Below are 114551 nucleotides of genomic sequence, written 5' to 3'. Positions count from 1 at the left end.
TTCATAATCTCACATATTACCCCTGCGGGATAAAGACCGGCCAGTCGGGCCAGGTCCACAGCAGCCTCGGTATGGCCCGCCCGCCGCAACACGCCACCTTCCCGATAGCGCAAGGGGAAAATATGACCGGGTCGCCGCAAATCCGCCGGTTTAGTGGCTGGATCCAGCAGGGCCTGAATAGTGCGAGCCCGTTCATGGGCGGAAATCCCGGTAGTAGTATCCTTAAAATCCACCGAAACGGTAAAGGCCGTGCCATGGGGGTCAGTGTTATGGGTAACCATAGGGGGCAAATCCAGTTCATCCAGCCGCTTGCCTTCCATCGGAACACAAATCAATCCCTTGCCATAAGTAGCCATGAAGTTAATGGCTTCCGGGGTGGCCTTTTCTGCCGCCATCAGCAGATCTCCTTCATTTTCCCGGTCTTCATCATCCACTACTATTATCATTTTTCCTGCCCGAATGTCAGCAATAGCTTCTTCAATACTGTGAAACTGTTTTTCCATTTTCCTCATCCCTTTCCCCTTCTATTCCAGGAAACCGTGCTGCGCCAAAAATTCCATACTTAACTGAGACTGCCGTTTTTCAGATGTCGGTGGAAATTTTAACAGGCGTTCAATATATTTACCAATGATGTCCCCTTCCAAATTGACCCGGTCGCCTACCTTTTTGAAGCCTAGAGTGGTGCGTTTAACTGTTTCCGGAATCAGGGATACTTGAAAACCATTATCTATCAAACTGACAACAGTCAGACTAATGCCATCTACTGCAATGGAGCCTTTTTCAATAGTATAGCGCAAAACCCCTGCAGGTGCGCTGATAGTGGTTAAGAGAGCGATATCCACCCGCTCCTGAGCGATAATGGTGCCTACACCATCCACATGGCCACTGACCAGATGGCCACCCAGGCGGGTATTTAAAGTCAGGGCCCGCTCCAGGTTAACCCGGCTGCCTGGTCCCAGTTCCCCCAGATTAGTGCGGTCCAGAGTTTCAGCCATCACATCAGCCATAAACCAGTCAGGTCCCAGTTCCGTTACAGTCAGGCAAGTCCCATTGACTGCAATGGAATCTCCCAGTCGGGTCCCTTCCAGAACCGTACGGGCTGCAATTTTTATCCTGGCCGAGCGGGCTCCTCTGTTAAGAGCCCTTACCTCTCCCAGCTCCTCTACAATCCCTGTAAACAATCTTATTTCACCTCCCGGGCGGGATAGCCAATGTAAAGGAAATCCGGCCCGATTTGTCGCCATTCTCCATGCTGCATGGTAATGGCTGCTGCCATGCGCTCAATCCCCGCACCTTGCAAAGGAGTTGGAGCCATTAACCCACCTGCCAGTTTAGGAGCAATAAAGGCATAGACCTTTTGAATCAGCCCTGCCGCCAGCATGGACCAGGCCAATTCACCGCCACTTTCCAGGAGCAAATTTACCAGCCCCCGCCGGGCCAGCTCCTGCAGCAAAGCGGTTAAATCAACCCGCCCGGCCTGTTCGGGCAGCACCAGGACCTCTACCCCGTCAGCCTGCATTTGCTGCCTCCAGGTAACAGCACTCTGTTCTGTGGTTGCAATCAGGGTAGGAGCAGCTGAGATTTGCGCCAGCCGGACGACCTGGGCCCCCGGAGGTGTGCGTCCGTGGCTGTCCACCACAATTCTAACTGCATCCCTGCCGCCCTCCGGTAAGCGGGTAGTAAGGGCAGGATCATCGGCCAGCACCGTCCCGCTGCCTACCAGAATACCATCTACCTCATTCCTGAGCTGATGTACCAGCAAACGGGACTGTTCACTGCTAATCCAGCGACTGTCCCCGGTGCGGGTAGCGGTTTTACCATCCAGAGTCATCGCATACTTCCAGATCACGAAAGGCATTTTCCGGCTAATATAGTATAACCAGCCCTCATTAAGCTTCCGGGCCTCTTTCTCCAGCAGACCTACTTCCACCTGAATACCCGCTTCCCTTAACCGGGCCAATCCCCGCCCGGCTACCAGGGGATTGGGGTCAGTCATGGCCGCAACTACTCTCCTCACTCCTGCAGCAATCAGGGCATCAGCACAGGGAGGAGTACGGCCATAATGGGAGCAGGGTTCCAGGGTTACATAGACATCGGCCCCAGCCGCCCGTTCCCCTGCTTCCCGCAGGGCATGCACTTCTGCATGGGGTGTGCCGGCCTTCTGATGATAACCCTCTCCGATGATTTCCCCATCCTTGACAATCACACAGCCCACCAGCGGGTTAGGACTGGTACGACCTCTGGCTCTCCCTGCCAGTTCTAAAGCCAATCGCATATATTCTTCATCGCGCATCCTCATCACCACTTCGGCCCACAAATAAAAAACCCCGGAGCGCTCCCGGGGCAAAAGGGCAAACTAAATAGTCAGCCAGTGCAGTAACTACTGGCTGTTTTGCTCGCCCTCCTTCTCCCATCCAGACTGTCACTGTCGGCTCCGGACTTGCCTTCTGGCGCACCGGATCTGCCGGCTGAGCCGGCTCGCGGGCTCGCAGCTCATGCTGCCTACCGCCGGTAAGGAATTTCACCTATCCCCGAAGGAGTTTACAATGATTATACCCTCTACAACAAAAGATTGTCAAGGGAATGGAGGAAAGCCCTGGCTTTTTAAAGTCGCCAGTATTTTTTCTGGATCTGCCAGGCATCATCGATGCGCAAACGCTGGGTAGGCCGCACGGGAGCATAAGGAGGAGCCGCCGGGTCGGTGACAGCCACCGGTAGCTCCCCCCAGACGGCCACTGTAGCAGCCACAGCGTGGCCAACTGTAGCCGGATCATAACCTCCCTCCAGCGCAGCCACCAGAGGCCAGGGCTTGATCATTTTCGCCAGCTGTCCAAATCCTTCACTGGTCAAGGCCAGACTGGAAAGGGGATCAGCAAAATGGGCATCATATCCTGCCGCCACCAGCAGAAGCTGGGGCTGGAATTGCTCTAACACCGGCAAAATAATTTTATGCATGGCATAGTAGTAGCCCGTATCCCCTGTATCTTTCGGCAGAGGAATATTGATGTTAAAGCCTTTCCCCCGTTCGTCGCCTGTTTCTGTTGCCCAGCCAGTATAGGGATATAAGCCATCCTGGTGCAAAGAAATGTATAGCACTTCCGAATCAGAGTAAAAAAACGACTGTAAACCATTGCCATGATGAGCATCCCAGTCTAAAATGGCAATACGGTTTAGCCCATACTCCTGCCGGGCATAGTTGGCCCCTATGGCCAGGTTGTTAAGGACACAAAAGCCCCCTCCCCGCAAAGCGGCAGCATGGTGTCCCGGCGGCCGCACCAGAGCCAGCGCACGGTGATAGACACCCTTCATGACTGCATCGATCCCGTCCAGCACCGCACCCACTGCCCGCAGAGCAACATCATAAGTATCCCGGTCAACAACAGTATCTTCTGCCCAGACGCCTCCGCCAGCGGCACAGAATGCCTGCAATGCTTCCAGGTATTCATGGGGATGAGCCAGCAACACCTCACTCCGACTGGCCTGACGGGGCCGCCTGCGGGGTACTTTTTCCCACAATCCGTACTCCTTCAGCTCCCCGACAATAGCCTGCAAGCGGCTACCATGTTCCAGGGAATCGGTCTCGTGTTTCAGAAAAATCTCATCATAAAGCAAGAGTAGGGGTTCTGTCATTTTACCCGCACCTTTCCCGCAAACTGCGGATTGCTGTCGAGATGTCGGCAGCACCGAAAATATAGGACCCGGCCACCAGGATATCAGCTCCGGCTTTGACCACCAAGGGCGCAGTTTCCTGGTTAATGCCCCCGTCAACCTGAATGGTAAAATTCAGCTTTCTTTCGCGCCGCCAGGTATTAAGCCGTTCAATCTTTTCCACCATTTCCGGAATAAAACGCTGTCCGCCAAATCCCGGATTCACAGTCATCAGCAAGACCATGTCCAGATAAGGTAAAACATATTCAATCACTGTCAGAGGTGTAGCCGGATTCAAAGCGACAGCTGCCTTGATACCATGATTACGAATGGTTTGCAGGGTCCGATGTAAATGGGTACAGGCTTCCGCATGTACGGAAATAATATCGGCACCGGCCTTCACAAATTCTCCAATAAACTGGTCCGGGTTGGTGATCATCAGGTGAACATCGAAAGTCATCCGGCTTTTATCCCGCAAGGCCTGTACCACCAGCGGACCAATGGTAATGTTAGGGACAAAATGTCCATCCATGACATCGATATGCAGCATTTCCGCACCAGCAGCTTCTACCTGTGCCACGTGGGCCCAGAGGTTGGCAAAATTCGCTGACAATATGGATGGGGCGATCTGAACCAAGACTAGTACCTCCTCTCCTGTTCCAGCACTTCTTCCAGCAATTCCAGGTAATTATGGTAGCGCGTCTGGTCGATCAGCCCCTGCTCTACTGCCAGTCGCACACCACAATCAGGTTCAGCCCGGTGCATGCAGCCGGGGAAACGGCATTGCATATAGGGCAAAAAATCGGGATAAAAATGGGCCAGTTCTTTACTATTAACATTATGAAGACTCAAAGAGCTAAAACCAGGCGTATCAGCCAGCCAGCCCTCCCCTACGGTCAGCAACTCCACATGCCTGGTAGTATGCCGCCCCCGTCCGATTTTATCACTAACTTCCCCGGTTTTCAGGGAAAGGCCGGGGGCCAGAGCATTGATCAGGCTGGATTTGCCCGCTCCAGATGGCCCGCAGATTACTGACACCCGGGTAGCCAGATGCTGTTTTAATTCCGGTAACCCCTGCCCGGTTACAGCACTGGTAATCAATGTCGTAAACCCGGCCGCCCGGTAGAGAGCAGTCAGCCGTTGTGCGCCCTCCGGATCCAAGTCCCCTTTATTAATTACCAGTAGGGGATGAATTCCTTCCGCACTGACCTGTACTAATAAGCGGTCGATCAATAAGCGGTTAGGGTCAGGGTTGGCGGCGGCAAAAACTAGCAAAGCCTGATCTACATTAGCGATAGGGGGCCTGATGAGAGCGTTACGGCGGGGCAAAATTTCCTCAATTACCCCCTGTTCCCGGTTTAAAGAGGTTATCTTTACCTCATCCCCTACCAGAGCCGTTTGTTGCAGTTTGCGGAATTTGCCCCGCAGACGGCATTCGTAGACAGTATCTCCAACGCGGACATAGTAATAGCCGCCTATCCCTTTCAGCACTATTCCTGTCTCCATAACCGTCCTCCTATGGGGTTAGTTCCTGTTCTTCTGATTTTTGTCCATCAATGAAAATCAAAGCTTTAGCTTTACCGTAGTATCTGATCGGCACCACCAGAGTGGAACCCCCGGTGCCACTGCCAATAAACTCCTGTCTGCCTTCCGGGCTCTTGTTATCCACTACTTTGATGGAGACCTGGTGGGGCTCACCTGCCCCGGGGATGTTTACCGAAATAGAAATTTGCTGAGGCTGAGGTCCAGGACCGGCGCTTACTTTCAGTTTGACACTGCTACCCTTTTCCGTTTCTGTCCCCGGCTGAGGCTCCTGACTGATAACTGTCCCAGGGAAAAAGTCCGTACTGGCTTCCTGAGTAATATTTTCCTCCGGTACTTTCAGGCCCATGGCTTCCAGGGCTGCCCTGGCAGCAGTAAGGCTTAACCCGGTAACATTGGGCATTTTCAGCAACACCGGTTTTTTACCCTTGCTGACCACCAGATTTACTGCAGTCTGGCGGGGGACTTGTTCACCAGCAGCCGGGTTCTGGGAAATAACTGTATCCTTTTCATATTCATCACTGTACTGGTAATCAATCGTCCCCAGAGCTAACCCTGCCTTTTCCAGGGCCAGACGAGCATCTTCCTTATCCTGGCCTGAAAGATCAGGCACATTCACCTTTTCCACTCCTACACTGACAATTACACCAATAGCCTGCCCTTCCCGCACTTCAGTCCCGGGCTTTTCCCGTTGACTGATTATCCGGTTCTCCGCAATGGTGTCACTATATTCCCGCCCCAGCACTTCCAGTTGCAAATGAGCTGGCTTTAAGCGCTGTTCTGCCTCTTCTACTGTCAAATTGGTCAAATCCGGCACTTCCACCGTTTTGGGTAAAAGCAGAAAATAGCCAGCTCCCCCGAGAATTAACAGGGTAACCAGAATAGCCAGCCAGGCCCAGAGTTTACGTTTATTTTTCTTTTCCCTGGCAGCCTGCTGCTTACCCAGAGCCTGTTTCAGTTCATCCCGGGGCAAAACCATGGTTGGATTTTCATCCAGCATCAGTTTTTTCGTCTGTTCACTAATTTGGCCTATGAGGACTGTCCTCAGGTCCTCCAGCATCTCCTCCGCACTGGCATAGCGGCGCGCCCGGTCTTTGGCCATTGCCCGCCGAACCACCATCTCCAGCTCCGGGCTAACGGCAGGATTCAGCTTGGATAGAGAGGGAGGCTGATCCCCCATATGTTTCATGGCTACTGCAATTGGCGATTCTCCCTCATATGGCAGCCGCCCGGCCAGCATTTCAAACAGCACGACCCCCACCGAGTAAAGGTCAGACTGAAAAGAGGCCGGTTCTCCTCGAGCCTGTTCAGGGGAAATATAATGGACTGAGCCTACAATCGTCCCGGTTTGGGTCACAGTAACATCGGTTGTGGAGCGGGCGATGCCGAAATCAGTGACTTTTACCCTTCCATCTTTGGCAATGAGGATATTACCTGACTTGATATCCCGATGCACAATCCCACTGGCATGGGCATGGACCAAAGCCGCACAGATCTGCCGGGCTATATCTACCGCTTCCACCGGTGCCAGCGGGCCCTTTTCCCGGATATATCTTTTCAAGGTGATGCCATCAATATATTCCATTACGATATAGTGGATAATTCCGTCCTGACCTACATCAAAGACATTGACAATATTGGGGTGAGACAAACGGGCCACCGCCTGGGCTTCCCGCCGAAAGCGTTCTACAAAATCAGCATCATCAGAATACTGCGGGCGCAGGATTTTAATGGTAACATCCCGCTGCAAATAGCGACAATGAGCCCGATATACTACTGCCATGCCGCCGCCACCTAACAGCTCCTCTACATGATAACGGCCTGCTATTACTCTGCCTATCAGTTCCATGGTCCTCACCTCGGTTTTACCAGCACCAGCGTGATGTTATCCTTGCCACCCCGCTCAAGTGCCTCCTCTATCAGCCTGTTTGCCAGGGTAGGTAAGTCACTGTTATCTTCCTGCCATGTTTGCAGCAATTCCAGCATTTCCTCATCTCTAACCTGACCGCTTAAACCATCGGTGCAAAAAAGATACAGGTCATCAGGTTCTATGGTTAGTTCCGTTAAATCCACCACTACGGCCGGATCCATCCCCAGAGCTCTAGTCAGGATATTACGCTGGGGATGTTTAAAGGCTTCCTCCAAACTGATTCCGCCATTCTGGTAAAGCTGATAGACCAGGGAATGGTCATGGGTTAATAACTTCAGTTCTCCTCGCCGCCAGCGGTATGCCCGGCTGTCACCCACATGAGCAATAACTAACAGGTTACTGTCCCCGGAGAAATAACCACAGGTCACGGTAGTACCCATGCCCAGGTTTTGATTTTCCAGCCGCCCGCGGTGATAAATTTCCTGGTTGGCTTTCTCCACTGCCTGGCGTAAAAGTCCCAGTATCCCAGGGCCTATTAATTGCTCCCGATTCCGGGCCAACTCCTGGATTATTATCTCCCCGGCCATCTGGCTGGCAATCTCCCCTGCAGCATGACCGCCCATCCCATCAGCTACCCCGAATAAATTGAGATCAGGAGCCAAAATAAAAGCATCCTGATTGTTTTTTCTGACCAGACCAACATGGGTACCTACCGCAAACTGCAATTTTCCCACCTCACACATACTCTCCCTAGAGATAAAACTCTGCTTCCCAGGGTCCTATCTTAATCCTGTCCCCCGGGGAAAGCAGTACTTCTGTTACCGGTCGCCCGTTAACCAGAGTACCATTGGCACTGTCCAGGTCCTGCAGAACCCAGCCTCTGTCAGTCGGCAGAATCCTGGCATGGAGTCTCGATACCGTTGGATGATTAATAGTAATGGTGCAGTCCTCTCTTCGGCCTATGTACACCGTTTGCCGGGGCAGGGCAAGGCGCATGCCAGTATCCTCCCCGGATAATATTACTAACGCCGCAGCTGCGGCTGAACTTATTTCCTGACACTGGGCCGGTAAAGCAAACACAATGGTGCCATCCTGACCACTCATCAACTCTGTTTTACGCCGCCATAGCCTTCTCCACCAGCTCATCCTTTCCCGCTCCTCTCAGCCATTACCCTGCGGCGCAATTGACCGCAGGCGGCATCAATTTCCTGGCCCAGTTCCCGCCGGACGGAAACCTCCAGCCCGTATGTTTCGACTATTCTACGAAAACGAGCAATTTCCTGCTGTTCAGGCCGCTCCCAGTCATATTCAGGAACTGGATTGATGGGTATTAAATTCACATGAGCCAGGCGACCCCGCAATAAACTGCCCAGTTGCCGCGCCAGTTTTTCACTGTCATTTACTCCTTTGATCAGGGCATACTCATAGGTAATCCGGCGCCCGGTCTGCTCAGTGTAAAAATCACAGGCTGCCAGCAGCTTTTGCAAGGGATATTTGCGGTTGATCGGCAAAAGGTAACTGCGCAGCTGATCATTGGGCGCATGAAGGGATATGGCCAGGGTAATGGCCAGTCCTTCCCGGGCCAGGTCATAGATGCGAGGTACCAGACCACTGGTAGAAACTGTCAGGTGACGCTGACCAATATTTAGACCCTGGCGATCACTGACCAGACGCAAAAACTTTACTACCTCATCATAGTTATCCAGAGGTTCGCCAGTCCCCATCACCACTACCCGTCCTACTCTGGATCCGCTCAGTTTTTGCATAGCCAGCACTTGATCATAAATCTCCCAGGCCTCCAGATTGCGCACCAGACCGCCAAGAGTGGAAGCGCAAAGGCGACAGCCCATACGACAACCCACCTGACTGGAAACGCAGACACTGGTGCCGTAATTATACACCATCAACACCGTTTCCACCGCCTGCCCATCGGGCAGGGCAAAGAGGGCCTTAATGGTCCCATCCCTGGCCTGCTGGCTGGTAACCAGCTGCAGACTCTCGATTTTTGCCTTTTCCCGCAGCTGTTGCCTCATTTCTTTACTCAAATTGGTCATAGCCTCAAAATCCGTAACCCCTTTTTGCCAGATCCACTGGTAAATTTGCTGGGCCCGGAAGGCGGGCTGCCCCAGTTCAGCGGTTAGCCAGCAGGTAAGCTCAGGCAAAGAAAGGGTTTTTAAATTGATCATCGTTCCTATTTATCCTCCTTCCGCCAGCGGGCCAGGAAAAAGCCATCACTATTTTCCCGGTGAGGCAAGAGCTGTATTTCTCCGGCAGGCGCTCCCTCCCAGGGCAAAAGTTGAAACTCGGGAAAATTTTCCCCAAACCAGCGAGCAACCTCCTGATTTTCCTGGCGGTTGATGGTACAGGTACTATAAACCAGGATTCCTCCTGGTGCTACACAGGCCGCAGCGGCCTGTAGAATCCGTTTTTGAAGCTCCGGGAGACTCTTTAAATCTGCCGCAGCTTTTTGCCAGCGTATTTCTGGCCTGCGCCTGATTACCCCCAGTCCGGAACAAGGGGCATCTACCAGCACCCGGTCAAACCGGTTATGCCAGGCAGATGGCAAAGCGGTAGCGTCCTGCAATACCGTGTGGATGGATTTTATCCCCAGACGCAAACAATTGTCCTCAATCAGCTTCAACTTATGGGGATGAATATCACAGGCTACGATTTCCCCCTGGTCAGACATCAGCTGGGCTAGATGGGTGGTTTTGCCTCCCGGTGCAGCACAGGTATCCAGTACCTTCATACCCGGAAGGGGTGCTACCACATGGGCCACCTGCATGGATGCCTGGTCCTGTACCAGCCACCAGCCCTCCGCAAAACCCGGTATACGGGTGAGCAAGTCAAAGTCCGTCAGTTCTACCCCTTCTGATGGCCAGGACAGTTCTTTTACTCCAGTGCCCGCCGCCTGCAGGCGTTCCACCAGTTCTGCCCGGGTCAGGCGCAGGGTATTGGTCCGTAAAGTCAAGGGGGGGATGTTATTTCCGGCAGCCAGCAGTTTTTCTGTGTCTTCTTCCCCCAGTTCCTTTAGCCACAATTGTACCAGCCAGCGAGGATAGCTGTAAAAAACACTGAGGTAGCCCACTAGATCCTGATTCCGATCTGGCCAGCTCCAGTTACCTTGGTTGCGCAACAGATTGCGCAATACCCCATTAACCAGGCCGGCAAGCCCGGTAAATTTGTTCTTTTTGGCAAGTTCCACACTGGTATGTACTGCTGCCGGGCCTGGAATCCTTTCACTTTTTACAATCTGGTAAGCACCTACCAGCAGGATAGCCTGCAATCTGTGGGGCATCTTTTCCAGGGGTTTACTTAAAAACTGATTTAACAGCCAGGCCAACGCTAAATAGTATTTTACAGTACCATAAACCAGTTCAGTTACCAGCTTGCGTTCCCTGCTATCCAGGGCACTGGCGGCTTTATTCAGAGTCAGGTTGGAATAGGCCTGTTGCCATAATACCTGTTCCACTATTTCTACTGCTATTTGACGTGGTTCTTTCAAAGTTATTCCACCAACTTTATTCCAGTTTAGTTCCAGCCTGCAGTTTGCGCCCCCTCAGGAAGTCTGCCCCGGTCATGGCCCTGCTTCCTGCTGGCTGCAACTGGGTTAGCACCAGGTGCCCATCTCCGGCTGCCACCACTGGTCCTTCTGTGCGCAATTCCACTACAGTTCCCGGATCAGCCAGCGGTGTGCCAGGTTCAAACCTGGCCTGCCAGATTTTCAGGGGATTCCCTTCCCAGAGGGTATAGGCCCCCGGCCAGGGGTTTAGGCCCCGGATCAGGTTGACAATCTGCTGGCCGCCAGCCCCCCAGTTAATCCGCTCTGTTTCCCGATTCAGCATTGGCGCATAGGTGGCCCGGCTATGGTCCTGGGGTTCCCGGGGCGCCTGGCCCTGCTCGATTTGGGTCAGGGTTTGCACCAGCAACTCTGCCCCCAGAGTGGCCAGCCGGTCATGCAAAGTTCCAAAGGTATCCGTATCCTTAATGGGCACTTTGGCTTTCAGAATCATATCCCCGGCATCCAGTTCCCTGCTCATGTACATGGTTGTAATACCGGTTTCCTGTTCACCATTAATGATTGCCCATTGGATAGGGGCAGCTCCCCGGTAGCGAGGCAGCAAAGAAGCATGGACATTGATACAACCCAGGGGCGGCAATTGCAGGATCTTTTCCGGCAATATCTGACCATAAGCTACTACCACAATGGCATCTGGCCGTAATTCTTCCAGCTCTGCCAGAAAGTTTTCATCTTTAACTTTCAAGGGCTGAAAAACCGGCCAGCCCCGGCTTAGAGCCGCTTCTTTAACAGGGGAGAAAGAAACTTTCTGTCCCCGCCCCCGCGGTCGGTCCGGCTGGGTTACTACACCTACCACCTGCCAGCCGGGCTGGTCCAATGCCAGCAAGCTGGGCACAGCAAAATCAGGGGTTCCCATAAAGACAATCCGCATGCTGTATCCCTCCTATTTGCTGGGGCGCAGATTTTCTGCTTTATCTACATATAAGATACCATCAAGATGGTCTATTTCATGCTGGAAGGCGCGGGCCAGCAAGCCTTCGGCCTCATATTCCACCAGTTCCCCCTGGCGGTTGAGACCGCGGACCTTGACTCTAGCCCATCTCTCTACATCCCCCTGTTTGCCGGGAACAGAAAGACAACCTTCCACCGCCACTTCCTTGCCTTCACAATGGATAATCTCTGGATTGATCAGTTCAATCAGTCCCTCACCCACATCAACTACTATCACCCGTTTGCTGATGCCAATCTGGGGAGCAGCCAGCCCTACCCCTTCCGCATCATACATAGTGTCAGCCATGTTTTCCAGGAGCTTGATGATATTGGGGGTAATCTCTTTTACCGGTTTGGCAACTTGACGCAGAACAGGATCGCCAATCTCCACTATTTTAAATACTGCCATTAATTATCTCCCTCACTTTATAGCAAACTGACTGGTTCAATATCCAGAACCAGACGCACTTCCCCACTGCGTTGCTTGCTCCATTTCTGTAACACTTCCCGGCCCAAGCTGCGTAATCCCTCCAGCTCCGGGCCCTTGATGGCCAGATGCCAGCGATACTGGCCCCGCAAGCGGGACAGAGGCGCCGGGGCGGGCCCCAGCAGGGACTGATCCGCTTGCAATCCCGGTTGCAGCCAGTCACAGATCAGCTGACTGCCCCTGATTACTTCCTCTTCCCTGGGCCCGCTAAGCAGTAGACGGACCAGGTAGCTGAAAGGGGGATTGCCCAGCATTTCCCTCAGCTCCAGCTCCTCCCGGTAAAAACCCGGATAATCATGTTCTACTGCCCGTAAAATGCTGTAATGTTCCGGCGAATAGGTCTGAATAATCACCCTCCCCGGCAGGACATCCCGGCCAGCCCGACCGCCCACCTGAGTCAGGAGCTGAAAAGTCCTTTCCCCTGAACGGAAATCGGGAACATTCAGGGAAGTATCGGCAGAAATCACACCGACCAGAGTTACTTTAGGAAAATCCAGGCCCTTAGCAATCATCTGGGTGCCGATTAGAACCTGAATTTTTTCTTCCAGCATATTCTGAATGATAGTTTCATGGGCTCCCCGACGACTGGTAGTATCCACATCCATCCGCTGCCAGCTCACACCTGGAAACTCCCGGGCAAATTCCTCTGCCACCCGCTGGGTACCTGCCCCAAAATAACGGATATACCTGGAATTACACCGGGGACAAAGGGCCGGGGAAGGTTCTCTGTGTTCACAATAGTGACAGCGTACCGTCTGGTCCGAACTATGATAGGTCAAAGTCACATCACAGGCAGGACAGCGCAGCACATACCCGCAACTGCGACAGGATACAAAAGTACTGTAGCCCCGGCGATTCAAAAACAGAATCGCCTGTTCCCCCCGCTGCAGAGTGTGTCGGAGAGCTTCCTGCAGTTCCCGGGAAAAAATGCTGCGATTGCCCTCTGCCAGTTCCTGTCGCATATCCACCACAGTCACCGGCGGCAGAGGCCGATCATCGATTCTTTCCGCCAGGGTCAAGAGGGTGAATTCCCCCTGCTGGGCGCGATAAAAGGTCTCAACTGCCGGAGTGGCACTGCCCAGCACCAGGGTAGCCCCTGTTCGTCTGGCCCGTTCCTGGGCCACCTCCCGGGCATGATAACGGGGGGTAACATCCTGTTTGTAACTGGTTTCATGCTCCTCGTCGATTATGATTAGCCCCAGTTTTTGCAGAGGAGCGAAGATAGCAGAGCGGGCCCCGACTACTACTTTAATTTTGCCTTCTTTAATTCTTTGCCACTCCAGATGCCGTTCCCGCAAAGACAGGCGGCTGTGAAAAACAGCTACATCTGCTCCAAATCGTTCCTTAAAACGGGCTGCAATTTGCGGGGTCAGGGAAATTTCCGGGACCAGACAAATCGCTGTCTGGCCTCTTTCAAGACAGCTAGCAATGGCACGCAGGTAGACCTCGGTTTTGCCACTGCCTGTCACTCCGAAAAGCAGGAATTTTTTCCTTCTGCCCTTTACTATGCTCTCTTCTATAGCCTGAAAAGCGGCCTGCTGGGCCGGAGTTAACCGGGGCCAGACTACCTTGCGTTCTGGTTGCTCTGCTTGCAGTGAAATAGCTTTTTGACAGAGGAGCCCCTTGTCCAGCAAGCCTCTAATTACGCTCTCGGTTACTTCCGCCCGGGCCGCCAGCTCCTTTACCGTCAGGCCCGGTACAGCACAGGCGACCGTTAAGGCCTGCCGGCTTTTGCTGGCCCGGGGTGAAAGACTGAGCAAATGTACTGCCAGCTCCTCCGGCGGAAAGGCTGGATAAATACCGAGCTTGCCGGTCCCTTTCTCTCCCACCATTTTAAATTGTTCCACCTGAACCAGGCCGGCTGCCTGCAACTTTTTTAGCACCTGTTGTCCCTGGCTCCGGAACATCGCCCGCAGGGAAGGAGCATCAGCCTCGCCGCCCCGGGCAGCCAGCCACTCCAGCATTTCCAGTCCAGCCTCTTCTTCCTCATCATCCTGCTGATTTAAATAGGCCCAGCCCCTGGGAGTAAGGGCCACCAGAGTACCACCAGAGTTCTTTTTACCCGGCGGAACCAGGGTATGAATTGCTGTTACCAGCGGACAAACATAATAGTCTGCCAGCCAGCGGGCCAAACCCAGCAGCTCCTCATCTATAATAGGCTCCCGGTCTATTAGTCCTATTATGTCCCGTACCTGTACCGGTGGGCGCTGGTCGGTGATGGCTGTTACAAAAGCCTGTACCCGCCCCTGTCTGCCCAGCGGAACCTGCACGCGCATGCCAGGACGCACCTGGCCCTGGAGCTGGTCCGGGATCCTGTAGGTCAGGGGGCGGTCCAGTTCTTTTACAGGTCTATCTATATATACCTCGGCATAAACAGGATTTTTCCCCATTTTTCGCCCTCTCTCCGGACTCTCGTTTCCAGTTGTATTATATCATATCCGACCGATAAAGAAAAAACCAGGAGATTTCCTGGCTTGCTCATGACCGCTCGGATAGTCGCGGCCTTTTGTCCTCCTGGACTCTTTCCAAGCATTCATCTAAACTATTTTTGACTTCCTGCAACTGTTGATCCATGGAGCGCAGTAACCAGATAACGATAATGACCAGGATAAGTCCTGCTGCCCCCGCCAAAATCCATAGCATGTCTATCACCTTCCCCGGATATGCCCCCAACAAGTTATCACAAGCACTTATCTATCTATCAAATTTCCTTTTCGACATAAAGTGACAAAATCCTGCATTAAAACAGGGAAAGCAGCAAATCTTTTTTATCTGTTTTTTCCCAGGGCAAGTCCAAATCCAGGCGTCCAAAGTGACCATAAGCAGCCAGCTGCTTATAAATAGGCCGACGCAAATTTAATTCCTGAATAATTTTTGTAGGCCGGAAATCAAAGACTTTTTTAACAGCAGCAACTAGCTCTGCTTCTGCAACTCGCCCGGTACCAAAAGTATTTATATCTATAGCCACAGGCTCGGCTCTGCCAATAGTATAGGCTACTTGTACCTCACAACGCCGGGCCAGTCCTGCTGCGACAATATTTTTGGCCACATAGCGGGCATAATAGGCAGCGGAGCGATCCACCTTGGTCGGATCCTTGCCGGAGAAAGCTCCACCTCCGTGCCGGGCCATTCCCCCATAGGTGTCAACAATAATTTTTCTTCCCGTCAGGCCACAATCCCCCTGGGGCCCACCTACCACAAAGCGGCCGGTAGGATTGACTAGTATCCTGGTATCAGCCAGCAGATGGGGGGGAATCGCCGGACGAATAACCTGCTGGATAATATCCTCCCGGATGGTTTCCTGGGATATGGAGGGCTTGTGTTGAGCTGAAACCACTATGGTATCAATTCTAACTACTTCATCATTATCATATTCCACTGTTACCTGGGTCTTGCCATCCGGTCTGAGATAGGGTACCAGCCGCTCCTTGCGTACCAGGGCCAAACGCCGTGCCAGCCGGTGGGCGAGGGCAATGGGGGCAGGCAGCAGTTCCGGAGTCTCATCACAGGCATAACCGAACATCATCCCCTGATCCCCGGCCCCACCGGGATCAACCCCCAGGGCAATGTCCGGCGATTGTTCATCAATAGCTGTGAGAACAGCACAGGTATCCCCATCAAAACCAAACTTGGCCCTGGTATAGCCAATATCTTTAATGGTTTCTCGAACGATCTTTGGGATATCAACATAGCACTCGGTAGTGATTTCACCCATCACCAGGACCAGCCCGGTGGTCACCATGGTCTCACAGGCCACCCTGGCGTCCGGGTCCCGGGCTAGAATGCTATCCAGAATGGCATCAGAAATCTGGTCAGCCATTTTATCAGGATGTCCTTCGGTCACTGACTCGGAAGTAAATAACCTTTTTGCCATTCTCTATTCCTCCTCTCCCAGGAGCTGAACTATCTGGTCAAAAATCCGGGCTGCTACTTCCTGTTTACTTAATAAAGGCCAGAAAATGGTTGCGCCATCGGGAAAAATAAAAGTTACCTCATTGGTATCACTGCCAAAGCCACTGCCCGGGCGACTGACATCATTTGCAACTATAAAATCCGCCCCTTTTCGCCGTGCTTTTTCCGCTCCATTGGCCAGCAAATCATGGGTTTCAGCAGCAAAACCCACCAGCACCTGTCCCGGCCGTTTCCGGGCTCCCAGTATGGCCAGAATATCGGGGTTTTTCTGCAAATGCAGTACCCAGTCCCCGTCCCCCTTTTTCACTTTCTGCTCTGCTACCTGGACCGGACGAAAATCGGCTACTGCAGCGGCCTTGATAATTACATCCATCTCCGGGGCTCGACTTAATACGGCCTCAGCCATCTCTTCTGCCCGCTCCACCCGGATGAATTCCGCCAGTCCAGGAGGAGGAGCCAGCTCCACCGGTCCCGAAACCAGAACTACCTGGCCCCCCCGCCTGACCGCCTCTGTAGCCAGAGCGTAACCCATTTTGCCGGAACTGCGATTGGCGATAAAGCGAACGGGATCCAGCGGTTCCCTGGTGCCACCGGCGGTAATCAGGACTTTGCGCCCGGTCAGGTCTCTTTTGCCCTCCAGGTCCCAGCAAATTAAGGCTGCCGCCTCGAGGATGGTATTTACCGCTGCCATCCGGCCTTTACCTTCATAGCCACAGGCCAGGCGACCACTTTCCGGTTCAACAATTCGTACCCCAACTGCCTGCAGCTTTTCCAGATTAGCCTGAACCAGCGGATTTTCCCACATGTGGACATTCATGGCCGGTGCCAGCAAAATGGGGGCCCTGGTTGCCATCAGCACCGCTGTCAGCAGGTTATCAGCCAGGCCATGGGCCAGCTTGCCAATGGTATTGGCCGTAGCTGGTGCCACAATCACCAGCTGGGCCCAGTCCGCCCAGGCGATATGCTGCACTTCCCAGGCTTTTGGCTCAGCAAACATATCCAACCCAACCGGCTGCCGGGACAGGGTCTGCAAGGTCAGGGGTGTAATAAATTTTTGAGCTGAAGGGGTCATAATAACCCTGACTTCAGCTCCTGCTTTCACTAACTGGCTGACCAGGTCCGCCGCCTTATAGGCTGCGATCCCGCCAGTGATGCCGACAATTATTCTTTTCCCCTGCCACATTACTTGATCCCACTCTTGGTTCGTTCATATTGTAACCTATCGGCTGCAATTTCCTCCAGTGCTCTGGAAACAGGCTTGGTGCCAGCAGAGCTCTCCGGGTTGGTCAGCATACGGGCCCGTTTGGCTGCAGCTACCACCAGGGTGTAGCGGCTATCCACCTTTTTCAGCAGAATATCCAGCGAAGGTTTATTCATGATTCTCCACCTCCAGTCGGTAAGGTCAAGCGTTGTACGCGGCATTTTTCCGCTATGATAATGGCTTCCAGTTTTTCTACAGCTTTTTCCACCAGATCATTGACAATACAGTAGTCGTATTTTTTGACATAACTTAGTTCCGTCGCAGCACAGGCCAGGCGTTTCGAAATACTTTCCGCCGACTCCGTGCCCCGGCCGGTAATGCGTTTTTTCAGTTCTTCCATTGACGGAGGAAGGATAAAAATAAAAATAGCTTCAGGAAACTTCTCCCTGATCTGTAATGCTCCCTGAACATCGATTTCCAAAATCACATCTCTACCGGCGGCCAGATTATCCAGCACGGCCTGGCGTGGAGTTCCATAGTAGTTGCCGCTTTCGTAAACCATGGCCCATTCCAGCAGTTCTCCGGCAGCGATCATTTCTTCGAAACGTTCCCTGGTGACAAAATAATAATGAACCCCGTCTATCTCTCCCGGCCGCGGTTTACGGGTAGTAGCCGAAACCGAATACGCTACTTCAGGATGTCGTGCCATCAGGGCCCGGCAAACGGTGCCCTTTCCGGCACCGGATGGACCGGATATCACCAGTAACAAGCCCTGTCCGGTCATCCTATTGTTCCTCCGTCTCATCATCTTCAAGATCAGCTATGGCTGCCGGGGCCTCCTTGGCCATCAGCCGATGAGCTACCGTTTCCGGCTGTACTGCTGATAAAACGACATGATCACTGTCAGTAATGATCACCGCCCGGGTACGCCGGCCATAAGTGGCATCAATCAGCATGCCCCGATCCCGGGCTTCCTGGATAATCCGCTTGATGGGTGCTGATTCCGGACTGACAATCGCTACAATCCGATTGGCAGAGACAATGTTACCAAAACCGATATTCACCAGTTTAATCTCCACGCCAACAGCCTCCTTACTCCAGGTTTTGCACCTGTTCTCTAATTTTTTCGATCTCGGTTTTCAATTCAACTACCAGTTTGCTTATAGTTAAATCCCCTGCTTTGGATCCAATGGTATTGGCTTCTCTGTTCATTTCCTGCACAAGAAAATCCAGTTTGCGCCCTACCGGCTCCCGGGCCTTTAAACACAACCGGGCCTCCTGGTAATGGCTGAATAAGCGCACCAGCTCTTCATCAATTGCTGCCCGTTCTGCCAGCAAAGCGATTTCCATAGCCAATCTGGCTTCATCAACTGGTACTTCGCCCAGCAGTTGCTGCACCCGCTGTTGCAGGCGTTGACGGTATTCCTCTACCACCAGGTGAGCCCGTTCCTTGATGCGATTGGTTATGTGTTCACAATCACTGACCTTTCCTTCCAGATCCTGTACCAGCTTGGCCCCTTCCTGTTCCCGCATCCTGACCAGATTGGTCAGAGCTATATTTACAGCCTGGGCCAGATAAGGCCAGAACTGTTCCAGATCCGCTTCCTCCTGGTCCAGAGTGATTACATCCGGCCAGCGGGCAATCTGGGTCCAATCGAATTCCAGAGGCTGCCCCAAAAGCCCAGCCAGCTCTCTCATTGCATTATAATACGCCAGGGCCAATCCTTTGTCAACTTTTACCCCTTTCGCCTCTTCCCCGGTATCTTCTATATTGATGAAGACATCGATCCGGCCCCGGGCCACTCCTGACTGGACCAGCGACCTGACTTTATCTTCGATCGCCGCCCAGCCCCTGGGATAGCGAACAACCACCTCACAGAATCTATGATTCACCGATTTCATTTCTACTGTAAATTTTTTGCCAGCTCCCAGTCCTTCCCCTCGGCCGTAGCCTGTCATGCTTTTGACCAAGCGCAGCACCGCCTTTTATACAATCTTAACCATAGTTTTGCCTACATAGTTCGACTTAAATCACTAAAATCCTTCACTGAATTAAGAAAAAAGTAGTGAGCACTCCCGCCGTTACTGCCAGCATCAGGTTTCCTCCCAGCCAGGCAGTGATGGCAGCGGCCAAAACCCCCAGAAATCCAGCAGCCGGTTGCTGGGGTATAGCCTGCCAGGCCCCCGGTGCCAGCAAGGCCCCAAGGGCAGCATATGGTAGATAGGATAAAAAACGTTGTAAAGATAGGGGCAACCTGATTCCAGTCAGGATGGTTAGCGGCAAGAGCCGGGGCAAATAAGTTACTGCTGCCATGCCTATAATCAACCAGAGGTAGTGGCCCGACATCTCTCTTCCTCCCTTCCTCTTTCCATTACCAGAGCAAAGGCTGCCGCTGCCACCATTGCGATAATCAAATTCCAGCCCCCCGGCAATCTGCCCAGATATGAAAGACCGGTATTGATTAGCCCCGCCAGGGCAGCTACCATCAGCAAGCGAGCAGATTTTTTCCCTTCCGGTACTAAAATGGCCGCAAACATGGCGTAAAGACCAATAGCCAGACTGTTTTGCCAGGCCGGGGGCAAACCATCTCCCAGCAGATAGCCCGTTACCGTACCCAGTACCCAGGCCAGATAAGCCGTCCCTTCCAATCCCAGCAAAAAGGAAAAATTTAGCTTTCCCTCTCTAGTCATAGCCAGGGCAAAGGTTTCATCGGTGATACCAAAAGCCACCAGGGCCAGCCGCCAGAAACGGCGATCTTCCAATCGGGTAGAAAGGGCCGCACTCATCAAGAAATGGCGGAAATTCAACAGCAAGGTGGCCAGAATAATTTCTCCGGAAAAAACCCCGGCCTTAATCAGGTTAAGGGCCATAAACTGGCTGGCCCCGGCAAAAACCAGGAGGGAAAAAAGAGTTGCTTCCAGGCCGCTGACATTAATGGCTTTGGCCATAAGGCCAAAGGCCATCGCCACCGGAAAATAGCCGACCGCAATGGCCAGCCCCGCCTTACAACCGGCGCGCCAGGTCAGTAAGTTTGCCTTCATTCCTATCTCCCACTCTTTCTCTTTCTTTTTCTCCCTTCACCGCCTGCGGTACCGCTACCAGCATGCCAGCAGCTGATAAAGTAGCTGCCAGAAACATCACTCCTCTGTAACCCCAGAACTGGGCCACCAGACCTCCGAGAAAGGGACCGAGAGTGCCGCAGAGGTTAAGGGTTGCCGTGAACAGGCCACTGGCTGTTCCCCTTTCCTGCCCGGAGCTGAGTACCAGCAACAATGCTCCTACATACAGGCCTGACCAGGCTATACCCAGCAGAATCTGGGCCAGAATCAATAACTCTAATCGCGTTACCAGCCCATAAGTTAAAAAAACGAAAATAGAAAGGATTTGACCAAAAGCAAAAATTTTGACAGGATCATAATGATTAAGATGCCGCATTACCAGAAATTGTACCGTAAAATTAATCCCCCACAAAATCCCGGTCCAGGTTGGTGACAAACCGAGGGAGTTGAAATAGAGAGGCAAGATGATCCAGACCGCCGCCGCCCCCAGCTGGCGTAAAAAAATAGCCAGATAGACCTTATATTCCCGCCGCAACACCTTGAGCCAGCCGGAAGAGTCCTTCTCTACCTTTTTCCCGATTTGCTGCTCACCCGGGGGCAGATACAGGCTGAGGAGCCAGGACAGGGCACAAAAAAAGGCTCCGCTAAGAAAAATCAGCTCAAATCTTTTTAATACCGCCGCTGTTGCAGCTCCGCCAATCCAGCCCAGGGAGCCATAAGAGCTGAACTTGCCCATATCGGCCCCTGCTTCAAAGGCATAGGCCACCAGCGCGGCTGTGGTAACTCCCAGAGCCAGCCCTACCCCGGCCCGAACCAGCAGCAAGACCAGATAGCGCTGGGCCAGTAGCTGGGCCAAAAACATCAAAGTGCTGAAAAACAGGCCCCAGCGCACAAAAATTAATTTGCCACGGCGGTCTGATTGTTGACCGGAGGCAAGGGAAGCAACAAGATAAGCGCCACCATACGCAGCCCCAATCAGGCCAACTTGAAAATCAGTAGCTCCCAGCTTTTGACCCAGCAAAGGGATAAAAATTACCGACCCCTGGATAGCCGTATTTAACAAGAAATTAAGGATACTAGTTAAGAATAGGATTTTTTTCTGCATTGTAATCGCCGCCCATTGCTTTTGATATCAGTCTAAATCTATCCGGGGTAATTGTCAACAAAAAAGACAGGAAATCCCTGTCTTTAATAATTGGCGTACTTCCCGGTAGTCCCGCAGGCGAAAATGAGCTGCTGTTGGCCGGGGCAGGTCCGCTACCAGAATACCCGTACCCCGCCGGGCCAGAACCTGGAAAGCTGATTCATCAGTGACATCATCTCCCAGGTAAACTGGCCAGAAATCGGGCCAGCGCTGAAGCAGGCGTAACAGGGCATTGCCTTTACTGGTACAGGCAGGTTTGAATTCCAGTACCTTTTTTCCTGATAATACTTCCCAGTCTGCCGGAAGCCACTGTCTGACCTGGCTGAGCAGCTGCCGTATTTTCTCTGTAGCCAGCTGAGGCGGTGCCAGCCGGTAATGAACAGCCAACCCGGTTTGTTTATACTCCAGTAAAAACCCGCATTCTCTGGACATAATTTTGTCTGCCATCTCCCCAATGCGAGCTGCCACCGCTAAGACGGCTGCAGAATCAAAGCAGTTTTCCACCTCTCCCCCGGGCCATAGGATTTGCCCACCATGGCCACCGACCAGACAAAGACCAGGAATGGGAAAAAACTGCTTAAGCTGTTGCAAATCCCGGCCGCTAATGATGGCGATAATTTGCTCCTGTTTTTCTGTCAGTTCTGTGAGCAGGTCCAGGAGCTGCTGGTCCGGTACTGCCAGCTCTGGCTTTTCCCGCAAGGGAACCAGAGTGCCATCATAATCAGTCATTAGCAGCAACTTCCGGCTGCTCCGCATTGTTGCTCATTCCTTTCACCTGCTGCCACCACCACTCTAAATCCTGTTCTCTAATAATCCGCATCATGCTACTTAGGCGCTGCTGCTGTTCCGGCAGAGGCATTTCCAGACCGCGTTTGATTTGTTCTGCCATCTCCCGGGGATGATAGGGATTGGCCAGCAGAGCACCTTTTAGCTGCAAGGCAGCACCGGCAAAAGGACTGAGTAACAGTCCCCCGGTGCCTCGGGCTTTAGATGCTACATATTCTTTAGCCACCAGATTGAGCCCATCCCTGAGAGGAGTGACTAAAGCCAGATCTGCTGCCAGGTAGTGGGCCACCAGTTCCTGCCTGGTCAGAGAACGATAGAGATAGCGGACCGGCACCTGATAATCGGTGGTAAATAACCCATTGATTTCTCCCACCAGTTTCTCGATTTCCTGCCGCAGGCTCTGATAGGCTGCTGTCTCTACCCGGCTGGGAACAACCACCTGTAACAGAGCAACTTTACCCCTTAGCCAGGGGTAATTTGTCAGCAAATGAGAAAAGGCCTGCAATCGCTGGGGTATACCTTTGGTATAATCCAGTCGGTCTACACCCAGCAGTACATAGTCGCTTTGCAGAGCGAGGCGAATTTGCTCTGCCTTGCCTTTGATCTCCTCCCTGGCTGCCAGAGTCAGATATTCCCGCCAGTCAATCCCGATAGGGGCAGCAATAACCCTGATTTTCCGCCCTCCCCAGTGGATAGTGGAGTTAAGATAATCCACCCTTGCCCGGAGGATTTCCTCCACCGCCTGCAGAAAGTTGCGAACATAACTTTCAGTATGAAAGCCTATCTGGTCACAGGCCAGCAGGCCGCGCAGGATTTCCCCCGCCCAGGGTAATGTTGCAAATAATTCCACTGGTGGAAAAGGCACATGCCAGAAAAAGGAGATAGAAAGAACCGGCCGTTGCCTGCGGATCAGTGCAGGCAATAGGGTAAGATGATAATCATGTATCCATACCCGATCGTTATGGCTGCTCATTTTGACCACAGTACGAGCAAATTTTTCATTGACCCGGCGGTAGAGCTGCCAGTAGTTTTCTTCAAACTGAACCTTTTCCAAAAAACCATGACAAAGAGGCCACATAATGCTATTGGAAAATCCATCATAGAAGCCTTTAATTTCTTCTGACGATAAAACTACTTCAGCAAAAAGATATTTACTTTCTCCTTCCGGCAGGGGTAACAGGTGGCCTGGTTCCTGGCCACAACGGCCACCCCAGGCTACCCAGATCCCCCCTTCCCGTCTTAATATCGGCTCCACTGCCGAAACCAGGCCACTAACCGCCGGGATTATCTCCAATCCGCCCGGGGTCTGACGCAGAGTACAGGCCCCCCGGTTGGAAACTACCAGCAACCGACCTCCCGTCTTACCACCAGAAAAAGACAGCTGAGCCATGGTTTCTCACCCCCTAGGCAAAAATCACTTGCACCTGGCCAGTTGTACCGGTGACTCCACAATAGGTTTTACCATTTCTGCGGGTGAACTCCAGGTCTACTCTGCCTTCTCCTACTCTGATATTCTCCAGCCGCAGGGTTTTCAGAAAATCTGGTAACAGGGGTTGCCGGACAAAAATCTGGTTACCACGGCATTCTACCCCCAGTAAGGCCCTGAGGAGCAAAAAGATACTGCCCACCGCCCAGGCCTGCGGATCACAGGCAATGGGATATTTGACCGGGCCAGCATTGCCCCGGCGGGTAAAGCCGCAGAACAGTTCCGGCAGACGGGACTGGGGAAAATACTCGGCCGCAGCAAAGAGAGTTTCCGTCAGATAACACAGTCTTTCCAGTTGCCCGGCTTGCCGCAAGCCATAACCGATAATGGCATTATCATGGGGCCAGACTGAACCATTATGGTAACTCATAGGATTATAGGCCTTCTCCCGGTCACTCATAGTTCTAATTCCCCAGCCAGAAAAGAGGTCAGGGGCAAACAGGCGCCTTGCCACCTTGTCGGCATACTCCGGTGGCAGGATACCGGTAAACAGGCAATGGCCAGGATTGGAAACAATGGTTTTGAGCTTCCGTTTCTGGCCATCTAAAGCAAAGGCCAGAAATTCCTCCTCCAGCAACCAGAAATCCTGCAGGAATTTAGCTTGCAAACTCCGGGCTCTGGCCAGGAGCTGCTCTCCTAATGAAGGCACTCCCAGCTGCTGGTACAAAAAAGCTGCTTCCCGCAGGGCCAGGTAATAATAGCCCTGCACCTCCACCAGAGCAATGGGACCGGTGGGAAGCTGGCCATCAGAATCAATAACCCCATCCCAGGAATCCTTCCAGCCCTGGTTAATGAGGCCCCTTTCTGACTGACATTGATATTCGATATAGCCATCCTGGTCCCTGTCCCCGTAAACTTCACACCAGTGGATTGCCCGTTCCAGATTGGGCCGCAGTTTTTCCAGCAGCTCCCGCTCACCAGTCCAGCGGTAGTAAGCCGCCAGTAAGATGATAAACCAGAGGGTAGAATCCACTGAACCATAATAAGGAGTATGGGGAATTTCTCCAGCCCGGGCCATTTCCCCCAGACGCAATTCATGCAAAATCTTGCCAGGCTCTTCATCCCGCCAGGGGTCAATTTTTTCTCCCTGATAGCGGGCCAGGAAAAGCAAAGTTTCCCGGGCCAGCCAGGGATTGACCAGCAGTGTTTGCCAGGCAGTAATCAGGGAATCACGGCCAAAAGGTGCAGCATACCAGGGTATCCCCGCTTCCAGTACCGCCCCTTTGCCGGGATAATGGGTCGTCAGGGCCCGTAAATCTGTAATCCCTACTCTCAGCATCTGGTTGAAGCGCTGATTGTCAGTAATGATATTGATGCAATCCTGAATCCAGTCCCGGTAGGATTGGATTAAAAAACCGGCTGCCTTCTTAAACCCAAGATCCCGGGGTAAAGTCTCCTCCTGCCGGCGGCTTTCTTCCAGCCAGGGTTGGATTTTCAGGTAAAGGTAGTATTTTTTCTGGGGCTGTAGCACCAGCTTATACTCAGCCCAGGCCAAAGTACCCTCTTCCCCTATCCTGGAGGGAGCAGGAGCAAAATATATGCGCGTTTTACGCACTACCCCATCCTGACCCTGATAACCAAGGCTGATTTCCTGGTGGGAAAACTCCGGTTTTAGTCTTTGCCCTCTAACCTGCCGCCTGGTTCCTCTGACCTCAAAGATATCGGCAAAATCCGCCCCCAGGCGAAAGCGCAAGGTTAGTTCCACAGGATACTGGTTGAAATTAATAAGACGTAACCGCTGGTAAAACCCATCTCTTACCAGCCGCAACAAGCGCAAATGGATAGTATGCAATGGTACCAGCTGGCCCTTGCTGACAAAGTCCTTGTTGGTCAATTCCACCTGGGCAATATGGCTGTCCCGTACAGAGCGGGAAAGAAAAATTGGTTCTGTTCCGTTCAGTCGCAGCTCCAGACAGCTGAGAAAACGGGTATCAGCATAATAAAATCCCAGCCCGCCTGTATCCTGACAGGGGATTTCTCCCCCGGGCAGGGAGTTCATGAACATCTGCCCTTCCTTCAGTATTTCCACACTGCTGCGAATATCCTCCGGGGCAATCCGAAAATCATCCTGCCTGGTAAGGTTGCAACTGTTCATAATCTACCCCTTTGCCTCTGCTAACTTTTTTATATACGGCCAGTGTAGCTTCTGTCATCACTTCCCTGGTCCAGAACTTTTCCACCATCCTGCGCCCGGTCTTACCCATCTGCCGGCAGGCAATAGGATCAGCCAGCAAGCGGCAACAGCGTTCTGCCAGGGCGCGGGCATCTCCCATGGGCACGATATAGCCATTGATACTGTCTCTGACAATTTCCGGCATGCCCCCTGCCCGGCTCACGATGATGGGCCGCTCAGAAGCCATACTTTCCAGCATGACCAGACCGAAAGGTTCCTCAAAACAGGAGGGATAAATACAAAACTCAGCTGCCTGGTAAACCACGGGCATTTCCGACCAGGCAAACAACTTCACAAAAACATGGTCCTGCAGCTGAAGCTCCTCAATTAAATCCATGATCTGACGCACATGTTTCTGCTGATGCGAGCCCCAGTCCACCGTTTTACTGGTGCCTGCCAGGACCAGTAAAACCCCGGGAAATTCCCTGCGGATTTCCGCCAGGGCCTGAACACTGATGTGGCAGCCTTTATCCAGACTCATGCGAGCAGGATGGAAAATAACCCGCCGCCCCTTAAACTGGGGATAAATCCGCTCAATTTCCGCCAGGTCCTTGCTACCAGGCGGAACAAAGCGGTTAAGGTCAATGCCATGATGAATGACTGTGATTTTTTTCTCTTCATAGCCAACACGAATCATTTCTCTTTTAATATAGTGACTGACAGCAATAATAGCATCCCAGGCCTGAGCCCGTTTGTTCATCTCCTGCCAGGTGGGATCGCTATCAGCCCAGACGTTGTGACTGGTCAAAATCAGGGGAATACCATATTCCTTTTTTAATTCAAAAAGAATATCAGCATGAACAGGGCTGAAGTAATGCATGTTATGGACATGCAGCAGATCCGGTTTGAACTGTTCGATAAAGTTTTTGAACTCTGTCCGAATCTCTTCCGCCCTGGCGGCGATGATTTCAGGATTGAGGCTGTTTAAATCCAGTAAAGGGGTTCTTTTAACTGTCATCCCTTCATATTCAGCCATTTCAGGCTCTCCTGGAACAGCTCCGGTCAACAGGCTCACCTGACAGCCTTTTTCCACCAGAGCCGGGCCCAGCATGGCCAGATGGCTTTCCACCCCGCCGATAATGGGCGGAAAGGCCCAGTGAATTTGGGCAATTCGCATGTTTTCTCCCTCCCTTGCTCAAAAAAATCAGGCGGGAGATGTCTCCCGCCCTGTTTGCTGCTAATGAAACTAATGTCAATAACTGCCGACCCAAGAACCTGGGAGACATTTATCAACCATTAGTTACATTATTTCCTTATTTCCTCTTTTATGACTATTATAGACAGGATATTTTTTGCCTGTCAACACCTTAAAACTCAAAGGGACCCAGGTTTTTCTTGATTCGATCAAAAGCTTCCAGCATTCGTTCTTTCTCCACAGTCAAAGCGATACGGAAGAAGCCTTCTCCATGTTCACCATAGCCATTGCCAGGGGTAATAACCACACCTGTTTTCTCAAAGACGTGTTCCGCAAAGGACATGGAAGTAAAGCCTTTCGGTACCGGAGCCCAGACATAGATGGTGGATTTGGGTTTTTCCAGCTTCCAGCCGATAGCATTCAGACCTTCCACAGCAATGTCCCGCCGCTCCTGATAGACTTTACTCATGGCTTCGACACAATCCTGGGGGCCTGTTAAAGCGGTAATAGCCGCATACTGGATAGCCTGAAATACCCCGGAGTCGATGTTGGATTTCAGCCGTCCCAGAGCGTTGATGACATCCGCCCGACCTACAGCCCAGCCAATTCGCCAGCCCGTCATATTATAAGTCTTGGAACAGGAGCCGAATTCAACCCCCACTTCCATAGCCCCCGGCACTTCCAGAAAGCTGGGTGGCCGGTAACCATCGAAGGAAATCTCCTGATAAGCGGCATCATGGCAGACGATTATATCATACTTTTTGGCAAAGTCCACTACTTCCTCGAAAAATTCCAGGGGAGCTATAGCCCCGGTGGGGTTATTGGGATAGTTCAGCCACATTAACTTGGCTTTACGGGCAACCTCCTCAGGAATAGCCTTGAGATCAGGCAAAAAGTTGTTTTCCGCCTTCAAAGGCATGATGTACGGAGTACCCCCTGCCAGCAGGGTTCCGATACCATAGACCGGATAACCCGGGTCGGGCACCAGAGCAATATCGCCGGGATCCAGATAGCACCAGGCCATATGGGCAATCCCCTCTTTAGAGCCCAGCAGGGATACTACCTGGGTTTTGGGATCCAGGCTGACCTGGAAACGGCGCTGATAATAGTCGGCTACAGCCTGACGGAAAGACAGCATGCCCACGGAAGAGGGATATTGATGGTTGGCTGGATTATGGGCTTCCTTCACCAGTTCCTGAATGATATGGTCAGGGGTAGGCCGGTCAGGGTCACCAATCCCCAGACTGATGACATCCACTCCTTCTTCTTTCGCTTTAGCGATCTGAGCTTCGATGCGAGCAAACAAATAAGGGGGTAACTGGCGAATACGCTGAGCTTCCATTACCATTTTTTCATCCTCCTATCGAACCTGGTATTTCCCTGTAAAAACAATTGTCGCCGGTCCTGTCATAAAAACATGGTTGGTGCTGGCATCCCATTCGATCTCCAGATCACCACCAGCCAGGTGAATAGTCGCCTTTCGTTCTGTTAGGTCATTGAGAACCGCCGCTACCAGAGTAGCGCAAGCCCCGGTGCCACAGGCCAGAGTGGGCCCTGCTCCCCGCTCCCACACCCGCATGATCATTTCCTGGCGATTGACCACCTGGACAAATTCAGCATTTACTTTGCGGGGAAAAGCGGGATGGCTTTCCAGCAACGGTCCTACAGTTTGCCAGGGGAAATGGGAGAGATCCTCCACAAAAGTTACAGCATGAGGGTTGCCCATGGATACTGCTGTTATATGTAAAGCATATTCCCCAACCTGCAAAGGTTCATTCACCACTGTGCCAGCCGGACCTTGCATGGGGATGAGATTCCGTTCCAGGATGGGTTCACCCATATCCACCCGGATTCCCCGTACTTGTCCGTTTTCCCCCAGAATCACTTCCGGTACCATCACCCCGGCCAGGGTTTCTACCCGGATCACCGTATCCTTTACCAGACCATCCTCCCAGGCCAGGCGGGCAAAACAGCGGATGGCATTGCCGCACATTTCCGGTTCAGAACCATCGGGGTTGAAAATCCGCATGCGCAGATGATTTTCCGGGTTTTCAGCTGGCAAAAGCAAGACCAGTCCATCTGCTCCAATTCCGAAATGCCGGTCGCAGACTGCCCGGGCCAGAGCTGCCAGGTCAGCCGGTAAGGCTTCCTGAAAGGCATTAACTACCACAAAATCATTACCCAGTCCATGCACTTTGGTAAAATTCATCACAGATTACCTCCTCTACGGAAAATATGTTATAATACCATCAATGCTTTTGCAACCTCTACCTTTTTTGTATACAATATATATGGAATATACAAGGAGGTTTGTCTACATACCATGGACGGTTTCGCAATTGCTGCCATAGTATCGGAGTTGAATCAGGTACTGGCTGGCAGCCGCATTCAAAAAATCCAGCAGCCTACCCCCTGGGAAATCCACCTTTTGGTACGCAATCAAGGTCAAAATTACCGCCTCCTGCTTTCCGCCCATCCCAAATGGGCGCGTCTACATGTAAGCCGCTGGCAAAAAATCAATCCTCTCTCCCCTCCCATGTTCTGCATGGTTATGCGCAAACATCTGGAAGGGGGCAAAATTCTGCAATTTAATCAGGAAGGCTTTGAACGGGTGGTAGAGATATTAATCGAAAATACCGATGAACTGGGTCAGCTGGCCCAGCGCCGTTTGCTGGTAGAAATCATGGGCAAGCATAGCAACATCATCCTGGTAGACCCTGTCAGCAACCTGATCTATGATGGCATCAAACGCTATACCCACGCCGTCAGCCGTCACCGGGAAGTACTTCCCGGCCGTCCTTACCTTCCCCCGCCACCCCAGGAAAAAGCAATTCCTGGCCATATCCTGGAAGAGGAATGGGGGCCCTTGCTTCTGGCTGCCGGGGAAAATCTGACTTTAAGCCAGGCGCTCCAGAAAACAGTCGCCGGTTTTAGCCCCAAACGGGCTGCCGATCTAGTAAAGAAAGCAGGTCTTGACCCTGATTTTCCTCTGGACCAGGTGGGCAACTATGAACTGACCAAAACCTGGTTAGCCCTGCAGGATTTGCTGGCTGAACTGGGCAAAGGCCCTCATCCCCTTTACTACAATTACCTGGCTGATGCGGAATATCAGCGATTAGAGGCGGAAGAAATTCTGCACTCTCAGCGTCAGAACTTGCTGCGCCTGGTCAAAGAGGAGATCAATCGCCTGCAAAAGCGGCGGGAATTTCAGGAAAAGGCCCTGGCCGAGGCGGCCTCAGGAGAAAAATATAAGCTCTTTGGAGACCTGCTGGCTGCCCATCTTTATCAGTGGCAGCCCGGCCTTACTGAACTGACGGTACCCAATTACTATGACCCGGAATTAAAACCGCTGACTATTCCTTTGCAGCCGGAACTGACAGCTTCTGAACAGGTAGAACACTTTTACAAAAAGTATGGCAAACTGCGTTCAGCTGAGCGCATGGCGACAGAGCAACTGGAAACTATAATCAGGGATTTGCAGTACTGGGAAAGTGTTGCCACTAATCTGGAAAATGCCGAGGATGCCAGAGTGCTGGCAGAAATCCGGGAGGAAATAGCGGCAGCCGGGCTTTTGAAACAAACCGGGAGACAGCGTAAGCCAGAAAAGGCGGAAGAAATCAGCCAGCCCACCCGTTTCAAAACCCGGGATGGCTACCTTTTCCTTGTCGGCCGTAATAACCGGCAAAATGATTACCTGACCTTGCGTCTGGCCCGGAGTGAAGATTACTGGTTTCATACCAGAGATATCCCTGGCTCCCATGTAATTTTAAAATGGAACAGTCCAGACCCCCCTCCGGCTGAATTGTTGCAAACCGGTGCCCTGCTGGCCGCCTGGTTCAGCAAGGCCCGCCATTCTTCCCAGGTCCCGGTTGATTATACCCAGCGCAAAAACGTGAAAAAACCCCGTGGTGCCAAACCGGGATTTGTTATCTATGAACAGCAAAAAACCCTGTACGTCAATCCGGGCCCGGAAATACTCACCCGCTTGACGACAACAAAGGAGGATGAAAATGAAGATTGATCCTATCGCTTTACAAATTGGCCCCCTCACCATCCGCTGGTATGGGGTGATCATGGCTATCGCTGTTATTATCGGGGTAACGCTGGCTTCCCGGGAAGCCCGGCGTCAGGGGATTGATCCGGAACGCATCCTGGATCTGGCCTTGATCGCCGCCCCCCTCAGCTGGTTAGGCGCTCGTCTCTATTATGTCATTTTCAACTGGGATTATTATAGTGCCAATCCCTCTGAAATCCCCAAAATCTGGCATGGTGGTCTGGCTATTCACGGCGGCATCTTAACTGCCATCCTGGTGGGACTCTGGTTTAGCCGCCATTACCGCCTGGATTTCTGGCAGCTGGCTGATGTCTGCGCCCCCAGTTTGATTATGGGCCAGGCCATCGGACGGTGGGGCAATTTCTTCAACCAGGAAGCCTATGGCTATGAAACCGATTTACCCTGGGCCATGTATATCGATGGCGCCTATCGCCATCCCACTTTTCTTTATGAATCCCTCTGGGATTTAGGGGTTTTCTTTTTCCTGCTCTGGATTCGGCGCAAACCAGTCATTCGGAAGGGAGAAGTTTTTCTCCTCTATTTGATGGCCTATTCTGTGGGCCGTTTCATCGTGGAAAGTTTCCGCACCGACAGTTTGATGCTCGGACCTCTTCGCGCCGCCCAGGTGATGAGTGTGGTACTCTTTACCAGTGCAGGTTTGATAATTCTCTGGCGCAGAAAAAAAAGCGCAGCCCGCTAAGGGGTGCGCCTTTTATTTTTGCAGCTGAAAAATTTTGATTTTATAAGTATAGCCCCCCTGCTCCACTGGCCAGATTTGCTGCTCGACCTGCCAGCCCTGCTGCTCCAAAAGCTGCAAAAATCGCAGGGCATCCACCCGGCCATATTCAGCAATAACCAGTTTCCCCCCTGGTAGCAAATTGTTATTAAAGATTTGCTCCAGATACGGATGATTTAGCGGCTGATAGATAAAATCGGAACCGGTAATTATATGGAACTTTTCCTGAATGTTAAATTGACGCCAGTCTGCTACTTGCTGAACCATATTAGCTGCCGCCCCGTTCTTGAGGGCATTCTGACGGGCCAGCTCCACGGCGGCAGGAATATAGTCAGTTTGGATAACCCATGCCCCTTTGAGAGCCGCCACAATTCCAGGCAACCCCAGGCCTGCCCCCAGCTCCAGTACCTTTTTACCGGTCAAATCCTCCCCCTGCCAGTACCAGCGGGCCAGGGCCAGGGCCGAAGGCCACAACTCCACCCAAACGGGAGATTCTCCATCCGGCAGGGTATGGGGTAAAATTTCTTCACTATTGGCCACTACAGTAAAATTAAGGACTTTGCCGCCCAGATCAATTTCCAGTTCCCGGGTTTTGATCACCGGCCCAATCTGAGTGCCAGGGTTGCTGTTCATATGGCACCTCCCATTCCTGTCGAACCGGTCCGGTCCAGACGTAGATATATACCTCCTGCTGATCCACTGTTCTGGTTTTTTGTCGGATATATAAGCCACTATGGGTATCTGGATCGTAATCTTCCAGTTCATCCAGTTCCCGCAGCAGCTCTTCATCAACCCAGTAGATCTCCCCTTTGATTTTGCCTGCTTCATCCGGTACTGCTCCCGGATAGGCTGGTGTTACCTGATAAAGGGCATAGCCCCATACCTCAGCCGCCACCGGACCAGCCAGTGCCCTGTGCAATAGCCTGTGATTGGACTGGCCTTTCAGCAATGTACCATAAACGAATACTTTAATTCCCTGGTTCAATTGTGACCCTCCTCATTCACTAAATAATCAGGATAAGGTATGCCAAAATATTTCAGTAGCCAGGGTACCAGATCAACCAGCCGGGGATGTTCCTTCTGCCATTCAGCGCCACAGACAATCAACGGTACCAGGGAATCGACGGCATGTAGAGAACCATGGCTGCCAAAGCCCAGATGCAAAGGTGACCCCAGGCCACCAAATTCATAACCCGGCGCAGCAGTAATGACCACATCCCCGGCATTGCGGGATCGCAGCAGGGCCGAAATACGGCGAAAAGCATCGGGATACTGGCCGAACTTCAGATACTGCCCTTCCACCCTGGCATCGATAGCGGACAGGTCTCCTTCCCAGTGCCAGCTATTACCGTAAAGATCTCGGCCAGTGCCTCCTTTAACAAACCAGAGAGCCCGATTACCATTTTTGATCCAGAATTTGGTCATCCCCTGCCATTCCTCTTTCCAGAGAATCAGATCAATGCGGCTATCCCCTTCCAGGAGCTCCAGCAGTTTTTGCATGACCCGGGCCCGTTTCAGGGGCTTACGACGCAGGATATAGATATGGGCCGCCCGTTCATTGGGAGCAATGGCAATATCCTTCCCAGGCAATGCCAGTTTGCGACCCAGGGGAACCTGTTTCAGAGGAGCCAGCAAAGCGGGCAAGTCAATAATAGCTTCCGGACTGTTTAATATCCTGCTTTGGCTGTGGTCTCCCGTTACGATAAATACCGTTTCAGCCAGAGCCTGTTCCCAGCTGGGATAGGCATCCAGAATTTTACAAATCTGCCGATCGGCCCGCATCAGGCTCTCATAGGCAGTCAGGGGATCATGGCGATGACAGTATCCATCATTATCGGGCAAATAGACCAGCATCAAGGGCGGCTGATGCCCATGGCTGATCAGATAGCTGGTCACTGTCCCGGAAAATTCATCATTAACACCGAATTTATTCAGCGGCCCGGCCGGAGCCCAGAATTCATCATCTTTAAACAACCTGGCCGGACGGCAGATTTCGCCCAGTACCAGCAGACTGGGCCCCATTAACCTGCCAGCCAGGCGAAATCTGGTCAGGAGGTTAATCAGCCAGGGAATTCTGGTTTCAAAAACCTGGCGGCCGCGAAAAATGTAGAAATTTATGGCCGCAGTCGTTAATCCCTGATCTTCCAGCAGCTCATACACAGTTTTTATTCTTCGGCTTAACTGCCGCCCATTGAGGTTAAAGATAAGGTCCTGCATCACTGTAGGCAGGCCCAATTTCCAGATAGCCGTAAAACTGGCGCCATAGTTAATCATCCGCTTCTCCCAGCGGCTGAACCAGACAAATCCGGGAACCTGGTGTAAATCCGGGTAGGTACCAGTAACAATGGAACTGGTACAGGTAGGGGTCATGGTGGGGAAAACACTGACACAATCGTAAAAAATCCGTCCCCGCCTGACCAGAAACTCCAGTCCTGGAACCATTCCCTGCTCCAGGCAATCCCTGACCACAGCCGGATTGAGGGAGTCAATAATAATCAATATCACCTTTTTCTGTTTACTGACAGAAACAGGTATGGATTGCATCTTCTTCTCCCCTATCCCTCCTGCATATATTTTAATTGTACACTGAAGCAGGAGGTAAGTGCATGGTTAAAAAAGAAAATTTTTCTGCCTGGCAAATTGCCGCCACCTATATTGGTACCATGGTAGGTGCAGGATTTGCCTCCGGTCAGGAAACCCTGCAGTTTTTTTCTTCCTACGGCACCCAGGGCCTCTGGGGCATTTTACTGGCCACTTTCGGCTTTGGCTTTTTTGGTATGCTGGTCATGCGCTTTGCCTGGCAAATTAATGCCAGCAGCCACGCTGCTCTCTTTCGTCTGCTGTTTGGCCCCCTGCTGGGTAGTTTTCTCGACTGGCTGCTCAATGCCTTTCTTTTTTCCACCCTGCTAATCATGCTTGCAGCTTCCGGAGCTGTCTTTGAAGAACATCTGGGCCTGTCCCGTTGGTGGGGAATTCTTCTGGCTGCCTTGCTCGCCTTGCTGGTTCTCTTTTTTGGTGTTCGCGGCATCCTGGCCGCCAATGCCTGGCTGGTGCCCCTCTTGATCCTTATGGTTCTGGGGATCAGCCTTTATTCCCTCTTTTATCACGGCCTGAGCTGGGAAGTAATGGCCCAACCTCCCGCCAGCCCAGGAGTAGCGCCCCACTGGCTGCTGGCTTCCCTTTTATACCTCTCCTATAATCTGATTTTATCTGCCACTATTTTAGCCCCTTTGGGTGGCCAAAGTCAAAAAAGCAGCCCCCTTTATCTGGGAGCCTGGCTGGGTGCGCTCGGGATAGGCTTGCTTACTGTTTTGATTGCCCTGGTGGTGCTGGTTCATTTTCCCCAGATCCTGGACTTCGAAATCCCTATCCTGTATATTGTCAAGCCACACCCATTTTTTATCCGCCTGATTGTTATCCTGGTGCTGTGGACCGAAATCTTCACTACCATGATTGCCAATCTCTTTGGTCTGGCTGTCCGTTTACAGGATAAATGGGGTAAACCTCCCCTCTTCTGGTCTTTCATCCTGCTGGCCGCAGCCATTCTCTTTTCCCACTATCCTTTCAGCTTACTGGTAGAAACCCTCTATCCCCTGCTAGGGTATGCAGGACTTGCTTTTCTGCTGGCCCTATCCTATCATTTTCTGAAAAATTAAATTTTTTGCCAACCTCTTGCCAAAAGAGCAAATAAGTGTTATCATTACTGTGTCGAGGTTAAGTGAACACCTTCACTATCACTTGCCTCCGCAACGCTATTTCTCCCTTCTTACCTCCCATAACTCATATATTTTCTTGTAATGTTTTTAAAGGCAGGGTGATCGGAAATTGGCCCTGCCCCTTTTTTATCTCTTGCTTAATAAATCCAGATACTCCTTCCTGGTTCTACGGGTTAACCCGCTGCTGGTGGCGAGAATATGCCCACCCGGCAATGTGCGACCAGCAGCACAGACCTTCGCCAGCCTTTGTTCAAATTCCTTCGGGCTGATATTCCCTTCCAGCCAGCCTGGATCCAGATTACCCATCACCAGCAGGTTCCCTAGCAACTTGACCAGTTCCGCATCGCCCAGATCCTGGCCACAGGCCCACTCCAGTCCCTGTATGCCCCGTAAGCGGGTACGGGTCAGGGCTGGCAAGATGGAACGCAAGTCCCCATCACAATGCAATAATACCGGTATACCATCCTTTTCTAACTCCCGGGCCAGGAAATCATAAACAGGAAACAGAGCTACCGCCAGAATATGGCCTGGTACTACCGGGCCCAGTTGATTGGCAAAATCATCGGCGATTATTATCCCCTGGGCCCCGGCCTGAATGGCCAGCCGGGCCAGTTCCAGCTGGTATTCCCCCAGGGCCTGCCAGAACTGCCCCATCTTCTCCGTATTGTTTTCACAGGCATTGAGGAAAGCGGTATACTCCACCAGCGTACTGGCCAGCTGATATGGGCCATCCAGCAGGGCGAAGACAAACAGGTCACTCTCCTGCCGCCAGCGCCTGAAATAACCGTAATCGTATGCAGTCGCTTCCGGCCAGTTAATGGTAGTTTCCCAGCGCAAAAAATCCACCGCCGGTTCCACATAAAGGGGGCAATCTTCCCACCAGAAGAAAAAACGTCCCCATTCATCCAGCCAGATTCTTCTGCCTTCGATTTCCAGCCCGGTATCCTGAGGCGCTGGCCGCTCCGGCCCTTCCACGACCAGGAAAGCGCCGTACTGTTGCCAGAACTGACTTTTCTCTTCCCAGGTGGAACCGGTTAGGTCAGCAGGAGCCAGCAGTTCTCCCCAGGGAGTTACTTCTGGTTTGAGTCCTTGTAACACCTGGAAAACTATTTCCCTCTTTTCCATCCTCTCACCCCGTCTAGATGGCCAACCAGGAAAAATATCCGGCAATCAGCCCCAGTTTATTGGTAAAAATCAGGATCCCCAGGATGATCATAATCACCCCGGCCACCAGGGAAACCACGGGCAAAAACCTGGCCATCCTGTTTAATGCCGACTGAAATTTGTCAACAGCCAGGGCAGTAACCAGAAAAGGTAAACCCAGTCCCAGAGAATAAAGGGAAAGTAAATAAATGCCTTTATTGACAGTAGCCTCCGTACTGGCATAAAGCAAGATAGACGAAAGGATAGGCCCCACACAGGGAGTCCAGCCGGCCGCAAAGGCCAGGCCCAGCAAAAAAGCCCCTAATCCACCAGCCCGGGGAGTGGCCTGCCAGCGCACTTCCCGGTAGAACATCTCCAGTGGCAGCAGCCCTGTCATAAACAGGCCAAAAATGATAATCAATGCCCCGCTTATTCGGCGTAATATGTCTTTATATTGCAACAGTAGTTTGCCCACTGCACTGGCAGATGCTCCCAGCAAAATGAAAAGCAATGAAAAACCTAGAATAAACAAAAGCGCCCTGGTTAAAAGTCTGAGCCGTTTCCCCTCGGCAAGAGTGGCATTTTGGGTACTGCCAGCCAGATAAGCTACATAGGCGGGAATCAAAGGTAATACACAGGGTGAAGCAAAGGAAACTACACCAGCGGCAAAAGCCAGCCAACCCGATACATTGGTCAAGATTAACACCCCTTCGCTCAAGTTTTCTATCTAATTATACCAGAAAAATTGCAAAAAGGCATTGACTTTTTGACCATTCCTGATGTATATAGAATGATTGGAAAGGAGGAGTGAAGATGGAACGAAACCAGAAGTACCAGCAGCAAAAATCCATTATCCTTAAGCACCTGCAGGCCAGCGAGGCTGAGTGGCAGGATTGGCGCTGGCATCTGGCTAACCGCATCTCCAGTCCTCTTGACCTGGCTCATTTTCTCCCTTTAACTGAAAAGGAAATTTCTCTGCTTAGAAATGCTTCAGCCCATAGACGCTGGGCCATCACCCCTCATTACCTGGCAGCCATTGACTGGGAACAGCCTGATGACCCACTCAAATTGCAAGTTCTGCCCTGGCGGGACAAAACCGTGGCTGGCTGTCCTGTCGGGCTGGATAAAAAGGAGACCAGGTATCTGCTGACAGTAACCAATCAGTGTGCCATCTATTGCAGCTATTGTACCCTGACCTGTCAGCAGGGCTTGATTGAACGGCATCTGGCTCTAGATTTGTTACAATCTACCCTTAATGCTCTGGCTCAGCAGAAGAAAATCCGGGAAATAGTCCTGGTTGGCGGTGATGCCCTCTTGCTTTCTGATCGCCGCCTGGAATGGTTGTTAAGGGAAATCAGGAAAATAAGCCATATCCGCTCTGTCGGCATCGTTACTAGAACCCCGGCAGTCTTACCCCAGCGCATTACTGCTGGACTCTGCCAGGTCCTGAACCAGTCAGGCCCAATCAATATCTTTACCCGGATTAACCATCCGCGCGAGTTGACTCTGGCAACCCAGCAAGCGCTAAAAGATCTAGTAGCTGCAGGTGCTATTATAATCAATCAACCTGTAGCCATGACTATCGCTCAGCGGACAGACTTGTCTGTCGCCAACTAATTACATTGACAATTCACTTTGTTTAAGATATATTAATATTAAAAAATTGAATAGGATAACGCTGAATCTTCCTGATGGAAGAGCGGGGGAACCACTTTTTCGGGGTGAATCGCCTTTTGGCGTAGGGCTAGCTATCGGCCCGAATCCGTCAGCTAACTTCGTAAGCGTTGATAGAGGTTTTCAGCCACCGTCAGTACTGACAGGTGGTTTAGATAGCTTTTGTCTGCGCCAAAAACCCCGTTAATTACGGGGTTTTTTATTTTACATTTTTAGAAGAGGAGGGATAATTATGTTACAGCTGGATACCAGGTTGTCCATTTCCCTGTCCAGAGCCAGTGAGCTAAAGGATACCATCCAGGATTATCTGAAAATAAAAGACCATATTCCAACCGGGTTCACTACTTTTGAACAATTCCTTCAGCAAAAGGAACGTATCCTGACAGCATTTCAAGCTTCAGAACATAACTGGCAGGACTGGAAATGGCAAATCAGTAACCGTATTACTACAGCGGAGCAACTGGCGCAATTTATTCCTTTATCCGAAAAAAAGATAGCTGATTTAAACACCATTGGAAAAAGGTTTCGCTGGGCCATTTCACCATATTACCTGGCTGTAATGGACTGGAACAACCCCGATGATCCGGTGCGTCTGCAAGCCATCCCTCAAATCCAGGAACTGCAGGATGAAAAAGGAGAACTTGATCCCATGGGTGAAGAATACTCTTCCCCTGCTCCCGGCATTACCAGGCGTTATCCTGATCGATTAATTATCAATGTTACCAACCAGTGTGCCATGTACTGCCGGCATTGCCAGCGAAGACGCAATATCGGTACAATCGATCGCCATCTGGCCCTGGATCAGCTGGAACAGGCCCTGGATTACATTCGGAAAAACCCGGAAATCCGGGATGTGCTGATTACCGGCGGTGATGCCCTGTTGCTTTCCGATTCCCGTCTGGACTGGTTATTAACCGAGCTGGATCGGATTCCCCATGTGGAAATCAAGCGCATCGGCACCAGGGCACCGGTAACCCTGCCCCAGCGCATTACTCCAGAGCTGGCCGCTATATTAGAAAAGCATCCGCCTATATATATAAATACCCAGTTCAACCATCCCCGAGAGGTCACCCCTGAAGCTAAACAGGCCATTGACCGCCTGATTAAGGCCGGAGTGGTGCTGGGCAACCAGGCCGTGTTATTAAGGGGTATTAATGATAATCCTCATGTCATGAAAAAGCTGAACCAGGAGTTACTCAAGGTTCGAATCCGTCCCTATTATATCTTCCATCCCAAAAAAGTACTGGGTACAGCTCACTTCAGTGTCCCCATTACCACAGGAATAAAAATTATTGACCAATTGCGAGGCCAAACTTCTGGCCTGGCAGTTCCCCAGTATATCGTAAACGCACCAGGTGGTCTTGGTAAAATCCCTGTTAGTCCTGACTACGCTAAAGTAATAGCCAAAGATCATGCCATTTTACGTACCTGGGAAAATAAATTAATAAAAATTGAGTTTTAACTCTTGACACTTCCTGTAATACCTGATAATTTATTTATCGTTGGCTTACGATAAACGCATAGGGATAAGACTCTTATCCAGAGAGGTGGAGGGACTGGCCCGATGAAACCCGGCAACAGCCGTCTATGAGACGGAAATGTGCCAATTCCTGCAGGCAAACTGCCTGAGAGATAAGAGAGGTAACCTGTATAAAAAGGCACCTCTCGGGTGCCTTTAATTTTTAGCACAGGAGAGGTAGCAATGATCAGAATTACTGAACTAAGTAAAGTTTTTCAAGGCCCCAATGGACCGGTACAAGCCCTGAAAAATATTAACCTGTCTGTATCCAAAGGGGAAATCGCCGGCATCATCGGTTACAGCGGTGCCGGAAAAAGTACACTCATCCGCTGTGTCAACCTGCTGGAAACTCCGACTTCAGGTACCATTGTCGTCGATGGACAGGAGATTACCAGCTTGCGGGGTGAACAGCTGCGCCAGGCCCGGCGCAAAATGGGCATGATTTTTCAGCATTTTAACTTACTTTCTTCTCGTACCGTGCGGGAAAATATCGCCTTCCCCCTGGAAATCGCCGGTGTACCCCGGGCGGAAATCAAAAAGCGCGTCGATGAATTGCTGGAGCTGGTTGGCTTGACCGATCGGGCCGACAACTATCCGGCCCAGCTCAGTGGAGGCCAAAAACAGCGGGTTGGCATCGCCAGGGCTCTGGCCAGCAATCCCAGTGTCCTGTTATGCGATGAGGCAACCTCAGCCTTAGACCCTGCCACCACCCGGTCTATCCTGCAATTATTGCTGGATATCAATCAGCGGCTGGGACTGACCATTTTACTTATCACCCATGAAATGGATGTGATCAAAGAAATCTGTGATACCGTCTATGTCATGGAAGCTGGAGAAATTATCGAATCCGGCCCGGTACTGGATGTGTTTGCCCACCCCACCCGGGAGACCACCAGAGCCTTTATCGAAAGCCTGTATCAGCTGGACCTGCCATCAGACTTCTACCGGCAGATTGTCCACCGGCCCGGTTTTCACCGCCTGGTTCGGCTTGTCTTTACCGGCGTCAATGCCGCTGAACCGATAGTGGCCACCCTGGGGCAAAAATTCGCTGTAACAGTAAATATCATGGCCGGCAATATCGACTATATCAAGGGACAACCCCTGGGCATCCTGACTCTGGACATCAGCGGTGACTCCCTAGAAGTGGAAAAGGCCCTTAGCTACTTACACACAACCGGGCTAAAGGTGGAGGTGCTGGAATATGAGTTCTAATGAATTGCAACTGCTCTGGGTAGGCCTGGGGGAAACCCTGTATATGACCGGCATCGCTCTGGTACTATCCTATATCTTTGGTTTGCCCTTGGGAGTAATCCTGGTAACAACTGAAAAAGGACACATCTGGGAAAGCCCTCTCCTCAACCGGACTCTGGGAGCTATCGTCAATGCCACCCGCTCCATCCCTTTTATTATCCTGCTGGTGGCAGTTATCCCTCTGACCCGGTTACTGGTGGGAACATCTATTGGCACTACTGCTGCCACAGTGCCCCTGGTCATTGGTGCTGTTCCTTTTGTCGGCCGGATGGTCGAAACATCTCTCAAAGAAGTGGACCGCGGCCTGGTGGAAGCAGCTTTAGCCATGGGAGCAACCCCGCTCCAGATAATTTTTAAAGTCCTGTTGCCAGAATCCATCCCTTCACTGATTCTGGGTGCCACCATTACAGCCATTACCCTCATCGGTTATTCAGCCATGGCTGGTTTTGTCGGCGGCGGCGGTCTGGGAGACCTGGCGGTCAAATACGGATATTATCGCTATAAGACCGAGATCATGCTGGCCACCATCGCGGTGCTGGTTATTCTGGTCCAAGTCATTCAAAGTTTTGGCAACTATCTTGCCAAGCTATACAATAAAAAACATAAATAAGGAGGTAACAAAAATGTTCAAACGCAAAGCTCTGACTCTCATCACCGGTCTGGCCCTGCTGGCAGGATTAATCAGCGGCTGTGGCAGCCAGCAGGAAAAGGCAGCTGAACAACCCGCTGCCAAAGAAACAGTAGTACTTAAAGTAGGTGCCACCCCCGTTCCCCACAAGGAAATTCTGGAAGCAGCCAAGCCGCTGCTGGAGAAAAAAGGCATCAAGCTGGAAATTGTGGAGTTTACTGACTACATCTTGCCTAACAAAGCCCTGGCTAATGGTGAATTGGATGCCAATTACTTCCAGCACGTCCCCTATCTGGAGGACTTCAGTAAGGAAAACAAGCTGGATCTGACTTATACCGTCAAAGTTCACTTCGAGCCGATGGGTATCTACCCCGGTAAAGTCAAAGACCTGGCTCAACTGCCGGAAAAGGCCAAAATCGCAGTGCCCAATGACCCCACCAATGAAGCCCGGGCTCTGCTCCTGCTGGAAAAGGCCGGTCTGATCAAAGTCAAGCCCGGAGTAGGCTTAAAGGCCACCAAACAGGACATTATCGAAAACCCCAAACAGCTGGAAATCCAGGAACTGGATGCCGCCCAGATTCCCCGTTCCCTGCCTGATGTGGATCTGGCAGTCATCAATGGTAACTATGCTGTCGAGGCCGGTTTGAACGCCGGTAAGGATGCCCTGGTTTCTGAAGACAAAAACAGTGAGGCTGCCCAAACCTTTGGCAATATTATCGCTGTTCGTAAAGGGGACGAGAACAAGGAAGCTATCAAGGCTCTGGGTGAAGTCCTGCTCAGCCCGGAAATCAAGAAATTCATTGAAGAGAAGTATCAGGGAGCAGTTCTGCCCCTGTAAAGGAAAAGAGGTCCCAAATCCGGGACCTCTCTCTCATTTTAAACCCCGCGAACCCGGTTTGACTGCCGGTTCCCCGGCCTGGCAAAGGGGACAGACTTCCGGTTCCCAGGCCACTGCTGCCACAGTTAGTGCCTTGTAGAGGGGTACGCCAAAATCAGCCCTGCCGTTACTGCGGTCCACCAGAACGGCTACCCCTACCACTTCTCCTCCTGCCGCTTTGACCACATCAATAACCTCTTGAACAGAACCGCCGGTGGTGATAACATCTTCTACCACCAGCACCCGTTCTCCCGGCCTGATGCTGAAATTGCGGCGCAACCGCATTTTCCCCTCTTCCCGTTCCGTGAACAGAGCCCGTTTGCCCAGCTGCCGTCCGATTTCATAAGCTACGATCACTCCACCCATAGCCGGTCCTACTACCACATCTATTTCCGGTTCTTCCCCCAGTTGTTCCACCAGACTGGCACAGATCATGCGGGTATATTCAGGGTATTGTAAAACCTGGGCGCATTGCAGGTAGCGGTCACTGTGTTTTCCTGAGGTCAGCAAAAAATGTCCCTGCAGTAAAGCACCACATTTCTCGAAAATGGCAATCACATCAGCCTGACTTAACATCTCATCTACCTCCCTCTGCTAGAGCCTCAGCCATTTCCTCTGCCACCCGGCGTGCTGCCTCGCGAGGATCAGCACTGCCGGTAATCGGCCGTCCTACCACCAGATAATGGGCCCCTGCCCGCAGAGCCTGGGCCGGGGTCATGATGCGCTGCTGGTCCCCTGCTGCCGCCCAAAGAGGACGGATGCCGGGGATAACAGTAACGAACTCAGGGCCACAGGCTTGCTGTATTAAAGGCAGTTCCCGGGAAGAAGCTACCACGCCATCCAGGCCGCATTGCCTGGCCAGGCGGGCCCAGGCCTGGACGCGCTGGCCGATTTCCTCTTTTTGCCCCAGAGTGGCTTCCCATTCGCTCTGGCTAAAACTGGTCAGGACGGTAACCGCCAGCAACAGTGGCCGCTTGCCTGCTACTGCACCGGCCTGAGCCCCGGCCAGAGCTGCTTTCAGCATGATTGGTCCCCCGGCGGCATGGACATTGAACATCTCCACCCCATAGCTGGTCAGAACCCGGCTGGCCTGTTCCACAGTATTGGGAATATCATGCAGTTTCAGGTCGAGAAAGACTCTGAGGTTATTCTGGCGAAACCAGCTGAGCAACTCAGGGCCACAGCTATAATAAAGCTGCATCCCCACTTTGTACATACCTACATAGTCGGCAGTGAGGCTGACCAGGCGCTGGGCTTCCGCCAGTGTATCTACATCCAGGGCCAGAATCAGTTTTTCCACGGCCATTATTCCTCCTTCCTGTGGGCGGCCCCGATGAGTTCACCCAAATCCCTGACCCCTTCCCGGCGGCAGAACTCCTCGATTTCCGCCAGGATCCGCCAGGGAGCCCGGGGGTCCACCAGGGTAGCAGTACCGATGCTGACCGCACTGGCACCGGCCAGGAAAAATTCGATGGCATCCTCCCCGCTCATAATACCTCCGCCACCGAGCAGAGGCATTTCCGGTAAAGCCTGATGAACCTGCCAGACGCAGCGCAAAGCCACCGGCTTGATGGCCGGTCCGGCCAGACCCCCAAAAATATTGGCCAGTACCGGCCGTCGGCGCCGGATATCAATGGCCATTCCCTGCAAGGTATTGATCAGGGAAAGGGCATCAGCCCCTGCTTCAGCAGCAGCCCGGGCTAGAGCCACGATGTCCGTTACATTGGGGGTAAGTTTGATTATCACCGGTTTGGTGGTATGGGCTTTAACCGTTCTGGTTACCTCGGCCAGGGCTTCAGCCTGGGTGCCGAACATAATGCCCCCTTGTTTGACATTGGGACAACTGACATTGACTTCAATAGCCGCAATCACCGCTTCTCCCTCCAGGCGGGCAGCCAGCTCCCCGTACTCCTCTACTGTATTGCCGGAAATATTGGCTAAAAAAGAGCATTGAAAAGCAGTGAGCCGAGGCAGGACATCCCGGCACAATCCTTCTACCCCCGGGTTTTCCAGTCCGATAGCGTTGAGAACCCCGGCCGGTGTTTCTGCCAGACGGGGAGTTGGATTGCCTGCTCTGGGAGTAAGGGTAGTGCCTTTCAGGATTACTCCCCCCAGCTGGTTCAAATCTCCGAAAGGAGTGAGTTCCAGCCCGAAGCCGCAGGTACCGGAAGCTGTCAGTACCGGATTGGCCAGCTGCAAAGCCCCCAGGCTGGTAGTGAGGTTGGGCTCAGTCATTCAGCACCACCTCCTCGATGGCAAAGACCGGCCCTTCCTTGCAGACCTTTTTGCCACCACAGTCACAGCCCAGGCAGATGCCAATGCCACAGGCCATAGTCTCTTCCAGGGAAACCTGTCCGGCCAGACCATATTGCCGGGCTAGTTTAACTACCGCTTTAAGCATGGGCAAAGGACCACAGGCATAGAGATAGTCCGGCCTTTCCCGTTCTAGATAAACTGCCAACTCCTCGGTAACCAGGCCCTGCCGACCGACGGAACCATCTTCAGTGCTAATATGTACCGGAATGCCCAGAGCAGCGATGGGTTCCACCCCTACCAGATGGGCCTCGCTTCTGGCGCCGGTGAAAAAGCGGCTTTCCAGCTCAAACTGGGCCAGCACCTGGGCAATGGGCAGCAATGGAGCATTGCCAATACCTCCTCCCACCAGCACTGCCTTGTTAACCTCAGGAGGCAGACGAAAGCCCCGGCCTAACGGGCCCAGCAGGCTTAGAGTTTCCCCGGGTCTACGCTGCCATAACCAGCTTGTCCCCTTGCCCCGCAGCTGGTAGAGCAGCTGGATCTGCCCATCATCGGCGAGGATATTATGCAAGCTCAAGGGCCGGCGCAGCAGGGGATCCAGACTCCCCTGCTCCCGGCAAGCTACCATGACAAATTGTCCCGGTTTGGCATACATGGCGATTTCCGGTACTTCTATGGTTAAAAGACTGTAATAATCATTGAGATGGCGGTGTTCCAGGATTTTCCCGTTATATACTCCGGTCCCGGCCACTGGACTGACCTCCTTTCCTTAATACCACTGTCTTTCTCCTCGGCCCAGGCGCGGGTAATCCTGCAGGGCGACCAGTTGCCATTTCTGGCCCCGGGTAAGGTCAGCCAGCACTTTTAGCATCTCCCGGGCCGTATCCAGAGAAGTGGCACAGGGGACGCCATATTCGGCTGCTGCCCGGCGAATCTGGAAGCCATCCCGCTGGGGCACCTTGCCTCTGGTCATGGTATTGATTACCAGCTGGATTTTATCCTCCCGCAGGTAGTCCAGAATATGGGGGCTGCCTTCCCGGATTTTGTTGACCTTTTCTACCGGCAATCCAGCTTGTTGTAAGTATCGCCAGGTACCACCCGTAGCCAGCAATTTATACCCCAGATCCAGGAATGAGCGGGCCAGCTCCAGGGCTTCTTCCTTGTCCTTATCGGCAATTGTGAGCAGGACCGTGCCTTCCCGGGGAAGCTGCCAGCCTGCTGCCCGCAGGGCTTTGTAAAAGGCCATGGTATATTCATGGTCAACCCCCAGCACTTCCCCGGTGGACTTCATTTCCGGTCCCAGGGATGTTTCCACCTGGGTCAGTTTACCAAAGGAGAAAACCGGGGCCTTGACGGCATGAAAATCCCTGGCCGGTACCAGTCCGGTCCGGTAGCCCAGGTCGGCCAGTTTTTCTCCCAGGGCTACCCGGGTAGCCAGTTCCACCATTGGTACATCCGTTACCTTGCTCAGATAGGGCACCGTCCGGCTGGAACGGGGGTTAACCTCAATTACATACACTGTCTCTCCATCCAGGACAAACTGAATGTTTAATAAACCTTTCACTTCCAGATGGCGGGCCAGGCGGATGGTATAATCCTCAATGCGCCGAATGACTTCCGGTCCCAGATGCAGGGCAGGATAAACGGCAATGGAGTCACCGCTGTGTACCCCTGCCCGCTCGATATGTTCCATAATGCCGGGGATTACCACCGTTTCCCCGTCACTGATGGCATCCACCTCTACTTCCTTGCCCACCACATATTTATCCACCAGCACCGGGTGTTCCGGGTTGACTTCCACTGCCCATTCCATATAGGTCAGCAGCTCTTCCTGGTTGTAGACTATTTCCATTGCCCTGCCCCCCAGGACATAACTGGGACGCACCAGTACCGGATAACCGATTTCCTCAGCGGCCCTGACGGCAGCATCAACGGAGAAGACTGTGCGGCCCGGGGGCCGGGGAATGTCCAGGTCTTCCAGAACCTGATCGAACTTCTTCCGGTCTTCGGCCCGGTCAATGTTTTCCACCGTCGTTCCCAGGATTTTCACCCCTGCCCGGGCCAGGGGAGCGGCCAGGTTAATGGCTGTCTGCCCGCCAAACTGCACCAGCACGCCCAGGGGCTTTTCCTTTTCCAGCACATTGAGGACATCCTCTACCGTCAGGGGTTCAAAGTAGAGGGCGTCTCCAGTATCAAAATCGGTTGAAACCGTTTCCGGGTTGTTATTGATAATCACCGCCTCATATCCCGCTTTTTGCAAAGCCCAGACGGCATGTACGGAACAATAGTCAAACTCAATCCCCTGGCCGATACGGATAGGGCCAGAGCCAAGCACCGCCACTTTCGGCCGCGGGCTGCTCTCTACTTCATCTTCCTGGTCATAAGTGGAGTAATAATAGGGAGTTTCCGCCTCAAATTCCGCCGCACAGGTGTCCACCATTTTATAAACAGGGGCTACTTCCAGCAGTTTGCGCAAATCCCGCATCTTCTCCGGCTTTAGTCCCAGTAAGCGGGCCAGCCGGAAATCGCTGAACCCCCAGGCTTTAGCCTGTTGCAAGAGCCGGGCCAGACTGTCATCCAGAGGCTTGCCCCGCCAGGCGCTGATAGCAAATTCGAAATTGACAATATTGCGGATTTTGCGCAGGAACCAGCGGTCTATCTGGCTGCGCTGATGGAGCTCATCCACTTCCACCCCGCGGCGGATGAGCTCGGCTATAGCAAATAGCCGCTCATCATCGGGATTTTCTACTTTATGCCAGAGAGTGGCATCTGCTGCTGCCGCCAGCCGGGGGTGATAGAGGCCATCCAGCCCGATTTCGAGAGAGCGCACCGCTTTTTGCAGGGCCCCTTCAAAAGTACGGTCTATGGCCATCACCTCGCCGGTAGCCTTCATCTGAGTGCCCAGATGACGGTCTGCTGTGGTGAATTTATCAAAAGGCCAGCGGGGAATCTTGATCACACAATAATCCAGGGCGGGTTCAAAGGCGGCTTTGGTTTTACCCGTTACCGCATTGGGAATTTCCGCCAGAGTCAATCCTACCGCAATTTTGGCTGCCACCTTGGCGATGGGATAGCCGGTAGCCTTGGAGGCCAGAGCGGAAGAACGGCTGACCCGGGGATTTACCTCAATCACCACATAACGGAAACTATGGGGGTCCAGAGCAAACTGGACATTACAGCCTCCCTCAATACCCAGGGCCCGGATGATTTTCAAGGACGCAGACCGCAGCATCTGGTATTCCTTGTCACTGAGGGTCTGAGAGGGAGCCACCACTATGCTGTCCCCGGTGTGAATACCCACAGGGTCGATATTCTCCATATTACAGATGGTGATACAGTTATCGGCACTATCCCGCATCACCTCATATTCTATTTCTTTCCAGCCTGCCACACTCTGTTCCACCAGCACCTGGCCGATAGGACTCAGCTTCAGGCCCCGGCGGACAATTTCCTCCAGCTGTTCCCAGTTATGCGCAATCCCGCCACCGGTGCCGCCCAAAGTGTAAGCAGGCCGGATGATGAGGGGAAAACCAATCTTTTCGGCAAAGGCCCGGGCCTCTTCCCATTGCTCCACAATTTCACTGGCCGGAACCGGTTCCCCCAGCTCAGCCATCAAACTGCGGAATAATTCCCGGTCTTCCGCTTTTTCAATGGCCGCCAGGGGCGTTCCCAGCAATTCCACGCCCAGTTCCTCCAGCACCCCGGACTGGGCCAGACTGCGGGCCAGATTCAGCCCCACCTGTCCTCCCAGGGTAGGAAGCAGTCCTTGGGGCCGTTCCTTGCGCAATACTGCCTCCACAAACTCTGGAGTCAATGGCTCCAGATAGACCCGGTCGGCCATATTGCTATCTGTCATAATGGTGGCCGGGTTGGAGTTAATCAGTACCACCTCATAGCCTTCTTCCTTCAAGGCCCGGCAGGCCTGGGTGCCGGCATAGTCAAACTCCGCCGCCTGGCCGATGATGATGGGGCCGGAGCCAATCACCATGATTTTCTTGATATCTTTCCGTTTCGGCATCTTATCCCCTCCCCACCAGAGTCAAGAACTGTTCAAAAAGATAGAGGTTATCCCGCGGTCCTGGCGAAGCCTCCGGGTGATATTGCACACTGAAGGCCGGATATCGCAGGTGCCTGATCCCTTCCACTGTATCATCATTGAGGTTTTTCATGGTCACCCGCAGAGGTAAGCCAGCCAGGGAATCCTCTGCTACGGCATAGCCATGATTCTGGGACGTGATGTAAACCCGACCTGTTTCCAGATCCTGTACCGGGTGGTTAGCACCCCGATGGCCAAATTTCAGCTTGTAGGTTCTGGCCCCGCAGGCCAGGGCCAGAATCTGATGGCCCAGACAGATGCCGAAGAGGGGGACTTTCCCCAGCAATTCCTGTACGGTTTTGATCACATAAGGTACCCGTTCCGGATCGCCGGGACCATTGGAAATCAGCACCCCGTCCGGCTGATAGGCCAGGATGGTTTCCGCACCGGTACGGGCCGGCACTACTGTAATGCGGCAATCCCCCACTTCCCGCAAGGAGCGGATGATATTGCCTTTGGCTCCACAGTCAATAACCACGATATGCGGTCCTGCGCCTCCTTCCACCTGATAAGGCGCGGCACAGGTAACTGTAGGTACCGGCTCCTCCATGGAAAGGGTAGGAGCCTGTCGCACTGTCTGCAACCATTCTTCCAGTGGCGCCTTGCTGGTGGTAATCAAGCCCCGCATGGTGCCTTTCTGCCTTAGCATCCGGGTCAGGGCCCGGGTATCGATACCTTGCAGGGCTACAATCCCCCGTTCGGCCAGGAAGCGGTGCAAACTGGACTGGCTGCGCCAGTTACTGGGTTCATCACAGAGGTCGTGGACCACAAAGCCCCGGACAAAGGACTGTTTATGCTCAAAATCCTCGGCATTGATGCCATAATTACCCTGCAGGGGATAGGTCATAACTACAATTTCACCACAATAGGAGGCATCAGTCAAAATCTCCTGGTAACCGGTCATAGAAGTGTTGAACACCACTTCCCCGGTTTTCTCCCCCGGTGCGCCAAAAGCTTTGCCCTGAAATACCGCGCCATTTTCCAGTATCAAAAAGCCGTCCATGCTCCAGCTCCTTCCCTTGCTGAATTAGACCAAAAGTTTGCGCTCCTGCATGACCAGTTTGCCTCCGACAATAGTGGTAACCGGCCAGCCAGTCAGAGTCCAGCCCAGAAAAGGGGTATTCTTGCCTTTGCTGACCAGGCTTTCGTCAGTTACCGTCTCTACCCGTCGCGGGTCAAAGAGCACCAGGTCAGCCGCAGCTCCTTCCACCAGCCGCCCTCCCTCAATGCCCAGCAGGCGGGCCGGATTGACCGCCATTTTTTCTACCAGCTGGGCCGGGGTCAGGATGCCCTTTCCAACCAGCTCCTGCCAGCAGAGGGCCAGCGCCGTTTCCAGCCCCACCAGGCCAAAGGGAGCCAGATCATATTCCTGTTCCTTTTCTTCCCTGGTGTGGGGGGCGTGGTCAGTAGCGATAATATCTATAATCCCCTCGGCCAAAGCTTGTTTTAAAGCAGTCAGATCCTCTTCCCCCCTGAGGGGCGGATTGACTTTGGTACTGGTATCATAACCAGCTACCGCCGCTGCTGTTAAAGTCAGATGATGGGGAGTTACTTCCGCTGTTACCGGTATACCCCGGGCTTTGGCCCAGCGCAACAGCTCCACACTGCCAGCAGTGGAGAGATGGCAGAGATGGACAGGACACCCGGTCTCCCGGGCCAGCATTATCTCTCTGGCCACCATGATTTCCTCCGCCGCTGCCGGAATCCCCTTGAGCCCCAGGCGGGTAGACCAGTAACCTTCATGCATCACCCCACCCCGGGCCAGGGTCGGTTCCTCACAGTGGGAAAGAACGGGCCTGCCTACCATTTTAGCATACTCCAAAGCCCGCCGCATCACCGCCGCAGAAGGCACCGGCCGTCCATCATCGGAAAAGGCTACTGCTCCAGCAGCCGCCAGGTCGGCCATTTCTGTGATCTCCTCTCCGGCCTGCTCTTTGGTGATACAGGCAACGGGATAAACCCGTACCACCCCTTCCCGTTCCGCTTTGGCCCGCAGCCCTTCCACCAGAATGGCCCGGTCCACCGGGGGGCTGGTATTGGGCATGGTGGCTACAGCGGTAAAGCCACCGCGCGCCGCTGCCCGGGTTCCGCTGGCTATGGTCTCTTTGGCCTCCTGTCCCGGTTCCCGGAGATGGACATGGACATCAATCAAGCCGGGAAAGGCCAGTAATCCCCCGGCAGCCAGTACCGGCACCCCTTCCAGGTGAAGTTCCGGGCCAATGGCAGCTATTTTCCCCTCCTTAATCAGGATATCCCCTTTGCCGCTATAACTACCCGCCGGGTTAACTATTTCCGCTCCTTTAATGAGCAGCATCTGAATGCACCCCCTTGAGCAAATACAGAACCGCCATGCGGACAGCCACCCCATTGGTTACCTGTTCCTCAATGGCCGCCCAGGGCCCTTCCGCCACCTCCGGACTGATTTCCACGCCCCGGTTCATCGGACCAGGATGCAAAACCAGCACATCCGGCCGGGCCAGGGCCAGTCGCTCCCGGTTGATACCATAGAGACAGGCATATTCCCTGAGGCTGGGGAACAAGCCGGCCTGTTGCCTTTCCCGCTGGATGCGCAGGACATTGATGACATCCGTCCCGGGCAGAGCATCTTCCAGGCTATGATAGACTTCTACCCCCAGTTTTTCGATCTCCCGGGGCAACAGAGTGGCCGGCCCTACCACCCGCACTCTGGCTCCCATTTTGGTCAAGCCCCAGATATTGCTGCGGGCCACCCGGCTGTGCAGGATATCCCCCACAATGGTCACTGTCAGTCCGGCGATAGTTCCTTTCCGCTGCTTGATTGTGAACATATCCAGCAGGGCCTGGGTGGGATGTTCATGGGTACCATCTCCCCCATTAATAACCGAACACTTCACCCAGCTAGCCAGCTGAGCCGCCGAGCCAGCGGCACTGTGCCGCAAAACCACAATATCCGTACCCAGAGCCTCGATGGTCCGCACCGTGTCCTTGAGGGATTCCCCCTTGGTCACACTGCTGGTACTGGTAGCAATATTGACAGTATCCGCACTCAAATACTTGGCCGCCAGTTCAAAGGAAGTACGGGTGCGGGTACTGGGTTCATAAAACAGAGTCAGTACCACCGTCCCCCGCAGGGTTGGCACCTTTTTGATCGGGCGTAGAACGATATCCTTCATGGCGTCAGCGGTATCAAGAATCAGGTCGATTTCTTCCCTGCTCAGGTCCTCCAGACCCAGCAGGTCCTTGCGTTGCCAGGCCATAGTCCATCCTCCTTTCCGATTATACAAAAAACGCCCTCCCCCGGCAGGCCGGAGAAGGGCAGCAGCAAGCGCGCCTGTTTTGCCCTCCTTGCCAGCCTCACGGGACTGCCTTAAAGGAGTATTTCCTAATGCAGGCGTTTTGTTTCCTCTACAGTATCAGGTTCTAAGGTCAGAACCGCATCATCTTCTACTTTATCCTGGGGCAGAATCAGGTTGAGGATAATCCCCGCCAGGGTAGCATAGCTGACCCCATGGTCCTTCAGCCCTACCCCGAGGATGAGGATGATGGAGACAATAATCAGGTTGCGGGTACTGGACAGGTCGGTTTTAGCTTCAATCATGGTGCGGATACCAGCAGCAGCGATCATCCCGAAAAGCAGGATGACAATTCCACCCATCACCGGCACCGGAATGGTGCTGATCAGCACCCGTACCGGGTTGAAAAAGCTCAACAGGATGGCAATACCGGCTGCACACCAGATAACAAAGGAGCTGAACACCCGGGTAATGGCCAGTACCCCGATATTTTCCCCGTAAGTAGTGCTGGGCGGGCCACCGAACAGTGAGGCAATGGAGGTAGCCAGACCGTTCCCCAGCAAGACCCGGTCAAAACCAGGGTCCTTGATCAGATCCCGTTCTGTCACATTGCCAATTACCAGCACATGGCCCAGGTCCTCGATAATGGTAACCAGGGCTATAGGTGCAATGGCCCAGATTGCCGCCATCTTGAAACCGGGCAGAACAAACTGGGGCAGATGAAAATAACCCAGCAATGTATCAGGATTGAGCGACTGGACAAAGGGAGCAAAGTCCACCAGTTTCATGTTCTCACCGATAGTGGTGGGTTCCACCATGTTCCAAACGATAGCGAAGATATAGCCAGAGATAATGCCGAGCAGAATAGGGATTACTTTCATAAAACCGCGGCCGAAGATGCTGAAAATGATAGCCATGACACAGGTAAAGATGGCTGTCGGCCAGTGCAAGGAGGCCATGTTGTTGACAGCTACACCTGCCAGGCTTAAACCGATAATCATTACTACCGGACCCACCACCACACTGGGTACCAGCCGGTGGATGAATTCCGTACCGAAGGCACGGATCAAAAAGAACATCAGAACATAAACCAGACCGGCCACAAAAGCCCCACCCATAGCGCCAGGTAAGTCTTTCGCCCCTGTTACCCAGGCTGCCAGAGGAGCAATAAAGGCAAAGGAACTGCCAAGATAGGCAGGAACTTTGCCGCCGGTAAAGAGGTGAAAGATGATAGTCCCTACCCCGGAAGTAAAGAGGGCTACTGCTGGATCCAGACCGGTCAGGAAAGGCACCAGCACCGTCGCCCCGAACATGGCGAAAACATGCTGCAGGGCCAGGACCAGGGCCTGTCCTATTGGCGGTCTTTCGTGGACATCAAAGCGTTTCTTCATGTATGAGTCCTCCTCTTCTGATATGTAAAATAAAAGCCTTCCGGCCTGAAAGGGCAGGAAGGCAGACTAACCCGACATTAACGGTTAGTATATCCACCCTTGCCGGCCTCACAGGACCAGTTTTAAAGGGCTACTCCACTATTTCCTGTAAAACTACTTTATCTTCCCCGTCAATTTCCTGCAGATATACGGAAATGACCTCTTTGCGGGAGGTGGGAACATTCTTGCCGACGAAATCAGCCCGGATGGGAAGCTCCCGATGTCCCCGGTCCACCAGCACTGCCAGCTGAATAAAGCGGGGCCGGCCCAGATCAATGATGGCATCCAGCGCAGCCCGGGCCGTTCGACCGGTAAATAGGACATCATCCACCAGGATAATTTTTTTTCCTTCTACCTGAAAGGGTACCTGGGTTTTATGTACCACCGGCTGCTGGGCCAGGGTGGTCAGGTCGTCCCGGTAAAGGGTGATATCCAGCAATCCAACCGGCAAAGCTACTCCCTCGAATTCAGCAATTTTGGCTGCTAACCGTTCGGCCAGCGGCACACCCCGCCTGCGAATGCCAATCAGGGCCAGGTTTTCCACCCCTTTGTTTCTTTCCACTATTTCATGGGCAATGCGGGTAAGAGCGCGGCGGATGCTTTCCGGATCCATGAGCTGGGTCTTTTCCCTGAGTTCCACGAGGATTCCCTCCTCTCCAGCAAAAATGCCTGCTTGCCCAGTTCAGCAAGCAGGCACAGTTTACCCAGTACCAGAAAAGCTTATGTACTGTTAAACAGCTCCTTGCTAGCCTCCCGGGCTAACTTAAAGGATTTACTGTTAATAGTTTACCAGAACATTGTTTGTTTGGCAAGAACAACTTTGGGGTAAATGTACATTTTCCCCGGTCAATCTGTCCACCTTATACTTTGATGAAGGAGGTCGAGAACATGAATCAGCGTCGTCGTCGCGTTCATCAGCCTTTTATCGCCATTACCCGCCATCCTTACGAAGGAGATGCTCTGATCCAGGCTCTGGAACTGTTGCCCCACACCCAGCTCTTCCGCCCTGGGGATACAGTGGTAGTAGTACCTAATCTGGTTAAAAACCAGCCTCCAGCCAGTGGCACCATCACCGCCGGCACTCTACAGCGCTTGCTCCTGTATCTGCAGGATTTTCAACCTGCCCGCCTGGTAGTGGCGGCCGGTTCGGGCGGTGACCCTACTCCTCTGGTTTTGCAACAACAGGGATTTCTCAATGTCATTCAGGAAACTGGTGGGGAATTTGTTGATTTAAACTATGGGCCCTATCTAGAATTAAAATTGAACCATCCCCTTTTACCCGTTCTGCAGGTTAACCGCCTGATGGCAGAGGCAGATGTCATCATCAGCCTGGCCCAAATCAAGGTTCACCAGGAGGCCACCGTCACCCTCGGCTTCAAGAACATCGCCCTCAGCTGGCCTCCGGCCGAATTGCACGGCCCAGGTTGAAGCTGAGCGCCTTTTCAGCCAGGCCGCCTATGGTTATGAAATCACCCTTGATGCGGCAGGCATCAAACCGCCCCATGTGAGGTGAGATCATTATGGACATAGCGCCCTCCTACCGGCAACTGCACGCCAGCGGCCAGCTGGCAGAGCGGGCCGAAAAGGCCTGGGCTGCCCTGGCCAGCTGCCATCTCTGTCCCCGCCACTGCGGGGTCAATCGACTGGAAGGCCAGAAAGGCTACTGCCGTTCCGGCGCCCGGGCCCTGGTCGCCTCCTATTCCCCCCATTTTGGCGAGGAAGAGGTACTGGTCGGCCAGGGCGGCTCCGGCACCATTTTTTTCAGTAACTGCAATTTGCGTTGTATTTTCTGCCAGAATTGTGACATCAGTCAAGCGGATGCGGGTGAAGAAGTCTCAAGTTCTGAGCTGGCGGAAATCATGCTTTATCTCCAAAAACAGGGTTGTGTCAATATCAATTTCGTTTCCCCGTCCCATTTCGTCGCTCCCATCCTGGAAGCAGTGGAGCTGGCCGCGGCCCGGGGCCTGACTATCCCGCTGGTTTACAACAGCGGCGGTTATGATGAGGTCAGCGCCCTCAGGCTGCTGGCAGGGGTAGTGGACATCTACCTGCCTGACCTGAAATTTGTCTCCCCCGCTGTCTCCCGGCGCCTGGCCGATGCCAAGGATTATTTCGCCGTTGCCCGTAAGGCCATCAAGGAGATGCACCGGCAGGTTGGCGACCTGGAGGTGGATGGGCAGGGCCTAGCCCGCCGGGGTCTCATCGTTCGCCACCTGGTACTGCCCGAGGATCTGGCCGGTACCAGGGCAGTGGTGGAATTCCTGGCTCAGGAAATCTCCCCCCATACTGCCATCAATATCATGGGACAATATTATCCTGCTTTTCAGGCCAGGCAGGAACCGGCCCTGCGCCGGCGCATCACCGGCACCGAACTGGCCCAGGCCCGCCAGTGGGCACTGGATTTGGGGTTATGTTTAATTGATTAAAAAAGAAAAAAGGCTGTGCAAACAGCCTTTTGCGGGAAAACACTTCCCTTGACAACATGTTTCCAAAGCGCATAATTATAATAACATAGTTCAAGAAAAATTTCAAGGTAGAAGAGGAAGGAAATGGCTGAAGTTGATTCAAACATAAAATAGTTTTAATTGAATTTGATATAAATCCCTGCAGGAGTTATGTTTATTGTCAAGGGAATTCCTGTTTTCAATATCGATAGCAACATGCTAGTCAATAACAGTATCAGAAGTATTTTCCCTTTAATATTTGTTTCTTTGCGCTTTGGAAACATCCTTTCACCCCCTCCCCAGGGAGATGATGCCATTTCCTTCCTCAAAAAAATTATAGCATACTCCAAATAAACACTCAAACATTTGTTTGTTATTATTTTATGACTTATTTTTTCTCAACTAACTCCTCCACCGCCTGTCTGCCTGCCACCCCGTTGGCCGCTACCCAGTAGTTGTACTTACCCTGTACCCAGTAATAATGTTCCTGACCCATACCCTCTACCCGAATCACCTGCTGGCCTTTGATTTTCAGCTCCTGCCGGCCGGTAAAGACCTGACTGGCCGGCATCTTTTCATCCATTTGCTGGAACAGTTTCAGCGCCTCTTCCTCGTTATTGGATACTGATAACCACAGCATAATCTCACTGTCCCCGCTCTGGTAGATGGCAATATAGCCCTCGGCCAGTTGCAGAGGTTTACCGTGCATCATGGCAATCTGCTGGATGGCCGGCGGCCCCGATACCAGTTTTACCCGGGGCAGCCACGCCAGTTGCGGTGGCACCAGCTCCGCCTGTTGTGACTCAGCGCTCTGGCCCGGCAGCCGCCAGATGATGGCTATGGCAGCCAGCAGGGCTAAAGCGATGGATAAAATTTTCCAGTGCTTTTTCATTCTTCTCCCCCTTTTCTTAGCTCCCGGGCCAGCCGGCAGCCGGTAGGAGTGGCCGCCAGACCGCCTAAAGCTGTTTCCTTGAGGCTAGCCGGCAGGGCCTGTCCTACCTGGTACATAGCCGAAATCACTTCATCGACCGGGATAACGCTCTTAACCCCAGCCAGAGCCAGGTCGATGGCCACCAGGGCGTTGGCAGCACCGGCAGCATTGCGTTTGATACAGGGCACCTCCACCAGCCCGGCCACCGGATCGCAGACCAGTCCTAGAATATTTTTCAGGGCGATGGCACAGGCGTGAGCAGCCTGGGCCGGTGTACCCCCGGCCATTTCCACCACTGCCGCTGCCGCCATGGCTGAAGCACTGCCGCATTCAGCCTGGCAGCCTCCAGCTGCTCCCGATACGCCTGCTACTTTGGCAATCACCATCCCGATCCCGGCAGCGGTGAAAAGGGCTGCCACCTGTTCCTCTTCCGAAGCCTGCAATACCTCCGCTGCTGTTAACAGCACTCCAGGCAGTATGCCGCAGGAACCCGCTGTCGGAGCAGCCACGATCCTGCCCATCGCCGCATTCACCTCTGCGATAGCCAGGGCCTTCAGGATGGCTCCGTCCAGTACCGGTCCACCCAGCAGGCGCCCTGCCGCCAGCGCCCTTTGCACCTTGCCCGCATCCCGCCCGCTCAGGCCGCTGACGGAGATATTATCCCCGCTCAGGCCTTTAGCCAGCGATTCCCGCATCACCTGCAGCCTGTGTTGCATCTCCTGCCATAGCTCCTCCTGGTCGCGCCCCAGTGCCTGAGCCTGATCGGTGAGAATCACCTGCCACAGTTTCTGGCCTGTCCGTTCCGCTGCTTCCACCAGCTCCTGTACTTTTAAATAGCTTAACATCTTATTTCCCTTCCTTTATAGTGGCTTAACGACAATTACATCCTGAATATTGGCTATCCCCTTGATTTGGCTAGCCAGGGATTCCGGACAGTTCTGGTCAGTTTCAATGATCATAATCGCCTCTGCTCCCCGCTGTTCCCGGGTCACTTTCATCTGGGCAATGTTAATTCCGCTTTCAGCCAGCAGGCCGCTGACCGCTGCAATCAGACCGGGACGGTCCCGGTGGGGAATGATGAGGGTATGGAACTGACCGGAAAAATCCACCGGGAAGCCCAGCAGATTGACCACCCGGATGTTGCCCCCGCCGATGGAGGAAGCGACCAGATCCACCACCTTACCGCTTTGTCCCCGCACTACCACCTTGACGGTATTGGGGTGCACATCCCCCAGATCGGTTTTGTGGAAGGCCAGCTTGATTTTTGCCTCTTCTGCAAGCTCCAGGGACTGGCGAATTCGCTCATCGGCAGTGTCAAAGCCCAGCAGGCCGCCCACCAGGGCCCGGTCGGTGCCATGGCCCAGATAGGTTTCGGCAAAGGAGCCGTGCAGGTAAAAATCCGCCTTAACGGGCGGTTCGCCCAGAACAATCCCGGCCAGGCGGCCAATCCGGGCCGCTCCGGCGGTATGAGAACTGGAAGGCCCGATCATGACCGGGCCCAGTATATCGAAAATGTTCATCCTTGTTCCTCCTTCAGGGAAATCTTACACTTGTAGTTTACTGTAGAGAGAAGACGGAGGCAAGAAAAAAGGCCAGGAAACCCTGGCTATTAATCAGCGTTCAGCACTGAGGCTCTCTTTTCCGGCCAGCAAATGGCCCAGATAGCCCCTGGCCGGCTCCGTCAACTCTATCTATACCAGTGCTGATGTAATTAAACTTACTACCTTAGCCTTATCCGGCAGCGAACCGGCATGGACCACCTTCTCATTGATCACCAGTCCAGGAGTGGCCATCACCCCGTAGGCCATAATCTGCGGCCAGTCCTGTACCTTGCTCACTTCCGCCTCTACTCCCAGCTCAGCAATAGCTTCCTTGACCAGGGCCTCCAGTTTGACGCAGTTAGCACAACCGGAACCCAACACTTTAATCGACAGCATTCCTTTCACCTCCTCCCTCTACCATAGCCAGTTAAAGAGATAACCCACCAGCAAAATCCCGCTGCCCACAATTGCCACAAATAGCGCGATCAATCTGGGCTTCAGCACTTGTTTCAGGATAATCATCTCCGGCAAACTGAGGGCAGTTACTGCCATCATAAAAGCCAGTACCGTCCCTAAAGCCATCCCTTTTTCCAGGAAAACGCTAACCAGGGGAATAATCCCGGCGGCATTGGAATAGAGGGGAATCCCGACCAGCACCGCCAGCGGCACCGCATACCAGTGGCCGGGCCCGGCATAGCGCAGGAGAAAGTCCTGAGGTACATACCCGTGCATCCAGGCTCCGATGGCAATAGCCACCAGAATATAAAGCCAGACTTTGCGAATAATGTCTTTGACATACCCCAGCGCATACTGGTGCCTTTCCTGCCGGCTCATTTCCTTTATTTCCTGCTGCCCGACCCGAATCTGATAAACATAATCCTGCACCCAGCTTTCCAGGCCCAGCTTGCCGATAACTATCCCACTGACGATAGCGACCGTCAAACCTGCCGCCAGGTAAGTAAAAGCGATTTTCCAGCCAAACAGACCGAAGAGCAAAGCCAGTGCCACCTCATTCACCATGGGGGAAGCAATCAGGAATGAAAAAGTAACCCCCAGGGGAACCCCGGCTTCAACAAAGCCAATAAACATGGGTACTGCTGAACAGGAGCAAAAGGGAGTGACAATTCCCAGCAAAGCAGCCAGGATGTTGCCGCCAAAGAGGCGACTACCGCTTAAATATTTTTTCGTCCTTTCCGGCGGGAAATAGGAACGCAAATAGGAGATCAGGTAGATAACCACCGCCAGTAAAACAAAAATTTTGACAGTATCATAGATAAAAAAATGCACTGCTTGCCCCAGCGCGCTATCGGCTTTTAGGCCCATTTGCTGAAAAACCAGCCAGTCAACGAAATTTTTCCACAAGTTCCTCACCTTCTTATAAGTATATTACAATATCATTATATCATTAAGAGATGAAAAAATCCAGAGACTATCCTCTGGATTTTTTAGCCCTGGACCTTGACATAAACCTTGCGCTCCCGTGGCCCATCGAATTCCGCCAGATAAATTCCCTGCCAGGTGCCCAGCTGTAAACGCCCTTCTTCAATGATTACCGTAACAGATGAGCCCAACAGGGATGCTTTGACATGAGCTGCCGAATTGCCTTCCCCGTGGCGGTAGTTAGCCCGCCAGGGTACCAGCTTGTCAAGGACCGTCAGCATATCTGTCACTACATCGGGGTCGGCATTTTCATTGATGGTCACCCCGGCGGTAGTATGGGGAACAAATACTACGCACAGCCCCGACTTCACCCCCCTCTGACTTACTACCTGCTGCACCCGGTCAGTTATATCCACCAGTTGATCCCGGGCCCCAGTCCTTACCCGTAGCACTTCCATTTTTACCCCTCCCTGTTATTTCAGTAATCCCGTCTCTTCCACTGGAATTGCTTCCACATCTTTCAGTTTTCGTTCAATGGTGCGGGATTTGCGCGCTGCGGTTTCTATAGAATTGCTGGCTTCCTGCAGTTTCTTCTGGGTTTTTTCCAGCAGATCCCCGAATTTGCCAAACTCCGTTTTCACCGCCCCCAGTAACTGCCATACCTCTGCGGAACGCTTCTCGATGGCCAGGGTGCGAAAGCCAAGTTGCAGGCTGTTAAGCAAGGCTGCCAGGGTAGTGGGGCCCGTTATTACCACCCGGTATTCCCGCAAGAGGCAATCATACAGGCCTGGCCGCCGCAGTACCTCGGCATATAGTCCTTCTACCGGCAGATAGAGCAGGGCAAAATCAGTGGTGCGGGGCGGGTCCAGATATTTGTCCCGGATCGCCTTGGCCTCCGCTTTTAGCCGTAATTCCAGCTGTTTGCCTGCTTCCTGGGCCAGAGCGGCCTCCCCCCGTTCCTGGGCCTCCAGCAGCCGCTGGTAATCCTCCAGAGGAAACTTGGCATCTATGGGCAGCCAGATAAATTGATTGTCCCTCTCTCTGCCCGGCAGCCGGATGGCAAATTCCACCCGTTCATTGCTGCCCGCTTTGGTCACGATATTTTCGGCATATTGCTCCCGGGTCAGAAGCTGTTCCAGCACCTGGGCCAGCTGGACTTCGCCCCAGATCCCCCTGGTCTTGACATTGGTCAGCACCCGCTTCAGATCCCCGACCCCTGCCGCCAGGGCCTGCATTTCCCCCAGACCTTTCTGTACCTGCTCTAACCGTTCGCTGACCAGCTGGAAAGATTGGCCCAGACGCCTTTCCAGAGTGGCATGCAGCTGTTCATCCACCGTCTGGCGGATTTTTTCCAGCTGGCGGTGATTATCCTCCTGCAGCAGCCGCAGGCGTCCCTCAACCCCTTCCCGCAAGCGGTCAGCCTGCTGGCTGAAACTGTGAAAGGCCTGGATTAATTCTTCCCGGTTACGGGCCAGTTCTTCCCGCATCAGCCGTTCCTGGCGTTCCCCCTCCCGGCGCTGGTCCTGCTGACGCCAGAGCAGAAAAATTATCAAAAAAAGGTTGGCAAGGGAGACAATCATGGATAATAATAAAAGAGAATCCGCCATTACTTTTTCTCCTCCTTCCCAAACATTTATTCGCTCTTTTCCGTAAAAATCCTGCTGCTGCAGAGAAAAGGAGGCTTTTTTCATGCAAGAATTTAAACCCCAGGCCAGTCCCCGCATTATCTGGGGCTGGGCCTTAATCCTGCTGATCGTGGTCAGTGCTGCTGCTCCAGCTTATCTCACCTATAAGCAGGGCGAGTGGACCCTGGCCACAGCCGTGCCTTTCGTCGGTCTAATTCTACTGGCACTTGGGCTGGTCGGTTATTTTCTCTATGCTGCCTATACCCTTGCCTATGAAGTGGATGAGAAACAGCTGGTCATCCGCTGGGCCAATCGTCGGCTCACCATTCCCCTCAAGGAAATTAAGAAAGTCGAACTGAGCCAGGAAGGCAAAACCTTTGCCCGTCTCTGGGGAGCCAGCTGGCCGGGGCTACACATCGGCACCTTTGCTCACCGCGGGGAAAAATATAATCTTCACGCTACCGCTAGAAAAAATGTGGTCCTGCTGTATACGAAAAAAGGCCAGTTCGGCCTTACCCCTGCCAACCGGGAAGAGTTTCTGGCTGTCCTCCAGCCCAAAGCAGGCAAAAGCGGCAAAGGAGGCAAAAAGTGATGTATCCCCTGCCCCACCGCCCCCCTTTTATCCTGCTGGACCAGTGGGAGATAGTGGAACCTGGATATAAAGCCCGGGGTCATAAACTGATTACGGCCTGTGAAGGCTGGCGGTACTGGTCTGGCCCTTTGCTCTGGGAAGCGCTGGGCCAGCTGGCGGCCCTGGCCCTGGGCCAGGCTACCATGTTAACAGGCATCGACACTGCTATTTTACACCGTCCGCTGCTAGCCGGGGAACAGCTGCACCTGGAGGCCGAAATCATCGCTTTTAAGCGCGGGTTTGGCAAAAGACAGGGCCGGGCTTGGGTGGAAGGGGAGCTGGTCGGAGAATTACAGGGAAGTTTTGTTAGTCTGGAAAGGGGGACGAAAGCATGAAAGTAGCACTGGTAACCGGAGCCAGTGGCACCATCGGTCGGGCCATCGCCCAGACCCTGGCCGCTGAGGGCTGGACGCTGGCTTTACATTATAACCGGGGCGAGGAAGCTGCCCGGGAATTGGCCCGCTCGCTGCAAACTCAGGGGCAGCGGGCCGAAATCTTTGCCGCTGATTTGCGGAACCAGGCAGCCATCCTGCAAATGGTACTGAATATCCGGGAACAGCTGGGACCCATCAACGCTCTCATCAACAATGCCGGGGTTGTCCGAGATGCCCTGCTGCACAAAATGGAGCTAGCCCAGTGGCAGGAGGTGCTGGATGTTCATCTCAACGCAGCTTATTTCCTTTGCCAGCAAGTACTGCCTGACATGATCTCCGGCAACTTCGGTCGCATTATCAATATCGCTTCCATAGTCGGCCAGCAGGGTCGCAGAGGTCAGGCCAACTATGCTGCCGCCAAGGCTGCCCTTTTCGCTCTTACCAAATCCCTGGCCTTAGAAACAGCTCAATACCAAATCAGTGTCAATGCTATTTGTCCCCCTTTTGTGCTCAGTGAAATGAGTCAGGCTGCCTATGAGCGTTATAAAGAAAGAATTCTATCCTCCATTCCCAGGGGTTTCCCCGGTCAGGGCCAGGATGTAGCCAACCTGACCGCCTTTCTCTGCCGGCCGGAGAACGGCTATATTACCGGACAGATTTTCAATGCCGATTGCCGCCCTACCACCTGGTAGGGTATAATTATTGTAAACCATACTTCAGAAACGAGTGAACAAATCATGAGTATAGACGTAGTTGTTACAGGCATGGGAGCTATTTCTCCCCTCGGCACCAATTTAACCCAGCTCTGGGCTGCTCTCCAGACTGGCCGCAGTGGTATATCTTACTTGACCCGCTTTGATCCCGAGCCCTTCCCCACCAAAGTGGCCGCCCAGATTGACCTCTGGCCACAAGTGCCGGCCGAGCTGGAGCTGCCTCAGTTCGGTCAACTGGCTCTGGTAGCAATGCAAGAGGCCCTGACAATGGCCGGCCTTAGCTCTGCTGACCTGACTAAAGGGGCGTTTCTGCTGGCTACCAGCCGGGGAGGGCTGGTGGAATGGGAACAGTTTACCTGGGCCTGGCTCCGGGGCGAGCCCTCCCCTGTCTCCAATCCCTGGCGCTGGTACCAGCCCCAGTTCACGGCAGTGAAGCTGGCCCAGCTGGCAGGCATCAAGGGCCCGGTCAAGACCTATATGGCTGCCTGCGCCTCCGGCACGCTGACCATCGGGGAAGCCTACTGGTTGGTCAAAAGCGGCCAGATACCAGTGGTTATCGTTGGCGGTGCCGAAGCTCCCCTGGTACCCTCTTTATTTGCCGGCACCTGTGCCGCCAGAGCCATGTCCAGCCGGCCCTGCCCCCCGTCTGAGGCCTGCAGTCCCTTTGATGCCCGCCGGGATGGCTATGTCATGGGAGAAGGGGCCGCCTTTCTGGTCCTGGAGGCGGCCGAACATGCAAGGGCCCGGGGTGCCCGCCCCCTGGCCTTGCTCAGGGGTTTTGGCCAGACCTGTGATGCCTACCACCTGACCGCTCCCCGGCCGGATGGCTCCGCCCTGACCCGGGCCATCAGCCTGGCCCTGCAAGAAGGGGGCATTACGCCGGCGGAACTGGGCTATATCAATGCCCATGGCACTTCCACACCCCTGAATGATAAAATCGAGACCCTGGCTTTGAAACAGGCTTTAGGTTCGGCAGCCTACAAAACACCCGTTAGTTCCAGCAAAAGCATGACCGGCCATCTGTTAGGGGCTGCCGGAGCTGTGGAAGCGGTTATAACCATTTTAGCCTTGCGCCAGCAGTGGTTGCCTCCTACTATCAATCTTAAAGAACCTGACCCCGACTGCGATCTGGATTACATTCCCAACGTAGGACGCAAGGCTGAACTGGAATTTGCCCTCTCTCTTTCAGCCGGTTTCGGTGGACATAATGGTGTGGTTTTATTTGAAAAGACAGTATAACCCCGTCCATAGCGACGGGGTTTGCCAGTCTTTAAACCTTATTTCTCCGCCAGGGCAATAACATCGGCACCTCCTGCTGATAGCGGCGATATTCCTCACCAAACTCTGCTACCAGTTTCTGTTCTTCCAGCCTGATGCCCACCAGAATATAGAGAGTCATCACCCCTTTTGCTACTACCTCTGCCCAGGTAGAATCCATACTCCACAGGAAGACAATCGTTCCCAGGTAGATAGGATGGCGGACCCAGGCCAAAAGGCCCTGTTTTACGATCCTGGTATGGCGGGGCGCTGCCACTGTACCCGGCCTTTTAAAAGTCTGTGCCTGTTTAATCCCCAGAAACTCTTTTAAGTCATAGGTCAGAAAAGCGCCCAGCATCAGACCCAAAGCCAGCACTAACAGGCCGAACTGCAGCCAGCGCCAGCCACTAAAAGAATAAGCCAGAGGAGTAGAAACGGATTTAGTATAAAGATAAGGTGGAATAAAGGTCAGCAAAGAAAAGATGTTATATCCCAGACGGTAGAAGGCATAATATCTCCCTAACCTGGCTTGCATAATCTTCATCATCCACCGCGAAATAAGAAAACTGTGCAAAAACCCAAAAGCAGTCCAGAGAAGGATAATATTGACGTAAACCATTATCTCTCTCCTCTCTTTCGTAGTATCTTCATTTTACTTTTAAATTCACAAAAAATAAAGGCTGCCGAAATGGCAACCTCTTACCAAGTTACAACCCGTATTTCTCCATTCGATAGATTAAAGCCGAACGGGTTATTCCCAGTAAACGGGCAGCCTGAGTCTGATTGCCACCACTTCTGACCAGAGCCAGTCGGATTAACTCCCGTTCTACTTCTTCCAGATTGATACCCTCCGGGGGAAAATCCAGTAAAACTCCAGCTACCCGTTGCTTATCCCCGCTTATTTCCCGGGGCAGATTCTCCGGTGTGATTTCATGGCCCGTACAAAGGATTACCGCTCGCTCGATAGTGTTTTCCAGCTCCCGGATGTTGCCGGGCCAGTGGTATTGTTGCAATAAGGCCATCGCTTCTGGGGCAACCCCTTTTAGCCTTTTCCCGGGATCATACTTGCGCAAAAAATGCTGTACCAGTAAGGGTATATCCTCCCGCCGTTCCCGTAAAGGGGGTAAGTGAATAGGAATAACCTGCAGACGATAGTACAAGTCTTCCCGGAATTTGCCTTCCTGAATGGCTTTACGCAAGTCACGGTTGGTAGCGGCAATAATGCGGGCTTCCAGTTTCAAGGGCTCTGTGCCGCCCACCCGCTCATAAGTCCGTTCCTGTAGCACTCTTAACAGTTTGGCCTGCAGGGTCAGCGGCATTTCCCCGATTTCATCCAGAAACAGAGTACCCCCTCGTACCAGTTCCAGTTTCCCCTTCTTTCTGGCATTGGCTCCTGTAAAAGCCCCCCGTTCATGGCCAAACAGTTCGCTTTCCAGCAAATTTTCCGGAATGGCAGCACAGTTAATGGCTACAAAGGGTTTATTGGCACGACTGCTCTGCAGATGCAGCTGCCGGGCCACCACTTCCTTACCTGTACCGCTTTCCCCCTGGATCAGCACCGTGGCTGCCGTATCGGCAATACGACCTATCAGCTCACGAATTTCCACCATAGAGGGACTTTGGCCAATTAGGCCCTCCCCCTGCCGTTCCCGCAGCTCTCCCCGCAAATAATCCACTTCCTGGCTTAGTTCCACCAGTGTCAGGGTGCGCTCAATTACAAGTTTTAGCTCATCCAGGTCAAAGGGCTTGATCAGGTAATCAACAGCCCCGGCTTTCATAGCCTCGATGGCCGTTTCCACTGTCCCGTGGGCAGTGATGACTATGACTGGCAGCTGGGGCTGGTCTTTTTTAATGGTTTTTAAAATTGTTATCCCATCCAGGTCCGGTAAGCGCAAATCCAGTAATACCAGGTCAGGCATTTGCTCACTGACCAGCTTCAGGCCTTCCTGTCCGGTTGCGGCCGTCAGAACCCGGTAACCTGTTTTGTTCAATGCCTTGCTCAATATCCAGCGCAAATGCTCCTCATCATCGATAACCAGTATCGTCGCTGCCATCTCAGCACCCCCTTTGCCCGGCCAGAGGCAGCTTGACGCGAAAAATCGTTCCCGCTCCCCTGCTGCTTTTAACTTCAATCAGTCCCCTTTGCTGTTCTATCATTTTATAGGCCAGGGCCAACCCCAGCCCCATACCCCCGGGTTTGGTGGTATAGAAAGGCTCAAACACCCGGGTTAAATCCTCTTCGGCTATCCCCGGCCCGGTATCAGCAAATTGCACTATCACCCAGTTCTCTTCCTGATAACTACTAATATTCAATTCTCCGCCATCGGGCATGGCTTCAACTGCATTTAAAACCAGATTGAGAAAAACCTGTTTCAATTTCTCTCCATCACCGGCAACCCGAGGTAATTCTGGCTCCAGAGCAGTTTTTACCATGACCTGTTGTCTCTGGATATAGGGACCGGCCAGATACAAAACGGAATCAATGACAGTATTTACATTAAGCGGCTGTATCACCGGTGGCACCGGTCTGGCATAAGCCAGAAACTCTTGCACGGTTTTATTTTGCCGTTCTACCTGTTCCTGCAATACCTGCAAATATTCCTGCAACTCCCTCTGGTCCGCAAATTCCTCCCGCATTACCTGTAAAGTGGTTTTCATTATGCCCAGGGGATTACGGATTTCATGGGCCACCCCGGCCACCAGGCGACCGAGAGCAGCCAGGCGGTCACTCTGGGCCAGCTGCTCCTCCAGCAACTTTTTCTCTTCCACTGCATTGGCCAGCTGATTGATGGCAGCTGCAATTTCCCCCAGCTCATCATTGCCCTTTACCGGCAGCCGATAGGAAGAATCCTGGGATAATTGCTCCAGGCCGGCGGTTATCTCCCGAACCCGTTGTTTCATACGGTTCAATAGCCAGAAGGTAGCCAGAACACCGATTAAAGCCGAAAGGGGAATCAGGATTGATACAATCCTGATTCCGGTTCTGACCAGGTTAAAACCTTCCTGAACCCTTTCTACCACCAGCAATGTTCCCTGCCGCTGGCCTCGGGCTGAAATCGGATAAGCACTGGCAATTAATACACCGCCTGGTCCATCTCTGACCACAGTGCGGGGTTGTTGCAGTTCTTCCGGCTTAATCCCGAAGAATCCAGGTTCTCCCGGGGGGCGGCCCGGGGGAGGAAAGAAAATATATTTTTCTCCCTGTACCGGCTGACTGAAAATCAGGTTTGATCCCAGCCGGGGCAGGGAAAGAGCCACTACTACCCGCGGATTGCTTTCTGTCAGCCGTCCGGCCTGTTCCTCAAAGTAAGTTTTGATCAGTTCAGCCGAGGTACCCTTTTCCAGCTGACTAACCAGCCCCCTCTGCAGGCTTTGGCCTGCTACCTCCAGCTTTTCCTTCTTATCCTGCAGAATTTCCTCATTGTAGCGACCCGCCACCACGTGCAGGGAAACCAGGGTAAAGATCAGCAGGGTCAATACACTGCCCAGAATGGTGCCCATCTGAAATACCAGGGATTGGTTAAACTTTCTGCGCAAGTTTGCCACCTCTTCTTACTGATAACGCAGGGCCTCGATGGGATTGAGTTTGGCCGCTTTGTTGGCCGGATAGATTCCAAAAATAACCCCTACCAGCAAGGCAAAACCAAAAGCGATACCGATTATTTGCCAGGAAATAGCAGCGCTAACACCAAAAAACTGATTAAGCAGTTTGGAACCAGCAACACCCAGCACTATTCCAAAGAGGCCACCTGCTCCACTCACTACCAGAGCCTCAATTAAAAACTGCCGCAGAATATCCCGCCGTCTGGCTCCGATAGCTTTGCGGATCCCGATTTCCCTGGTCCGCTCCGTCACGGTTACCAGCATAATGTTCATTATGCCGATACCCCCTACCAGCAGGGAGATTCCAGCTATTCCCCCCAGCATCAGGGTAAGCATTCCAGTAACCTGACTTACAGTGGAAAGCATTTCTGCCTGGCTAAAAACCCGATAAGCATCGGTATTTTTAAGCTTACGATAAAGTAAATTATCCAGTTGGGCCACTACCCCGTCTACATCTTCAGGGCTGGTAGCCTGAACATAAACAAAGCGAATTCCTCTGGTATTGAGCAGGCGTTCAGCCGTACTCAGAGGTATCATTACTTTATCGTCATTGGAACCAAAGGAAGCAGCCCCTTTTGCCTCCAGCAATCCGACTACAACAAAATTTTCGCCATTGATTTTGATGGTTTTACCAACCGGATTGGTTTGACCAAACAGTTCTTTGGCCACCTCAGTACCAACCAGCGCCACCCGCTGGCGCAAGCTAACATCGGAGTCAAGCAGAAACCGTCCCCGCTGGGTGTGAAAGTTACGTACTTCTTCATATTCAGGAGTTACACCCTCCAGGGAAGTATCATATTTTTTATTGCCATATTTAACAGTAACGTTGCCATTGAGCACCGGGGCCACACCCTTGACTCCGGGACGTTCCTGCCACTTTAATACTTCTTCGTAGGCTAGCGTATCATCAGTTTCACTGGACCGTAAGGAAACACTGACCAGGTTTGAACCCAGGCCCTGAATCCGGCCGGTAACCGACTGGCTGGTACCTTGAGCAATGGAAACCAGGATAATCACGGCTGCCACCCCGATAATAACTCCCAGCATGGTGAGGAAGGAGCGCAGCTTATTGGCCTTGATCCCTGCCCAGGCCAGTTTGATAATTTGCCAGTTACTCATCGCCTCCCCTCCTCTGCTAGCAGCATGCCATCCTGAATCCGGACCACCCGGGGCAGGCGGGCGGCAATATTCTGGTCATGGGTGATAATAATTATAGTCTTACCCTGCTGATGTAGCTGAGCGAGAATCTCCATCACTTCCCGACCGGAACGGCTGTCCAGGTTACCGGTCGGTTCATCGGCCAGAATCACCGGCGGATCCCCGGCCAGGGCCCGGGCAATGGCCACCCGCTGCTGCTGTCCCCCGGAGAGCTCCACCGGCTTATGGTCGATTCGATCACTCAGCCCTACTTTTTCCAGGGCCTCTAATGCCCGTATGCGCCTTTCCGCTCCCCCAATCCCGCGATAGATCAGAGGTAATTCTACGTTTTCCAGAGCCGTCAGACTGGGAAGAAGATTGAAATTCTGAAACACAAAACCGATTTTCCGGTTGCGAATTTCCGCTAGCTCATCCTCATCCAGCTCGCTGACTTCCTTGCCATCCAGATAATACTTACCAGAAGTGGGAACATCCAGACAGCCCAGGATATTCATCAAGGTGGACTTACCCGAACCGGAAGGACCGACAATCCCCACCATTTCCCCGGCAGCAATGGTCAGACTGACATTGTTCAATGCCTTAACCACCACTTTTCCCATCTGGTAATGTTTACTCAATTCCTCCAGCCGGATCATTATCTCATCCCTCCCGGAGGCCCACCAGCACCCGGGAAGCGGGGTTGCTGATTACTATTGTTCTTGCGTACTACCTCTGGCAAGACCACCCGGTCTCCTTCCTTCAGCCCGCTTTTGATTTCAATCATGGTTTCATTATACAGACCCGTTTCCACCGCTTGCAAGCTGCCAGCCTCAGTCCGGACAAACTTCCTGTCGCCCCGTTCGATGATAGCTTCAATTGGCAACATCAGGGCATCCTTTTTATCCTCAACCAGGATTTCCACATTGGCAGTCATCCCTGCTTTTAGCCCGGTTGTATCATCCAGGACCAGAGTCACGTCAAAACTTGCCACTTTGTTCTGCACCGTACCCTGAGCGGCAATTTCCGTCACAGTGCCGGCAAATTTCCGCTCTGGATAGGCATCCACGGTGATTTCTGCTTTCTGACCGGTATAGATTTTGCCGATATCCGTTTCATCTACCGGTACTACCACCTGCAAGCTGGGGCTAAGCAGGGTAGCTAGGATTTGCCCGCTTTTCACCTCATCTCCAACCTGCAAGTTACCACTACCATTATTGCTGGCACTGGTTGTGGCAGAACTGTTACTACTGCTTCCACTTATAGTGCTACTAGCCTGACTTAAATAAACAATTCCGTCCCAGGGAGCGTATATTTTCGTTTCCGCCTGTTGCTGTTCCACTTGTGCCAAAGCCAGGCGGGCTTGTTCTACCCGCAATTCCTGACTGGCGATCTGGGAAACCAGTGAGTCATTGCTGAGGCTGACCAAAAGCTGTCCTTTCCGCACATAGCTGTTTTCATCCACTAGCAGTTTAGTTACCGTCCCACCGGTTAAGGCCCTCACGGTAGTGGTATCAGCCCAGGCCAGTGTACCGGCAGACAATCCGGTTTCCGTTCCAGCCGCAGTCTGAACCGTTACCTGGGTTTTCATTCCAGGGGACAGAGAGCCTGGATTGGTAATTTCAACTGTAACATCATAGAGTTTGGCGCCATTGCTATCGGCCCGACCATTACGGTCGACTTCGGTTACGGTTCCTGTTAAAGTAGTAAATAGATCGGTAACTGTAACTTCAGCTTTTTGCCCCACCTTTATCTGGTTAATCTGAGCTTCATTAAAGGATATTTTTGTTTTCAGTTTACTGCGATCTTCAATAGTCAATAACGTCATGCCTTTTTGTATTTCCTGTCCAGTACTTACCTGAACTCCTGTCACATATCCGCTGACCGGAGCTGTGATCTGCAACTGCCGTTGCTGGGTTTTCAGGTTGGCCAGTTCCAGCTCCGCCTGTTTTAGTTCCAGGCGGCTGCGGGCCAGGTCATACGCCAGGCTATCGGCAGTGATGGTGAACAAAAGGTCCCCTGCTTTTACCTGCTGACCATTCTGGAAATTGATACTGCTGATTTTCCCGCTGACCGCCGTGGTAATACTCTTGCTAACAGCCGGCTGGATGGTACCGTTACCACTAATGGTCACTTTCAATTCACCTTTCCGGACTGCAATACTGGCTGGCTGACTGGTTGTAGTTGTTTTGCTTCGGCCCAGCCAGCCCCAGGCCGCTCCTGCCACTACCAGTAGACTGATACCGATGATTAAAGCCAACTTTCCTTTCTTCACTTATCTCTAAACCCCCTCGTTTATTTTTTCATTTCTTTATATTGCAATTTGCATGCCAGGGGTTGTACCTGGTTCGATTAGGCTCTTGTTGGGCTAGTGTATAAAAACAAACAAAATGACTGTCTGAAAACAGACAGTCATTTCTTTTCATTTCTCTTTAATTCTATAAAAGTTAAACAGCATAATATTTCTTTAACCGTTAATAAATAATCATATCAGCCTGAGCTAATCTAATACGATAACCAGCCACAGGCTTAAATCAGCTTAATCAGGGCAATACTAAGTTTGTTTATGTACCTGCAAAGTTGTATTCTTTTCCTGTAGTTCTTTAGTTTACAAAATTCGGAGGGGGATTTATGTACCGTATTTTGAAAAAACTGCTGGTCGGTGACCCTATGCCTACCAGCCGACTCAGTCATGAAACCATGCCTAAAAGAAAAGCTCTGGCCGTATACGCCTCTGATGCTCTATCCTCTGTAGCCTATGCCACCGAAGAAATCACCCTGGTGCTGGCATTATTCGGCGCTCAGGCCATGGGTTATTTGACACCGATTTCCCTGGCCATTATCTTTTTACTTCTGATCGTCGTTTTATCTTACCGCCACGTAATCAGAGTTTACACCAGTGGCGGCGGTTCCTATGTGGTAGCTAAGGAAAACCTGGGTACAATCTATGGATTAATTGCCGGTGCCTCCCTATTAATTGATTATCTGCTCACTGTTTCCGTTAGCATCTCTTCAGGTACTGCAGCAATTACCTCTGCCTTCCCCAGATTATTGCCGTATACTGTCCATATTGCTATATTCTTTATATTTCTTCTTACTGTTATTAATCTAAGGGGTATTAGTGAAGCTTCAACTATTCTTGCCTACCCACCTTATTTATTTCTTTTCAGTATGGCTTTTATGATCCTCGCTGGACTGTGGCGCTACTACACCTATGGTGCCCCACCAGTAATGCCAGCAGCTCAGCTGCAACCAGTTTATGCTAATTTCGGGCTACTGGCGATTTTGCGCGCCTTTTCCGGTGGTTGTACAGCCCTAACCGGGGTAGAGGCAGTTAGTAATGGTGTGCCTACCTTTAAAGAACCCAAAGCCAGAAATGCTATTATTGTTTTGTTCGCATTAGGCGGTATTGCCATTTTTCTTTTCGTTGGCACCAGCCTCTTAGCGGAGTTATTTGGGGTAGTACCTGTAAAAGGCGAGACCCTGGTTTCCCAGATCGCCGAAATTGCTTTCGGAGGGCGTAACTGGGCTTACTATCTCTTACAGGCCAGCACTGCTTTAATACTAATTCTGGCTGCAAACACAAGTTATAATGGCGCGCCTTTGTTAGCCTCCCGGCTGGCAGCCGATGGTTTTCTGCCTCATTTTCTGACCATTCGCGGAGACCGCCTGGTATATTCAAATGGAATCATTCTCTTAGGAGCAGCTGCCGCCTTTCTGGTCCTGATTTTTCATGGAGACACCCATTTGCTCATTCCCTTGTATGCTATTGGTGTTTTCCTTTCATTTACTCTGTCCCAGATTGGCATGGTAAAACACTGGTTAAAAAACCGGGATAGAGGCTGGCAATTTAATCTTTTAATCAATGCTATCGGTGCAATCATTACCGGTATTGTTACTATAGTAATCGCTACTACCAAATTTACTGCTGGTGCCTGGATAGTCATCATTTTAATACCTCTACTGGTTTATCTGTTCATTGCCATAAAAAGGCACTATGCCGATGTAGCAGAGGATTTATCCACAGCCTGTAATGTGGAAATAAGACACTTTCGAAAAAATACCGTTATCATTCCTGTCAGTACCTTTACCAAGGCTGTCATCAATACAGTACAGTATGCTCGCTCAATTAGTCCGCATATCATAGCAGTTACGGTAAATACCAATGAACACAATCTGGAGAAATTGCAGCAAAAATGGCAATGTTTTGAATCGGATATTCCTTTAGTTATTCTAGATTCACCCTATCGGTCAATCACCCAGCCGCTGGTAGAATACCTAGAAAAACTGGAACAGGAAGCTGGTCCTGATGAAATCATCACAGTCCTCTTGCCAGAGTTTATTCCCCGCAAATGGTGGCACTTCTTCCTGCACAATCAGACCGGGTTAATTTTAAAAGCCTCGCTGACTCTGAAAAAAGATGTGGTTATTGGTTCTGTACCTTTCCATCTCTCTAAATAAGCGGCCAGAAGGAAAGGATTTTGCACCTATAACTATAGGCGGAAGTGGCCCAAAAGGAGCGCTTTTGGGCCACCTTTTTGTTTTTGCCACTGGCAGTTTCGGTACCGGCAATTCGCTGGCGTCTTATTGACAGACCAGAAAATATATATTATATATATTGCAAACAGGCGACCATCCCCCGGGGAATAAATTTTCTGTATATTCCGAAATATTATCAGTATCCATTCTCTTCCACGGCCTAATCACGACCCAAAACAATATCAACCATATTTTTTGTAGCTTGACAAAAGAGATTTTTTACCCTGCTTCTAAAATCATCATAAGTTATATGCTCTTCATGAGTACCCAGAATAAAATTTATCTCAGGAATTCAGTCAGGGCCTTAATTCTCAGTTTTTCACCTGGAGGGTAATCTGCAAATGTTCCTTTTCTCTTTCGCAAATCAGCCAGACAGGAAACAGATGAGCACCCCAGGTCCTGGGTAGCATTTGAACAAGTCAAAATACCTATTCTGGCCATAAAAACACCCCCATCATCCCTAACAATTTCTTTAAGAAAGGAAGGAACAACCATGAAAGGGGATAAAAATTGCTTTAACCCCAAAACCCCGGATTTTGAAAACCAGGTTAGGTCAAGTTTTGCCAGACAAGCAGTAATGAAACTTATTGGCGCTGAACTGGCTAAAGTAGCACCTGGTGAAGTGGAAATTCAACTCCCTTTTAGAAATGACCTCACTCAACAACATGGTTTCCTGCACGCCGGGATTATTACTACTATTGTGGACAATGCCTGCGGTTATGCCGCTTTGAGTCTGATGCCAGACAATGCTACTGTTCTGACTATTGAATTTAAGGTAAATTTTCTTTCACCGGCAAAGGGAGAGTTGTTTTTGGCCAAAGGTAAGGTTGTAAAGCCAGGGCATACAATCACCGTTTGCGCAGGAGAAGTTTTTTCCCTTGAGGGAGAAAAACAAAAGCTCATTGCTACTATGACAGCAACTATGATCATGCTCCAGGGGCGTCCTGGAATCCCGCCCGGTTAATAAAGGTTTGACCCCACCCCCATTCCTCCTTTCTTGGTTTACTTTCCACGGCATGAACAGCCCTGCTTCTTTTTTCAGGTTAGTTTATTATCAGCAAAAAAACACCCCAGCAAATCTTCCCCGTAGAGATAGGTAAGACAGGAACGGTAATGGACAAGGGCTAATTGTGCCATATTTCCTCACCTCTATTTCGTGTTACCATTATCTCGTTTAGTAGTAAATAATTGTAACGAAAAACAGCAAAAAATTTCCCCGGCTCTGCCAGGCCGGGGTACAAGGTGGGTAGAGGATTTAGATTTTATAGCCCTGAAAATCCAGGACTTTGGCAGCAATGGTACGGGTAAGACCCAGCCAGTCTACAAAGGGAGCGCGGGTCAGTTTCTTAAGGGCGCTGAGCTGGGTAGCCAGCACATCGCCTTTTTCTACTGCCAGCAAGACTTCCCGGGCATAGCCTTCGATGCGACGGAAGGCATCAATGCAATAGAGGGAAGTCATGGCCACAGCCAGATCTGCATAGAGATCCTTGGCCTGAACCTTCTTAACAGTGCGCAGGACGGCGCTTTCCATAGCGAAGATTTCGATGACCAGGTCGGCGATACGAGCCAGAATTTCCTGCTCATCCTGCAGTTTTTGCCCCAGCTTCTGCACAGCAGAACCAGCAGCCAGCAGGAAAATTTTCTTGGCCCGTTCCACCAGCTGGGCTTCCCGGGTTACCGGTTCATCGCTAACCGGAGTCAGAGGCTGTAACAGCTCTTTCTGCAGGGCCTGAGCCACTTGCAGGAAGGGCAATTCATTTTTCATCGCCTTGCGCATCAGCATACCGGGAATGATCAGCCGGTTAATTTCATTGGTCCCTTCAAAAATCCGGTTGATCCGGGAGTCACGGTAAATGCGTTCGACTGGATATTCGGAAATATAACCATAACCGCCATGAATCTGAACAGCTTCATCAGCTACAAAGTCCAGGGCCTCGGAAGCAAAGACTTTGTTAATACTGCACTCCAAAGCATATTCTTCGATTGCCCGCCCGATTCTGGGTCCGGCATCTTCAGCATGGTGATCGATTTCAGCCAGGGCAGCATCGATTAGGCCTCCGGTACGGTAGACCATACTTTCAGTGACATAGATGCTGGTAGCCATACGGGCCAGTTTTTCCCGAATCATACCAAAGAAGGCGATGGGCTTGCCGAACTGCTTACGCTCCAGGCTGTATTTGGCCGCCAGCTCGATGGCATGTTTTGCTGCTCCCAGACAACCTACCGCCAGCTTGTAACGGCCGATATTGAGGATGTTGAAGGCAATGACATGGCCTTTGCCGATTTCGCCCAGTACATTTTCCACCGGCACTTTGGCGTTTTCCAGAATAACCTGGCGAGTGGTAGAGCCTTTAATTCCCATTTTCTTTTCCTCGGGGCCCAGGCTGAGGCCTTCGGTCTCCCGGTCCACGATAAAAGCAGTAAACTTGTCACCATCCACTTTGGCATAAACCACGAAAACATCAGCCATACCGGCGTTGGTGATAAACTGCTTGGTACCGTTGAGGATGTAATATTTTCCATCAGCACTGAGGTCAGCCCGGGTTTTAGCTCCCAGCGCATCGGAACCGGAAGTTGGTTCAGTCAAGCAATAGGCGGCAATCTTTTCCCCACTGGCCAGGGCAGGCAGATAGCGTTTTTTCTGGTCGGCATTACCGAACAGCACAATGGGCAATGAGCCGATACCGGTATGAGCCCCATGGGCCAGCCCGAAGGATCCGCCCCGGGTCAGGTTTTCCGCAATCAACATGGAGCTGATTTTATCCAGACCAGCACCATCATATTCTTCCGGAATATCGGCCGCCAGCAGGCCCAGCTCCCCGGCCTGTTTCAGCAAGGAAGACATAAGTTCCGGGTTTAATTTTTCCAATTCTTCTACCCGCGGCTCTACCTCTTTGGCGGTAAAATCAAAGGCGGTTTTGGCAATCATCTTATGTTCTTCGGTAAATTCCTCCGGAGTAAAGACCTGTTCAGGACTGACAGGGCCCAGCAAAAAGGCGCCCCCTTTTACTCTTTCTCCCATGCTCATTTCCTCCCTTCATAATTAGGCCAGTACTTCAAAGATTCCGGCAGCACCCATACCGCCACCGATACACATACTGACGATACCGTAACCACCGCCCCGCCGTCTCAGTTCATTGATCAGGCTGACGGTGAGTTTAGCTCCTGTACAACCCAGGGGATGACCCAGGGCAATGGCGCCACCATTGGGGTTGACCCTGGCAGGATCCAGCTCCAGTTTTTTTATGACATAGAGAGCCTGAGAAGCAAAGGCTTCATTCAGCTCAACCACTTTAATATCATCCAAAGTCAGCCCGGCAATTTTCAAGGCCTTGGGAATGGCTACTACCGGACCAATCCCCATTTCATCAGGGTGAACCCCACCCACAGCAAAGGCCTTGAATACCGCCAGGGGCTCTAGACCCAGCTCTTCTGCCTTCTCTCTGGCCATGACCATGACAAAAGCAGCTCCGTCACTGGTCTGGGAAGAGTTCCCGGCAGTTACAGTACCTTTTGCATGGAAGGCAGGCTTGAGTTTGGCCAGCGCTTCCAGAGAAGTGTCAGACCGCACCCCTTCATCAGTGTCGAAGATAATTTCCTTTTTGCCCTGTTTTACAGTCAGGGGAACGATTTCATCCTTAAACCGGCCTTCCCGAATAGCCGCTGCTGCTTTCTGGTGGCTGGCCAGAGCAAAGCGATCCTGTTCCTCCCGGGTAATACCATAGCGCTGGGCCACATTTTCCGCCGTCAGACCCATGCCCATATAGGCAGCAGGCATGTGTTCCATTAACCAGGGGTTGGGGGCAATCTTATTGCCACCCATCGGGACCATACTCATGGATTCCACGCCACCGGCCAGGATGATATCCGCCTGGCCGATCATAATTTGCTGGGCAGCCAGGGCAATGGCGTTTAAACCGGAGGAACAAAAACGGTTAATAGTAAACCCGGGTACAGTGATAGGCAATTCCGCCCGCAGGACCAGCACCCGGCCCATGTTGAAACCCTGTTCCCCTTCCGGGAAAGAGCAACCGACAATCACATCATCTATCATTTCAGGTTGAACCTGCGGTACCCGTTCCAGCACATTGCGGATCACCGCTGCCCCCATATCTTCCGGGCGAACATGCCGCAAGGTCCCTTTGGGTGCTTTCCCTACCGCAGTACGAGCACCGGCAACAATCACAGCTTCCCTCATTCTTTCCACCTCCTAGTTCCGCAAGGGTTTGCCCGTGGCCAGCATGTGTTGCATGCGGGCCTGGGTCTTGGGTTCACCGGCCAGACTCAGGAAGGCTTCCCGTTCCAGATCCAGCAGATACTGTTCAGTTACCAGAGTGCCAGCCGGCACCTTGCCACCGGAGAGGACATAGGCAACTTTTTTGGCCAGGTGTTCGTCATATTCGCTGATATAGCCCCCCATCTTCAGAGAATAGGCTCCTAAGGCCATGGTGGCATAACCCGACTCCCCGACCACCGGAATCTGTTTGGGCTCTGGTGGCATAAAGCCGGTACGATCCATGGCCAGAACCGCTTCCCTGGCTTCAGCAATCAGATAATCACTATTGAAGGTAATCCCATCGCTTGCCCGCAGGTAGCCCAGAGTTTTAGCCTCAGGACCACTGGTGGAAACTTTGGCCATGGCAATGGTTTCAAAGGCCTTGTTGACAAAGGGCTGCAGGTCAGTTCTGGTGCCAGCCGGGATACCTTCATACATACGCAATAACAGCTCCTTGCAGCCACCACCAGCCGGGATCAGGCCTACACCCAGCTCCACCAGACCCATATAAGTCTCAGCTGCTGCCTGAATCCTATGGGTATGGGCACAGACCTCATAGCCTCCGCCCAGGGTCATGCCGAAGGGCGCCGCCACGACCGGTCTGCGGCAGTATTTCAGGCTCATCACGGCGTTCTGGAAGGTGCGGACCATCAGCTCGATTTCATCCCAGTCCCCTGCCTGGGATTCAAACAGCATCCACATCAGGTTAGCACCAACACAGAAGTTTTTCCCTTGATTACCAACTACCAAACCCACAAAGTTTTTCTCCACTTCTTCCACCGCAACGCGAATAGCATCAGTGATATCCCCACCGATGGCATTGTTGGGGGAATGGAATTCCAGACAAGCGACGCCATCACCCAGATCCACCAGGCTGGCACCGGAGTTACGGTAAATCACGGCTCCAGGTTGCTCTTTCCGGTTTTTCAGGATAATTAACCCCGGTTTATCTTCCACCAGGACATAGTCCTCTTTGTTCCAGTCATACTGCCATAACTGGCCCTGTTCCTTCTTGTAGAAGGACTTGAAGCCTTTAGCCAGCATGTTTTTTACCCAGGCGGGTACTTCCTGACCTTCAGCCTCCATACGGGCCACAGTAGCTTCTACCCCCAGGGCATCAAAGGTGGCAAAGGGCCCCATTTGCCAGTTAAAGCCCCATTCCATGGCTTTATCTATGGCCAGAATGCTGTCGGCAATCTCCTGGGCTTTGCGGGCAGCGTACAACAGGGGACGGCTGACTGCAAGCCAGGCCATTTGACTGTACTTGTCCTTGCCATTAACCAGAGCCTTCATCTGACCGGCCAGCCCACCGGGAGCCTGTTTGGCCATCTCCACCTGGGGCAACTTCACCTTCTGCTGGGGCCGGTAAGTCAAGGTTTGCCAGTCAAGGGTCAAGACCTGCTTGCCTTCCGGAGTTTTTACCTTTTGATAAAACCCTTGTCCAGTTTTATCCCCCAGCCACTTGTTCTCCACCATTTTGGTCAAAAACTCGGGAATGCGGAAAGCCTCTTTTTCCCATTGTTCGGTGACATTATCCCGTACATTGGCCGCTACATGCAGGAAAGTGTCCAGTCCAACCATATCCAGAGTACGGAAGGAAGCGCTCTTGGGTCGCCCCAGAGCCGGTCCGGTGAGAGCATCCACTTCTTCCGGAGTCAGGCCCAGTTCTTCCATGGCCTGGGCCGTAGATACCATACCATAAACTCCAATGCGATTAGCAATAAAATTGGGAGTATCTTTGCACAAAACTATTCCTTTACCCAGGCGACGTTCCCCGAACCAGGACAAAAACTCCACAATTTCCGGCAGGGTATCTGTTCCCGGGATAATTTCCAGCAGCTTCATATAGCGGGGAGGGTTAAAGAAATGGGTTCCCAGAAAATGCTGTCTGAATTCCAGCGCCAGGCCCTCCACCATTTTATTGACGGAAATACCAGAAGTATTGGTGCTGACAATGGCTCCTGGCTTGCGATACTGAGCTACTCTGGCCAGTAATTGTTGCTTGATAGCCAGGTTTTCCACTACCACTTCGATAATCCAGTCAGCATCCTTGATTTTCGGCAAATCATCCTCAAAGTTCCCGATTTCAATACGTTGAGCTACTTCCGGCACAAACAGGGGAGCCGGTTTGCTCTTGAGTAAAAGTTCTTTGCCCCTGGCTGCAAATCGATTGCGAACCTGCGGGCTTTCCATCGTCAACCCCTTGGCCTGTTCTTCCGGAGTCAGTTCCCTGGGCACAATGTCCAGCAACAGAACCGGAATGCCCACATTGGCCAGATGGCCAGCAATGGTAGCACCCATCACCCCGGCACCAAGGACCGCAGCTGTGCGGATTTCCCTTTTCATTCCCTCTACCTCCCTTTTACCCACATCTTACTGAATGAATATTCATTCTGATTTAATTTTAGCTGTCAATCCTTACCTGTGTCAAGATAATTTTTGCAAAATTCAAGCAAAAAATTTGGCAGCAATATATAGACACAATTGCAGCAAATGTGTCATACTTATTTAGCGAAAAAATATATTTTGTATGCAGGATTTTCTCTGTTTTCGGCGAATAGTGTTATGTGGCTTAACAATAAGGGGAGGTTTATGGTGAGATGAAGAAAATTAGAATCGGTATCAATGGTTTTGGTCGCATTGGCCGTCTGGTCATGCGGGCAGCGGCCCTGGATCCTGTTTTTGAGGTAGTGGCCATCAATGCATCCTACGCTCCATCCATACTGGCCCACTTGTTAAAATATGATACAATCCATCGGGTTTATAGTGCAGATGTTGCTGCCGGAGAGCAGGAAATCTATGTTAATGGCCAGAAAGTTCGTTGTCTATCCGACCGGGATCCCCGCAATTTGCCCTGGGGTGACCTGGGAATAGATATCGTCATCGAGGCCACCGGCAAATTTAAAGACCGGGACGGGGCCAGTCTACACCTGGCTTCCGGTGCCAAAAAAGTAATTATCACAGCTCCGGGCAAAAACGAAGATGTGACCATCGTAATGGGCGTAAACGAACAGACCTATGACCCGGCCAATCATCATATTATTTCCAACGCCTCCTGTACCACCAACTGTCTGGCTCCAGTAGCCAAAGTTTTACATGAAAAATTCGGCATTATCAGCGGTATGATGACTACCGTTCATGCCTATACCAATGACCAGAAAAACCTGGATAATCCCCATAAGGATTTACGGCGGGCCCGGGCCTGTGCCCAGTCCATCATTCCCACCACTACCGGCGCTGCCAAAGCCGTAGGCAAGGTGTTGCCGGAGCTGAATGGCAAATTGAACGGCCTGGCTCTGCGGGTACCTACCCCCAATGTTTCAGTGGTAGACCTGGTCGCAGATTTTGAACAAGAAGTTTCAGTGGAAACCATCAATGCCGCCCTGAAGGAAGCGGCCAATGGTGCGCTGAAAGGCATTCTGGCCTATACCGAGGAACCCCTGGTGTCCTCTGATTTCATCGGCCACTCCGCTTCCTCCATTGTCGATGGCCTTTCTACCATGGCTATTAGCAAGCATCAGGCCAAGGTCCTGGCCTGGTATGACAATGAGTGGGGTTATTCCTGCCGGGTAGTAGATCTGGCCCGTTATGTCGGGGAAAGACTGGAATAAAAAAGTTAGACCGCTAATCTTTAGCCCCTGGCTTTCTTTGGCCAGGGGCTGGTTATTATTAATGGGTAGTATCCTATACATAAAATAAAGTCTCTAAATATTTACACCAGGAGGTTGGTAAAATGCTCTCTATAGGTCTGGCAGCAATTTTTTCCGGTATACTGGTTGGAGGCGACCGTATTCGAGCAAATTACTCATCAGAAAATCCAGAAGATTTTTTGCGGAGAAAAAAAATATTTACTTTTCTCTTCTGGTTTGCCGTACCAAATCTGTTACTGGCTCTAGTTTACTATTACTCCCCCTTTTCCCGGCCCTAAATTAACCCCCTGTAGTAGCATACAATTCTACCACAGGGGGTTTTGTGCCCTTTTCCGGGATTCAGTTTAGTTTACTTCCTTTCAAACTCCACGAGAAAAATGTCCTGGAACATGCCCCGGCGTATCTCATCGTCCCGCTTGATAATGTAGTGAAACGAATTCAGCTTTTCAAAGAGTTCGCGGGCGGCTTGCTCTTTTGCTATCACATTAGGGTGCGCCGTTTGGTCTGCCTGCTTCACTTCAACTACTGCCCAACCATTATTTTTGAGTTTAAGTATAAAGTCTGGGTAATAGCGTCTCCAGCGTCCTTCTAGCTCATCATAATACTCCACGTAAAACTCATTATGTCCGACGTCAGTAATGCCGCCGGTATAGTAGATTTCCTCTATTTCCTTATGCTCCACGAAATATTCAAAAAGCCGTTTCTCTGACTCGTTATCAAAGATGTAGGGCTCAATATGGAAACTATTTGGGTACCTCCCGTCGTACATTTCCAAAGCTCTCTTGTCCTCTTCTACTACCCAATCCACGGGGAAATTCTTAGCAAGCTCAACTTCTTCCCATTCCACCTCATTAACTACCTCATAACGGAAAACCGCATCTAAAATACGACGGACGATAACCTCTATAAGGCGGTTTTCGCGGTTTACCCAAGCAAGACAACCCTCAATACCCATATCGCTGTTCCGTAAAATTTTCTCCACCTTGAGGCAGGGTAAATGAGTGTACCGGCTTATCTCTTCTACCAGGGTGTAGAGGGTATATCTCTTTTGCCGGCGTTGTAGAGTTTGGCTGTCCTTGACGGCGAGTTTCAACTTCTGACCATTGGTTGCCATCTCTCGTTCCGTTACGAGACCCACGAATTCGTTCTTATGATTGGTATAATATTCATCCAGGGCAAGTTTAATTTGGCCGGTCTGCTCCTGATACTGGCGCAGAACTTTTACACGCTGCTTAGCCAGTTTTATCTTGACGTCTTTACGCTTTTGAATGGTAACCTTGCGCTTGTTCTTGCGCCCTTCTAGTTCGGACATGGTGGTGCCCAAGTTCTTCTGAATTTCACTCTCCAGTATGGCCCGGTTTTCGGTAGAGAGAAAAATGGTTGCCGTCTGAGGCATGTCTCCAATGGCCCGGAGGCAGCGTAAGGAAGACTGGAGAAGGAACACCTTACTGCGGGGCCTGCGATACATGGCTGTAGCAAACAAGCTGCGGCAGTTCCATCCTTCCGTACCTTTACCCACCAGAAGAATAAACTGGTCTTCGGATTCTGGGGTATCCAGGAGCCGGAAACGGCGGATATTCTCGTCCTCAACGTCGCTGTGGTTGACCAGGATTTTAGTCAGAGGAATGTTTTTTTCTGCCAAGACTTTTTCTAATAAGGGCCTGAACTCGTCTTCCAGTTCGGAAATGGTAGTGCAGTAGAAAGCGATTTTAGGCAGCAGCCCTTCACGCCGCTCTTCCCCGTATTGACGCCAGAACCGGTCTACCACGTCCCTGATAAATTCTTCCGTCTTGGTATTGGCGTAGTCAATAAATCTGACCTGCTTCAAGTGCCCGTCATCAATCGCCTGTCTGACGGAATAAAAGAACACCACTTCAGGGAGCATTTTGCCATCCACATAGGGAGTACCGGTGAGATTGATACATCCAGCCAGAGGGGACTTGCGGTCAAGACGGTTGATTGTCTCCCGCACGCGCTTCAGGTCGTTGGTAATTGATGTTCCGAAAGCATGGTGGGCCTCATCTACAAATACAGCCAGGTTGTCCAGTTGCTCTAGCTTCCGCAGGCGGTCGTTAACTTTCCATTCACCCTCCATATCTTTAACCACCGGGAAGAGGGTCTGCTGTCCGTTGTTGCTGTTGTTTCCCTGCTTCTTAAGGATAATCTTTTGCACGTTCGAGACAATGATGTTGTAAGCCGAACCGGGCAATACGGAAAGCTCGGCCTGGACATCGGAAAGGTAATGAAACTTTAGATTGCTGGACAGGAAAAGAGCGTATTCCTGCGGAATTACCTTGGAGTAGTCAAAATCCTGGATTTCCCGTAGAGAATCAATGATAGTGGTGTCAGGGGCAAAGACCAGGGCATTCTTGGCGAATCGCCCGTCCTCCGGATAATGCTCGGCCAGGATAAAATCGTAAAAAATCATGGTTGCCATAAGGATGGTTTTGCCTGTTCCCATGCCTAGGGCAAAGAGCCAGTTGGGGTAGGCAAGCCCCTGCAGTTCGCTATCCAGGGCCTCCAGGAGGGCTTTCTTTTGCTTGATTTCTTCCAGTTGCTCCGCTGTTAAAGACAAAACATCCATTGGCGTGCCTTCCGGAAATAAAAGCCGCCGGTAAAGTTCTTTGATGGTAGGGTTACCTTGGATTTCTTTAAGGTACACGTAAAGCTCAAAAGCGTCCACCTGCGGTGGGCGCAAAAAGCCAACCTCCCGGATGTGGCGCAAGATGTTTTGGGTCTCGGGGAATACCTTTTTAAAAAAGTCCCCCTCGTAAAATCGCTCGTTCTCTTCCTGCCGCAAACGTTTCCCAACAAATTCAGCGCAGGTGTAGCCGCGGCACTGCTCAAAAGCCTGCCACAGTTGGTCAAGAAAAGAAATTGTGCTCATCATACCACCTCAACTTTTGCTTGCCGGGTAAGCAGCATAAAATCGTGCTTAGTGACCCGTCCCGTGCCTTGCACAAACCAGGCCCAGCGTTTTGAAGGGTCACACCCCTGGAAAGCATCCAGTTTCGCCCTTAGCTCGGCGCTTAAAACAACGGGATTTTCGGTATAGATGCTGACGGAATCCACCTCGAAGACGTAAGGATACTTCTCGGGATGCTTTACCAGCGGGTGATGTTTCTGCACGGGGGATGATTTTACCCTGGCATGTGCTACTACACCCGTCGCGGTGGCATAAAAACAAATCCAGTCGCCCGGCTTAACTTTTCGTCCCAGGGAATTTTCGCTGACGGCGTAAATTCCTGCGCCAAGGAGTTTTTTTATACGTTCTTCTGCGGTTTGAGTGTCATCGGACGCTACCGGAGCGAGGTAATACTGAACTTCAACACCTTCTGGCTCCGATGAAGGTTCATTAGTAATTTCTTCCTGCGGCTGTTGTATGCCTTCGCCGGCAGTGCGGATTTCTTTCGCTACCAGGCCGGCCATCAGTTCAATCAGGGAATCCACTATAGGCCCCGTTGGCCGGAGAACAGTTAAAACAGCTTCGTGTTCCATTTCGTAATCGGCTAAGAGTTCAGCCAGGGTAAGCAGTTTATCAGCGGTAATAACCCGTAACTGGTGAGTGCGCTTCTCAGCAATGATGGAGTTTTCCAGTTGCTTCAGTTCAGCATCACTGCGCCCTACTACATAAAGGCCCAAAGCGTGGTCCCAGTCGGGTATCTTTTGTTCGGATATAAGCCGGTCTATGTAACCGAGGAGAGTAGCCGTTTTTATGGCATAAACATCGGTTGTTTTCACTTCTACGACGATATAAAGGCCGGAAGGGGACTTCCACACGCCGTCAAACCCGATTTCCCCCTGGACGCCCTTATATCTGCCAAAGGTTACGTCAAAGCCCAGCAGGCGGCCCAAGTGGTTCACCAGGTCTTGTAAGGCCCGGTTGTACTGCTCCCCGGAACTGCGCAGGCACTCTTCCACGTAATCGCGTACAGCACCAACGCTGGTCAAATTTTGGGACAAGAAACGGCGGAATCGTTCCCTTGGCGTTTTCTCTCCTGGAGCATCATCAAGGTCGCCAACCAGTTCTAACACCTGTCCCAGTGGCATCATCTTGCTCCCACCTCCAAGACCTCAAAATACTCCTCCGACAGCACATCCACAATCTTAACGGCAATTTTCTGCCCGGGTCCGGTGAGGGGGAGTTCGTAGACCCCAGATACCATATCCTTCTTGCCGGGAATATCTTGAATAGCGGGCTTAAGCACTTCACCATCATAGTTTGGGTCGATGAGGACTGCTTCTACTAATTGCCGCCAGTCGTCGATTTCTTCGGGGTCATCCTCCAATTGCAGTTTTTGCAGGAGCATGGGTGAGTAGAACTGTCGTATCTCTACCACTGCTTTGCTGCCATCCAGTTTTAAAGTTATGTCCGCTTCAGGGGGGCGTTTGAAGATAATATCCTTGCGGTCGGTAAGGATGTCGCGTATTTCAAAGGGAATGTTGACCACGTTTAAGCGTTTGGCATAATCCCACACGTCGTACTCGTGGCCGCTGCATAGAATAAGCACGCCGCGCCTGTAGGTCGCCTCTATTTCCTTTTCGCCTTTGGAGAGTATCTCATCAAATACTGCCTGCACATCCTCTTTGGAGCAGACCCGGTTTAGTTCTACCACCTTGACCCATTTGCCGTCCAGAATGCCATCAAAGAAAGAGCGTTTTACCGGTTCTACCCCGTAAAGTTTCATTACTATCTCTTTGGCTTCCAAGGCATTCTTGAAAATATCGTAGTGGTTGACGTTATAAACGGCAAAGGCGGGGTAGAACTTTTCCCCTTCGTCCAGGAGGGTTTGCTGTTGTGTCTCTTTCTGCTGTTCTTTGATGATTTGCGAAACCCTTCTTACTGTGGTATGAATAGCCCCTAAATTGATGTCGCTGCCAATCCAGCGTCGGCCTAGTTTCTGGGCTACTGCCAGGGTAGTACCGGACCCGCAGAAAAAGTCGGCTACAAGGTCGCCAGGGCTGGAAGCTACATTTAAAATTTCCTCAAGCAACGTCTCATTTTTTTCGGTTGGATATCCTGTAGTAAAAGCGGAAGCAGTAATATCATCCCATAGATTATCCCTGCTGATATATTCAGTAGCTGGTATGCGATATTCAGGCTTGCCAGTATTAGGATTGGGCCGTAAGTCTCCTGCTTCAATCATTTTCTGGGCTTCTTCTGGTGATTTAAGCCAGCACCTGCCCGGTGGAGGCAATTGGCCGAACAATTCATAGGTCAAGTTGGGACGAATATTGGGAGCATCGAACCCGTGCCACCGCTCTTCCTTCGGAGCATACTTCAAGGAGGGTCTTAATCTTGGGTTTTCGGATTTAGAATAGAGCAAGATATAATCACAGCCCTCGTTAAAAGAAAATATTCCAGATTGTTCAACATAACTTTTCTTAATACGCTTTACGATTAACTGATTCCGGTAGTTGGAATTACCATATATTTCATCAAGTATAATTTTTATATAATGTACTCGTTCATCATTCAAATGAATAAAGATAAACCCTTCCTCCGATAGCAACTCCCGCATTAATTGCAACCTTTCATACATAAATTGAAGGTAAAGGTCATTAGCCCAAATATCCGTGTATTGCTTCTCCTCAATTACAGAAGTATCACCCTCTAACTGCTTACCTCTTAACCTAATGCGCTTCCGGTAGTCCGCTTTAGAATCAAAGGGAGGGTCTATGTAAATAAGTTTAATCTTCCCTCTGAACTCTTTCATTAAATGGCTCATTACCTGTAGATTATCGCCCCAGTAGAGGCGGTTAACCCAGCCGTCTTCAACCGGCTCACCATATTGTTCCTTAAGTTGCGCTTCATAATATTTCACGGCTCGCAAAGGCCGTTTCCCTAGCCAATGGAGCATGGGGCGGCCAGGAGCTTCCTTAATGTCGAACATCGTTAACTGCTTTTTATCCTGTGTCAAAAATACCCCTCCCCTTCTCTATTCTATATTGCTTGTCGTAGCTGACGTAATTAATGCTTTCTCTAAACAATCTTCCCAGAAAGTCCAATCCGAAAAAGAATATGGTCATCCTCTTAAAAACCGATATAAGGACCAATTCGATACAAAATGAAAAGATCCTCCGTCTGCCGCACAGCAGCGGAGGTTTTATATTCTATCTTTTCATTCCTGCCAGAAATTCGGTCAAAAAAGAGTTATTGAACAGCACTTTCATGGATTTTTGCATATACCGTTTCTTGAAACTATCTTCAGCTTCCTGGCAATACTGGCGCATTTTTTCCCGGTAGAACACCTTGAAACAGCGAACCATGGCTTCCCGCAGCTCCTCCCGGCTCATAGCCCGGCTGGGCATGATGGGATGAACCAGGTCATACTTGCTGAAATCCCATTCCTCTACTCTTTCCGCTACCTCCTGCCACAGGTCGGCATAAGGCCATGGCGTCAGGAAGAGAAAATGGGCCAGATCCGGATTATACCGCAAGGCTTGCTGCAAAGTCTCTTCAATGGACCGGGGCGTTTCCTCCCAGTGTCCCAGGAGAAAAGAGCACTCGGTCAAAATTCCCTGCTCATTCAGCAGGCGGATGGCTGTTTCCGCCTCTTCCGCCTTGATATTCTTCTGCAAGGCATTCAGAGTAGCCTGGTTGGCCGATTCCACGCCGATATAGACATGGATAAACCCGGCGGCCCGGTATTTCCAGAGGATGTCCTGATCCCGTACAATATCGGGGGCCCTGGTTTCCATCGTCAGCATGACCCCCGGTTGAGCCTCAAGCAAAAGATCGAGGAACTTTTCCCAGCGTTCCCGGTTTTTAGTGGTATATTCATCAGCAAACAGTACCATCTCCACCCCAAAACGGTCCCGCAACTCCAGGATCTCCTGAACCAGAGATTCAGGACTGCGCTCCCGGTATTGTTTACGCCAAAAATGGTGCTGGGAACAGAAGCGACATTCCTGATCACAACCGCGGGAGCCACTGACAATCGCCAGCCGGGAATCGGTAATCCGGTAGCGGTATAAATCCCAGTCCAGCAAATCCCAGGCTGGTGCCAGGGTATCCAGATCTTCAAGCAAAGGCCTGGGCTCGGTAGCGCAAGGCTCGCCTTGTTCCCGGTAGGCAATGCCCCTGACAGTCCGGAAACTGCGCCCATCCTGCCAGGCCTGCACCAGTTCCGGGAAAGTCTCTTCCCCTTCCCCCCTGATAATAACATCCACCCAGGGAGAGCTGGTTAAAATTTCTTCCCAGCAGAAGGTGGCATGGATTCCTCCCATCACCAGCAAGGCAGTGGGTAACACCTCTCTGACCGCTTTCAGAGTGGCTATTGCCGCCGGTGCGCTGGCAGTGGTAGCCGTAATTCCTACTACTTGCGGCCTCACCTGAGCCAGTCTGGCCTGGATCTCAGCCACGCTATGACTTAAAGACATGGCATCATAAATTTCAACCTGTATGCCTTTATTCCGCAAAGCCCCTGCCAGATACACCAGATTTAAAGGCGGCCAGGTTCCGGTAATTTCAATAACCCCTGCATGATAGGGAGGAGTGAGCAAAACTACATGGGCGCTCACAACACCACCTCCGCCGCTTTTCTTGCACCATCCGTTACAAACCATTATATTATTCGTCACCGACAGGGTTATTTTCCTGCTTTTCCGCAAAATTTGTTGCAAATTTTTTTAGCAGCAACCAGCAGAGGAAAATCAGGGCCAGAAAAGCGGCCACATCCACCTTCAGAGCCTGCCAGCCCTGGCCCCGGTCCACCAGGGCCCGTAAACCATGGGTATAATAGGTCAGAGGCAAAATAAAGCTGAGGGGTTTTAAGGGATCAGGAATTGCTAACATAGGCCAGGTATAGCCTGACAGGAGAAAAGAGGGCATGGCAATCAGCATGGTTACCTGAGTGGCCTCCAGCTGGGTCCGGCTGAAAAGAGATGCTGTCAGCCCCACTGCGACTAAAGCCAGAATAAATAGCAAATTAAAGACCAGAAGCAAAAGACCATTGCCCTTGATGGGAACACCCCAAAGCCAATGTAAAAGGGCAAAGGTCAAGAGGGAATCCAGACAGCCGACCAGGAAATAAACCAATCCTTTACCCAGAAGCACCGTCTTGAGTCCCCCTGGGCTCTGCAGCAAACGAATCCAGGTTCCCTGCTCCTTTTCCCTGGTGATAGCTAAAGCGACCCCCAGCAATAGGACCTGCTGAATTACGGCTCCCAGCAACCCGGGCAAGAGAAAGTTAGTATAATTAAAAGTGGGATTGTAAAGGACCCGATAGCGGAACAACAAAGGTTGCAGGGTATGCCGGGCTTTTTCCGGATTTATGCCCGCTGCTTCCATGACTTTCAGACTGGCTCCGGCGCCAAAGGTGGCGACGATCTCATTGGCCGCCCTGGTGGCAGCATTGGCGATAATCATATTGCTGCCATTGATCAGGGTCATAATCGCCGGACTTTTTCCCTCTTTTAAGTCCCTGGTCAATCCCGCCGGAATTATCAGCACTATCTGCGCCCGACCTGCATCTATTTCCTTTTGCGCCTCTGTCTCATTCAGAGCAAAACCGCTTATGCGAAAGGTTTCCGACTGGTCATAGGCCCGTACCAGTTCCCGGCTCAGATAGGAATTTTCTTCATCCACCACCAGTGTGGGCAATTCCCTTACTTTTTGCGCCGAATAAAGATAACCAAAAATCAGCAGATAAAGTGCTGGTATTAAGAATAAAACCGCTGCCAGGCGTCGGTCCTTTTTAATATGCAGAAATTCCAGCCAGGCGATGTCACTGATTTTCATGCCGACACCCCTCCCTGCAAAGCCCGAGAGAGTTCTACCGGTGCCACCAGAACAGCTTCATTTCCTTTCAGCCACAGAACTTTATCTACTGGCAAATTTTCTGCCTCCTGCCAGAACGCAGTGGTCAATACTATCGTTTTGCCAGACTGCAAGGAAAGCTGCAAATTATCGAAAATCACTGTTCGTGTTCCAGGATCGGCTATTGCCAGAGGTTCATCCCAGACAATCAAGGGAGCGTTCCCCGCGAGACTGACCGCAAGATTTATTCTCTGCCTGAGCGGCCCTTCCAGCTCTCCCACCGGTTTCCGCCAGGCTTCTTCCAGTTGCCAGTTATGTTTTAACTCCCTGGTTAATTGTTCATTATAGCCGGTAAAAAAGTTGATAGTTTCTTCCCCGGTCAAATCAGGCCATAGCCCCAGGCTCTGGGGCGCATAACCCACTCGGGTAATGGGCAAGGGCAATCCTCCCCGCACAGGTTGGCCAGCCAGTCTAACTTCCCCGGACGCTGCGATTCTAGCGCCGATCAGAACCTCCAGTAACTGGGTTTTGCCACTATTGCGAGCTCCATAGACCAGTAGTAACTCACCAGGTTGCAAGCGCCAGGATAGATTCTGAAAATAGTAACCTCGGCGGCGGGCAATACTGAGGTTGTTAACTTCCAACATTATTCCCACCCCTTTACAGGCGTATTTTTGCTGTCAAACCCGGCCGCAATTTGTGATCCCGGTTCACCAGTTTGATTTTAACGGCAAAAGAACGAATATCCGTCTGCCCCAGTTCACTGGTAGCTTTTTTCACCGCAAAATCAGCGGCAGCGCTGATATTTACGATTTTACCCTTATAGACGGCATTATTCAGGGCAGGAATTTCTACCGTCACTTCCTTGCCAGTGGACAGAGAGGCCAGTTTGTCCTCAGTAACATAGATCTTGATAAAGAGGTCATCCAAATCCACCAGGGTGGCAAAAGGCAAGCCAGCTGCCACCATCTCCCCTGCCTCCATATTGCGGGTTAATACTATCCCGCCAGCGGGAGCATAGAGCAGGCGATTTTCATACATGGCCTGAGCAGCATTGAGGGCCCCCCTGGCCTGTTCCACTGCGGCTTTGGCTGCCTGCACATCTTTTTCCCGCAAGTTGATTTGCTCCAGATTGGCCTGGGCCAGAGCCACATCATCGGCCGCAGCTTCTACTTCTTTCTGCCCGGCTGTTCCGCTGGCCAGATTATAGGTCTCTCTGGCTCTTGCCAGTTCTGCCTCGGCTTTGGCATACGCCATCTGGGCTTCTTCATATTTGCTTTTTGGCACTGCTCCCTCCCGGTACAGTTCCTGAACCCGTTGCCAGTTGGCTTTAGCAATGTCATTAGCGGTCTGGGCCGCATCCAGGGCAGCTTTGGCCATGGCTACATTCTTGCGGTTAGCATCAGCCTTGGCAGCATAGCCACTCTGGGCTTTGCTGAGCTGGGCCCAGGCTCCTGCTCTGGTCGCCTTAACCGCTGCCTCAGCCTGAGCTACTTTCGCCACAGCCGCCTGATAGGCACCGCGGGCCTGTTCCAGCTGGGCGGCCAGTTCTTTACTTTCCAGCTCTGCCAGGAGCTGACCTGGTTTTACCTGGTCTCCTTCTTCAATGTATACCTTCGCTAATTTGCCGGGGATCTTGAAGGCTACGTCTATTTCTGTACCCTCGATGGTAGCTGTGTAGGTGTTCCCGCCTGTCAGGATACTGCCACTACTACTGCCACCGCCCATGAGCCAGAAACCACTAAAAGCCAGGGCCAGTATTCCAGCGGCGATAATTGTTAGCATCCTTTTTCTTGGCATTATAACTCCCCCTTTTTGTACTGACTGGTCAGTTTTTATTATAGTGCAACTTATTTCCTTGCGCAATCATTTTTTAATGGTAGGGATGTTTTGTCAAGGGATTTTTTTTGCAATTACAACCCAATCCGTTATAATATACATGAAATTCTTCAGAAAGAAGGGGTAATATTGGGTAACTGGGTAGTACCGTACGTAACTTTCAATGGCAATTGCGAAGAAGCAGTTAAGTTCTATCAGCAAGCATTAGGTGGCGAGTTACACATCATGCGTTTCGGGGATGCCCCTCCAAACCCCGCTTTCCCTCCGCTTCCCGAAGAAGACCTCTGTCAACCCAAATAAAAGAGCCCCCGGCCTGAAGATCAGGTCGGGGTTTTGGTTTCTGGTAAAGGAAATCGTTCAGTTTTACCATCAGGATAGGCCAGCACCCATTCTTTCCCTTCAATCCCCAGCCAGGCCCGGCCGCCACCGATTTCTGCCGGCAGGACCAACCGGATAGCCCGACGGGGACAGGCTTTGACACAGGCGGCGCAGTCCCAGCAGGACCGCCCGTCACGCAACTCTGCCTTACCATCTTTCCGGATTAACAAATCTCCCGGACAGACCCGCTGGCAACAGCTCTCTGCCGCCTGGCCGCAACCATTGCAGCGTTCACGGTTAATCAGAGGTGGCATGATAGGGCACCTCCTCTATGGCAAACATATCCTGCTCCCGGCGATAGCGGGAATTGATGAAACAGAGCCAGCGCCCGTCATCCCGGCGGGGATAGTCAAGAAACTCCTGATAGGCTGGCCAGCGGCTCTCCTTGCGATAGAGCATGTGTTCAACCAGGGCCCGGGCCAGCAACCAGCGCTCTTCCACTTCAATCGCCTGTAAAAGCTGGTAATTGTCGGTACAGGCTATTTGCTGCAAATCTTCGCCCAGCCAGGCCAGCTCCTGCCGGGCCCGTTTCAGCCCGGCTTCCGTATATTTATAGCCGGTGCTAATCCCGCCAGCATATTCATCCATGATTTTTTGCAATCTCTCCTCCAAACGCCAGGGGGTCAGATACCCTTGCTGTTTCTGCCATCGCTCAAACTGACTTTGTCGCTGCTTTAATAGAGTTTCTGCCGCAGCCATTGCCTTTTCAACATCATATTCCTGCAGCTCGGCTACAGCCGTATGAGCAGCAATTTCCCCTTCAGCCATGGACCCGGTTACATATTTTTTGGGGGCGCCACCAGCAATATCTCCAGCCGCATACAAGCCCGGTACAGTGGTTCGGCGACCGCTATCTATCCAGAATCCTGCCATACCATGACCGCCCACCAGATAGGGCTCAGTCCCGATTATCTCCACCGGCTGATTGGGCCTCAGATTCCGATCCGCCCAGTAAAGCACCGCACCAGGAGCCATGTTTAAATATGCCTCCTGTAGTTGCCGCTGCTGCTCCTCTCCCAGATGAGAGGTATCCAGATAACAGGGGCCCCGTCCTGCCGTCATTTCCGCCAGCAAGGCCGCCAGTCGGCCCGGAGTAGTGCGGTCAGCATAATGTTCCAGATAGTTTTCCCCCCGGGCATTTACTTCTTTAGCTTTTACTCCTTGCGCCAGCGTCCCGGTGGGAGCAATGGCATCCTTGGTCCTGAGAGCAATAAACCGCATTTCCAGAGAGGTTAAGGCTGCCCCAACCCGTAAGCCAGCAGCCAGCCCACCCCCCGTATTAAAGGGACAGTACCACATTTTATGGCGGGCTTCTCCCTGATTATTAGGACGATAGATACCCGCTGCTCCCCCGGTGGCCAGGATAACGGCTCTGGCCAGGACGGGGCGGAAACGGCCAGTTCTGGTCTCCCAGCCCAGGGCCCCCACCACACGGCCTTCCACCTGGACCAGATCCAGCAATACCGTGCGGTTCCAGACTTCTATTCCTGCCCGTCTTACCGCCGCGGCCAGTACCGGCTTAATGCTCTCCCCTTCGATTTGTACCGAACGGGGCCCGCGGGGAAGAAAATTGCCCTCGGCATCCCGTTTGAAGGGCAACCCCCATTCGGCCAGACGGCGAGCCATGCTGTTAAACCGTTCGGCCATAGTCAGGACAAGATCGTCCCGAACCAGACCATAGTTATCTTTTTTCACATAAGCCAGAAAAGTTTCCGGGGTCTGGCCCGGGTTAAGATAGGCATTAATCGCATTGATTCCAGCTGCCAGGCAGCCACTGCGGCTGATTTCCGCTTTCTCCATTATTACTACCCTTAAAGCCGGGTCTATTTCCCGGGCGGCAATAGCAGCCATACATCCGGCTGCCCCGCCGCCAATGATCAAGAGGTCAACCTTTTCCATGCTTTCTCCAACTCCTCAACCAGGCTAAAGGGAATACTTAAATTGCCATGACCGCGTCCCAGCTGGATTTCCGGTTTGTTGGTACCATGAAAATCCGTGCCCCCGGTCATCACCAGCCCCAGTTCTTCTGCAACTGCTCTGGCCTGAGCAGTATCAGCCTCGCTGTTTTCCGAATAATAGACTTCTATTCCGGCCAGCCCATAATCCCGCAATTCCCGGGCCAGATCAACCAGCTGGGACTGAGCTAAGCCTAGATACCTGGGATGAGCCAGCACCGGAACCCCTCCAGCCTGACGAATCAAAGTTATTCCCTCCCGGGGGGTTAGCCTCTCTTTCGGAACATAAGCCAGTCCCCCCCGGGCCAGGTATTTATCAAAAGCTTCATTTACCGAACTTACTACCCCTTTTTCCAGTAATACAGCGGCAAAATGCGGGCGCCCCACCACCTGCCCCTGGGCTTTGGCTTCCACTTCTGCCATGGTTATCTCGATCCCGAGGGCTTGCAGCTTCTCCACCATTTTCGGGTTACGCTGGGCGCGAAACTCCCGGAGCTGGGCCAGATTTTGCAGTAATTGCGGATGCTGGTGATCGATATAGTAGCCCAGTATATGCATCTCCCGCCCCTGCCATTCAACACTGATTTCCACTCCGGAAATAACAGGCAGGCCCAGCTCGCGGCCACGGGCGATGCCTTCTGCTAAACCATCTACTACATCATGATCGGTAATCGCCAGAGCAGCCAAACCCTGCTTATAAGCCAGCTCCACCAGTTCAGCCGGACGGAAGGTGCCATCAGAGGCTGTGGTATGGGTATGGAGGTCAATCATGGGCTGGTCCTCCTTTACAATCTCTATTTATAGATAGTTTAACTCCTCCAGCCGGCGAATAATAGTAGCTACTGACTCTTCATGGGTTTGCTCATGGGTTTTTACCACAATTTCCGGATTTAAAGGAGGCTCATAGGGATCAGAAACCCCGGTAAACTGGGGAATTTCTCCAGCCAGAGCCTTTTTGTACAGGCCCTTCACATCCCGCTCTATGCATTTTTCCAGGGGGCAATCCACAAATACCTCCACAAAATCAGGATAAGTGGAGCGGACATAGTCTCTGGTTTCCCGGTAGGGGGAAATTGCAGCGGTTATGGCCACTACCCCGTTACGGGCCAGCAGTTTGGCTACAAAGCCGATGCGCTTGATATTGGTATCCCGATCCTCCTTACTGAACCCCAGACCTTTGGACAGATTTTCCCTGACTTCATCTCCATCCAGGATCTCCACTTTTTTACCCCGCCGCCGCAGCTCCTCGGCTACCAGACCGGAAAGGGTGGATTTGCCAGCCCCGGATAGACCAGTGAACCAGAGTATAAAACCTTTTTCCTTATTGCTCATTTGCTTTCCCCTCCTGCTCTTTGCGTATAAGATAAGCGCCTATTCTTTCTTTGGTGCGGCCATGGGCAATCCAGTCAGCCTGTACCTCTTTAATTAAATCCACAATTTCCTCTGCCTGAGCCAGCTGACGCCAGAGCCGTCCCAACCGGGGATGCCGTCCCCCGTTTCCGCCAACCAGTGCCCTGTAGCCCCTGGCAGTCTCTATAATCGCTCCGGCCGGGCAGGCCCGCAGGCACATACCGCATTCCTGACAGTTGCTGTAATCAATTACTGCCCCCTCTGCGGTAATGGTAATAGCTTTTTCCTTACAGGCCCTGGCGCAAAGCCCACAGGCGGTACACTTTTCTTTTTCCACCCGAACCTGTTGTACCGCAATCAGGCCAAAATCATGGGCCTCAGCCCGGGCACAATTGTTGGGGCAGCCGGAAATGGCAATTTTGAACTTATGAGGATAACCCTGTTTACCGGCAAACTCCTGCTGTAACTGCTGCGCCAGTTCCCTCACTGCCGCCAGCCCGTTGGTACAGGTGGGCTGACCCGGACAGCAAACCACATTGCGCCCAGTGCCTCCCCGGGGTGCTGTTTTAAGCCCCAGGGCAGCTAATTCATCCTGGAGGTCCAGCACTTTTTCCCCCGTCACTCCGGGAATTTCCAGGCCCTGGCGAGTGGTCCAGTGCACTTCCCCCTGGCCATATTCTCTGGCCAGACGCCCTATTTCCGCCAGCTGATCCGCCTGCAGGAGGCCCAGAGGCAGGAGAATACGGACTATCCAGAGATTACCCACTGGCATTTTGATAAAATCCCGAAACAGGTCTCGTTTTCCCTCCGGTAAGATTTGAGCAGGCAGGCGATGAGTACGATAAAGCTCAAAAGTCCGGGGGGGCTGCCGGTACTCCTTGCCCTCCTCTGCCCCGCAGGCCGGGCAATACAGGTATAGTTCCGAACGGCGGTTGCCGCAGTAATGGCATTTCATCAACTATTCCTCCCTGTAACCCCGAATTAAGACTTCCGCCACTTCCGGCCGGGTGAATTCCGGTGGCGGCACTTCTCCCCGGGTGAGCATCTCTCGTACTTTGGTACCACTCAATACTACATGTTCTTCCCGACCATGGGGACAGGTTTTGCTTGATGCCATATTGCCACAGGCACGGCAGTAAAAGGTATGCTCAAAGAAAAGGGGAGTTATTCCCAGTTCTTCCGGTTTAAATTCCCGGAAAATCAGCTGGGCGTCATAAGTACCGTAATAATTGCCAACTCCAGCATGGTCTCGACCGACAATGAAATGGGTGCAGCCGTAATTTTTTCTAATCAGAGCATGAAAAACTGCTTCCCTGGGTCCGGCATAACGCATGGCTGCCGGCAGCACTGAAAGCAGCACCCGCTCCTGGGGATAGTACTTTTGCAGCAGCACCTGATAGCTCTCCATGCGAATATGGGCAGGAATATCATCTGCCTTGGTTTCTCCTACTAATGGGTGCAAGAGCAAGCCATCCACTATTTCCAGAGCGCATTTCTGGATGTACTCATGGGCCCGGTGGACCGGATTGCGGGTCTGGAAACCAACCACCGTTTGCCAGCCCCGGGAACGGATGATTGCCCGCACTTCCTCGGGATCCCGGTGAAAATCGGGAAACTGAGGTCTGGGCCGGTTTACCAGCCAGATAGGTCCCCCGACTAGATATTCTCCCTGCTCATACAGGCGCTTTACCCCGGGATGGGCCTCATCTTCGGTGCGGAAAACCTGCCGGGCTTCTTCTCGTTTATCATAGCTGTAAACTTCTTCCACCTGCAATAACCCGTAGATAGTCTGGTCGGCACCCACCAGAGCCACTTCTTGCCCGGGTTTCAGGCTGGCCGCCTGTTCCGCTGAAACCGAAAGGGTGATGGGCATACTCCAGATTTGCCCGTCGGCCAGGCGCATTTCTGCCACCACCCGCCGATAATCCTCCTGAGTCATAAAGCCGGTTAGGGGTGAAAAAGCCCCTACTGCCAGCATTTCCAGATCCGATAACTCTTTGGCCCCCAGCAGAATCTTCTCGGCTTTCTCCAGCCGGGTCAAAGCCTCCTCCCTTTCCGGTCCTGTTAAAACTCGATTCACCAATGCCATGACCACTCCCCCTATTCCTATAATTCCGATTTGTTTAGTTTGTTTTATTGCTAAAAATATAACACCTCCAGCGGGAGGTGTCAAGCACTTTTATGACAAAATGTGATGCGAATCCATTCTTCTACCGTGTTCGTTGTCAGTTTGCGCGGCAAATCCTTTTCCAGCCCGTTGATTTGCTGGATAAAACACTCTACCAGATAGGGATCCAGCCGCTGGTAGGCCATCCTGTTTAATTCCCGTAAGGCCTCACTTAAGTTCTTGCTGGGCCGGTAAGGCCGTTCTTCCCGCAAGGCATCATAGACATCAGCCACAGCAATAATCCTGGCTACCAGAGGGATATTTTTCCCGGCCAAACCCTTAGGATACCCCTTCCCATCAAAATTCTCATGATGATAAAGTACCCCATATCGGATTTCATCGGGAATCCAGGAAGTGGTTTCAGTAATCAGCTGCCAGCCCAGTTGAGGGTGTTCCTTGATCTCCTGCCACTCTTTTTCCGTTAAATTCCCCGTTTTCAAAAACAGTTCTCTGCTCCAGCTGGTTTTGCCCAGGTCGTGCAGTAAACCGGCCAGGCGTATACGATTCACCTCTGGAGCAGGTAATCCCAGCAAGCAGGCCAGAAAAGCGGCATACTGGGCGACATTGACCGAATGCCAGTATAGTTCTTCATCATAATCCTTAATCCGGTTGAGCAAAGTCTGAAGATGGCCTATATACCGGCGTGCTGACAAATTGGAACAGCAATCCCCCAGTCCATGATAAACCTGGATGGCCCAGGGTTGTTCCCCGGCATAGCTCAGGGCCAAATCAGCATAATCAATCAATTGAAAAACCGCATGGCCATGTTGAGGATAGGAAGCCAATCCCGCCTGGGCAAAGACATCTTCTTCGCCGAAAAAGAATTGGTGTTTTTCCCGCAGGTGTTGAAAAAATCTCTCTACCATGTTCCGGGCCTGCTGATAATCTCCTTCCACCAGCAAACCCAGGCGCTGATAACCGCATCGCCCCATTATCCCCCAGCGCTGGCGTTGATTGTCCTGGATGACGGTGCGAAAAAAAATCTCCGTCATAGCTACCCCGTAGCGGGCCGCAATTTCATCCAAACCGTGCAAATCGATATGAACCAGGCTCAGCTCTTCACCCGTTTTTTCCGCTTCCTGAATTTTATTTTCTGCCATTTGCATAAAAGATTTTCGGTTCAAAAAACCGGCATAATTATCCGCTTGATTCAGCAAACGCTCCGGCCACCAGGTGCGTCGAATCACCAGCAAAACTCCCAGGTAAAAGAAAGACACAACGATGATGGTGGCCCAGAACTCTTTACTCGCATAAAAGAGCAAGTTCCCTTCCCGCCACCAGTGGGCTGCCACAAAGGCCAGATGGCCTCCCAGCCCCAGTAAAACAAACTCCATCAGCCCCGGTTGGGCCATGGCCAGCTCCAGTAAGACGGCCATCAACAATGCCGCCTGTAAGTTTAACATGCCTGGCAGGACCGTCACATAACAGACCCAGAGTAACATGGTCAGGGAAATTAACAGCCGCATACCCCAGATAAGGCGAATGCGATAACATTGACGTAAGGCCAGGTAATAAAAAACATTTAACAACAACAACACCAGTAAAGCGCCAACTAGCGAAAAGCCATAGCCATTGGTATGCCACCAGCCCAGAACAGTTGTAATCCCTGCTACCATTCCCCTAAAGAGGAAACCATAACGATATTCATAATCGATCATATCCCCTTTATGTAAGGGCAGGGGGCTTAACCATGGTTCCATCCGGTTAAACATCGAGGCCACCTCTTTTGTACTTAACTGAACAATCTGATATAAGCTAATTCGCTATGTCAGGCCGATTTTCCTGCTAATATCAAAATAATTTTTCGCTATTCCTAATCATAGAGAAAAACCACAGGAAAGGGTAAGTTTTCCAGAACAGCGATTAAATTGTTTTTCAAGCTGCTGGTAGTATGCAGGGCCACAATCCCTTCCCGCCCATTTAAAGGTACCATAAACGCCAGATGCTCATATCCTTCAAGAATATTTTTCAGGTACCGAATAGAACCTGGAGCTATTTTTATTTTTAAAAAAACTTCCTCCGGATGGCCTCCAGGCCTGACTGTACTGACTCCGCCCTGGCCGCGATAACGTTTTGCCATTAATTTAACCCCCAAAAATTTAAATTCTATCGTATAATATAAAGAAAAAGCCATAGAGGTGTAAAGATGGAGGAACTGGTACTCCGGGCCCAGCAAGGGGATCGTCAACTCAGGGAACAGCTCTTGCAGGAATATCAACCATTTATTGTTAAAATAGCCAGTCAGACAGTAGGGCGTTTTCTAAACTGGGGAGTAGATGAGGAACTAAATATTGCACTGACCGCCTTTGATGAAGCCATACTTCGCTTTCAACAGAAAAAGGGTACTCCCTTTCTTCCTTTTGCCGCTCTGGTAATCCGGAGCCGGCTGCTGGACTGGCTGCGGGCCGAACAGCGGCACCAGCATCTCAGTCTGGATATTGAAAACGAACAGGAAGAGGATTTCAGTCCCGCTGAACTGCAACTTTCTCTGGCCCAGTATCAAGCCCGTTCCCTGGCGGAAGAGCGCGGACTGGAACTGGCCCTGCTGGAAGAAAAACTTCAACCATTCGCCATTAGCTTTAATGACCTGGTGGACTCAGCCCCCAGGCACAGGGATACCAAACAGGCATTAGTCAAAGCTGCCCGCTACCTGGCCCAAAATCAATCCTTATTTCAACAATTGCTGGAGAAAAAAACTGTGCCCGCGAAGCAGCTGGCTGAAGTGAGCGGTGTCAGCCTGAAGACCCTGGAAAAGGGGCGCAAATATCTGATTGCTGTGGCTTTGATTCTACATGACGCAACGGAGTTTGTTCACTTAATCTATTATCTCAAACCACTGTTACAACTGGAAGAGAGGGAGCAGGAATGAAAGCCAAAATTAAAGGCATGGTAGTCAAGCGCGATGGCAAATATTTGATTGTCCTAACCCCGGACGGAGATTTTCACCGGATACCGGCTAAAAATCACCAGGTTAATCCCGGTGAGGAAATCATTTTCACTCCTGCCTCTTCCCTGTCCTGGCCTAACTGGGCTCTAAGTACCCTGGCAGCTGCTTTCGCCCTCCTTTTCCTGCTGGCTGCTCTTAAATTAATGCCACAGCAGAATCATGTCCAGGAGACAGTCAACCAGCCCCCGGCAGTAAAACTTAAAGAGAAAGTCCAGATAGCTCAGGCTGAGCCCGTCGCCTTTCTTACTGTTGACATCAACCCCAGTATTGAGCTAGGACTGACTGAAGATGGCCGTATTCTCTCGGCCCGTGGTTTAAACCCTGATGGTCAGCGTTTGCTTGCCAAAGCCAAACTGCAAGGCTTAACCTGGGAAGAAGCCCTGGATCAAATCCTCGACCTAGCTGCAAAGAACAACTATCTGCCCAGAGATAAACAAAATCTGATTGTAACCACTCTGACGGTAGTTAAGAAAAATAAGGTAAAACCTACCGTGGCTAAAGAGCGGGTGAAACTGGTACTAGCTGAAAAAATCAAAGCGAAAGCTATTCCTGCTCAAGCCATTGCTCTGGAAGCCGAACCTGCCGACAAAGAAGAGGCTGACAAACAACAGGTTTCCGTAGGCAAATATCTAACCTGGAAGCGCCTGAAAGCCAGGGGTAAAAAATTAGATATTGAAGATATGAAAAAACACAGTATCAGAGACATCCAGGCTGATGAAAATGAAAGCATCTTTGCTGAAGACGATGATGACGAGAAAAAAGAAGATTTACAGCAGCCTCAGGTACAGACCCAAACAGGATCAAAACAACAGCAAAAACCAGAATTTATAAAGCAATTAAATAAAAAAACAAAATCTGATAAACATAAACCTCAGCAGTCGCCAGATAGTTTACAGGATCAAGTTCCATCTGAGCCAGAGCAACCCGAACCTGAACCAAAACCAGAAAAAGAACAAGTAGAAAAAGAAAGCGAATCATGAAGCGCCCTGTACAAAATTGTACAGGGCGCTCGATTACACAAAGCTCTCCTTGATTTTCGCCTCAACCTCCTGCAGAACTCTCAGATACCGGTTGTCCACCGGCAACCTTCTTCTGGCTTCTTCTACCAATTCCGGTACCCAGTCCAAATGCTCCCCCACAAAGGCTTTTGCTTCCTCCCCTTTTCCGTTTGCCAGCAAAAAGCCCAGAAATTCCAGTTCGATTATCAGGTGATCCGGGGTCTCCTGCATTTCTGGCGGTATTTCCAGTCCATACTGATTTAACAGCTCTCTCATATGCAGGGACCGGTCTGATAAAAGATAGCCCTTTTGCCGGGCGAAGGGGAGTTCAGTTTTCTCCCCTTCGCTCCAGGGCCGAAACAGGGATTCCACGGGGATAATCCTGGTCTTAGGATGAACAAAGGCTTCCAGATAATCGTCCCGGTAATTCCAGTCTTCCGGCTCCTTCAGGGCATCGGCCAATTCAAACCATATTTCACTGTTCATTTTCATCCCCCTAACCGAGGAGATTAACCGGCAGGGCTGCGGCAAGAATCAGGTAGCGCAGAATAAATCCTCCAGACAGTACCATCACTTCACTTAAGACAGTCAAAGCTTTGTTTTCATGTTTAGCATTGCCCATTTCCCACCATTCAATGAGTAGAGGCAGTACCAGGCCCAGGCCGATAAGTCCACCCCAGAAGAGAGCAGCAAATTTGCCGGTCAACAGCAAATCTACCGATTGCCGGGCTACATCGGAAGAAGTGCCGGTTACATAAACCAGGAAAAACAGCAAAATCAACTCTCCAATCAGCAGACCCAGGTGCACTTTTTTAATACCCTGCAGCTGACCAATAATTCCACCATCCAGCCAGAGGGCAGTGATAACGGCTGCTGCCATCCCCGTCGACAGCGCAGAAACCAGGAATAACACCGGTAAAACTGCCGTGTTCCAGAGAGGAACAGTGTTTACTACACCGATCAACAAGCCCGTATATCCAGCTGTACCAAGCGCCAGCAGGTTGCCGGTTGTTACCAGCCAGCGCGGCAATTCTTGCTTTTTCCATACCAGCCAGCCGCAGTAAAGCAGTACCAGCATATACAGGGAGATGATGATAGTACCGTTGGTCATCATTGAACCCGGGAAGTTCAAAAAGAGGTACAAAAAGCGCCAGGGCGCTTTCAAGCCCGCTTCAGCGTCAAATACCAGTAACAACAAACCAAGAGCCATTAAGGGTATTGCCAGTAAAATGCCGCTTTTAGTCAAAGCCTCCCACTTACCCCGCGGCCACAGGCGGGGAGCATTAACTGCCGTCAGAAACGCGCCGGCACTAACCCCGGCTAAAAAGAGGTAGGCTGCGATGATCGTTCCCCATGCCATAAAGTCCTCACCTCACGTAAAAGATTTTGGCCTTTGTACACAGATCAGGCCGGAGCGGTTTGGCTCCCCGTTTGATGATTTCCTTGTTGATTTCACTTTTGGGGTCATCCAGGTCCCCAAAGATCCGACAACCGGTAATGCAGGAAGTTACACAGTGGGGTTCACCGCCCGCTTCCACCAGTTCAATACAGAAACGGCACTTTTCCACCACCCCGGTTTTCTCATCCTGGATCCGGGCCTGGTAAGGACAGGCCACCATGCAGTATTTACAGCCGATACATTTGTCAGGGTCAACCAGGACAACACCGTCAGGCCGCCGGTAGCTGGCAGTGGTGGGACAAACTTTGACACAGGGAGCGTCTTCACAATGCTGGCACTGGATAAAGACATTTTCCACCCGGACATCGGGATACACCCCGCTTTCTCTCTGCTCTAACCGGGTAAAAGCCTGACCCGGTTCCAGTTCATTTTGCATCTGACAGCCTACTTTGCATGAAAAGCAGGCTACACACTTCCTGGTATCGATTAACATCCCGTAACGTGCCATGTCTTACGCCTCCTTCCGGACTTTGACGACCACTTCCATCGCATTGACGGCTCCGGACATGGGTTCGATCATGTATTTAATAAAGTCGTTCATGCTGATGCCAAAGCCTTTGGAATAACGCATCTTTTTGGCAAAACTGCCATAATGGCCGGGCAGGTATACAACATCAGGATGCAAAACTTCTGTTACTTTAGCCCTGATCCGCCCTTTGGCGCGATCGTTCTCGACAATAACCCAGTCACCATCTTTGATACCCAGCGCTTTGGCCCGTTTAGCCGGTATCCACAGCCTTTCCATGTCATACTGTTTGGTAATTTCCAGCAGTACAGGCAAGTTGGCAGTAGAGGTATGGGAGTGAATACCCTGCTTGCCGTGCAACAACCGAAATTCTCCCTGTTCAGTATTGGGTTTGACCAGAGGCTCGATCCAACGGGGCACCGCGCTGAAACCAGCCTTGGCAAAGGCCTGGGAAGCAAATTCCACTTTTTTGCTGGGGGTTTTCAGTTCTGTGAAACCTTCCGGCATCTCCTGGTCTTTGAAGCTGATAACTCCTTTTTCCAGCAACTGTTCCAAAGTAACGCCTGCTCCGGCCAGCATAATCCGGTTAACTTCCTCCAGAGTGAAGTTGAAATACTGGCCAACTCCAGCCGCTTTGGCAATCCCGGTCACGATTTCATCAAAAGGCCTGGTTTCTTTGTGCAGTGGTTCCATAACTTTAGCTCTGATAGCCACAGCCGGGACCCAGCCTTTTTGCGGCTCCACTAGTTCTGTCCGTTCCAGATAAGTGGGTTCTGGCAACACATAGTGAGCCAGCTCTGCTGTTTCGCTCATGAACATGTCGATAACAACCAGCAATTCCAGATTCTTAAACCCTTCAATCATATGCTGGGGATCTGGCACATTGCGGATTGGGTTGAAGTGATAAACAATTCCTGCTTTGGCTTTGCCTTCTTTGGCTTTTTGCGCTACCAGTTGAATAATGCCTTTGGACGGCAAAGCTAATGGATAAGTGTCATTTTCACCAACTTCATCCAGACGTCTGACTTTCGGTTTTTCCGGTTCCGGGAATTTGGTATGATCTAATTTGCCCAGCTTCGGTTTGGCGCCAAAAACAAGACCGCCTTGCCGGTTGATATTGCCGATTAAGGCATTGACCAGGGCCACCATCCGGGCTGTTTCGGTGCTGTTCTGATAGCTGCAACCAAAGCCCCCTTTCCAGCTTGGCTCAATAAAAGCTTTGGGTTTGGCTTTGGCAAAATCGGTAGCGATTTCCTCAATGGTCTCAGCCTTGATGCCGGTGATTTTTTCCGCCCAGGCCGGTGTGTACTGAGCCATGGCTGCAGCAAATTCCGGGAAACCGACAGCATTCTTAGTGACAAATTCTTCATCATAAAGCTTATCCCGAATGATTACATGCGCCATAGCCAGCAGGAAAGCCAGGTCGGTACCAGGATTGATCGGCAGCCACTTGTCGGCCAGGGGCGCCGTGCTGTTGTAACGGGGGTCGATGACAATAATCTTGGCCCCTTTGCTCTTGGCCTTCAGCAGGGCAGAAATGGAAGAAGGTTTAATCCCGTCAGCGTAACTACGGCCGATAAAAATCATATATTTGGCTTTACTGACATCGGCCGAAGGAACTCCACCCAACGTCCACTGCATGCCTACATCCCGGTTCAGGCTGCACATCACATGATGAGAAAGGATAGTAGGAGTACCAAGGGCATAGGCCAGCCGTTCCCCGTAAAACTCACCGATTTCCTTGGGGTTGTGAGCATAGAAAATAGTTTCTCCACCGTATTTCTGCCGGATTTCCTGCAGCTTTTCGCCAATTTCTTTAAAGGCCTGTTCCCAGGAAATTGGTTCAAACTTGTTATCCCCGACCCGTTTCAACGGCTGTGTTAAACGGTCCGGATGATAAACCCAGCTGGCCACCCCCTGTCCGCGGGCGCATACCTTACCCTTGCTGGCCGGATGGTCAGGATTGCCGGTAATTTTCCAGATCCGGCCGTTTTTTAAATGCACCAGCACACCACAGCGGCTGGAACAGCCATTACACAGCGTCGGCTTAACAACCACTTCTGCTTTTTCCGCTGCTGTCAGCCAATCGCCGAAACTTAGCCACTGCGAAGCGGCCAGGGCGGCCCCGGTGACCGCCGTAGTTTTTAGAAACGAGCGGCGTGTCATGGCTTTTTGTAGCATAATCGCTCCTCCTCTCACTTGTTCAGAGAAACACAATCCGTTTTGGTTTCTATTAGTTCTTGTGTTCACTTTTATAATTCGCTCCACTATTTTTATTTCCTGCCTTGCTTTTATTCGTTATTTTGATAGAATTATAACCAAACGTTTATATATATTAGGAGGACATATTATGCTCAACTTACATCAAATTCAATTGTTCATCACCATTGTCAAAGAGGGCAGTTTTTCCGCCGCAGCCAAATTGTTGCATATGTCACAACCGGCAGTCAGCGCCCAGTTAAAAAAACTGGAGGAAACTCTTGGCGTCCAGCTCCTAAACCGTCAGGGCCGTCAGCTGATGCTAACACCCGCTGGTTTTCTCGTCTATGAACATGGTAAGGAGATCCTGGAAAAAGCAAAACAGCTGCTGCAGGAATTGAATGTTTACTCCCAAAAATGTGAGGAACAGATCTTACTGGGGGCCAGCACACTGGTAGCAGACTTTCCCTTGCCATGTGCCTTATATGTTTTTAAAGAAAAATACCCACAATACTGTGTCAAAGTACGCCGGGAAAGAGCCGCAGAAATCGTGAAATTGCTTGCTGACGGCGAACTGGAACTGGCTTTGCTGGAAGGAGCCACTACCTATCCCGGCTGGACCAATTATGCCTGTGGCCAGGACGAACTGCTGGTAGCCGTACCGGCTGAACACCCTCTGGCCGGAACAGCTCAGGTAACCGCCCAGGACTTATTAAGAGCAGTTTTTCTTACTGGAGAGCGGAACTCCGGCCTGCGCTCTGCCATAGACTATTATCTGCAACAGCTGGGACTCAGTGTTGAAGCCTTGCCAAAAACCCTGGAATTAAACAGTATCGCGGCTATCAAATCAGCTCTGGAAGCAGGGATGGGTATCAGCATTTTGCCTCGTTCGGTCATGCGGCGGGAAATCCGCACGAAAACAGTAAAGGCCCTCCCGCTGGAAGGCCTCAACATGCCGCTCTATTTTTATCTGCTCACTAAGGAACAAACCAAATTGACACCTGGCGTTAAGCTGTTGCTGAATTTCTTATCTGATCCCGCCCAGCGGGTCTTCTGTTAAGCAAACCAGCGGCGCAACAGATAAGCTCCGACGGCGGCTCCTGCCGTTACGGCCAGCAGAAACAGGTAACAGTGCAAGGAAAAAGAGGGAATTCCGCTGGCCAGAGCCCCCACATTACATCCCGAAGCCAGGCGGGCACCCAGCCCCATCAGACCGCCGCCAATCAGGGCGAGAAGCGCCATAGTTCTATTGGCCATGGACCGCCATCGCCATTGACCCGCCAGAGTACTGGACAGAAAAGATCCCAGAACCATGCCGGCCACCAGCCAGGTACCAAAATAGCCGGCAACCCATTGACTGAGAGTAGGCTTCATCCCTTCAATCTGGTAGTAACTCCAGCTAATTGGCGAGAAACCTATGCTCTCTAAAATCGCTCCCCACCAGCCCGCCAGGGCAGTTGTAATGCGCCAGGGTTGTGCATAAACTGCCAGCATTAAGGTATTGGCTATAGCCAATACTATTGCGCCTGCCCAGTAGGGCCAATCCCGTTTGTACCAGGGACGGTGATGCGAATTTGCCATACGCCGCATTCCACTTCCTCCACTTCCAAAACCACTTGGTGCTTGCGAGCCCAGTTTTCAAAGGTGCGGGCTGTACAGCTGTGATCTGTTTCCAAAACCAGCGAATCTCCCGGCTTAAGCTGCTTCAATTCTTTTTCCGCTTTTAATAATGGCAGGGGACACATTTCCCCCCAGGCTTCCAAAAATATTTCCGCCATAGTTACTCCCCCCGTAGTTTATACCAGATCAGAGTCAAGATCGCAATTTGTGTGGTGGCCAGGCCCCAAAGAGGAAAACGGGTAGCCAAATCGACAGGAGCCCTCAAGGCCTGTTGCCACCAGGGAAAGAGCCAGACAGCCAGCCCGGTACCAAGCAGAAAGGCGATAAAGGCCAGCCATTGCATGGCATAACCCTCCCCCATGCGCATCAGCATACCGGAAGCACAGCCTCCAGCTAACACCATACCAAGGCCGAACAAAAGGCCGCCAATCACCGTGCCCCATCCCCAGGGCTCCCAGTAACCGACAATCGTATGTCCGGTCGCTTGCCGCCATACCCTCACAATAGTAAATCCGATTGTAGTGACTAGCATCAGCAAAAATAGCGCACGGGCAGGTTGCTTAAAACCGAACAGAAAATAATCCCTGAGCATGCTGGCCATGCAAAACCGGCTGCGCTGCAGCGTAAAACCAAAAATGATTCCAAACAGCCAGGCACCGGCCAGGCCCCCGGCCTGACGGGATAAGTACCAGGCAACTGAAATCATCACCAGGAGGCCTAAACTGAATAAAAACCACTGTTTTCTCATTTCCTCACCTCATGAATATTATAACAGAAAAGCGCCCTCCGCAGGGGCGCTTTTTGCTATTTAGCCGTAGGTTTAATTCCCCGGTTATTAAGTTCAGTTACGATATAGGGATAGAAAATATATCCCGCCCATAAGGGTTCTTTATCAATTGCCACAATGGGCAAGGGAGTCTGGTTATCTTTTACCAGTTTTTCCACTTCCGGATATTCATCCAATTCGTCATCATCGACATCGATATATTTCACAATCACCCGGTTGTCATAGAGACGACGGAAATCACGATCCAGCGAGTAAGCTATCTCCTCCGGAGATATGGATGGCCCTCAACCACCGGAAAAACAGGCACTGGCAATGCGGGACCCAAAAATTTGTATAACAGTTTGCTCTGCCATGGTTATCTCCTCCTTAAACTTCAGCAATCACCTTTTGCAATTTTTCAGTCACCTGGGTAGCTACCTCAAGTAAACCTTCGTTGTTCATGATCCCCATCATAGTCATGGGGTTGATAGCCGATACCAGAATGCCATCATCTTCTTCTGCCACAATCACATTACAGGGCAACATCAGACCGATGGCAGGCTCCAGGGATAGAGCTTTATAAGCCATAGGCGGATTACATGCCCCCAGAATTTTATAATTCCTGTAGTCCACATCTAACTTTTTCTTGAGAGTTTCTTTAACATCTATTTCGGTAATCACACCAAAACCATTGTTCTGTAAAGCTGTTCTGACTTTTTCCTCTACCTGGCTGAACTCCCCTGAAACCTTTTTGCTGATCCCTAAATCAATCATCATATTTCCTCCTCGCTATGGCCAGCCCATGGGCTGGCGGTAATTTTTCCCAGCACAACAACTCCCAACCGCTACCTTCTACCAGCTCATAAATAGCCTGAATGGTTAGCCGTTCAGAAAGGGGCGGCCCCCATTCCATAGGCTGGGGCAACCACTCAACAATAGCCAGCCAACCAGCAGTAGTCATTACAGCAGCTAACTGCTGTAAAAATTCTACCGGTTTCTCTATCTCATGCAGTACATTGGCCAGGAAAACCCCATCAGCTGGCTGTGGGAGGAGCAGATTTACCCCATCTGTCTGTACATATTCCACATTGAGCAAGCCTGCCTGATCACATCTCTCACGGGTCGCTGCCAGCATTTCCGGAGCCACATCTACTGCAAGAACTTTTCCATTCAAACCAACCTGTCGGGCCAGTGGTTCAGTAAAATAACCACTGCCACAGCCAAAATCAACAATAACCTGACCTGGCAGCAGCGGAAGTTTGCTGATTACCAGTTCCGGGGGTAAAATTTGCCGTCGTACCGGACTATCCAGCTTGGCCATTTGTTTTGGGTCAAAGCGATGGGTCATGCTCTATCTCTCCCTTTTTAGCTCTTCCAGCCTTTCCTCCAGCTCTTCCAGTTCTTGTACCATGGCAGGACGCAGAGAATGGGCTGGCCAGCGCTTCTTAAGGTCAGCTATTCGGGCTTCCAGTTCCTTTATCTCCTGTTCAGCATTATTAGTTTTCATATAACCACCCCCTATTATGTAGGGCCGCTTAGAAAGAACGGCGGGTTTGAACCCGCCGCCTCCCTGCTGGAGAACCACCGGTTCTCCTGGTTTAACCTCAACTGAATCCGCCAAAACCGCAGGAAGAGGAAGAAGAACAGGAGCCGCTGCCGCCTTTAACAGCAAAGCCAAAACTACCAAACAGCTGTTTCACATGTCCGCCACATTCAGGACAGCGAACATTATCCTTTTCCTGCAGAGGAACCAGTTTGGTAAATTTATGTCCACATTCCAGGCATTGAAAATCATAGTTTGGCATAGGTATCACCTCCAACTCTTACTTTAATTATACTAATCATCTCTTTCGCCGTCAATAAATACCTATGCCCCGTATCTCACATTTGTGCCAATCTGGCTTCAATAGCTTTCACCAGCTCCCGCAAACGGTTAACTTCTTCCTCATATTTCCTTACGGTACCACCGGACACGTGGAGACCGGTTTGAGAAAGAACAAACATCCGTTCTTCTTCCACTTCTTCCAGTTCCTCTTTGGCTTTAGCCAGCCGCTCCAGCAGTTCCTCTTTGCTCAGTTTTTCCCATTCCATCTCCCATTACCTCCAATCTTGATTATGCTGTCTGGGGCTTACCCAGCCATTGCCGTTTTTCCGCCATTTTGCCATACCAGGCAGCTCCCTGCACCTGCAGGATAAAGGCCAGGGTTACAATCAAGGCTGCCTTGGGACCAAAGGTAGTCACTGCTAATCCCAGGGAAAGAGACAGATTGCGCATTACCGTCCCATAGACCAGGGCTACTGCATCATTGCGTTTTAATAAGAGTTTGCCCACTACAGTACTGAGGAAGAAATTCAACAGGTAAAAGACTACCAGTACCGTTAGAGCCTGCCCAATCAGCCCGGGGTTTTCTACAATCATTTTTGCCTTCATGCTAATGGAAGAGAAAATGACAAACAGCATAGCCCACACGCTGGCGCTGGGGAAAATGGGTTTAATTTTTTGCTGAAATTCCTGCTGAGTGTATTTTTTCATCAGCCAGCGATAGGTGATATTCCCCAGTAACATAGGCAAAAATACTACTATAGCTATTGTAATGAAAGTCTGCTGGACATTAACGGGAATAAGTTTGCCTACCATCACCAGCAAGTACCAGGGCGCCAGCAGGCTACCTAAAATCAAACTGATAGCAGTTATTTTTACCGCCGCCGCCACATTGCCTTTAAACAACATGGTCCAGGAAATGGTCATACCGCTGGTGGGCAACAGGGAAGCCAGCACCAGGCCGGCAAACAGCAGCGGTTCATTGGTGAGCAGGGTTTTGCCAAGTATATATGCGATACCGGGAATTACAATAAAGTTGAGCAGTAAACTGGTCACTAGCACCTGCCAGTGGGACAGGTCAAAAGCTTCTTTAATTTTAAAGCCGATCATGGTGGGATAGATCATTAACACCGTTGCCACCAGGATATATTTTTTCAAAAAGGAAGTATCCCACTGGTATCCTACCATAAACCCGATCAGTAAAACAATCGGTATAGCTAAAACCAGGTTTTTACCCGGCCAGTGGAAAATTTTTTTCAGCATAGTCATCATCCTTTCACTGATGGAAACTGGGTCAGATCGGTATGGGGCAGGAACAAAGCTGAAACATACTCGTCCATAAAGGTATTGCCGGCAGAAAGTTCAATATAGGTCATCATTTCTCCGATCTGCCGAGCACGATGCCAGGCAGAGACCGACAACAAGGCCAATTGCGCCCCTTTCAAGGAAGTATTGCCGACATAAGCATACTTATCTCGTTCCACATCGGGCAACAAGCCGATTTCTACCGCTTCCGGAATGCTGAGATAATGGCCAAAACCGCCGGCAATGAAGATACGGTCGATGGCCTCAAGCGGCAGGTCCACCGCCCTTAACAGGCTGCGCACTCCGGCATAAACGGCTCCTTTAGAGCGGATCAGGTTTTTGATATCGCTTTCAGTTATTACAATATCTTTGCCGCTGCCACTATCCTTGGCCCAGGCCAATACGTATTCCTTTTCTCCGTCCCGCTCTCTCAGCCGGTCAGTTTGGACCTGGTCGGTGAACTTGCCGGTACGGTCAATCAGACCGGCCCGGCGCAGCTGGCCCAGCAACTCGATTAAGCCTGATCCGCAAATGCCAATCGGTTTGGCATCCTGCACCGTCTTGTACTCAATTTCTCCGGTAGAGGAGTCAATTTTCACCCGTTCGATGGCCCCTTCCATGGCCCGCATGCCAAAGGTGATACCGCCCCCTTCGAAAGCCGGACCGGCGGAACAGGCACAGGTCACCAGCCAGTCCCGATTGCCCAGCACCATTTCTCCATTGGTGCCGATGTCAATAAAAAGCGTGATTTCCTCCGCATCAGTCAAACGGGTAGCCAGTACCCCGGCAGTAATATCTCCCCCGACATAGGAAGCGACCGATGGAATCAAATAGACCATGCCCCGGGGATGAATTTTAACGCCGATCTCAGCGGCATCTACTGCCGCCACGCTGGATATAGTTGGAATGTAGGGTTCCAGACGAATGTATTTGGGCGAAATGCCAAGAAACAATTGGGACATGGTAGTGTTGCCCGCTGCTACCAGACCATAGATATCTTCCCGATTGATCTGGGTTTCTTTTTCAATTTGCCGGATCAAATCATTAATCGTCTTGACAACTGCCTGCTGCAGTTCTGTTAGTCCGTCTTTGTTTTCCGTAGCGTGAATCATTCTACTGATCACATCATCGCCATACTGGGCCTGCAGGTTATATGTGCCAGCCCTGGCCACGGTTTGGCCGTTAGCCAGATTATGCAGGCTGACTACCACTGTAGTGGTGCCGATATCCACCGCTAAACCAAAGCGTTCCTTGCCGGGGTTGTTTGGTTCCACCGCTATTACCTGCCAGCCGCAATCAGTAAGGGTCATGATTACATCCACTTTCCACATAGCAGTCCGCAGGTCTTCCGGCAAACGCTGCAGTAAACGCAAGGGCAAATGTACCGGCTGATATCCCTGTACGGCCAGAGCCGCCAGCAAACGCTGGCTGTCTACGGTGATATCATCTAAGGTTGGGGGAGTTAAATCCAGAGTTACTGTACGCAGTAAAGGTTCAAAGGGAAAATCCCCCAGATCAGGTTGTTCCAATTCTCCAATGAGTACCTGATGCCGGCGTAAACGGGAATCAGCCGGCACTTCTACTGTCACATCACTGATTGCAAAAGCTTGACACCCCAGGACTATTCCCTGTTTCTGCTGGGCCGGTGAAAGATTGCGGGTACTGTCCACCCGCACCTCTCCTTCCTTTACCTGAACCAGACATTTGCCACAGGTCCCGGCCCCGCCACAGGTACTTTTAATACTGATTCCCGCCACCGCAGCTGCTTTCAGAAGACTGGTTCCCTGTTCCACTTCCACTGTTACCTGGTCGGGTAAAAATGACACCTTCACTTTGCTCATCCTCTTTCCTCTCCCTTCTATACTCTCTTAAGCGCCTTCCTTTTTTCCCATTCCCATCAATTTGGCCATCCGCAAGGGATGCCGACGCAAACAGTATTCTAGTAAGACTTTTCCGTTAAACATACTGGGTAGGAGGTAGCGGTTTTCCTTGATCAGAAAAGCGGCCAGATGTGCTACAATTCCAAAAGCCAGCATACCAGTACCGATATTATGCAAGGTTGCCAGCCACCACACTGTATCAGGACTCAAGTCCACTCCCGGCATGTTTTTGTAGACCTTCAAGGCACCAGTAATAATGATCAGGGCAAAACTTATGGCCATATAGCCATAAGCAACTCTCTGTTCTGCCAGGTATTTGTCATGCTCCGGTTCCGGTTGCCCGGTTAACATACATTTGATGATATGAATGGATTCCTTTAAATCACCTCGCCGGGGCAGGATATCGTATTCTTTGAGAATAATCATCAAAGCCAGATGATAGAAAGCTGCAAAAATCAATACCGCTGCCGCCCAGTAATGGATTTTCAAGGTCAGAGCAAAATTGGCCGACCATTGCAGACCAGGGATAGAAGCTATCCCATAGCGTTTTGCCATGGGCATCTGCATTATGCCACTAAAAAACAGAGTAAAGGTAGAAAGAGCCACCAGCCAGTGAATTATGCGCGTCGCCAGTTTGTGACGAATAACTTTTCCTTCCTCATGCAAAATAGCCATTTTATTTCCCCTCCCTGGTTAAGGTTTTGTAGGCGGTAATACCGGCCGCTACCAAACCGGCCACAGGAGCAATAGCTATACTGGTCATAGCCTCTTTCGGATCATCGGAAGCATTTTTCACTTTTACCGGCATTGCAGGTTTGCCGGGTTTTTCGGGATCGGCTACCCCTTGTTCAATCAGGGCTTTATTGATTTCTTCAAAAGGTACGGCAGATACATAGAAAGTGGAAGTACCTCCGTTTTCCTTTTCACCATAGATG

The 114551-nt window shown here is 51.6% G+C and carries 114 protein-coding genes, 1 pseudogene and 3 riboswitches; of the genes and pseudogenes, 21 read left to right on the top strand and 94 right to left on the bottom strand.

What is annotated here, in order from left to right:
• The 30 genes from ribB to dapF all read right to left on the bottom strand — a co-directional run.
• Nucleotides 1–503: 3,4-dihydroxy-2-butanone-4-phosphate synthase (ribB, locus tag JDF658_RS14765; protein WP_375804189.1), on the bottom strand; the 503-nt coding region annotated here is incomplete at its 3' end.
• A gap of 21 nt (nucleotides 504–524) precedes the next feature.
• Nucleotides 525–1181 (bottom strand): riboflavin synthase, encoded by a 657-nt coding sequence (locus JDF658_RS04675; RefSeq protein ID WP_078664816.1) that lies wholly within the window; start codon nucleotides 1179–1181, stop codon nucleotides 525–527.
• Between the two features lie 2 nt (nucleotides 1182–1183).
• Complete coding sequence (gene ribD, locus JDF658_RS04670; RefSeq protein ID WP_079906628.1) at nucleotides 1184–2293, bottom strand: bifunctional diaminohydroxyphosphoribosylaminopyrimidine deaminase/5-amino-6-(5-phosphoribosylamino)uracil reductase RibD; 1110 nt, start codon at nucleotides 2291–2293, stop codon at nucleotides 1184–1186.
• Nucleotides 2294–2398: 105 nt separating this feature from the next.
• Nucleotides 2399–2543, bottom strand: a riboswitch (FMN riboswitch).
• Nucleotides 2544–2604: 61 nt separating this feature from the next.
• A complete protein-coding gene (locus JDF658_RS04665) occupies nucleotides 2605–3630 on the bottom strand; it encodes a histone deacetylase (RefSeq protein ID WP_079906627.1) in 1026 nt (341 codons plus the stop codon).
• A 1-nt stretch (nucleotide 3631) separates the two neighbouring features.
• On the bottom strand, nucleotides 3632–4285 hold the full coding sequence (rpe, locus tag JDF658_RS04660) for a ribulose-phosphate 3-epimerase (RefSeq protein WP_078664819.1): 654 nt from the start codon (nucleotides 4283–4285) through the stop codon (nucleotides 3632–3634).
• 2 nt (nucleotides 4286–4287) lie between these two features.
• A complete protein-coding gene (gene rsgA / locus JDF658_RS04655; protein WP_078664820.1) occupies nucleotides 4288–5154 on the bottom strand; it encodes a ribosome small subunit-dependent GTPase A in 867 nt (288 codons plus the stop codon).
• Nucleotides 5155–5164: 10 nt separating this feature from the next.
• Nucleotides 5165–7039: a Stk1 family PASTA domain-containing Ser/Thr kinase gene (pknB, locus tag JDF658_RS04650; protein WP_078664821.1), complete on the bottom strand. Its 1875-nt coding sequence runs from the start codon at nucleotides 7037–7039 to the stop codon at nucleotides 5165–5167.
• Between the two features lie 5 nt (nucleotides 7040–7044).
• Nucleotides 7045–7794, bottom strand: a complete 750-nt coding sequence (locus tag JDF658_RS04645) for a Stp1/IreP family PP2C-type Ser/Thr phosphatase (protein WP_159071850.1) — start codon at nucleotides 7792–7794, stop codon at nucleotides 7045–7047.
• Between the two features lie 16 nt (nucleotides 7795–7810).
• Nucleotides 7811–8206: an FHA domain-containing protein gene (locus JDF658_RS04640; RefSeq protein WP_079906626.1), complete on the bottom strand. Its 396-nt coding sequence runs from the start codon at nucleotides 8204–8206 to the stop codon at nucleotides 7811–7813.
• On the bottom strand, nucleotides 8203–9255 hold the full coding sequence (gene rlmN / locus JDF658_RS04635; protein ID WP_375804188.1) for a 23S rRNA (adenine(2503)-C(2))-methyltransferase RlmN: 1053 nt from the start codon (nucleotides 9253–9255) through the stop codon (nucleotides 8203–8205). Before rlmN ends, JDF658_RS04640 begins: the two co-directional genes overlap by 4 nt.
• A complete protein-coding gene (gene rsmB / locus JDF658_RS04630) occupies nucleotides 9252–10565 on the bottom strand; it encodes a 16S rRNA (cytosine(967)-C(5))-methyltransferase RsmB (protein WP_159446560.1) in 1314 nt (437 codons plus the stop codon). The genes rlmN and rsmB overlap by 4 nt, the downstream gene beginning before the upstream one ends.
• Nucleotides 10566–10581: 16 nt before the next feature.
• Nucleotides 10582–11511: a methionyl-tRNA formyltransferase gene (fmt, locus tag JDF658_RS04625; RefSeq protein WP_079906623.1), complete on the bottom strand. Its 930-nt coding sequence runs from the start codon at nucleotides 11509–11511 to the stop codon at nucleotides 10582–10584.
• Nucleotides 11512–11523: 12 nt separating this feature from the next.
• Nucleotides 11524–11979 carry a peptide deformylase gene (gene def, locus JDF658_RS04620; protein ID WP_078664827.1) on the bottom strand — a complete coding sequence of 152 codons (456 nt, stop codon included), beginning with the start codon at nucleotides 11977–11979 and terminating at the stop codon, nucleotides 11524–11526.
• Nucleotides 11980–11996: 17 nt separating this feature from the next.
• A complete protein-coding gene (priA, locus tag JDF658_RS04615) occupies nucleotides 11997–14447 on the bottom strand; it encodes a primosomal protein N' (protein ID WP_079906622.1) in 2451 nt (816 codons plus the stop codon).
• Between the two features lie 88 nt (nucleotides 14448–14535).
• On the bottom strand, nucleotides 14536–14700 hold the full coding sequence (locus JDF658_RS14390; RefSeq protein ID WP_159071848.1) for a hypothetical protein: 165 nt from the start codon (nucleotides 14698–14700) through the stop codon (nucleotides 14536–14538).
• Between the two features lie 97 nt (nucleotides 14701–14797).
• Nucleotides 14798–15931: a methionine adenosyltransferase gene (metK, locus tag JDF658_RS04610; RefSeq protein ID WP_079906621.1), complete on the bottom strand. Its 1134-nt coding sequence runs from the start codon at nucleotides 15929–15931 to the stop codon at nucleotides 14798–14800.
• A 3-nt stretch (nucleotides 15932–15934) separates the two neighbouring features.
• Nucleotides 15935–17152: a bifunctional phosphopantothenoylcysteine decarboxylase/phosphopantothenate--cysteine ligase CoaBC gene (coaBC, locus tag JDF658_RS04605; protein WP_079906620.1), complete on the bottom strand. Its 1218-nt coding sequence runs from the start codon at nucleotides 17150–17152 to the stop codon at nucleotides 15935–15937.
• The gene (rpoZ, locus tag JDF658_RS04600; protein ID WP_174182993.1) at nucleotides 17152–17346 is read right to left on the bottom strand and encodes a DNA-directed RNA polymerase subunit omega; all 195 of its coding nucleotides are present in this window, start codon (nucleotides 17344–17346) and stop codon (nucleotides 17152–17154) included. The genes coaBC and rpoZ overlap by 1 nt, the downstream gene beginning before the upstream one ends.
• Nucleotides 17343–17954, bottom strand: coding sequence for a guanylate kinase (gmk, locus tag JDF658_RS04595; RefSeq protein ID WP_107753309.1), 612 nt, complete (start codon nucleotides 17952–17954; stop codon nucleotides 17343–17345). The genes rpoZ and gmk overlap by 4 nt, the downstream gene beginning before the upstream one ends.
• A gap of 1 nt (nucleotide 17955) precedes the next feature.
• Nucleotides 17956–18249 carry an extracellular matrix/biofilm regulator RemA gene (remA, locus tag JDF658_RS04590; protein ID WP_078664832.1) on the bottom strand — a complete coding sequence of 98 codons (294 nt, stop codon included), beginning with the start codon at nucleotides 18247–18249 and terminating at the stop codon, nucleotides 17956–17958.
• A 13-nt stretch (nucleotides 18250–18262) separates the two neighbouring features.
• On the bottom strand, nucleotides 18263–19150 hold the full coding sequence (locus tag JDF658_RS04585; RefSeq protein ID WP_307189621.1) for a YicC/YloC family endoribonuclease: 888 nt from the start codon (nucleotides 19148–19150) through the stop codon (nucleotides 18263–18265).
• A gap of 64 nt (nucleotides 19151–19214) precedes the next feature.
• Nucleotides 19215–19517 (bottom strand): AzlD domain-containing protein, encoded by a 303-nt coding sequence (locus JDF658_RS04580; RefSeq protein WP_079906618.1) that lies wholly within the window; start codon nucleotides 19515–19517, stop codon nucleotides 19215–19217.
• Entirely contained in the window at nucleotides 19493–20212 is a 720-nt protein-coding gene (locus JDF658_RS04575; protein ID WP_078664835.1) for an AzlC family ABC transporter permease, read from the bottom strand. Before JDF658_RS04575 ends, JDF658_RS04580 begins: the two co-directional genes overlap by 25 nt.
• A complete protein-coding gene (locus JDF658_RS04570) occupies nucleotides 20175–21335 on the bottom strand; it encodes an MFS transporter (RefSeq protein ID WP_079906617.1) in 1161 nt (386 codons plus the stop codon). Before JDF658_RS04570 ends, JDF658_RS04575 begins: the two co-directional genes overlap by 38 nt.
• A gap of 54 nt (nucleotides 21336–21389) precedes the next feature.
• Complete coding sequence (otsB, locus tag JDF658_RS04565; RefSeq protein ID WP_079906616.1) at nucleotides 21390–22130, bottom strand: trehalose-phosphatase; 741 nt, start codon at nucleotides 22128–22130, stop codon at nucleotides 21390–21392.
• Nucleotides 22096–23550, bottom strand: coding sequence for a trehalose-6-phosphate synthase (locus tag JDF658_RS04560; RefSeq protein WP_079906615.1), 1455 nt, complete (start codon nucleotides 23548–23550; stop codon nucleotides 22096–22098). Before JDF658_RS04560 ends, otsB begins: the two co-directional genes overlap by 35 nt.
• A gap of 13 nt (nucleotides 23551–23563) precedes the next feature.
• Entirely contained in the window at nucleotides 23564–25741 is a 2178-nt protein-coding gene (locus JDF658_RS04555; RefSeq protein ID WP_079906614.1) for an amylo-alpha-1,6-glucosidase, read from the bottom strand.
• Nucleotides 25710–26936, bottom strand: coding sequence for a glycosyltransferase family 4 protein (locus JDF658_RS04550; protein WP_079906613.1), 1227 nt, complete (start codon nucleotides 26934–26936; stop codon nucleotides 25710–25712). The genes JDF658_RS04555 and JDF658_RS04550 overlap by 32 nt, the downstream gene beginning before the upstream one ends.
• Before the next feature lie 190 nt (nucleotides 26937–27126).
• Nucleotides 27127–28302 carry an LL-diaminopimelate aminotransferase gene (locus JDF658_RS04545; RefSeq protein WP_079906612.1) on the bottom strand — a complete coding sequence of 392 codons (1176 nt, stop codon included), beginning with the start codon at nucleotides 28300–28302 and terminating at the stop codon, nucleotides 27127–27129.
• A gap of 12 nt (nucleotides 28303–28314) precedes the next feature.
• Nucleotides 28315–29163 carry a diaminopimelate epimerase gene (gene dapF, locus JDF658_RS04540; RefSeq protein ID WP_078664842.1) on the bottom strand — a complete coding sequence of 283 codons (849 nt, stop codon included), beginning with the start codon at nucleotides 29161–29163 and terminating at the stop codon, nucleotides 28315–28317.
• A gap of 114 nt (nucleotides 29164–29277) precedes the next feature.
• Between dapF and JDF658_RS04535 the strand changes: the two genes are divergently transcribed.
• Together JDF658_RS04535 and lgt are read left to right on the top strand one after the other, a co-directional pair.
• Nucleotides 29278–30975, top strand: coding sequence for an NFACT family protein (locus JDF658_RS04535; RefSeq protein WP_159446559.1), 1698 nt, complete (start codon nucleotides 29278–29280; stop codon nucleotides 30973–30975).
• Nucleotides 30965–31708 carry a prolipoprotein diacylglyceryl transferase gene (lgt, locus tag JDF658_RS04530; RefSeq protein WP_079906610.1) on the top strand — a complete coding sequence of 248 codons (744 nt, stop codon included), beginning with the start codon at nucleotides 30965–30967 and terminating at the stop codon, nucleotides 31706–31708. Before JDF658_RS04535 ends, lgt begins: the two co-directional genes overlap by 11 nt.
• A 12-nt stretch (nucleotides 31709–31720) precedes the next feature.
• Here the strand turns inward: lgt and JDF658_RS04525 are convergent, their stop codons facing one another.
• Genes JDF658_RS04525 through JDF658_RS04515 form a run of 3 tightly spaced genes read right to left on the bottom strand, consistent with a single transcriptional unit; the run spans nucleotide 31721 to nucleotide 34288 of the window.
• Nucleotides 31721–32377 (bottom strand): methyltransferase, encoded by a 657-nt coding sequence (locus tag JDF658_RS04525; protein WP_079906609.1) that lies wholly within the window; start codon nucleotides 32375–32377, stop codon nucleotides 31721–31723.
• Complete coding sequence (locus tag JDF658_RS04520; protein WP_078664846.1) at nucleotides 32316–32729, bottom strand: gamma-glutamylcyclotransferase; 414 nt, start codon at nucleotides 32727–32729, stop codon at nucleotides 32316–32318. Before JDF658_RS04520 ends, JDF658_RS04525 begins: the two co-directional genes overlap by 62 nt.
• Nucleotides 32726–34288, bottom strand: coding sequence for an alkaline phosphatase family protein (locus JDF658_RS04515; protein ID WP_079906608.1), 1563 nt, complete (start codon nucleotides 34286–34288; stop codon nucleotides 32726–32728). Before JDF658_RS04515 ends, JDF658_RS04520 begins: the two co-directional genes overlap by 4 nt.
• A 62-nt stretch (nucleotides 34289–34350) precedes the next feature.
• On the opposite strand from JDF658_RS04515, the gene JDF658_RS04510 reads away from it, so the two are divergent.
• A complete protein-coding gene (locus tag JDF658_RS04510; protein WP_079906607.1) occupies nucleotides 34351–35400 on the top strand; it encodes a hypothetical protein in 1050 nt (349 codons plus the stop codon).
• Nucleotides 35401–35586: 186 nt separating this feature from the next.
• Here the strand turns inward: JDF658_RS04510 and JDF658_RS04505 are convergent, their stop codons facing one another.
• Both JDF658_RS04505 and JDF658_RS04500 read right to left on the bottom strand, forming a co-directional pair.
• Complete coding sequence (locus JDF658_RS04505) at nucleotides 35587–36585, bottom strand: uroporphyrinogen decarboxylase family protein (protein ID WP_078664849.1); 999 nt, start codon at nucleotides 36583–36585, stop codon at nucleotides 35587–35589.
• A gap of 13 nt (nucleotides 36586–36598) precedes the next feature.
• On the bottom strand, nucleotides 36599–37300 hold the full coding sequence (locus tag JDF658_RS04500) for a cytochrome c biogenesis CcdA family protein (protein ID WP_078664850.1): 702 nt from the start codon (nucleotides 37298–37300) through the stop codon (nucleotides 36599–36601).
• Between the two features lie 116 nt (nucleotides 37301–37416).
• Here JDF658_RS04500 and JDF658_RS04495 point away from each other — a divergent pair, with 116 nt between their 5' ends.
• From JDF658_RS04495 to JDF658_RS04475, 5 genes are all read left to right on the top strand, one after another.
• Nucleotides 37417–38220, top strand: coding sequence for a hypothetical protein (locus JDF658_RS04495; protein WP_079906606.1), 804 nt, complete (start codon nucleotides 37417–37419; stop codon nucleotides 38218–38220).
• Nucleotides 38221–38269: 49 nt separating this feature from the next.
• Nucleotides 38270–38401, top strand: a riboswitch (cyclic di-AMP (ydaO/yuaA leader).
• A 108-nt stretch (nucleotides 38402–38509) separates the two neighbouring features.
• Entirely contained in the window at nucleotides 38510–39739 is a 1230-nt protein-coding gene (gene eam, locus JDF658_RS04490; RefSeq protein ID WP_079906605.1) for a glutamate 2,3-aminomutase, read from the top strand.
• A 70-nt stretch (nucleotides 39740–39809) separates the two neighbouring features.
• Nucleotides 39810–39916, top strand: a riboswitch (SAM riboswitch).
• Between the two features lie 63 nt (nucleotides 39917–39979).
• Nucleotides 39980–41008 (top strand): methionine ABC transporter ATP-binding protein, encoded by a 1029-nt coding sequence (locus JDF658_RS04485; protein ID WP_079906604.1) that lies wholly within the window; start codon nucleotides 39980–39982, stop codon nucleotides 41006–41008.
• Nucleotides 40998–41657, top strand: a complete 660-nt coding sequence (locus JDF658_RS04480) for a methionine ABC transporter permease (RefSeq protein ID WP_079906603.1) — start codon at nucleotides 40998–41000, stop codon at nucleotides 41655–41657. The genes JDF658_RS04485 and JDF658_RS04480 overlap by 11 nt, the downstream gene beginning before the upstream one ends.
• Before the next feature lie 13 nt (nucleotides 41658–41670).
• The gene (locus JDF658_RS04475) at nucleotides 41671–42513 is read left to right on the top strand and encodes a MetQ/NlpA family ABC transporter substrate-binding protein (RefSeq protein ID WP_079906602.1); all 843 of its coding nucleotides are present in this window, start codon (nucleotides 41671–41673) and stop codon (nucleotides 42511–42513) included.
• Between the two features lie 33 nt (nucleotides 42514–42546).
• On the opposite strand, the gene pyrE is transcribed toward JDF658_RS04475, so the two are convergent.
• The 10 genes from pyrE to pyrR all read right to left on the bottom strand — a co-directional run bounded on the left by pyrE (nucleotide 42547) and on the right by pyrR (nucleotide 54246).
• A complete protein-coding gene (pyrE, locus tag JDF658_RS04470) occupies nucleotides 42547–43128 on the bottom strand; it encodes an orotate phosphoribosyltransferase (protein WP_078664856.1) in 582 nt (193 codons plus the stop codon).
• Between the two features lies 1 nt (nucleotide 43129).
• The gene (pyrF, locus tag JDF658_RS04465) at nucleotides 43130–43858 is read right to left on the bottom strand and encodes an orotidine-5'-phosphate decarboxylase (RefSeq protein WP_079906601.1); all 729 of its coding nucleotides are present in this window, start codon (nucleotides 43856–43858) and stop codon (nucleotides 43130–43132) included.
• Nucleotides 43858–44787 carry a dihydroorotate dehydrogenase gene (locus tag JDF658_RS04460; protein ID WP_079906600.1) on the bottom strand — a complete coding sequence of 310 codons (930 nt, stop codon included), beginning with the start codon at nucleotides 44785–44787 and terminating at the stop codon, nucleotides 43858–43860. Before JDF658_RS04460 ends, pyrF begins: the two co-directional genes overlap by 1 nt.
• Complete coding sequence (locus JDF658_RS04455) at nucleotides 44780–45559, bottom strand: dihydroorotate dehydrogenase electron transfer subunit (protein WP_079906599.1); 780 nt, start codon at nucleotides 45557–45559, stop codon at nucleotides 44780–44782. The genes JDF658_RS04460 and JDF658_RS04455 overlap by 8 nt, the downstream gene beginning before the upstream one ends.
• Nucleotides 45560–45577: 18 nt before the next feature.
• On the bottom strand, nucleotides 45578–48826 hold the full coding sequence (carB, locus tag JDF658_RS04450; protein ID WP_079906598.1) for a carbamoyl-phosphate synthase large subunit: 3249 nt from the start codon (nucleotides 48824–48826) through the stop codon (nucleotides 45578–45580).
• A 1-nt stretch (nucleotide 48827) separates the two neighbouring features.
• Nucleotides 48828–49907 (bottom strand): glutamine-hydrolyzing carbamoyl-phosphate synthase small subunit, encoded by a 1080-nt coding sequence (gene carA / locus JDF658_RS04445; RefSeq protein ID WP_079906597.1) that lies wholly within the window; start codon nucleotides 49905–49907, stop codon nucleotides 48828–48830.
• 24 nt (nucleotides 49908–49931) lie between these two features.
• Entirely contained in the window at nucleotides 49932–51218 is a 1287-nt protein-coding gene (locus JDF658_RS04440) for a dihydroorotase (protein ID WP_079906596.1), read from the bottom strand.
• Entirely contained in the window at nucleotides 51205–52140 is a 936-nt protein-coding gene (locus tag JDF658_RS04435; RefSeq protein ID WP_078664863.1) for an aspartate carbamoyltransferase catalytic subunit, read from the bottom strand. Before JDF658_RS04435 ends, JDF658_RS04440 begins: the two co-directional genes overlap by 14 nt.
• 125 nt (nucleotides 52141–52265) lie before the next feature.
• Complete coding sequence (locus JDF658_RS04430) at nucleotides 52266–53567, bottom strand: uracil-xanthine permease family protein (RefSeq protein ID WP_078664864.1); 1302 nt, start codon at nucleotides 53565–53567, stop codon at nucleotides 52266–52268.
• 130 nt (nucleotides 53568–53697) lie between these two features.
• Nucleotides 53698–54246: a bifunctional pyr operon transcriptional regulator/uracil phosphoribosyltransferase PyrR gene (gene pyrR, locus JDF658_RS04425; RefSeq protein ID WP_107753288.1), complete on the bottom strand. Its 549-nt coding sequence runs from the start codon at nucleotides 54244–54246 to the stop codon at nucleotides 53698–53700.
• Nucleotides 54247–54494: 248 nt separating this feature from the next.
• Between pyrR and JDF658_RS04420 the strand changes: the two genes are divergently transcribed.
• Complete coding sequence (locus JDF658_RS04420) at nucleotides 54495–55034, top strand: DUF362 domain-containing protein (RefSeq protein ID WP_143311946.1); 540 nt, start codon at nucleotides 54495–54497, stop codon at nucleotides 55032–55034.
• Here JDF658_RS04420 and JDF658_RS14385 read toward each other — a convergent pair.
• On the bottom strand, nucleotides 54997–55134 hold the full coding sequence (locus JDF658_RS14385; RefSeq protein WP_159446558.1) for a hypothetical protein: 138 nt from the start codon (nucleotides 55132–55134) through the stop codon (nucleotides 54997–54999). The genes JDF658_RS04420 and JDF658_RS14385 overlap by 38 nt on opposite strands.
• On the opposite strand from JDF658_RS14385, the gene JDF658_RS04415 reads away from it, so the two are divergent.
• Entirely contained in the window at nucleotides 55127–56032 is a 906-nt protein-coding gene (locus JDF658_RS04415; RefSeq protein WP_079906594.1) for a radical SAM protein, read from the top strand. The two genes, JDF658_RS14385 and JDF658_RS04415, sit on opposite strands and share 8 nt — an antisense overlap.
• A gap of 406 nt (nucleotides 56033–56438) precedes the next feature.
• Here JDF658_RS04415 and JDF658_RS04410 read toward each other — a convergent pair whose 3' ends face one another.
• The 7 genes from JDF658_RS04410 to JDF658_RS04380 all read right to left on the bottom strand — a co-directional run bounded on the left by JDF658_RS04410 (nucleotide 56439) and on the right by JDF658_RS04380 (nucleotide 61509).
• Nucleotides 56439–56942 carry a hypothetical protein gene (locus JDF658_RS04410; RefSeq protein WP_078664867.1) on the bottom strand — a complete coding sequence of 168 codons (504 nt, stop codon included), beginning with the start codon at nucleotides 56940–56942 and terminating at the stop codon, nucleotides 56439–56441.
• Nucleotides 56939–57826 (bottom strand): L-serine ammonia-lyase, iron-sulfur-dependent, subunit alpha, encoded by an 888-nt coding sequence (gene sdaAA / locus JDF658_RS04405; protein ID WP_079906593.1) that lies wholly within the window; start codon nucleotides 57824–57826, stop codon nucleotides 56939–56941. Before sdaAA ends, JDF658_RS04410 begins: the two co-directional genes overlap by 4 nt.
• Before the next feature lie 15 nt (nucleotides 57827–57841).
• Nucleotides 57842–58501 (bottom strand): L-serine ammonia-lyase, iron-sulfur-dependent subunit beta, encoded by a 660-nt coding sequence (gene sdaAB, locus JDF658_RS04400; protein ID WP_079906592.1) that lies wholly within the window; start codon nucleotides 58499–58501, stop codon nucleotides 57842–57844.
• Nucleotides 58502–58672: 171 nt separating this feature from the next.
• Nucleotides 58673–58918 (bottom strand): thioredoxin family protein, encoded by a 246-nt coding sequence (locus tag JDF658_RS04395; RefSeq protein ID WP_079906591.1) that lies wholly within the window; start codon nucleotides 58916–58918, stop codon nucleotides 58673–58675.
• A gap of 18 nt (nucleotides 58919–58936) precedes the next feature.
• Nucleotides 58937–59884, bottom strand: a complete 948-nt coding sequence (locus tag JDF658_RS04390) for a permease (RefSeq protein WP_079906590.1) — start codon at nucleotides 59882–59884, stop codon at nucleotides 58937–58939.
• 83 nt (nucleotides 59885–59967) lie between these two features.
• A complete protein-coding gene (locus JDF658_RS04385) occupies nucleotides 59968–60360 on the bottom strand; it encodes a secondary thiamine-phosphate synthase enzyme YjbQ (RefSeq protein WP_079906589.1) in 393 nt (130 codons plus the stop codon).
• A gap of 15 nt (nucleotides 60361–60375) precedes the next feature.
• Complete coding sequence (locus JDF658_RS04380; RefSeq protein WP_079906660.1) at nucleotides 60376–61509, bottom strand: DNA recombination protein RmuC; 1134 nt, start codon at nucleotides 61507–61509, stop codon at nucleotides 60376–60378.
• 82 nt (nucleotides 61510–61591) lie between these two features.
• Between JDF658_RS04380 and JDF658_RS04375 the strand changes: the two genes are divergently transcribed.
• Genes JDF658_RS04375 through JDF658_RS04360 form a run of 4 tightly spaced genes read left to right on the top strand, consistent with a single transcriptional unit; the run spans nucleotide 61592 to nucleotide 64484 of the window.
• Nucleotides 61592–62119, top strand: a complete 528-nt coding sequence (locus tag JDF658_RS04375; protein WP_079906588.1) for a PH domain-containing protein — start codon at nucleotides 61592–61594, stop codon at nucleotides 62117–62119.
• On the top strand, nucleotides 62116–62493 hold the full coding sequence (locus JDF658_RS04370; protein ID WP_143311856.1) for a hypothetical protein: 378 nt from the start codon (nucleotides 62116–62118) through the stop codon (nucleotides 62491–62493). The genes JDF658_RS04375 and JDF658_RS04370 overlap by 4 nt, the downstream gene beginning before the upstream one ends.
• Nucleotides 62490–63224, top strand: a complete 735-nt coding sequence (gene fabG, locus JDF658_RS04365; RefSeq protein ID WP_079906587.1) for a 3-oxoacyl-ACP reductase FabG — start codon at nucleotides 62490–62492, stop codon at nucleotides 63222–63224. The genes JDF658_RS04370 and fabG overlap by 4 nt, the downstream gene beginning before the upstream one ends.
• A gap of 45 nt (nucleotides 63225–63269) precedes the next feature.
• Nucleotides 63270–64484 (top strand): beta-ketoacyl synthase, encoded by a 1215-nt coding sequence (locus tag JDF658_RS04360; RefSeq protein ID WP_079906586.1) that lies wholly within the window; start codon nucleotides 63270–63272, stop codon nucleotides 64482–64484.
• Between the two features lie 31 nt (nucleotides 64485–64515).
• Here the strand turns inward: JDF658_RS04360 and JDF658_RS04355 are convergent, their stop codons facing one another.
• From JDF658_RS04355 to JDF658_RS04330, 6 genes are all read right to left on the bottom strand, one after another.
• Nucleotides 64516–65121: an isoprenylcysteine carboxylmethyltransferase family protein gene (locus tag JDF658_RS04355; protein ID WP_079906585.1), complete on the bottom strand. Its 606-nt coding sequence runs from the start codon at nucleotides 65119–65121 to the stop codon at nucleotides 64516–64518.
• 88 nt (nucleotides 65122–65209) lie between these two features.
• Nucleotides 65210–66556: a sigma-54 dependent transcriptional regulator gene (locus tag JDF658_RS04350; RefSeq protein ID WP_079906584.1), complete on the bottom strand. Its 1347-nt coding sequence runs from the start codon at nucleotides 66554–66556 to the stop codon at nucleotides 65210–65212.
• Nucleotide 66557: 1 nt separating this feature from the next.
• A complete protein-coding gene (locus JDF658_RS04345; protein WP_079906583.1) occupies nucleotides 66558–68039 on the bottom strand; it encodes a sensor histidine kinase in 1482 nt (493 codons plus the stop codon).
• A gap of 15 nt (nucleotides 68040–68054) precedes the next feature.
• Complete coding sequence (locus JDF658_RS04340) at nucleotides 68055–69224, bottom strand: ABC transporter permease (protein ID WP_079906582.1); 1170 nt, start codon at nucleotides 69222–69224, stop codon at nucleotides 68055–68057.
• On the bottom strand, nucleotides 69221–69898 hold the full coding sequence (locus JDF658_RS04335; protein ID WP_079906581.1) for an ABC transporter ATP-binding protein: 678 nt from the start codon (nucleotides 69896–69898) through the stop codon (nucleotides 69221–69223). Before JDF658_RS04335 ends, JDF658_RS04340 begins: the two co-directional genes overlap by 4 nt.
• The gene (locus JDF658_RS04330) at nucleotides 69898–71514 is read right to left on the bottom strand and encodes an HlyD family efflux transporter periplasmic adaptor subunit (RefSeq protein ID WP_079906580.1); all 1617 of its coding nucleotides are present in this window, start codon (nucleotides 71512–71514) and stop codon (nucleotides 69898–69900) included. The genes JDF658_RS04335 and JDF658_RS04330 overlap by 1 nt, the downstream gene beginning before the upstream one ends.
• 356 nt (nucleotides 71515–71870) lie before the next feature.
• Between JDF658_RS04330 and JDF658_RS04325 the strand changes: the two genes are divergently transcribed.
• Nucleotides 71871–73700, top strand: coding sequence for an APC family permease (locus JDF658_RS04325; protein WP_079906579.1), 1830 nt, complete (start codon nucleotides 71871–71873; stop codon nucleotides 73698–73700).
• 571 nt (nucleotides 73701–74271) lie between these two features.
• Nucleotides 74272–74742 carry a PaaI family thioesterase gene (locus tag JDF658_RS04310; RefSeq protein ID WP_079906577.1) on the top strand — a complete coding sequence of 157 codons (471 nt, stop codon included), beginning with the start codon at nucleotides 74272–74274 and terminating at the stop codon, nucleotides 74740–74742.
• 291 nt (nucleotides 74743–75033) lie between these two features.
• Here the strand turns inward: JDF658_RS04310 and JDF658_RS04305 are convergent, their stop codons facing one another.
• From JDF658_RS04305 to JDF658_RS04295, 3 genes are read right to left on the bottom strand one after another with little or no spacing between them, the layout of a single operon-like run.
• Nucleotides 75034–76800 carry an acyl-CoA dehydrogenase family protein gene (locus JDF658_RS04305; RefSeq protein ID WP_200805643.1) on the bottom strand — a complete coding sequence of 589 codons (1767 nt, stop codon included), beginning with the start codon at nucleotides 76798–76800 and terminating at the stop codon, nucleotides 75034–75036.
• A gap of 21 nt (nucleotides 76801–76821) precedes the next feature.
• Entirely contained in the window at nucleotides 76822–77976 is a 1155-nt protein-coding gene (locus JDF658_RS04300; protein ID WP_078666341.1) for an acetyl-CoA C-acyltransferase, read from the bottom strand.
• 12 nt (nucleotides 77977–77988) lie between these two features.
• On the bottom strand, nucleotides 77989–80400 hold the full coding sequence (locus JDF658_RS04295) for a 3-hydroxyacyl-CoA dehydrogenase/enoyl-CoA hydratase family protein (protein ID WP_079906575.1): 2412 nt from the start codon (nucleotides 80398–80400) through the stop codon (nucleotides 77989–77991).
• 254 nt (nucleotides 80401–80654) lie between these two features.
• On the opposite strand from JDF658_RS04295, the gene JDF658_RS04290 reads away from it, so the two are divergent.
• Both JDF658_RS04290 and JDF658_RS04285 read left to right on the top strand, forming a co-directional pair.
• Nucleotides 80655–81665, top strand: a complete 1011-nt coding sequence (locus JDF658_RS04290; protein ID WP_079906574.1) for a glyceraldehyde-3-phosphate dehydrogenase — start codon at nucleotides 80655–80657, stop codon at nucleotides 81663–81665.
• A 122-nt stretch (nucleotides 81666–81787) separates the two neighbouring features.
• A complete protein-coding gene (locus tag JDF658_RS04285; RefSeq protein WP_079906573.1) occupies nucleotides 81788–81982 on the top strand; it encodes a DUF5316 domain-containing protein in 195 nt (64 codons plus the stop codon).
• 71 nt (nucleotides 81983–82053) lie between these two features.
• Here JDF658_RS04285 and JDF658_RS04280 read toward each other — a convergent pair whose 3' ends face one another.
• From JDF658_RS04280 to JDF658_RS04210, 15 genes are all read right to left on the bottom strand, one after another.
• On the bottom strand, nucleotides 82054–84591 hold the full coding sequence (locus tag JDF658_RS04280; protein ID WP_079906572.1) for a DEAD/DEAH box helicase family protein: 2538 nt from the start codon (nucleotides 84589–84591) through the stop codon (nucleotides 82054–82056).
• Nucleotides 84591–85757 (bottom strand): EVE domain-containing protein, encoded by a 1167-nt coding sequence (locus tag JDF658_RS04275; RefSeq protein ID WP_079906571.1) that lies wholly within the window; start codon nucleotides 85755–85757, stop codon nucleotides 84591–84593. Before JDF658_RS04275 ends, JDF658_RS04280 begins: the two co-directional genes overlap by 1 nt.
• Nucleotides 85754–87625, bottom strand: a complete 1872-nt coding sequence (locus tag JDF658_RS04270; RefSeq protein WP_079906570.1) for a site-specific DNA-methyltransferase — start codon at nucleotides 87623–87625, stop codon at nucleotides 85754–85756. Before JDF658_RS04270 ends, JDF658_RS04275 begins: the two co-directional genes overlap by 4 nt.
• Nucleotides 87626–87818: 193 nt before the next feature.
• Nucleotides 87819–89228 carry a B12-binding domain-containing radical SAM protein gene (locus JDF658_RS04265; RefSeq protein ID WP_159446557.1) on the bottom strand — a complete coding sequence of 470 codons (1410 nt, stop codon included), beginning with the start codon at nucleotides 89226–89228 and terminating at the stop codon, nucleotides 87819–87821.
• A gap of 49 nt (nucleotides 89229–89277) precedes the next feature.
• Nucleotides 89278–90447 (bottom strand): ABC transporter permease, encoded by a 1170-nt coding sequence (locus tag JDF658_RS04260; protein ID WP_079906568.1) that lies wholly within the window; start codon nucleotides 90445–90447, stop codon nucleotides 89278–89280.
• Complete coding sequence (locus JDF658_RS04255) at nucleotides 90444–91112, bottom strand: ATP-binding cassette domain-containing protein (protein ID WP_079906567.1); 669 nt, start codon at nucleotides 91110–91112, stop codon at nucleotides 90444–90446. The genes JDF658_RS04260 and JDF658_RS04255 overlap by 4 nt, the downstream gene beginning before the upstream one ends.
• A gap of 13 nt (nucleotides 91113–91125) precedes the next feature.
• Complete coding sequence (locus JDF658_RS04250; RefSeq protein WP_079906566.1) at nucleotides 91126–92265, bottom strand: HlyD family secretion protein; 1140 nt, start codon at nucleotides 92263–92265, stop codon at nucleotides 91126–91128.
• Between the two features lie 359 nt (nucleotides 92266–92624).
• Entirely contained in the window at nucleotides 92625–92936 is a 312-nt protein-coding gene (locus tag JDF658_RS04245; protein ID WP_079906565.1) for a 4Fe-4S dicluster domain-containing protein, read from the bottom strand.
• On the bottom strand, nucleotides 92920–94581 hold the full coding sequence (locus JDF658_RS04240; RefSeq protein ID WP_078666349.1) for an adenylyl-sulfate reductase subunit alpha: 1662 nt from the start codon (nucleotides 94579–94581) through the stop codon (nucleotides 92920–92922). The genes JDF658_RS04245 and JDF658_RS04240 overlap by 17 nt, the downstream gene beginning before the upstream one ends.
• Nucleotides 94560–95408, bottom strand: coding sequence for a PHP domain-containing protein (locus JDF658_RS04235; RefSeq protein WP_079906564.1), 849 nt, complete (start codon nucleotides 95406–95408; stop codon nucleotides 94560–94562). Before JDF658_RS04235 ends, JDF658_RS04240 begins: the two co-directional genes overlap by 22 nt.
• A 27-nt stretch (nucleotides 95409–95435) precedes the next feature.
• Nucleotides 95436–95969, bottom strand: coding sequence for an adenylyl-sulfate kinase (gene cysC, locus JDF658_RS04230; protein ID WP_078666351.1), 534 nt, complete (start codon nucleotides 95967–95969; stop codon nucleotides 95436–95438).
• Nucleotides 95959–96942: a 4Fe-4S binding protein gene (locus JDF658_RS04225; protein WP_079906563.1), complete on the bottom strand. Its 984-nt coding sequence runs from the start codon at nucleotides 96940–96942 to the stop codon at nucleotides 95959–95961. Before JDF658_RS04225 ends, cysC begins: the two co-directional genes overlap by 11 nt.
• A 3-nt stretch (nucleotides 96943–96945) precedes the next feature.
• Nucleotides 96946–98076 (bottom strand): sulfate adenylyltransferase, encoded by a 1131-nt coding sequence (gene sat, locus JDF658_RS04220; RefSeq protein WP_079906562.1) that lies wholly within the window; start codon nucleotides 98074–98076, stop codon nucleotides 96946–96948.
• 80 nt (nucleotides 98077–98156) lie between these two features.
• On the bottom strand, nucleotides 98157–99866 hold the full coding sequence (locus tag JDF658_RS04215; RefSeq protein WP_079906561.1) for an HD domain-containing phosphohydrolase: 1710 nt from the start codon (nucleotides 99864–99866) through the stop codon (nucleotides 98157–98159).
• Between the two features lie 101 nt (nucleotides 99867–99967).
• Nucleotides 99968–100234: a DUF4911 domain-containing protein gene (locus JDF658_RS04210; protein ID WP_159446556.1), complete on the bottom strand. Its 267-nt coding sequence runs from the start codon at nucleotides 100232–100234 to the stop codon at nucleotides 99968–99970.
• A gap of 66 nt (nucleotides 100235–100300) precedes the next feature.
• Here JDF658_RS04210 and sigI point away from each other — a divergent pair, with 66 nt between their 5' ends.
• On the top strand, nucleotides 100301–101023 hold the full coding sequence (sigI, locus tag JDF658_RS04205; RefSeq protein WP_079906559.1) for an RNA polymerase sigma-I factor: 723 nt from the start codon (nucleotides 100301–100303) through the stop codon (nucleotides 101021–101023).
• Nucleotides 101020–102081, top strand: a complete 1062-nt coding sequence (locus JDF658_RS04200; protein WP_079906558.1) for an anti-sigma factor domain-containing protein — start codon at nucleotides 101020–101022, stop codon at nucleotides 102079–102081. Before sigI ends, JDF658_RS04200 begins: the two co-directional genes overlap by 4 nt.
• A gap of 33 nt (nucleotides 102082–102114) precedes the next feature.
• On the opposite strand, the gene JDF658_RS04195 is transcribed toward JDF658_RS04200, so the two are convergent.
• Genes JDF658_RS04195 through JDF658_RS04180 form a run of 4 tightly spaced genes read right to left on the bottom strand, consistent with a single transcriptional unit; the run spans nucleotide 102115 to nucleotide 106205 of the window.
• The gene (locus JDF658_RS04195) at nucleotides 102115–102585 is read right to left on the bottom strand and encodes a molecular chaperone TorD family protein (protein ID WP_159446555.1); all 471 of its coding nucleotides are present in this window, start codon (nucleotides 102583–102585) and stop codon (nucleotides 102115–102117) included.
• Between the two features lie 10 nt (nucleotides 102586–102595).
• Entirely contained in the window at nucleotides 102596–103459 is an 864-nt protein-coding gene (gene nrfD / locus JDF658_RS04190) for an NrfD/PsrC family molybdoenzyme membrane anchor subunit (RefSeq protein ID WP_079906556.1), read from the bottom strand.
• Between the two features lie 7 nt (nucleotides 103460–103466).
• Nucleotides 103467–104006, bottom strand: a complete 540-nt coding sequence (locus JDF658_RS04185) for a 4Fe-4S dicluster domain-containing protein (RefSeq protein WP_078665080.1) — start codon at nucleotides 104004–104006, stop codon at nucleotides 103467–103469.
• 3 nt (nucleotides 104007–104009) lie between these two features.
• Nucleotides 104010–106205 carry a molybdopterin-dependent oxidoreductase gene (locus tag JDF658_RS04180; protein ID WP_079906555.1) on the bottom strand — a complete coding sequence of 732 codons (2196 nt, stop codon included), beginning with the start codon at nucleotides 106203–106205 and terminating at the stop codon, nucleotides 104010–104012.
• A 169-nt stretch (nucleotides 106206–106374) separates the two neighbouring features.
• On the opposite strand from JDF658_RS04180, the gene JDF658_RS04175 reads away from it, so the two are divergent.
• Nucleotides 106375–107283 (top strand): LysR family transcriptional regulator, encoded by a 909-nt coding sequence (locus JDF658_RS04175; protein WP_159071841.1) that lies wholly within the window; start codon nucleotides 106375–106377, stop codon nucleotides 107281–107283.
• Here the strand turns inward: JDF658_RS04175 and JDF658_RS04170 are convergent.
• The 13 genes and pseudogenes from JDF658_RS04170 to JDF658_RS14380 form a co-directional block, all read right to left on the bottom strand.
• A complete protein-coding gene (locus JDF658_RS04170; protein WP_078665083.1) occupies nucleotides 107280–107813 on the bottom strand; it encodes a YeeE/YedE thiosulfate transporter family protein in 534 nt (177 codons plus the stop codon). The genes JDF658_RS04175 and JDF658_RS04170 overlap by 4 nt on opposite strands.
• Entirely contained in the window at nucleotides 107741–108001 is a 261-nt protein-coding gene (locus JDF658_RS04165) for a sulfurtransferase TusA family protein (RefSeq protein WP_078665084.1), read from the bottom strand. The genes JDF658_RS04170 and JDF658_RS04165 overlap by 73 nt, the downstream gene beginning before the upstream one ends.
• A 2-nt stretch (nucleotides 108002–108003) precedes the next feature.
• Nucleotides 108004–108591: a YeeE/YedE thiosulfate transporter family protein gene (locus JDF658_RS04160; RefSeq protein WP_078665085.1), complete on the bottom strand. Its 588-nt coding sequence runs from the start codon at nucleotides 108589–108591 to the stop codon at nucleotides 108004–108006.
• 56 nt (nucleotides 108592–108647) lie between these two features.
• On the bottom strand, nucleotides 108648–108836 hold the full coding sequence (locus tag JDF658_RS04155) for a hypothetical protein (RefSeq protein ID WP_078665086.1): 189 nt from the start codon (nucleotides 108834–108836) through the stop codon (nucleotides 108648–108650).
• Nucleotides 108837–108996: 160 nt separating this feature from the next.
• Nucleotides 108997–109383 (bottom strand): DUF302 domain-containing protein, encoded by a 387-nt coding sequence (locus tag JDF658_RS04150; RefSeq protein ID WP_200803469.1) that lies wholly within the window; start codon nucleotides 109381–109383, stop codon nucleotides 108997–108999.
• Nucleotides 109376–109957: a class I SAM-dependent methyltransferase gene (locus tag JDF658_RS04145; protein WP_078665087.1), complete on the bottom strand. Its 582-nt coding sequence runs from the start codon at nucleotides 109955–109957 to the stop codon at nucleotides 109376–109378. Before JDF658_RS04145 ends, JDF658_RS04150 begins: the two co-directional genes overlap by 8 nt.
• A gap of 3 nt (nucleotides 109958–109960) precedes the next feature.
• Nucleotides 109961–110116 (bottom strand): histidine kinase, encoded by a 156-nt coding sequence (locus JDF658_RS04140; protein WP_078665088.1) that lies wholly within the window; start codon nucleotides 110114–110116, stop codon nucleotides 109961–109963.
• Nucleotides 110117–110213: 97 nt separating this feature from the next.
• The gene (locus tag JDF658_RS04135) at nucleotides 110214–110414 is read right to left on the bottom strand and encodes an FmdB family zinc ribbon protein (RefSeq protein WP_079906554.1); all 201 of its coding nucleotides are present in this window, start codon (nucleotides 110412–110414) and stop codon (nucleotides 110214–110216) included.
• Between the two features lie 76 nt (nucleotides 110415–110490).
• Nucleotides 110491–110700, bottom strand: coding sequence for a hypothetical protein (locus JDF658_RS04130; RefSeq protein WP_078665090.1), 210 nt, complete (start codon nucleotides 110698–110700; stop codon nucleotides 110491–110493).
• 22 nt (nucleotides 110701–110722) lie between these two features.
• Nucleotides 110723–111694: an arsenic resistance protein gene (locus JDF658_RS04125; protein WP_242946607.1), complete on the bottom strand. Its 972-nt coding sequence runs from the start codon at nucleotides 111692–111694 to the stop codon at nucleotides 110723–110725.
• A gap of 5 nt (nucleotides 111695–111699) precedes the next feature.
• Nucleotides 111700–113577, bottom strand: coding sequence for an ASKHA domain-containing protein (locus tag JDF658_RS04120; RefSeq protein ID WP_079906553.1), 1878 nt, complete (start codon nucleotides 113575–113577; stop codon nucleotides 111700–111702).
• Between the two features lie 27 nt (nucleotides 113578–113604).
• Nucleotides 113605–114291 carry a formate dehydrogenase subunit gamma gene (locus tag JDF658_RS04115; RefSeq protein WP_079906552.1) on the bottom strand — a complete coding sequence of 229 codons (687 nt, stop codon included), beginning with the start codon at nucleotides 114289–114291 and terminating at the stop codon, nucleotides 113605–113607.
• Nucleotide 114292: 1 nt separating this feature from the next.
• Nucleotides 114293–114551 (bottom strand): annotated as a pseudogene (locus tag JDF658_RS14380) (oxidoreductase); the annotation flags it as partial.

It is taken from the genome of Carboxydocella sp. JDF658 (genome assembly GCF_002049395.1).
Classification (GTDB): Bacteria; Bacillota.
Note: the sequence above shows the minus strand (reverse complement) of the source record. Positions and strands in the feature narration are given on the sequence as shown.

Coding starts and splice junctions, on each gene's coding strand:
- JDF658_RS04280 (WP_079906572.1), bottom strand. CDS start 84,591: ATGAGCACAATTTCTTTTCTTGACCAACTGTGGCAGGCTTTTGAGCAG.
- JDF658_RS04140 (WP_078665088.1), bottom strand. CDS start 110,116: ATGAAAACTAATAATGCTGAACAGGAGATAAAGGAACTGGAAGCCCGA.
- JDF658_RS04350 (WP_079906584.1), bottom strand. CDS start 66,556: ATGGCAGCGACGATACTGGTTATCGATGATGAGGAGCATTTGCGCTGG.
- JDF658_RS04410 (WP_078664867.1), bottom strand. CDS start 56,942: ATGAAAAAGCACTGGAAAATTTTATCCATCGCTTTAGCCCTGCTGGCT.
- JDF658_RS04290 (WP_079906574.1), top strand. CDS start 80,655: ATGAAGAAAATTAGAATCGGTATCAATGGTTTTGGTCGCATTGGCCGT.
- pknB (WP_078664821.1), bottom strand. CDS start 7,039: ATGGAACTGATAGGCAGAGTAATAGCAGGCCGTTATCATGTAGAGGAG.
- sat (WP_079906562.1), bottom strand. CDS start 98,076: ATGGCATTGGTGAATCGAGTTTTAACAGGACCGGAAAGGGAGGAGGCT.
- JDF658_RS04225 (WP_079906563.1), bottom strand. CDS start 96,942: ATGAAATGCCATTACTGCGGCAACCGCCGTTCGGAACTATACCTGTAT.
- JDF658_RS04240 (WP_078666349.1), bottom strand. CDS start 94,581: ATGGAAAAGGTTGACCTCTTGATCATTGGCGGCGGGGCAGCCGGATGT.
- metK (WP_079906621.1), bottom strand. CDS start 15,931: ATGGCAAAAAGGTTATTTACTTCCGAGTCAGTGACCGAAGGACATCCT.
- JDF658_RS04160 (WP_078665085.1), bottom strand. CDS start 108,591: ATGAGAAAACAGTGGTTTTTATTCAGTTTAGGCCTCCTGGTGATGATT.
- JDF658_RS04415 (WP_079906594.1), top strand. CDS start 55,127: ATGGACATAGCGCCCTCCTACCGGCAACTGCACGCCAGCGGCCAGCTG.
- JDF658_RS04665 (WP_079906627.1), bottom strand. CDS start 3,630: ATGACAGAACCCCTACTCTTGCTTTATGATGAGATTTTTCTGAAACAC.
- JDF658_RS04475 (WP_079906602.1), top strand. CDS start 41,671: ATGTTCAAACGCAAAGCTCTGACTCTCATCACCGGTCTGGCCCTGCTG.
- cysC (WP_078666351.1), bottom strand. CDS start 95,969: ATGAGCAATAAGGAAAAAGGTTTTATACTCTGGTTCACTGGTCTATCC.
- priA (WP_079906622.1), bottom strand. CDS start 14,447: ATGGGGAAAAATCCTGTTTATGCCGAGGTATATATAGATAGACCTGTA.
- JDF658_RS04200 (WP_079906558.1), top strand. CDS start 101,020: ATGAAAGCCAAAATTAAAGGCATGGTAGTCAAGCGCGATGGCAAATAT.
- carA (WP_079906597.1), bottom strand. CDS start 49,907: ATGGACGGCTTTTTGATACTGGAAAATGGCGCGGTATTTCAGGGCAAA.
- JDF658_RS04560 (WP_079906615.1), bottom strand. CDS start 23,550: ATGGCTCAGCTGTCTTTTTCTGGTGGTAAGACGGGAGGTCGGTTGCTG.
- JDF658_RS04210 (WP_159446556.1), bottom strand. CDS start 100,234: ATGGCAAAACGTTATCGCGGCCAGGGCGGAGTCAGTACAGTCAGGCCT.
- JDF658_RS14390 (WP_159071848.1), bottom strand. CDS start 14,700: ATGCTATGGATTTTGGCGGGGGCAGCAGGACTTATCCTGGTCATTATC.
- JDF658_RS04480 (WP_079906603.1), top strand. CDS start 40,998: ATGAGTTCTAATGAATTGCAACTGCTCTGGGTAGGCCTGGGGGAAACC.
- JDF658_RS04440 (WP_079906596.1), bottom strand. CDS start 51,218: ATGCTGCTCATTAAAGGAGCGGAAATAGTTAACCCGGCGGGTAGTTAT.
- JDF658_RS04235 (WP_079906564.1), bottom strand. CDS start 95,408: ATGATTGACCTCCATACCCATACCACAGCCTCTGATGGCACCTTCCGT.
- JDF658_RS04385 (WP_079906589.1), bottom strand. CDS start 60,360: ATGGAAGTGCTACGGGTAAGGACTGGGGCCCGGGATCAACTGGTGGAT.
- JDF658_RS04135 (WP_079906554.1), bottom strand. CDS start 110,414: ATGCCAAACTATGATTTTCAATGCCTGGAATGTGGACATAAATTTACC.
- JDF658_RS04245 (WP_079906565.1), bottom strand. CDS start 92,936: ATGCCACCTCTGATTAACCGTGAACGCTGCAATGGTTGCGGCCAGGCG.
- carB (WP_079906598.1), bottom strand. CDS start 48,826: ATGCCGAAACGGAAAGATATCAAGAAAATCATGGTGATTGGCTCCGGC.
- JDF658_RS04555 (WP_079906614.1), bottom strand. CDS start 25,741: ATGAACAGTTGCAACCTTACCAGGCAGGATGATTTTCGGATTGCCCCG.
- JDF658_RS04640 (WP_079906626.1), bottom strand. CDS start 8,206: ATGAGCTGGTGGAGAAGGCTATGGCGGCGTAAAACAGAGTTGATGAGT.
- JDF658_RS04215 (WP_079906561.1), bottom strand. CDS start 99,866: ATGTTTAACCGGATGGAACCATGGTTAAGCCCCCTGCCCTTACATAAA.
- JDF658_RS04120 (WP_079906553.1), bottom strand. CDS start 113,577: ATGAGCAAAGTGAAGGTGTCATTTTTACCCGACCAGGTAACAGTGGAA.
- JDF658_RS04580 (WP_079906618.1), bottom strand. CDS start 19,517: ATGTCGGGCCACTACCTCTGGTTGATTATAGGCATGGCAGCAGTAACT.
- JDF658_RS04150 (WP_200803469.1), bottom strand. CDS start 109,383: ATGATTGATTTAGGGATCAGCAAAAAGGTTTCAGGGGAGTTCAGCCAG.
- JDF658_RS04435 (WP_078664863.1), bottom strand. CDS start 52,140: ATGGCCTGGCAACGCAAGGACCTGCTGGGTCTGGAGGACCTGAGCAGG.
- JDF658_RS04145 (WP_078665087.1), bottom strand. CDS start 109,957: ATGACCCATCGCTTTGACCCAAAACAAATGGCCAAGCTGGATAGTCCG.
- JDF658_RS04550 (WP_079906613.1), bottom strand. CDS start 26,936: ATGCGAATTGCCCAAATTCACTGGGCCTTTCCGCCCATTATCGGCGGG.
- ribD (WP_079906628.1), bottom strand. CDS start 2,293: ATGCGCGATGAAGAATATATGCGATTGGCTTTAGAACTGGCAGGGAGA.
- JDF658_RS04545 (WP_079906612.1), bottom strand. CDS start 28,302: ATGGTAATGGAAGCTCAGCGTATTCGCCAGTTACCCCCTTATTTGTTT.
- JDF658_RS04165 (WP_078665084.1), bottom strand. CDS start 108,001: ATGGCGGAAATATTTTTGGAAGCCTGGGGGGAAATGTGTCCCCTGCCA.
- JDF658_RS04195 (WP_159446555.1), bottom strand. CDS start 102,585: ATGAACAGTGAAATATGGTTTGAATTGGCCGATGCCCTGAAGGAGCCG.
- JDF658_RS04295 (WP_079906575.1), bottom strand. CDS start 80,400: ATGAAAAGGGAAATCCGCACAGCTGCGGTCCTTGGTGCCGGGGTGATG.
- JDF658_RS04175 (WP_159071841.1), top strand. CDS start 106,375: ATGCTCAACTTACATCAAATTCAATTGTTCATCACCATTGTCAAAGAG.
- gmk (WP_107753309.1), bottom strand. CDS start 17,954: ATGACCGGACAGGGCTTGTTACTGGTGATATCCGGTCCATCCGGTGCC.
- JDF658_RS04420 (WP_143311946.1), top strand. CDS start 54,495: ATGAATCAGCGTCGTCGTCGCGTTCATCAGCCTTTTATCGCCATTACC.
- sigI (WP_079906559.1), top strand. CDS start 100,301: ATGGAGGAACTGGTACTCCGGGCCCAGCAAGGGGATCGTCAACTCAGG.
- otsB (WP_079906616.1), bottom strand. CDS start 22,130: ATGCGGAGCAGCCGGAAGTTGCTGCTAATGACTGATTATGATGGCACT.
- JDF658_RS04285 (WP_079906573.1), top strand. CDS start 81,788: ATGCTCTCTATAGGTCTGGCAGCAATTTTTTCCGGTATACTGGTTGGA.
- dapF (WP_078664842.1), bottom strand. CDS start 29,163: ATGAATTTTACCAAAGTGCATGGACTGGGTAATGATTTTGTGGTAGTT.
- JDF658_RS04355 (WP_079906585.1), bottom strand. CDS start 65,121: ATGGTTTACGTCAATATTATCCTTCTCTGGACTGCTTTTGGGTTTTTG.
- JDF658_RS04130 (WP_078665090.1), bottom strand. CDS start 110,700: ATGGAATGGGAAAAACTGAGCAAAGAGGAACTGCTGGAGCGGCTGGCT.
- JDF658_RS04180 (WP_079906555.1), bottom strand. CDS start 106,205: ATGCTACAAAAAGCCATGACACGCCGCTCGTTTCTAAAAACTACGGCG.
- JDF658_RS04170 (WP_078665083.1), bottom strand. CDS start 107,813: ATGCGGCGTATGGCAAATTCGCATCACCGTCCCTGGTACAAACGGGAT.
- JDF658_RS04250 (WP_079906566.1), bottom strand. CDS start 92,265: ATGCCAAGAAAAAGGATGCTAACAATTATCGCCGCTGGAATACTGGCC.
- JDF658_RS04340 (WP_079906582.1), bottom strand. CDS start 69,224: ATGAGTAACTGGCAAATTATCAAACTGGCCTGGGCAGGGATCAAGGCC.
- sdaAB (WP_079906592.1), bottom strand. CDS start 58,501: ATGAACATTTTCGATATACTGGGCCCGGTCATGATCGGGCCTTCCAGT.
- rsgA (WP_078664820.1), bottom strand. CDS start 5,154: ATGGAGACAGGAATAGTGCTGAAAGGGATAGGCGGCTATTACTATGTC.
- JDF658_RS04535 (WP_159446559.1), top strand. CDS start 29,278: ATGGACGGTTTCGCAATTGCTGCCATAGTATCGGAGTTGAATCAGGTA.
- pyrE (WP_078664856.1), bottom strand. CDS start 43,128: ATGTTAAGTCAGGCTGATGTGATTGCCATTTTCGAGAAATGTGGTGCT.
- JDF658_RS04275 (WP_079906571.1), bottom strand. CDS start 85,757: ATGATGCCACTGGGACAGGTGTTAGAACTGGTTGGCGACCTTGATGAT.
- JDF658_RS04485 (WP_079906604.1), top strand. CDS start 39,980: ATGATCAGAATTACTGAACTAAGTAAAGTTTTTCAAGGCCCCAATGGA.
- JDF658_RS04375 (WP_079906588.1), top strand. CDS start 61,592: ATGCAAGAATTTAAACCCCAGGCCAGTCCCCGCATTATCTGGGGCTGG.
- JDF658_RS04460 (WP_079906600.1), bottom strand. CDS start 44,787: ATGACTGAGCCCAACCTCACTACCAGCCTGGGGGCTTTGCAGCTGGCC.
- sdaAA (WP_079906593.1), bottom strand. CDS start 57,826: ATGTTAAGCTATTTAAAAGTACAGGAGCTGGTGGAAGCAGCGGAACGG.
- JDF658_RS04430 (WP_078664864.1), bottom strand. CDS start 53,567: ATGAAGAAACGCTTTGATGTCCACGAAAGACCGCCAATAGGACAGGCC.
- coaBC (WP_079906620.1), bottom strand. CDS start 17,152: ATGTGGCAGGGGAAAAGAATAATTGTCGGCATCACTGGCGGGATCGCA.
- rpoZ (WP_174182993.1), bottom strand. CDS start 17,346: ATGAATAAACCTTCGCTGGATATTCTGCTGAAAAAGGTGGATAGCCGC.
- JDF658_RS04495 (WP_079906606.1), top strand. CDS start 37,417: ATGGAACGAAACCAGAAGTACCAGCAGCAAAAATCCATTATCCTTAAG.
- fmt (WP_079906623.1), bottom strand. CDS start 11,511: ATGCGGATTGTCTTTATGGGAACCCCTGATTTTGCTGTGCCCAGCTTG.
- JDF658_RS04515 (WP_079906608.1), bottom strand. CDS start 34,288: ATGCAATCCATACCTGTTTCTGTCAGTAAACAGAAAAAGGTGATATTG.
- JDF658_RS04115 (WP_079906552.1), bottom strand. CDS start 114,291: ATGGCTATTTTGCATGAGGAAGGAAAAGTTATTCGTCACAAACTGGCG.
- eam (WP_079906605.1), top strand. CDS start 38,510: ATGTTACAGCTGGATACCAGGTTGTCCATTTCCCTGTCCAGAGCCAGT.
- nrfD (WP_079906556.1), bottom strand. CDS start 103,459: ATGGCATGGGGAACGATCATCGCAGCCTACCTCTTTTTAGCCGGGGTT.
- JDF658_RS04505 (WP_078664849.1), bottom strand. CDS start 36,585: ATGGAAAAGAGGGAAATAGTTTTCCAGGTGTTACAAGGACTCAAACCA.
- JDF658_RS04310 (WP_079906577.1), top strand. CDS start 74,272: ATGAAAGGGGATAAAAATTGCTTTAACCCCAAAACCCCGGATTTTGAA.
- def (WP_078664827.1), bottom strand. CDS start 11,979: ATGGCAGTATTTAAAATAGTGGAGATTGGCGATCCTGTTCTGCGTCAA.
- pyrF (WP_079906601.1), bottom strand. CDS start 43,858: ATGGCCGTGGAAAAACTGATTCTGGCCCTGGATGTAGATACACTGGCG.
- JDF658_RS04570 (WP_079906617.1), bottom strand. CDS start 21,335: ATGCAGAAAAAAATCCTATTCTTAACTAGTATCCTTAATTTCTTGTTA.
- JDF658_RS04260 (WP_079906568.1), bottom strand. CDS start 90,447: ATGAAAATCAGTGACATCGCCTGGCTGGAATTTCTGCATATTAAAAAG.
- JDF658_RS04185 (WP_078665080.1), bottom strand. CDS start 104,006: ATGGCACGTTACGGGATGTTAATCGATACCAGGAAGTGTGTAGCCTGC.
- JDF658_RS14385 (WP_159446558.1), bottom strand. CDS start 55,134: ATGTCCATAATGATCTCACCTCACATGGGGCGGTTTGATGCCTGCCGC.
- JDF658_RS04305 (WP_200805643.1), bottom strand. CDS start 76,800: ATGGGAGAAAGAGTAAAAGGGGGCGCCTTTTTGCTGGGCCCTGTCAGT.
- JDF658_RS04360 (WP_079906586.1), top strand. CDS start 63,270: ATGAGTATAGACGTAGTTGTTACAGGCATGGGAGCTATTTCTCCCCTC.
- fabG (WP_079906587.1), top strand. CDS start 62,490: ATGAAAGTAGCACTGGTAACCGGAGCCAGTGGCACCATCGGTCGGGCC.
- JDF658_RS04325 (WP_079906579.1), top strand. CDS start 71,871: ATGTACCGTATTTTGAAAAAACTGCTGGTCGGTGACCCTATGCCTACC.
- JDF658_RS04380 (WP_079906660.1), bottom strand. CDS start 61,509: ATGGCGGATTCTCTTTTATTATTATCCATGATTGTCTCCCTTGCCAAC.
- JDF658_RS04125 (WP_242946607.1), bottom strand. CDS start 111,694: ATGCTGAAAAAAATTTTCCACTGGCCGGGTAAAAACCTGGTTTTAGCT.
- JDF658_RS04300 (WP_078666341.1), bottom strand. CDS start 77,976: ATGAGGGAAGCTGTGATTGTTGCCGGTGCTCGTACTGCGGTAGGGAAA.
- JDF658_RS04510 (WP_079906607.1), top strand. CDS start 34,351: ATGGTTAAAAAAGAAAATTTTTCTGCCTGGCAAATTGCCGCCACCTAT.
- lgt (WP_079906610.1), top strand. CDS start 30,965: ATGAAGATTGATCCTATCGCTTTACAAATTGGCCCCCTCACCATCCGC.
- JDF658_RS04335 (WP_079906581.1), bottom strand. CDS start 69,898: ATGATCCGGCTGGAGGAATTGAGTAAACATTACCAGATGGGAAAAGTG.
- JDF658_RS04575 (WP_078664835.1), bottom strand. CDS start 20,212: ATGAAGGCAAACTTACTGACCTGGCGCGCCGGTTGTAAGGCGGGGCTG.
- JDF658_RS04255 (WP_079906567.1), bottom strand. CDS start 91,112: ATGTTGGAAGTTAACAACCTCAGTATTGCCCGCCGCCGAGGTTACTAT.
- JDF658_RS04525 (WP_079906609.1), bottom strand. CDS start 32,377: ATGAACAGCAACCCTGGCACTCAGATTGGGCCGGTGATCAAAACCCGG.
- JDF658_RS04395 (WP_079906591.1), bottom strand. CDS start 58,918: ATGCTGTCGATTAAAGTGTTGGGTTCCGGTTGTGCTAACTGCGTCAAA.